The 115,343-nt window shown below is 42.2% G+C and carries 106 protein-coding genes, 8 tRNA genes and 1 other RNA gene (2 of these 115 only partly in view); 85 read left to right on the top strand and 30 right to left on the bottom strand.

From position 1 onward, the window contains the following. The 3 genes from AC2VOY_RS03660 to AC2VOY_RS03650 form a co-directional block, all read right to left on the bottom strand. Positions 1 to 805 carry the 5' portion of an arsenic transporter gene (locus tag AC2VOY_RS03660; protein ID WP_491832279.1) on the bottom strand. It extends 479 nt beyond the left edge of the window, so 805 of the gene's 1,284 nt are visible here — the first part of the coding sequence; the start codon lies at positions 803 to 805; its stop codon lies beyond the left edge, outside the window. Between the two features lie 108 nt (positions 806 to 913). Continuing rightward, positions 914 to 2,788 (bottom strand): TRAP transporter permease, encoded by a 1,875-nt coding sequence (locus tag AC2VOY_RS03655; RefSeq protein WP_491832278.1) that lies wholly within the window; start codon positions 2,786 to 2,788, stop codon positions 914 to 916. A gap of 127 nt (positions 2,789 to 2,915) precedes the next feature. Next, positions 2,916 to 3,842 (bottom strand): TAXI family TRAP transporter solute-binding subunit, encoded by a 927-nt coding sequence (locus tag AC2VOY_RS03650; RefSeq protein ID WP_491832277.1) that lies wholly within the window; start codon positions 3,840 to 3,842, stop codon positions 2,916 to 2,918. A gap of 189 nt (positions 3,843 to 4,031) precedes the next feature. Between AC2VOY_RS03650 and pncC the strand changes: the two genes are divergently transcribed. From pncC to nfsA, 13 genes are all read left to right on the top strand, one after another. After that, positions 4,032 to 4,523 carry a nicotinamide-nucleotide amidase gene (gene pncC / locus AC2VOY_RS03645; protein ID WP_491832276.1) on the top strand — a complete coding sequence of 164 codons (492 nt, stop codon included), beginning with the start codon at positions 4,032 to 4,034 and terminating at the stop codon, positions 4,521 to 4,523. Between the two features lie 115 nt (positions 4,524 to 4,638). Then, positions 4,639 to 5,685: a recombinase RecA gene (gene recA, locus AC2VOY_RS03640; protein ID WP_491832275.1), complete on the top strand. Its 1,047-nt coding sequence runs from the start codon at positions 4,639 to 4,641 to the stop codon at positions 5,683 to 5,685. A 192-nt stretch (positions 5,686 to 5,877) separates the two neighbouring features. Next, a complete protein-coding gene (gene recX, locus AC2VOY_RS03635) occupies positions 5,878 to 6,348 on the top strand; it encodes a recombination regulator RecX (RefSeq protein ID WP_491832274.1) in 471 nt (156 codons plus the stop codon). A gap of 148 nt (positions 6,349 to 6,496) precedes the next feature. Continuing rightward, on the top strand, positions 6,497 to 9,082 hold the full coding sequence (gene alaS, locus AC2VOY_RS03630) for an alanine--tRNA ligase (RefSeq protein ID WP_491832273.1): 2,586 nt from the start codon (positions 6,497 to 6,499) through the stop codon (positions 9,080 to 9,082). Between the two features lie 379 nt (positions 9,083 to 9,461). Further along, positions 9,462 to 9,659, top strand: coding sequence for a carbon storage regulator CsrA (gene csrA / locus AC2VOY_RS03625; RefSeq protein ID WP_491832272.1), 198 nt, complete (start codon positions 9,462 to 9,464; stop codon positions 9,657 to 9,659). A 302-nt stretch (positions 9,660 to 9,961) separates the two neighbouring features. After that, positions 9,962 to 10,054: transfer RNA gene (locus AC2VOY_RS03620), tRNA-Ser, on the top strand. Between the two features lie 23 nt (positions 10,055 to 10,077). Then, positions 10,078 to 10,154: transfer RNA gene (locus tag AC2VOY_RS03615), tRNA-Arg, on the top strand. A 44-nt stretch (positions 10,155 to 10,198) separates the two neighbouring features. Beyond that, positions 10,199 to 10,291, top strand: a tRNA-Ser gene (locus AC2VOY_RS03610). A 32-nt stretch (positions 10,292 to 10,323) separates the two neighbouring features. Continuing rightward, a tRNA-Arg gene (locus AC2VOY_RS03605) sits at positions 10,324 to 10,400 on the top strand. A gap of 105 nt (positions 10,401 to 10,505) precedes the next feature. Continuing rightward, a tRNA-Arg gene (locus AC2VOY_RS03600) sits at positions 10,506 to 10,582 on the top strand. 106 nt (positions 10,583 to 10,688) lie between these two features. Beyond that, positions 10,689 to 10,765 (top strand) — tRNA-Arg (locus tag AC2VOY_RS03595). 167 nt (positions 10,766 to 10,932) lie between these two features. Then, positions 10,933 to 11,009, top strand: a tRNA-Arg gene (locus AC2VOY_RS03590). A 217-nt stretch (positions 11,010 to 11,226) separates the two neighbouring features. Next, on the top strand, positions 11,227 to 11,949 hold the full coding sequence (gene nfsA / locus AC2VOY_RS03585; RefSeq protein WP_491832271.1) for an oxygen-insensitive NADPH nitroreductase: 723 nt from the start codon (positions 11,227 to 11,229) through the stop codon (positions 11,947 to 11,949). Positions 11,950 to 12,077: 128 nt separating this feature from the next. Here nfsA and AC2VOY_RS03580 read toward each other — a convergent pair whose 3' ends face one another. The 3 genes from AC2VOY_RS03580 to rdgC form a co-directional block, all read right to left on the bottom strand. Next, complete coding sequence (locus AC2VOY_RS03580) at positions 12,078 to 12,332, bottom strand: YfhL family 4Fe-4S dicluster ferredoxin (RefSeq protein WP_491832270.1); 255 nt, start codon at positions 12,330 to 12,332, stop codon at positions 12,078 to 12,080. Beyond that, on the bottom strand, positions 12,332 to 13,735 hold the full coding sequence (gene trhP / locus AC2VOY_RS03575) for a prephenate-dependent tRNA uridine(34) hydroxylase TrhP (protein WP_491832269.1): 1,404 nt from the start codon (positions 13,733 to 13,735) through the stop codon (positions 12,332 to 12,334). The genes AC2VOY_RS03580 and trhP overlap by 1 nt, the downstream gene beginning before the upstream one ends. Before the next feature lie 266 nt (positions 13,736 to 14,001). Continuing rightward, positions 14,002 to 14,904: a recombination-associated protein RdgC gene (gene rdgC / locus AC2VOY_RS03570; RefSeq protein WP_491832268.1), complete on the bottom strand. Its 903-nt coding sequence runs from the start codon at positions 14,902 to 14,904 to the stop codon at positions 14,002 to 14,004. A gap of 294 nt (positions 14,905 to 15,198) precedes the next feature. Between rdgC and phoB the strand changes: the two genes are divergently transcribed. Genes phoB through AC2VOY_RS03555 form a run of 3 tightly spaced genes read left to right on the top strand, consistent with a single transcriptional unit; the run spans position 15,199 to position 18,225 of the window. Further along, positions 15,199 to 15,888, top strand: a complete 690-nt coding sequence (gene phoB, locus AC2VOY_RS03565; RefSeq protein ID WP_491832267.1) for a phosphate regulon transcriptional regulator PhoB — start codon at positions 15,199 to 15,201, stop codon at positions 15,886 to 15,888. Positions 15,889 to 15,919: 31 nt separating this feature from the next. Next, positions 15,920 to 17,218: a phosphate regulon sensor histidine kinase PhoR gene (phoR, locus tag AC2VOY_RS03560; protein WP_491832266.1), complete on the top strand. Its 1,299-nt coding sequence runs from the start codon at positions 15,920 to 15,922 to the stop codon at positions 17,216 to 17,218. A gap of 23 nt (positions 17,219 to 17,241) precedes the next feature. Beyond that, a complete protein-coding gene (locus AC2VOY_RS03555) occupies positions 17,242 to 18,225 on the top strand; it encodes a phosphate ABC transporter substrate-binding protein (protein WP_491832265.1) in 984 nt (327 codons plus the stop codon). A gap of 48 nt (positions 18,226 to 18,273) precedes the next feature. On the opposite strand, the gene ppx is transcribed toward AC2VOY_RS03555, so the two are convergent. Together ppx and ppk1 are read right to left on the bottom strand one after the other, a co-directional pair. Continuing rightward, positions 18,274 to 19,797 (bottom strand): exopolyphosphatase, encoded by a 1,524-nt coding sequence (gene ppx, locus AC2VOY_RS03550; protein ID WP_491832264.1) that lies wholly within the window; start codon positions 19,795 to 19,797, stop codon positions 18,274 to 18,276. 129 nt (positions 19,798 to 19,926) lie between these two features. After that, positions 19,927 to 22,173, bottom strand: a complete 2,247-nt coding sequence (gene ppk1, locus AC2VOY_RS03545) for a polyphosphate kinase 1 (protein ID WP_491832263.1) — start codon at positions 22,171 to 22,173, stop codon at positions 19,927 to 19,929. Between the two features lie 433 nt (positions 22,174 to 22,606). Here ppk1 and AC2VOY_RS03540 point away from each other — a divergent pair, with 433 nt between their 5' ends. The 5 genes from AC2VOY_RS03540 (at position 22,607) to AC2VOY_RS03520 (ending at position 29,214) form a co-directional block, all read left to right on the top strand. Continuing rightward, positions 22,607 to 24,859: an ABC transporter permease subunit gene (locus tag AC2VOY_RS03540; protein ID WP_491832262.1), complete on the top strand. Its 2,253-nt coding sequence runs from the start codon at positions 22,607 to 22,609 to the stop codon at positions 24,857 to 24,859. A gap of 20 nt (positions 24,860 to 24,879) precedes the next feature. Further along, entirely contained in the window at positions 24,880 to 26,577 is a 1,698-nt protein-coding gene (gene pstA, locus AC2VOY_RS03535; RefSeq protein ID WP_491832261.1) for a phosphate ABC transporter permease PstA, read from the top strand. A gap of 8 nt (positions 26,578 to 26,585) precedes the next feature. Beyond that, positions 26,586 to 27,404 carry a phosphate ABC transporter ATP-binding protein PstB gene (gene pstB / locus AC2VOY_RS03530; protein ID WP_491832260.1) on the top strand — a complete coding sequence of 273 codons (819 nt, stop codon included), beginning with the start codon at positions 26,586 to 26,588 and terminating at the stop codon, positions 27,402 to 27,404. 6 nt (positions 27,405 to 27,410) lie between these two features. Beyond that, the gene (gene phoU, locus AC2VOY_RS03525; protein ID WP_491832259.1) at positions 27,411 to 28,103 is read left to right on the top strand and encodes a phosphate signaling complex protein PhoU; all 693 of its coding nucleotides are present in this window, start codon (positions 27,411 to 27,413) and stop codon (positions 28,101 to 28,103) included. 145 nt (positions 28,104 to 28,248) lie between these two features. Continuing rightward, on the top strand, positions 28,249 to 29,214 hold the full coding sequence (locus AC2VOY_RS03520) for a DUF5666 domain-containing protein (protein ID WP_491832258.1): 966 nt from the start codon (positions 28,249 to 28,251) through the stop codon (positions 29,212 to 29,214). A gap of 150 nt (positions 29,215 to 29,364) precedes the next feature. On the opposite strand, the gene AC2VOY_RS03515 is transcribed toward AC2VOY_RS03520, so the two are convergent. Beyond that, positions 29,365 to 30,162: a copper homeostasis protein CutC gene (locus tag AC2VOY_RS03515; protein WP_491832257.1), complete on the bottom strand. Its 798-nt coding sequence runs from the start codon at positions 30,160 to 30,162 to the stop codon at positions 29,365 to 29,367. A gap of 60 nt (positions 30,163 to 30,222) precedes the next feature. Next, positions 30,223 to 30,672 carry a MarR family winged helix-turn-helix transcriptional regulator gene (locus tag AC2VOY_RS03510; protein ID WP_491832256.1) on the bottom strand — a complete coding sequence of 150 codons (450 nt, stop codon included), beginning with the start codon at positions 30,670 to 30,672 and terminating at the stop codon, positions 30,223 to 30,225. Between the two features lie 132 nt (positions 30,673 to 30,804). Between AC2VOY_RS03510 and AC2VOY_RS03505 the strand changes: the two genes are divergently transcribed. Then, a complete protein-coding gene (locus AC2VOY_RS03505) occupies positions 30,805 to 31,233 on the top strand; it encodes an organic hydroperoxide resistance protein (protein ID WP_491832255.1) in 429 nt (142 codons plus the stop codon). A gap of 128 nt (positions 31,234 to 31,361) precedes the next feature. On the opposite strand, the gene AC2VOY_RS03500 is transcribed toward AC2VOY_RS03505, so the two are convergent. Next, positions 31,362 to 31,973 (bottom strand): peroxiredoxin C, encoded by a 612-nt coding sequence (locus tag AC2VOY_RS03500; protein ID WP_491832254.1) that lies wholly within the window; start codon positions 31,971 to 31,973, stop codon positions 31,362 to 31,364. Between the two features lie 274 nt (positions 31,974 to 32,247). Here AC2VOY_RS03500 and AC2VOY_RS03495 point away from each other — a divergent pair, with 274 nt between their 5' ends. The 6 genes from AC2VOY_RS03495 (at position 32,248) to secF (ending at position 38,914) form a co-directional block, all read left to right on the top strand. Continuing rightward, entirely contained in the window at positions 32,248 to 33,150 is a 903-nt protein-coding gene (locus tag AC2VOY_RS03495; RefSeq protein ID WP_491832253.1) for a hydrogen peroxide-inducible genes activator, read from the top strand. A gap of 181 nt (positions 33,151 to 33,331) precedes the next feature. Further along, entirely contained in the window at positions 33,332 to 34,384 is a 1,053-nt protein-coding gene (gene queA, locus AC2VOY_RS03490) for a tRNA preQ1(34) S-adenosylmethionine ribosyltransferase-isomerase QueA (RefSeq protein WP_491832252.1), read from the top strand. 91 nt (positions 34,385 to 34,475) lie between these two features. Beyond that, positions 34,476 to 35,621, top strand: a complete 1,146-nt coding sequence (gene tgt / locus AC2VOY_RS03485; protein ID WP_491832251.1) for a tRNA guanosine(34) transglycosylase Tgt — start codon at positions 34,476 to 34,478, stop codon at positions 35,619 to 35,621. Positions 35,622 to 35,733: 112 nt separating this feature from the next. Beyond that, on the top strand, positions 35,734 to 36,072 hold the full coding sequence (gene yajC, locus AC2VOY_RS03480; protein WP_491832250.1) for a preprotein translocase subunit YajC: 339 nt from the start codon (positions 35,734 to 35,736) through the stop codon (positions 36,070 to 36,072). A gap of 18 nt (positions 36,073 to 36,090) precedes the next feature. Further along, the gene (gene secD / locus AC2VOY_RS03475) at positions 36,091 to 37,944 is read left to right on the top strand and encodes a protein translocase subunit SecD (RefSeq protein WP_491832249.1); all 1,854 of its coding nucleotides are present in this window, start codon (positions 36,091 to 36,093) and stop codon (positions 37,942 to 37,944) included. 10 nt (positions 37,945 to 37,954) lie between these two features. Continuing rightward, positions 37,955 to 38,914, top strand: a complete 960-nt coding sequence (secF, locus tag AC2VOY_RS03470) for a protein translocase subunit SecF (RefSeq protein WP_491833000.1) — start codon at positions 37,955 to 37,957, stop codon at positions 38,912 to 38,914. Between the two features lie 264 nt (positions 38,915 to 39,178). Here secF and suhB read toward each other — a convergent pair whose 3' ends face one another. After that, the gene (gene suhB / locus AC2VOY_RS03465; RefSeq protein WP_491832248.1) at positions 39,179 to 39,982 is read right to left on the bottom strand and encodes an inositol-1-monophosphatase; all 804 of its coding nucleotides are present in this window, start codon (positions 39,980 to 39,982) and stop codon (positions 39,179 to 39,181) included. A 189-nt stretch (positions 39,983 to 40,171) separates the two neighbouring features. Here suhB and trmJ point away from each other — a divergent pair, with 189 nt between their 5' ends. The 22 genes from trmJ (at position 40,172) to AC2VOY_RS03355 (ending at position 65,391) form a co-directional block, all read left to right on the top strand. Further along, positions 40,172 to 40,918, top strand: a complete 747-nt coding sequence (trmJ, locus tag AC2VOY_RS03460; RefSeq protein ID WP_491832998.1) for a tRNA (cytosine(32)/uridine(32)-2'-O)-methyltransferase TrmJ — start codon at positions 40,172 to 40,174, stop codon at positions 40,916 to 40,918. A 121-nt stretch (positions 40,919 to 41,039) separates the two neighbouring features. After that, positions 41,040 to 41,540, top strand: a complete 501-nt coding sequence (gene iscR, locus AC2VOY_RS03455) for a Fe-S cluster assembly transcriptional regulator IscR (protein WP_491832247.1) — start codon at positions 41,040 to 41,042, stop codon at positions 41,538 to 41,540. A 25-nt stretch (positions 41,541 to 41,565) separates the two neighbouring features. Continuing rightward, positions 41,566 to 42,780, top strand: coding sequence for an IscS subfamily cysteine desulfurase (locus AC2VOY_RS03450; protein ID WP_491832246.1), 1,215 nt, complete (start codon positions 41,566 to 41,568; stop codon positions 42,778 to 42,780). Positions 42,781 to 42,804: 24 nt separating this feature from the next. Continuing rightward, the gene (iscU, locus tag AC2VOY_RS03445; RefSeq protein WP_491832245.1) at positions 42,805 to 43,188 is read left to right on the top strand and encodes a Fe-S cluster assembly scaffold IscU; all 384 of its coding nucleotides are present in this window, start codon (positions 42,805 to 42,807) and stop codon (positions 43,186 to 43,188) included. Positions 43,189 to 43,272: 84 nt separating this feature from the next. Then, positions 43,273 to 43,596 (top strand): iron-sulfur cluster assembly protein IscA, encoded by a 324-nt coding sequence (gene iscA / locus AC2VOY_RS03440; protein WP_491832244.1) that lies wholly within the window; start codon positions 43,273 to 43,275, stop codon positions 43,594 to 43,596. Between the two features lie 115 nt (positions 43,597 to 43,711). Next, the gene (gene hscB, locus AC2VOY_RS03435; protein ID WP_491832243.1) at positions 43,712 to 44,227 is read left to right on the top strand and encodes a co-chaperone HscB; all 516 of its coding nucleotides are present in this window, start codon (positions 43,712 to 43,714) and stop codon (positions 44,225 to 44,227) included. A gap of 10 nt (positions 44,228 to 44,237) precedes the next feature. Next, positions 44,238 to 46,088: a Fe-S protein assembly chaperone HscA gene (gene hscA, locus AC2VOY_RS03430; protein ID WP_491832242.1), complete on the top strand. Its 1,851-nt coding sequence runs from the start codon at positions 44,238 to 44,240 to the stop codon at positions 46,086 to 46,088. A gap of 25 nt (positions 46,089 to 46,113) precedes the next feature. Further along, the gene (fdx, locus tag AC2VOY_RS03425) at positions 46,114 to 46,452 is read left to right on the top strand and encodes an ISC system 2Fe-2S type ferredoxin (RefSeq protein ID WP_491832241.1); all 339 of its coding nucleotides are present in this window, start codon (positions 46,114 to 46,116) and stop codon (positions 46,450 to 46,452) included. A 123-nt stretch (positions 46,453 to 46,575) separates the two neighbouring features. Next, positions 46,576 to 46,779 carry a Fe-S cluster assembly protein IscX gene (gene iscX, locus AC2VOY_RS03420; RefSeq protein WP_491832240.1) on the top strand — a complete coding sequence of 68 codons (204 nt, stop codon included), beginning with the start codon at positions 46,576 to 46,578 and terminating at the stop codon, positions 46,777 to 46,779. A 307-nt stretch (positions 46,780 to 47,086) separates the two neighbouring features. Further along, the gene (pepB, locus tag AC2VOY_RS03415) at positions 47,087 to 48,364 is read left to right on the top strand and encodes an aminopeptidase PepB (protein WP_491832996.1); all 1,278 of its coding nucleotides are present in this window, start codon (positions 47,087 to 47,089) and stop codon (positions 48,362 to 48,364) included. Between the two features lie 9 nt (positions 48,365 to 48,373). Next, positions 48,374 to 48,799, top strand: coding sequence for a nucleoside-diphosphate kinase (gene ndk, locus AC2VOY_RS03410; protein WP_491832239.1), 426 nt, complete (start codon positions 48,374 to 48,376; stop codon positions 48,797 to 48,799). Between the two features lie 220 nt (positions 48,800 to 49,019). Continuing rightward, complete coding sequence (gene rlmN / locus AC2VOY_RS03405) at positions 49,020 to 50,156, top strand: dual-specificity RNA methyltransferase RlmN (RefSeq protein WP_491832238.1); 1,137 nt, start codon at positions 49,020 to 49,022, stop codon at positions 50,154 to 50,156. A gap of 315 nt (positions 50,157 to 50,471) precedes the next feature. Then, a complete protein-coding gene (gene rodZ / locus AC2VOY_RS03400) occupies positions 50,472 to 51,458 on the top strand; it encodes a cytoskeleton protein RodZ (RefSeq protein WP_491832237.1) in 987 nt (328 codons plus the stop codon). A gap of 163 nt (positions 51,459 to 51,621) precedes the next feature. Further along, entirely contained in the window at positions 51,622 to 52,743 is a 1,122-nt protein-coding gene (gene ispG, locus AC2VOY_RS03395; RefSeq protein WP_491832236.1) for a flavodoxin-dependent (E)-4-hydroxy-3-methylbut-2-enyl-diphosphate synthase, read from the top strand. A 23-nt stretch (positions 52,744 to 52,766) separates the two neighbouring features. Continuing rightward, positions 52,767 to 54,038 (top strand): histidine--tRNA ligase, encoded by a 1,272-nt coding sequence (gene hisS / locus AC2VOY_RS03390; RefSeq protein ID WP_491832235.1) that lies wholly within the window; start codon positions 52,767 to 52,769, stop codon positions 54,036 to 54,038. An 83-nt stretch (positions 54,039 to 54,121) separates the two neighbouring features. After that, entirely contained in the window at positions 54,122 to 54,754 is a 633-nt protein-coding gene (locus AC2VOY_RS03385; RefSeq protein WP_491832234.1) for a YfgM family protein, read from the top strand. 9 nt (positions 54,755 to 54,763) lie between these two features. Then, on the top strand, positions 54,764 to 55,924 hold the full coding sequence (bamB, locus tag AC2VOY_RS03380) for an outer membrane protein assembly factor BamB (RefSeq protein ID WP_491832233.1): 1,161 nt from the start codon (positions 54,764 to 54,766) through the stop codon (positions 55,922 to 55,924). A 99-nt stretch (positions 55,925 to 56,023) separates the two neighbouring features. Next, positions 56,024 to 57,505: a ribosome biogenesis GTPase Der gene (gene der, locus AC2VOY_RS03375; RefSeq protein ID WP_491832232.1), complete on the top strand. Its 1,482-nt coding sequence runs from the start codon at positions 56,024 to 56,026 to the stop codon at positions 57,503 to 57,505. A 420-nt stretch (positions 57,506 to 57,925) separates the two neighbouring features. Beyond that, positions 57,926 to 58,177, top strand: a complete 252-nt coding sequence (locus tag AC2VOY_RS03370) for a zinc ribbon domain-containing protein (RefSeq protein WP_491832231.1) — start codon at positions 57,926 to 57,928, stop codon at positions 58,175 to 58,177. A 24-nt stretch (positions 58,178 to 58,201) separates the two neighbouring features. Then, the gene (locus AC2VOY_RS03365; protein ID WP_491832230.1) at positions 58,202 to 60,622 is read left to right on the top strand and encodes a sensor domain-containing protein; all 2,421 of its coding nucleotides are present in this window, start codon (positions 58,202 to 58,204) and stop codon (positions 60,620 to 60,622) included. Positions 60,623 to 61,060: 438 nt separating this feature from the next. Next, complete coding sequence (locus AC2VOY_RS03360) at positions 61,061 to 62,242, top strand: efflux RND transporter periplasmic adaptor subunit (RefSeq protein WP_491832229.1); 1,182 nt, start codon at positions 61,061 to 61,063, stop codon at positions 62,240 to 62,242. Positions 62,243 to 62,244: 2 nt separating this feature from the next. Further along, positions 62,245 to 65,391 (top strand): efflux RND transporter permease subunit, encoded by a 3,147-nt coding sequence (locus AC2VOY_RS03355; protein ID WP_491832228.1) that lies wholly within the window; start codon positions 62,245 to 62,247, stop codon positions 65,389 to 65,391. A gap of 153 nt (positions 65,392 to 65,544) precedes the next feature. Here AC2VOY_RS03355 and xseA read toward each other — a convergent pair whose 3' ends face one another. Further along, positions 65,545 to 66,822 carry an exodeoxyribonuclease VII large subunit gene (xseA, locus tag AC2VOY_RS03350; protein WP_491832994.1) on the bottom strand — a complete coding sequence of 426 codons (1,278 nt, stop codon included), beginning with the start codon at positions 66,820 to 66,822 and terminating at the stop codon, positions 65,545 to 65,547. 361 nt (positions 66,823 to 67,183) lie between these two features. Here xseA and guaB point away from each other — a divergent pair, with 361 nt between their 5' ends. Then, positions 67,184 to 68,647, top strand: a complete 1,464-nt coding sequence (gene guaB / locus AC2VOY_RS03345; RefSeq protein ID WP_491832227.1) for an IMP dehydrogenase — start codon at positions 67,184 to 67,186, stop codon at positions 68,645 to 68,647. A gap of 152 nt (positions 68,648 to 68,799) precedes the next feature. After that, positions 68,800 to 70,377 (top strand): glutamine-hydrolyzing GMP synthase, encoded by a 1,578-nt coding sequence (guaA, locus tag AC2VOY_RS03340; protein ID WP_491832226.1) that lies wholly within the window; start codon positions 68,800 to 68,802, stop codon positions 70,375 to 70,377. A 180-nt stretch (positions 70,378 to 70,557) separates the two neighbouring features. On the opposite strand, the gene AC2VOY_RS03335 is transcribed toward guaA, so the two are convergent. Together AC2VOY_RS03335 and AC2VOY_RS03330 are read right to left on the bottom strand one after the other, a co-directional pair. Next, positions 70,558 to 71,448, bottom strand: a complete 891-nt coding sequence (locus AC2VOY_RS03335; protein WP_491832992.1) for a DMT family transporter — start codon at positions 71,446 to 71,448, stop codon at positions 70,558 to 70,560. Positions 71,449 to 71,471: 23 nt separating this feature from the next. Beyond that, positions 71,472 to 72,062 carry a TetR/AcrR family transcriptional regulator gene (locus tag AC2VOY_RS03330; RefSeq protein ID WP_491832225.1) on the bottom strand — a complete coding sequence of 197 codons (591 nt, stop codon included), beginning with the start codon at positions 72,060 to 72,062 and terminating at the stop codon, positions 71,472 to 71,474. Positions 72,063 to 72,529: 467 nt separating this feature from the next. On the opposite strand from AC2VOY_RS03330, the gene AC2VOY_RS03325 reads away from it, so the two are divergent. Then, a complete protein-coding gene (locus AC2VOY_RS03325) occupies positions 72,530 to 74,011 on the top strand; it encodes a GGDEF domain-containing protein (protein ID WP_491832224.1) in 1,482 nt (493 codons plus the stop codon). A 15-nt stretch (positions 74,012 to 74,026) separates the two neighbouring features. Here the strand turns inward: AC2VOY_RS03325 and AC2VOY_RS03320 are convergent. Further along, a tRNA-Arg gene (locus AC2VOY_RS03320) sits at positions 74,027 to 74,102 on the bottom strand. Between the two features lie 139 nt (positions 74,103 to 74,241). Further along, complete coding sequence (locus tag AC2VOY_RS03315) at positions 74,242 to 74,877, bottom strand: cupin domain-containing protein (protein ID WP_491832223.1); 636 nt, start codon at positions 74,875 to 74,877, stop codon at positions 74,242 to 74,244. A 513-nt stretch (positions 74,878 to 75,390) separates the two neighbouring features. On the opposite strand from AC2VOY_RS03315, the gene ccmA reads away from it, so the two are divergent. The 10 genes from ccmA (at position 75,391) to AC2VOY_RS03265 (ending at position 83,515) form a co-directional block, all read left to right on the top strand. After that, the gene (ccmA, locus tag AC2VOY_RS03310) at positions 75,391 to 76,014 is read left to right on the top strand and encodes a cytochrome c biogenesis heme-transporting ATPase CcmA (protein WP_491832222.1); all 624 of its coding nucleotides are present in this window, start codon (positions 75,391 to 75,393) and stop codon (positions 76,012 to 76,014) included. Further along, positions 76,014 to 76,682 carry a heme exporter protein CcmB gene (ccmB, locus tag AC2VOY_RS03305; RefSeq protein ID WP_491832221.1) on the top strand — a complete coding sequence of 223 codons (669 nt, stop codon included), beginning with the start codon at positions 76,014 to 76,016 and terminating at the stop codon, positions 76,680 to 76,682. The genes ccmA and ccmB overlap by 1 nt, the downstream gene beginning before the upstream one ends. A gap of 106 nt (positions 76,683 to 76,788) precedes the next feature. After that, the gene (locus AC2VOY_RS03300; protein WP_491832220.1) at positions 76,789 to 77,532 is read left to right on the top strand and encodes a heme ABC transporter permease; all 744 of its coding nucleotides are present in this window, start codon (positions 76,789 to 76,791) and stop codon (positions 77,530 to 77,532) included. A 1-nt stretch (position 77,533) separates the two neighbouring features. Then, positions 77,534 to 77,740 carry a heme exporter protein CcmD gene (gene ccmD / locus AC2VOY_RS03295; protein WP_491832219.1) on the top strand — a complete coding sequence of 69 codons (207 nt, stop codon included), beginning with the start codon at positions 77,534 to 77,536 and terminating at the stop codon, positions 77,738 to 77,740. After that, entirely contained in the window at positions 77,737 to 78,264 is a 528-nt protein-coding gene (ccmE, locus tag AC2VOY_RS03290; protein ID WP_491832218.1) for a cytochrome c maturation protein CcmE, read from the top strand. Before ccmD ends, ccmE begins: the two co-directional genes overlap by 4 nt. Next, positions 78,265 to 80,268: a heme lyase CcmF/NrfE family subunit gene (locus AC2VOY_RS03285; protein ID WP_491832217.1), complete on the top strand. Its 2,004-nt coding sequence runs from the start codon at positions 78,265 to 78,267 to the stop codon at positions 80,266 to 80,268. Next, complete coding sequence (locus AC2VOY_RS03280) at positions 80,258 to 80,818, top strand: DsbE family thiol:disulfide interchange protein (RefSeq protein ID WP_491832216.1); 561 nt, start codon at positions 80,258 to 80,260, stop codon at positions 80,816 to 80,818. The genes AC2VOY_RS03285 and AC2VOY_RS03280 overlap by 11 nt, the downstream gene beginning before the upstream one ends. After that, positions 80,815 to 81,294 (top strand): cytochrome c-type biogenesis protein, encoded by a 480-nt coding sequence (locus AC2VOY_RS03275; RefSeq protein ID WP_491832215.1) that lies wholly within the window; start codon positions 80,815 to 80,817, stop codon positions 81,292 to 81,294. The genes AC2VOY_RS03280 and AC2VOY_RS03275 overlap by 4 nt, the downstream gene beginning before the upstream one ends. Further along, positions 81,291 to 82,655, top strand: a complete 1,365-nt coding sequence (ccmI, locus tag AC2VOY_RS03270; protein ID WP_491832214.1) for a c-type cytochrome biogenesis protein CcmI — start codon at positions 81,291 to 81,293, stop codon at positions 82,653 to 82,655. The genes AC2VOY_RS03275 and ccmI overlap by 4 nt, the downstream gene beginning before the upstream one ends. 62 nt (positions 82,656 to 82,717) lie before the next feature. Beyond that, positions 82,718 to 83,515 carry an MlaA family lipoprotein gene (locus AC2VOY_RS03265; protein ID WP_491832213.1) on the top strand — a complete coding sequence of 266 codons (798 nt, stop codon included), beginning with the start codon at positions 82,718 to 82,720 and terminating at the stop codon, positions 83,513 to 83,515. A gap of 117 nt (positions 83,516 to 83,632) precedes the next feature. Here the strand turns inward: AC2VOY_RS03265 and AC2VOY_RS03260 are convergent, their stop codons facing one another. The 4 genes from AC2VOY_RS03260 to AC2VOY_RS03245 form a co-directional block, all read right to left on the bottom strand. After that, positions 83,633 to 83,929 (bottom strand): hypothetical protein, encoded by a 297-nt coding sequence (locus tag AC2VOY_RS03260; protein ID WP_491832212.1) that lies wholly within the window; start codon positions 83,927 to 83,929, stop codon positions 83,633 to 83,635. A gap of 271 nt (positions 83,930 to 84,200) precedes the next feature. Further along, positions 84,201 to 85,007 (bottom strand): MetQ/NlpA family ABC transporter substrate-binding protein, encoded by an 807-nt coding sequence (locus AC2VOY_RS03255; protein WP_491832211.1) that lies wholly within the window; start codon positions 85,005 to 85,007, stop codon positions 84,201 to 84,203. A gap of 92 nt (positions 85,008 to 85,099) precedes the next feature. Continuing rightward, the gene (locus AC2VOY_RS03250; protein ID WP_491832210.1) at positions 85,100 to 85,315 is read right to left on the bottom strand and encodes a hypothetical protein; all 216 of its coding nucleotides are present in this window, start codon (positions 85,313 to 85,315) and stop codon (positions 85,100 to 85,102) included. Positions 85,316 to 85,506: 191 nt separating this feature from the next. Further along, entirely contained in the window at positions 85,507 to 86,850 is a 1,344-nt protein-coding gene (locus AC2VOY_RS03245) for a sigma-54 interaction domain-containing protein (RefSeq protein WP_491832209.1), read from the bottom strand. A 428-nt stretch (positions 86,851 to 87,278) separates the two neighbouring features. On the opposite strand from AC2VOY_RS03245, the gene AC2VOY_RS03240 reads away from it, so the two are divergent. From AC2VOY_RS03240 to AC2VOY_RS03225, 4 genes are all read left to right on the top strand, one after another. Continuing rightward, positions 87,279 to 87,824, top strand: coding sequence for a BON domain-containing protein (locus AC2VOY_RS03240; RefSeq protein ID WP_491832208.1), 546 nt, complete (start codon positions 87,279 to 87,281; stop codon positions 87,822 to 87,824). Between the two features lie 62 nt (positions 87,825 to 87,886). Then, complete coding sequence (locus AC2VOY_RS03235; protein ID WP_491832207.1) at positions 87,887 to 88,063, top strand: DUF1328 domain-containing protein; 177 nt, start codon at positions 87,887 to 87,889, stop codon at positions 88,061 to 88,063. An 80-nt stretch (positions 88,064 to 88,143) separates the two neighbouring features. Continuing rightward, entirely contained in the window at positions 88,144 to 88,578 is a 435-nt protein-coding gene (locus tag AC2VOY_RS03230; RefSeq protein WP_491832206.1) for a hemerythrin domain-containing protein, read from the top strand. A 68-nt stretch (positions 88,579 to 88,646) separates the two neighbouring features. Then, the gene (locus AC2VOY_RS03225) at positions 88,647 to 90,272 is read left to right on the top strand and encodes a diacylglycerol kinase family protein (protein WP_491832205.1); all 1,626 of its coding nucleotides are present in this window, start codon (positions 88,647 to 88,649) and stop codon (positions 90,270 to 90,272) included. Between the two features lie 77 nt (positions 90,273 to 90,349). Here the strand turns inward: AC2VOY_RS03225 and AC2VOY_RS03220 are convergent, their stop codons facing one another. Continuing rightward, positions 90,350 to 90,736 carry a hypothetical protein gene (locus AC2VOY_RS03220; protein ID WP_491832204.1) on the bottom strand — a complete coding sequence of 129 codons (387 nt, stop codon included), beginning with the start codon at positions 90,734 to 90,736 and terminating at the stop codon, positions 90,350 to 90,352. 406 nt (positions 90,737 to 91,142) lie between these two features. Between AC2VOY_RS03220 and AC2VOY_RS03215 the strand changes: the two genes are divergently transcribed. From AC2VOY_RS03215 to AC2VOY_RS03200, 4 genes are read left to right on the top strand one after another with little or no spacing between them, the layout of a single operon-like run. Next, positions 91,143 to 91,430, top strand: a complete 288-nt coding sequence (locus tag AC2VOY_RS03215; protein WP_491832203.1) for a hypothetical protein — start codon at positions 91,143 to 91,145, stop codon at positions 91,428 to 91,430. A gap of 11 nt (positions 91,431 to 91,441) precedes the next feature. Next, positions 91,442 to 91,984 (top strand): hypothetical protein, encoded by a 543-nt coding sequence (locus AC2VOY_RS03210; protein ID WP_491832202.1) that lies wholly within the window; start codon positions 91,442 to 91,444, stop codon positions 91,982 to 91,984. After that, positions 91,971 to 92,180, top strand: coding sequence for a hypothetical protein (locus AC2VOY_RS03205; RefSeq protein WP_491832201.1), 210 nt, complete (start codon positions 91,971 to 91,973; stop codon positions 92,178 to 92,180). The genes AC2VOY_RS03210 and AC2VOY_RS03205 overlap by 14 nt, the downstream gene beginning before the upstream one ends. Continuing rightward, on the top strand, positions 92,173 to 93,177 hold the full coding sequence (locus AC2VOY_RS03200; RefSeq protein WP_491832200.1) for an AI-2E family transporter: 1,005 nt from the start codon (positions 92,173 to 92,175) through the stop codon (positions 93,175 to 93,177). The genes AC2VOY_RS03205 and AC2VOY_RS03200 overlap by 8 nt, the downstream gene beginning before the upstream one ends. A gap of 196 nt (positions 93,178 to 93,373) precedes the next feature. Here AC2VOY_RS03200 and ssrA read toward each other — a convergent pair. Together ssrA and smpB are read right to left on the bottom strand one after the other, a co-directional pair. Next, positions 93,374 to 93,740: a transfer-messenger RNA gene (gene ssrA / locus AC2VOY_RS03195) on the bottom strand. A 148-nt stretch (positions 93,741 to 93,888) separates the two neighbouring features. Continuing rightward, positions 93,889 to 94,374 (bottom strand): SsrA-binding protein SmpB, encoded by a 486-nt coding sequence (smpB, locus tag AC2VOY_RS03190; RefSeq protein WP_491832199.1) that lies wholly within the window; start codon positions 94,372 to 94,374, stop codon positions 93,889 to 93,891. A gap of 163 nt (positions 94,375 to 94,537) precedes the next feature. Here smpB and AC2VOY_RS03185 point away from each other — a divergent pair, with 163 nt between their 5' ends. Both AC2VOY_RS03185 and AC2VOY_RS03180 read left to right on the top strand, forming a co-directional pair. After that, positions 94,538 to 94,969, top strand: coding sequence for an SRPBCC family protein (locus tag AC2VOY_RS03185; protein ID WP_491832198.1), 432 nt, complete (start codon positions 94,538 to 94,540; stop codon positions 94,967 to 94,969). Then, entirely contained in the window at positions 94,969 to 95,292 is a 324-nt protein-coding gene (locus AC2VOY_RS03180) for an RnfH family protein (protein ID WP_491832197.1), read from the top strand. The genes AC2VOY_RS03185 and AC2VOY_RS03180 overlap by 1 nt, the downstream gene beginning before the upstream one ends. A 226-nt stretch (positions 95,293 to 95,518) precedes the next feature. Here the strand turns inward: AC2VOY_RS03180 and AC2VOY_RS03175 are convergent, their stop codons facing one another. Continuing rightward, positions 95,519 to 95,881 carry an outer membrane protein assembly factor BamE gene (locus AC2VOY_RS03175; RefSeq protein WP_491832196.1) on the bottom strand — a complete coding sequence of 121 codons (363 nt, stop codon included), beginning with the start codon at positions 95,879 to 95,881 and terminating at the stop codon, positions 95,519 to 95,521. A 209-nt stretch (positions 95,882 to 96,090) separates the two neighbouring features. Continuing rightward, the gene (gene recN, locus AC2VOY_RS03170) at positions 96,091 to 97,794 is read right to left on the bottom strand and encodes a DNA repair protein RecN (RefSeq protein WP_491832195.1); all 1,704 of its coding nucleotides are present in this window, start codon (positions 97,792 to 97,794) and stop codon (positions 96,091 to 96,093) included. A gap of 222 nt (positions 97,795 to 98,016) precedes the next feature. Here recN and speA point away from each other — a divergent pair, with 222 nt between their 5' ends. Then, on the top strand, positions 98,017 to 99,927 hold the full coding sequence (gene speA / locus AC2VOY_RS03165; protein WP_491832194.1) for a biosynthetic arginine decarboxylase: 1,911 nt from the start codon (positions 98,017 to 98,019) through the stop codon (positions 99,925 to 99,927). A 12-nt stretch (positions 99,928 to 99,939) separates the two neighbouring features. Then, positions 99,940 to 100,860, top strand: coding sequence for an agmatinase (speB, locus tag AC2VOY_RS03160; protein ID WP_491832193.1), 921 nt, complete (start codon positions 99,940 to 99,942; stop codon positions 100,858 to 100,860). Between the two features lie 128 nt (positions 100,861 to 100,988). On the opposite strand, the gene AC2VOY_RS03155 is transcribed toward speB, so the two are convergent. Beyond that, positions 100,989 to 101,294 carry a DUF3301 domain-containing protein gene (locus AC2VOY_RS03155; RefSeq protein WP_491832192.1) on the bottom strand — a complete coding sequence of 102 codons (306 nt, stop codon included), beginning with the start codon at positions 101,292 to 101,294 and terminating at the stop codon, positions 100,989 to 100,991. A gap of 10 nt (positions 101,295 to 101,304) precedes the next feature. Then, a complete protein-coding gene (locus AC2VOY_RS03150) occupies positions 101,305 to 102,396 on the bottom strand; it encodes a DUF3549 family protein (RefSeq protein ID WP_491832191.1) in 1,092 nt (363 codons plus the stop codon). A gap of 89 nt (positions 102,397 to 102,485) precedes the next feature. Here AC2VOY_RS03150 and AC2VOY_RS03145 point away from each other — a divergent pair, with 89 nt between their 5' ends. Together AC2VOY_RS03145 and truC are read left to right on the top strand one after the other, a co-directional pair. Then, positions 102,486 to 102,806, top strand: a complete 321-nt coding sequence (locus AC2VOY_RS03145) for a YqcC family protein (protein ID WP_491832190.1) — start codon at positions 102,486 to 102,488, stop codon at positions 102,804 to 102,806. A 71-nt stretch (positions 102,807 to 102,877) separates the two neighbouring features. Then, entirely contained in the window at positions 102,878 to 103,657 is a 780-nt protein-coding gene (gene truC / locus AC2VOY_RS03140) for a tRNA pseudouridine(65) synthase TruC (RefSeq protein ID WP_491832189.1), read from the top strand. Between the two features lie 151 nt (positions 103,658 to 103,808). Here truC and glnD read toward each other — a convergent pair whose 3' ends face one another. Continuing rightward, complete coding sequence (glnD, locus tag AC2VOY_RS03135) at positions 103,809 to 106,424, bottom strand: bifunctional uridylyltransferase/uridylyl-removing protein GlnD (protein WP_491832188.1); 2,616 nt, start codon at positions 106,422 to 106,424, stop codon at positions 103,809 to 103,811. Positions 106,425 to 106,733: 309 nt separating this feature from the next. Then, entirely contained in the window at positions 106,734 to 107,582 is an 849-nt protein-coding gene (gene map / locus AC2VOY_RS03130) for a type I methionyl aminopeptidase (protein WP_491832187.1), read from the bottom strand. A 339-nt stretch (positions 107,583 to 107,921) separates the two neighbouring features. On the opposite strand from map, the gene rpsB reads away from it, so the two are divergent. The 8 genes from rpsB to rseP form a co-directional block, all read left to right on the top strand. After that, complete coding sequence (gene rpsB / locus AC2VOY_RS03125) at positions 107,922 to 108,653, top strand: 30S ribosomal protein S2 (protein WP_491832186.1); 732 nt, start codon at positions 107,922 to 107,924, stop codon at positions 108,651 to 108,653. Positions 108,654 to 108,829: 176 nt separating this feature from the next. Further along, positions 108,830 to 109,675, top strand: coding sequence for a translation elongation factor Ts (gene tsf / locus AC2VOY_RS03120; RefSeq protein ID WP_491832185.1), 846 nt, complete (start codon positions 108,830 to 108,832; stop codon positions 109,673 to 109,675). Positions 109,676 to 109,988: 313 nt separating this feature from the next. Next, positions 109,989 to 110,720: a UMP kinase gene (gene pyrH, locus AC2VOY_RS03115; protein ID WP_491832184.1), complete on the top strand. Its 732-nt coding sequence runs from the start codon at positions 109,989 to 109,991 to the stop codon at positions 110,718 to 110,720. 114 nt (positions 110,721 to 110,834) lie between these two features. After that, positions 110,835 to 111,392, top strand: coding sequence for a ribosome recycling factor (frr, locus tag AC2VOY_RS03110; protein WP_491832183.1), 558 nt, complete (start codon positions 110,835 to 110,837; stop codon positions 111,390 to 111,392). A 234-nt stretch (positions 111,393 to 111,626) separates the two neighbouring features. Further along, positions 111,627 to 112,406, top strand: a complete 780-nt coding sequence (uppS, locus tag AC2VOY_RS03105) for an undecaprenyl pyrophosphate synthase (protein ID WP_491832182.1) — start codon at positions 111,627 to 111,629, stop codon at positions 112,404 to 112,406. Between the two features lies 1 nt (position 112,407). Further along, positions 112,408 to 113,253, top strand: a complete 846-nt coding sequence (locus tag AC2VOY_RS03100) for a phosphatidate cytidylyltransferase (RefSeq protein ID WP_491832181.1) — start codon at positions 112,408 to 112,410, stop codon at positions 113,251 to 113,253. A gap of 178 nt (positions 113,254 to 113,431) precedes the next feature. Next, positions 113,432 to 114,679 carry a 1-deoxy-D-xylulose-5-phosphate reductoisomerase gene (gene ispC, locus AC2VOY_RS03095; RefSeq protein ID WP_491832180.1) on the top strand — a complete coding sequence of 416 codons (1,248 nt, stop codon included), beginning with the start codon at positions 113,432 to 113,434 and terminating at the stop codon, positions 114,677 to 114,679. Continuing rightward, on the top strand, positions 114,676 to 115,343 hold the 5' portion of the coding sequence (gene rseP / locus AC2VOY_RS03090; RefSeq protein WP_491832179.1) for a sigma E protease regulator RseP. Its footprint extends 691 nt past the window's final position; only the first 668 of its 1,359 coding nucleotides appear in the window; the start codon lies at positions 114,676 to 114,678; its stop codon lies beyond the right edge, outside the window. The genes ispC and rseP overlap by 4 nt, the downstream gene beginning before the upstream one ends.

Raw genomic sequence — 115,343 nt, 5'->3', positions numbered from 1 at the left:
TGATTTTTTCATGACGCGCAACTAAAATTAAGATAAGCGCAGCAATACTTGCAATCAAACTAATCGGCACGCCCATAGGTTCAATCACAAAGAAGCCGATCAATAGGCCAACCAATACAGCCCAACCCGCTTTAAAGCTAGTCATATCTTTAATTGCAGTGCTTGGATCTTCAATTTTGTCTAGCGCATAAACATTTGGAATATCTTTCTTAAAGAAGAGGTACGTCATGCCAAGGGTTGCAAGCACAGCAACAATATCAACCGGCACCATGACAGCAGCGTAATCAATAAAGTTGATGTCAAAGAAGTCCGCTGAAACTATGTTTACAAGGTTTGAAACCACAAGCGGTAGGCTTGCAGTGTCGGCGATAAAGCCTGCTGCCATCACGAACGCAAGTGTGGTTGAGGCAGAAAAGCCTAGTGCGATAAGCATAGCGATAACGATAGGGGTTAAGATAAGCGCTGCGCCATCATTGGCAAACAAGGCTGATACTGCTGCGCCAAGTAAAATGATAAAGCTAAACAGGCGAGGACCACTGCCTTTACCCCAACGCGCCACATGCAGTGCAGCCCATTTGAAAAAGCCTGATTCATCAAGCAATAAACTAATAATAATGATAGCTACAAAGCTAATTGTCGCATTCCAGACGATATCCCAAACCACAGGGATATCGTGCCAGTGAATGACGCCAGTTGCTAACGCTAAGATTGCACCTGCGATGGCACTGTAACCAATGCCTAAACCTTTCGGCTGCCAGATCACAAAGACCAAGGTCAGTAGAAATATACTAATTGCCAATAACATAAGGACTCCAAAATAACATATATGATTTTTCGTATATATTAACCTTTTTGAGCAAAAATGAAATGACAATTTTGTATTTTGACTAAAAAATAGGCCTCAGATCCGAGTTTATGCCAGTTTTGTCCGCTTTGCTTGTTTTGCATTAAGAAGACAAAGCAGCGCAATAGCGCCTAAGCTGATAAAACGATAGCTATCGGTAAAGAATAAACAGCTTAGCGCAAGCAGCAAAAATAACGCTCGCATCCAAAGCGCAAGCTTGTCAAAGAGTAGCCCTTCAATCGCACCTGCAAAGGCAACAATTAAGCCTATGCAAGTAATAATCCCTATCGCAAAATGCATGCCTTCACCTTGAACCCAAATTAAGCCTGAAAATGCCATCATGGCAGGGATCAAGAAGAAGCCTTGCGCAAGCTTAAAGGCTTGAATTGCTGATTGCATTGGGGACGCATTGGCTATCCCTGCGCCAGCAAAGGCAGCTAAAGCAATTGGTGGGGTAACATTGGATGTTTGCGAGAGCCAAAAGACGATCATATGCGCAGCAAGTATGCTGATCCCAAGCTCATTTAATGCGGGTACCGCCATGATGGAAAGCACGATATAGGCTGCAGTGACAGGTAAGCCCATTCCCAAAATGACAGCAGCAATCGCAATAAGGCCAAGCGCAGACCATAAATGCCCGCCAGACAGGGTGATTAAAAACTGAGTAAACTGTAAACCAATCCCTGTTTGACCGACGACGCCGACGACTATCCCCGCGGTGGCGCAAGCAATGGAAATTGGCATCGCTAAGATTGCGCCTTGTTTCATCCCTTCCAATACATGCTCGAGACGAATACGGCTATGCTTGCGCAGCATGGCTGCAACTAATACTCCAGCGCAGCCTGCAATGCCGACTAAAACAGGCGAATAGCTCATCAAAAGTAAGGTGGTGATCAGGACTAAAGGCACTAAAAAATGCCAACCTTGTTTCATCACATAGCCAATTTTTTGAGTTTGACTCATGCCATCAAGTCCAAGTTTGACTGCCATTAAGTGCACATATAAAAGGGTACATGCAAAATATAAAATTGCTGGTGCGATGGAGACGAGTAAAATTTCGCTATACGCAATGCCAGTAAATTGCGCCATGACAAAAGCGCCAGCGCCCATAACTGGCGGCATAATTTGCCCACCGGTTGAGGCCGCGGCTTCAATGCCTGCTGCTTGCTCTGGCTTATAACCCAGTTTTTTCATCATAGGAATGGTTAATGAGCCTGTGGTGACCGTATTGGCAATGGCAGATCCAGATATGGAGCCAAGCGCCGCCGATGCGATGACGCTTGCTTTGGCAGGCCCACCACGATACTTTCCCGCTAGTGCAAACGAGGCATCAATGAAGAATTGACCAGCGCCTGTGACTTGTAAGAAAGCCCCAAAAAGCACAAACATAAATACCACACCAGCTGCAATCGCAAGTGCTGCACCATAAACGCCATTGGTTGAGTAAATATGAAAGCGGATGATTTCTTCGAGGCTAAAGCCTTTACTTGCAAAACCTGCTGGCAGGGCGTCACCGAATATTGCATAAGTTAAAAATAAAACGGCTATTCCAACCATCACCCAACCGACGGTACGACGCGTTGCTTCAAGTAGCGCAAGGATCATGATGATCCCCGCCCATAAATCCAATTGATTGAGGCCATCTAATAAAAAGCTAATATCGTCATAGTCAAAGTTAATCAATCGATAAGATGCAAAAACAACCCCAATAATAAAAGTCAGATCAATAAGCTTGCCGATCATCTGAAACTTGGTATTTTTACCTAAAGGGTGAATTAAAAAAGCTAAGCATAATATCCAACTTAGATGAATAGGACGAAATACTGGCGCGGCTAAACTTGGAGATAGGCCTTGCCAAATTTGAAAGATAGATAAGGTGATAGCCAGAGTGCTAATGATATAGAAAAAGAGGTTTTTCTTTTGCTGTGGGGCGAGATCCGACATGTTTGATACTCCTTATCAAGTCGTCCGTATTGCCAGTCCATTTAAAAATCTTGAAAGCGCAGCTCTTGGGTGATTGGCTGCACTTTCAAGAATAAGCTTATGTTTATGACAGGGTTATGTATCCAAGTTACTTGGTTTGCTCATCAAAATATTGTTGCGCACCTGGGTGTAGCGCAATCCCAGATAATTTATTCATATTTTCAACCGTGGTAAACTTAGTCACGCCGATGCTTTGACGGATTTTATCCATGTTTTCAAACGCAACTTTGGTCATTTGATAAGCCATGTCTTTGGATAGATTTTTATTTACGACTAACACATTCCATACCGCAGGAGCAGTGAAGGCAGGCACATTTTTATAGCTTTCAGCAGGTACATCAAGTGCTTGATAAGATGGGTTGGCTGCAATGATTTTAGCCATTTCGTCTTCAGTGAAAGAAAGGATACGGATATTGCGGGTTAATGCGAGCTCAGTAATTGCGCCAACACCTAAGCTGCCAACAATTGCGCCGGCATCAATTTGACCATTTGCCAAAGCATTCGTCGTCGCTGTATAGTTTAAAGATTGCGCTTTAATATCAGACTCAGAAATCCCTAAGGTGTTTAATATATTCACGCTACTGACGCGTGTGCCTGAGCCTGGCGCGCCAAGTGATACCTTTTTACCTTTTAATTGGCTAATGCTGGTGATATCTGAATCCGCAGGCACCATAAACTGGACTACATTTGGATAAAGGGCAAATAAAACAGAAATATCCATTTGTCTTGGGAAAGGTTTTTCACCATCTGCGGCTTGTAACACCACATTCCCCATGGCAATCCCTGCAAGTTGCTGCTCGCTGGAAACTTTAATCACATTTTCAACCGAGGCTGCGGTTACTTCAGCGCGCATATCAAAATTATCAATATTTTCGCTCCAAACCTTAGCCAAGATGCCGCCAAGAGGGTAATATGTTCCACTTTGGCTCCCTGTACCTATAGTGTAGTTTTGTGCTAAAACAGGAAGCGAAAAAGCACACAGAAATAAAGCTAATTTTTTCACGTATCGATTCATCAGAGATTTCCTTCTCATTAGGAGTTTCCGTTGTTGGTGTAGGGTTAAATCCTTATATAATTTTAATAAAAACAAAAACCTGTTTGAAATTGTATGAATGATTGTAAGTTTTAGCCAATTTTTCACGTAAAATTAGCATCGAGAACACAATTATTGACACAATTTGTAATGGGTGAAATAGGAGTTGTAATGGCTTTCACTTATGCAGAACTAAGAGTTTTAAGTAAACGTATTGGCTTGAAATTAAAGCAAGAAAACAAAAAAATAACTACTGCTGAATCTTGCACCGGTGGTGGTATTGCGACTGCGATCACAGATGTTGCGGGTAGCTCACAATGGTTTGAGCAAGGTTTTATAACTTATAGCAATCAAGCAAAAGTGGAAATGCTAGGCGTTTCACAAGACACATTAGATGCACATGGCGCCGTTAGCGAAGAGGTTGTCAGTCAAATGGCTACTGGGGCTCAAGATAAAGCAAAAGCTGATTATGCTATCGCAGTGAGCGGCATCGCAGGGCCAAGCGGTGGCACCGAAGAAAAACCGGTGGGGACGGTTTGTTTTGCTTGGGCGACGCCAAATGAAGTCATCACTGAAACCACACATTTTAGTGGTGATCGTGAAGAAGTACGCATCCAAGCTTGCTTTTATGCATTAACTAAACTTGAGAAGAAAATAGACTAATCAAGTGATTAACAAAAAATCAAAATAATCTTTGCACTGTTTAAAAATACAGTATACACTTTACTGTATAAACACACAGTGAAGAATTTTTAATAGCTATTTATTGGAGCATTAAATGGACGATAACAAACAAAAAGCACTCGCCGCAGCGCTCGGTCAAATCGAAAAGCAATTTGGTAAAGGCTCTATCATGCGCTTGGGTGATAACAGAACCATGGATGTTGAAACCATTTCAACAGGTTCGCTTGCGTTAGATATCGCTCTTGGTGCTGGCGGTTTACCTATGGGACGTATTGTTGAAGTTTACGGCCCTGAAAGCTCAGGTAAAACAACCCTAACGCTAGAGTTAATCGCAGCCGCGCAACGTGAAGGCAAAACGTGTGCCTTCGTTGATGCAGAGCATGCGCTTGATCCTATCTATGCTCAAAAGCTAGGTGTAAATATTGATGAGTTGCTTGTTTCTCAGCCGGATACAGGTGAGCAAGCGCTTGAAATCTGTGATGCGTTAGCACGCTCTGGTGCAATTGACGTATTGGTTGTCGACTCAGTCGCAGCGTTAACACCAAAAGCTGAAATTGAAGGCGAAATGGGTGATAGCCACATGGGTCTGCAAGCACGTATGCTTTCTCAAGCTATGCGTAAGCTAACAGGTAACCTGAAGCAATCAAACTGTATGTGTATCTTCATCAACCAAATCCGTATGAAGATAGGCGTAATGTTCGGCAATCCCGAGACGACAACAGGTGGTAACGCATTAAAATTCTATGCTTCAGTACGTTTAGATATCCGTCGTACTGGCGCTGTGAAAGATGGCGATGAGGTTGTAGGTAACGAAACCCGCATCAAGGTTGTCAAAAACAAAATTGCAGCGCCATTTAAGCAAGCTGAAACTCAAATTCTTTATGGCCAAGGCTTTAACCGTGAAGGTGAGCTAATTGATTTAGGCGTGAAGAACAAACTTGTTGAAAAAGCAGGTGCTTGGTATAGCTACAATGGCGAGAAGATTGGTCAAGGTAAAGCAAATGCATGTAAATATATGCGTGAGCACCCAGAAGCTGCAAAAGCGCTTGATACGAAATTACGTGAGCTTTTACTAACGCCTCAAGTGATTGAAGAATCAGCTGAAGAGCCGCTAGCAGACGATAAAGCAGCAGAAGAGTAATGCATTGTATTGGTTTAGCTTGTCTCTTAAGTTTTTAGCTAAACCTCTAAATAAGCAGTGAAGCTAAATGATTAGTTAGCCTAAATTAGCAATTAAGCCTTAGAAATAAACCAATATATTTGGATTATAAATTTCTAGGGCTTTTTTTATCCCAAATTAAACCCTTGCAAAGCATTAAAATAAAGGTGATACATGTTTAAGCCAACACCTAAAATTTCCGCTAAAGAAGCAGCCGTGAATATGCTTAGCCGTCGTGATCATGCCAAGTTTGAGCTTGCCCAAAAGCTACAAACAAAAGGTTATGAAGCAAATGAGATCACAGAAGCCTTATATGCTTGCCAAGAATATGGCTATCTTGATGATTTACGCTATGCAAAATCACAAGTCAGGCAGCATATATATAAAGGTCATGGACGTAATCGAATTGTTCAGGTGCTTAAACAAAATCAAGTCAAAGCACACTGGATTGAAGAAGCACTAGAGACAGAAGGCACAGATTGGTTTGAGCTTGCAAGACAAACTGCACGTAAAAAATTCAAACAAATATATCTTCCAACAGAGCCAAAACTATATGCCAAGCAAGTGCGCTTTTTGCAATATCGCGGCTTTGATTTTGAACAAATTCAATATGCCCTGCAAACCTTAGCAACGGAAGTAGCTTAACTTTTTGAAGCAAGTTAGTTAACTTTATCTGCTCAATTGCCTAAAATTACGTCATTTATCTCAAAGTATTTCGCCTTAGCCTAGCAAACATTAGTGACTTGGGTATACAATAGCGCAAAAATCCATCTTGAACACTCGGGAAGAATTCATGTATATGTCGACTGACGAGGTGCGTAACGCATTCCTCAAGTTCTTTGAAAGCAAAGGACACCAAATTGTAGATAGCTCATCACTTGTGCCACACAATGATCCAACTCTTTTATTTACCAATGCTGGGATGAACCAATTTAAAGATTGTTTCCTTGGCCTTGAAAAACGTGCTTATACCCGAGCCACCACAGCGCAGCGTTGTGTTCGCGCTGGTGGTAAGCATAACGACCTTGAAAATGTAGGTTTCACTGCGCGTCACCACACCTTTTTTGAAATGCTTGGTAACTTTAGCTTTGGTGATTACTTCAAACGTGAAGCGATTGGTTTTGCGTGGGAGTTTTTAACTCAGGTTCTACAATTGCCACAAGAGCGTCTTGTTGTGACTGTTTACCAAACAGATGATGAAGCGTTTGAGATTTGGAATAAAGAAATCGGCGTTCCAGCGGATCGCATTATTCGTATCGGTGACAAAGAAGGCGGTAAAGCTTACGAGTCAGATAACTTCTGGCAAATGGGTGATACAGGCCCTTGTGGTCCTTGCTCTGAAATCTTCTATGATCATGGTGAACACATTTGGGGCGGACGCCCTGGTACGCCAGAAGAAGATGGCGATCGCTTTATCGAAATCTGGAATAACGTTTTCATGCAGTTCAACCGTCACGCTGATGGCACGATGGAACCTCTACCAAAACCATCTGTAGATACAGGGATGGGGATTGAGCGTATTTCTGCAATTATGCAGGGCATGCACTCAAACTATGAAATCGATGTGTTCCAAACGCTAATCAAAGAAACCGCGCAAGTGATTGGTTATGAAGATCTAACAAACCAATCTTTACGCGTTGTGGCGGATCACATTCGTTCTTGTGCTTACCTTATTGTTGATGGCGTGATCCCATCAAATGAAGGTCGTGGCTATGTCTTGCGCCGTATTATTCGCCGCGCAGTGCGTCACGGTAACAAACTAGGCGCACAAGGCAGTTTCTTCTACAAACTTGTTGGCCCACTTGCAAAAGTTATGGGTAGCGCTGGTGAAGAACTGGCTAAGCAACAAGCTATGGTTGAAAAAGTGCTACGCATCGAAGAAGAAAACTTTGCCCGTACGCTAGATCGTGGCATGCAAATTCTTAACGAAGCAATTGATAACCTAAACGGTGAAAAAGTGCTAGACGGTGAAACTGTCTTTAAACTTTATGATACCTATGGCTTCCCAGCAGACTTAACCAATGACGTTGCGCGTGAGCGTGAAGTGAGCATTGATGAAGACGGCTTTGAAAAAGCAATGGAAGCACAGCGTCAACGTGCACGTGAAGCTGGTCAATTTGGTACGGATTACAACGCAGCAATCAAAACTGACGCAGCATCTGAGTTCTTTGGTTATGATGCAACAAGCTATGATGCAGCATTAGTTGAAATCTTTGTTGAAGGTGAAAGCCGTGATTCAATCAGCGCAGGTGATAAGGGTATCTTGATCTTAGATCAAACGCCTTTCTACGCAGAGTCAGGTGGTCAGTGTGGTGATACAGGTTTAATCAAAACTCAAACTGCAACGTTTAAAGTTGTGGATACCCAAAAACTAGGCAATGCAATTGCACATCATGGTGAAGTCCTTGAAGGTGGTCTTTCAACTAGCGATCAAGTGAAAGCGCTAGTTGACGAAGATGCACGTACTGCTACCTCGCTGAACCACTCAGCAACGCACTTATTGCACGCAGCACTGCGTCAAGTTCTGGGTGAGCACGTGACGCAAAAAGGCTCATTGGTTCGCGCTGAAAACCTACGTTTTGACTTCTCGCATCTCGAAGCGATGACAAAAGCGGAAATCCGCCAAGTTGAGCGTTTAGTTAACCAAGAAATTCGTCACAACCATGTGATTGAAACTAACATCATGGATATTGAATCAGCGAAAGAAAAAGGTGCAATGGCACTCTTTGGCGAAAAATATGATGATGAAGTTCGCGTTCTATCTATGGGTGAGTTCTCAACTGAGCTTTGTGGTGGTATTCATGCGAAAAATACAGGTGACATCGGTCTATTTAAGATTGTTTCTGAATCTGGTATTGCTGCAGGTATTCGCCGTATTGAAGCGGTAACAGGTGAAGCGGCGCTTGATGCACTTGAGTCAGAGCAAGCAAGTTATGAGCAAAAGATTCAAGAAAGCGCGCAAAAAGCGAAGCAACTTGAAAAAGAAATCATGGCGCTTAAAGACAAACTTGCTTCACAAGCTGGTGCAAGTCTTATCAGCCAAGTTGAAGAAGTTAATGGTATTAAAGTCTTGGTTGCAAAACTTGAAGGCGCAGATAACAAAGCACTTCGTGGTATGGTTGACGAGCTTAAAAACCAAATTGGCAGCGGCATTATCTTACTTGGTAATGATGCGGGTGATAAGGTTGGCTTAATTGCTGGTGTGACCAAAGATCTGACTAAGCAAGTCAAAGCAGGGGACTTAGTGAACCAAGCTGCGCAACTTGTTGGCGGTAAAGGTGGCGGTCGTCCTGATATGGCTCAAGCAGGTGGTTCTGATACCCAAGCATTGCCACAGGCGTTAGAAACAGCCAAAGCTTGGTTAATCGAACAGCTATAACAGTTAGCAACCCCAAATGCGGTATCAATAAAAAGTACAGGTAGTGATATCTGTACTTTTTTGTTTGTTAGTTTTTAGCTCGGAATCAAGGTTTAGCATTTTAAATTTGAAACCTTTTTGTTAATCTAATGTAGGTATGAAGTGTTTTTGTCTTTGTTTAAAAACACAAATCATCAGTTAGAAAATGTTTCAAGCTAGAAACAGGGACGTTAAAATTGTTTTGTGATAAGGGTGGAATTTATTTGCATTTCAATGTAAATTCGCCATCAGAATAAATAAGCAGTTTTATTGTTGTTAATTCATTTTATGATCCAATCCCATACTACTCTTGGCTTCAAATTGAGTAGTATTAATATAGAGAAAACTCAAGGAGCTGGAAATGCTAATCTTAACTCGCCGCGTTGGCGAAACTTTAATGATCGGTGATGAAGTCACTGTGACTGTTCTAGGCGTCAAAGGAAATCAAGTACGTATTGGTGTGAATGCACCAAAAGAGGTTTCTGTACACCGTGAAGAGATTTATATGCGCATACAAGCAGAGAAAGAAGGTAATACTGACTCTGTTGGCAACTATTAATTAATAGATTTAATTAATCCGTTACACTAAGTTGTAAGCGAAAGAAGAAGGTTTGCGTCAAGCAAGCCTTTTTTTATAGCTATTTTCTATATTTATGTTGCTTAAGTTGAGCATAGAACACAAAAAAATACTTTTCTAAATCAAGTATAAACTTATCCAGATCTTGCATTTTTTAGGCGTTTCTGTATGATTTTTATCTGAATTGGTGAGATATTACGCGCTTGATATGAAAAAGGCATTTTTTTTAAATAAAATGTTTGACATATTTTTGTGATTCCGTAATATGTGCCTCCACAAGACGAGGTGAGGTGGCCGAGAGGCTGAAGGCGCTCCCCTGCTAAGGGAGTATACGGTTTGTAGCCGTATCGAGGGTTCGAATCCCTCCTTCACCGCCATCTTGTGAATGTTTAGATATTGCGCGCTCGTAGCTCAGCTGGATAGAGTACCTGGCTACGAACCAGGCGGTCGAAGGTTCGAATCCTTCCGAGCGCGCCATCTGATTTTAATTAGATGAACTAAACAAAAAGTTTAAATAATTCGGTGAGGTGGCCGAGAGGCTGAAGGCGCTCCCCTGCTAAGGGAGTATACGGTTTGTAGCCGTATCGAGGGTTCGAATCCCTCCTTCACCGCCATTATTTAATGCTTTAAATAGATACACCATTGCGCGCTCGTAGCTCAGCTGGATAGAGTACCTGGCTACGAACCAGGCGGTCGAAGGTTCGAATCCTTCCGAGCGCGCCATTATTTACTTTAGCTGTTTTATTTAAAACAATTGAAGATAATCTAAACTCGGTACTCAATGGTTTAGGTTTACAATTTATATATCGAAAGATATACACATATTGCGCGCTCGTAGCTCAGCTGGATAGAGTACCTGGCTACGAACCAGGCGGTCGAAGGTTCGAATCCTTCCGAGCGCGCCATTATTTACTTTAGTTGCTTTATTTTAAAATGACTGAAGCTAATCTAAACTCGGTACTCAATGGTTTAGGTTTACAATTTATATATCGAAAGATATACACATATTGCGCGCTCGTAGCTCAGCTGGATAGAGTACCTGGCTACGAACCAGGCGGTCGAAGGTTCGAATCCTTCCGAGCGCGCCATTATTAAGTTTTGAAGTGATTCTAAACCAGAATGATTTCAAAATAGTTAAAGCTCTCAGCAAGGCAATGAGTTTTGAGAACCTTGAGCATATAAGAATATGCGACTAGGTCGAGAAATGAAATTAACGCAGTTGAAGCTTTAAATATGAAGAAATAAAAAAATTTGCGCGCTCGTAGCTCAGCTGGATAGAGTACCTGGCTACGAACCAGGCGGTCGAAGGTTCGAATCCTTCCGAGCGCGCCATTATTTCTCTTTAGAGAGACGAAAGCCCTAGCATCTGATGTTAGGGCTTTTTTGTTTTATTTTTCTCTCGTTAATGCGCATGCTGTGCTATCAGAATCATCGCTCCTTCTTTTTTTATTCTCTTTGCCATATCAGCTTATATTTGAAACCCACGCCATTTTCGTTATATTCTTGAAAGACAGTCTTTTTCTATTATTCATGACAAATAAGTAGGCCTATGAACAGTACTATTGAAACTATGCTCGCGCACCGCTCGATCCGTAAATTTACGGCGCAGCCTATTCAACCAGAAGTTTTACATACACTCATTCAAGCCGGCCTTGCTGCCTCTAGCTCAAGTTTCTTACAAACTACATCCATTATTAGGGTGACGGATAAAAGCAAGCGAGAGAAGCTTGCAGAGCTTGCTGGCGGGCAAGCATATGTTGCTAGTTGCGCTGAGTTCTTAGTTTTTTGTATTGATTATCATCGTCATACAGAATTATCAGACAATGTTCAGGTTGATTTTACTGAGCTGGCGTTAATTGGCGCTGTCGATACTGGGATCATGGCGCAAAACATTTTGTTAGCGGCTGAATCTATGGGGATGGGCGGCGTTTATATTGGCGGGCTGAGAAACAACCCAAATGAAGTCGATGAGCTGTTAGGTTTACCGCAACACACAGCGATACTGTTTGGCATGTGTTTGGGCTATCCAGATGCAGATCCGCAAGTGAAGCCGCGTTTGCCGCAATCTATCGTTGTGCATCAAAATACATACCAAAGCCCGCAGAGCGACGATATGGCGCATTATGATGAGGTTTCAGCGAGTTACTATCAAACCCGTGGTTCAAACACAAAATCTACTCCATGGTCTGAGCAAGTGATAGGACGTTTAAGCCAAGAATCACGACCTTTTATGAAAGATTATTTCCATAAGAAGGGGCTTGCGAAAAAATAAGCAAAACTTATTCGTAAAGCCTAGCTATACAAAATCGCAGCTATAAAAAAACGCTTCCATTTAAGCCTTAGCAAATAAGACATGGAAGCGTTTTTTATAATCAAGCATTTGAGATCTTAGACGATGGGTTAAGCCATGCCTTGAATAATCACAAATTTTTCCAACAATTCGTCCGTGGTTTCGATATGCTCTGGATCAGTAATGATACAGTTGGTGATCGGGCAAACAGACTGACAAGTAGGCTTATCATAATGACCTTGGCACTCAGTACAGAGCGCCGGATCAATTTCATAAATGCTATTTCCCATTGAGATAGCACCATTTGGACACTCAGGATCGCACATATCACAGTTAATACATTTATTTGTGATAAGTAGCGCCATTAGTTTGCCGCCTCAGTCTGCGCTGCCTTTGCATTTGGATTACGTGTATCTTGACCTTGGTTTAGGTTACGCATGAGTAGTGCATATTCTAAATTCATATCTTCAGGCACTGGAATAAATACAAAGTGGCCATTACCTTTTGCATCATCAACTTCTTCAGACTTACGGTTTTCCATATGCTCTAGAGTGAAGACAACATTGCCTTTTGGCGTCATCATCTCAAGGCTATCACCTTTAAGGAATTTGTTTTTGACTTCGACTTCAGCCAAGTTACCACGACGTTTACCAGTGAACTCACCGACAAATTGTTGGCTATCAGAAACAGAATAACCATAGTCATAGTTTTGATACGCATCATGAGTGTGACGACGTAAGAAACCTTCGGTATAACCACGGTGTGCAAGGCTTTCTAACGTGCCCATTAAGCTAGTATCAAATGGCTTGCCAGCAACGGCATCATCAATCGCTTTACGATATACTTGCGCGGTACGTGCACAATAATAGAAAGACTTAGTACGACCTTCGATTTTAAGTGAATGCACACCCATTTTAGTCAAACGCTCAACATGCTGAATTGCACGTAGATCTTTTGAGTTCATGATATAGGTGCCGTGCTCATCTTCATATGCCGCCATTTTTTCATCAGGGCGGTGACTTTCAGAAAGCAATACCACATCATCAATTGGCTTACCACGGCCAATCGTTGTTTCTGGGCGATCTTCTTGAATATCAATGTGCAGTTTTGGAGCGAATTTTTCAACAATTTGACCAGACTCGTCTTCTTTTGCCTGCTCAACTTTGTATTCCCAGCGGCATGCGTTAGTACAAGTGCCTTGGTTTGGATCGCGCTTGTTGATATAACCAGAAAGCAGGCAGCGACCAGAATAAGCCATACATAGTGCGCCGTGGACGAAGATTTCGAGTTCAGTCTCAGGGCAGTGCTCACGAATTTCTTCGATTTCTTCCAAAGAAAGTTCACGTGACAAGATCACGCGCTCAACGCCTTGGGTTGACCAAAACTTCACGGTTGCCCAGTTCACTGCGTTGGCTTGCACAGATAGGTGAATTGGCATTTCAGGGAAAGCTTCACGCACCATCATGATAAGGCCAGGATCAGACATAATTAATGCATCTGGGCCCATTTCAACAACAGGTTTTAGGTCGCGAATGAAGGTTTTTAGCTTAGAGTTGTGTGGCTGAATGTTGCACACAACATAGAGTTTTTTGCCCTGAGCATGGGCTTCATCAATCCCGATCTTTAGGTTTTCATGGTTAAACTCGTTGTTACGTACACGTAAGCTATAACGAGGTTGACCAGCATAGACAGCGTCAGCGCCATATGCAAAAGCATAACGCATGTTTTTAAGGCTGCCCGCAGGGGATAGAAGTTCTGGTGTAAACATAATGATTCTCTTTATCTGATATCAAGTCAGGCGGCTCCCACCAAATGGAAACCGAAGGGGGCGAAATTTTACTCTAATTTTAGTCAATACAAAAGCAAAGACTCAGCTTTTATATAAATAAAAACGCTAAATAAAATAAATCGCCAATAAAAATGCACTCACAAAGCGATTCATGAGTGCATAGATTAAATCGAAGCGGATGTTAAAGCTTATAGCCTTTAAAAGCTAGTATTGTCTTTCAACTTAATCGCTTGATTGGAAATAAATTACTCAGCTTCAAAGCCGCCTAAAGCGTCAAATAGGCTTGGCAAGAAAAGCGCAAACTCACCACACATCAGGCTTAAATCTGCATCAAAGCGTTGCGCCTTATCAGATTTGTCGATGTCATCGTTTTGCTCTTTTAACTCATCGCTAAATTTTAAGCGTTTTAAGCTGGCATCTTGACCAAGCATAAACTCGATGCGATCTTGCCAATTTAGGCTGAGCTGAGTAACAAATTTATTCGCTTGAATATGTTGCTGCACTTCATCTGCGCTTAAATCTTGTTTTTTACATTTAACGACAGCGCCATCTTCTTCAAATGCTTCCAATGTTGCTTCATAACCAATCGCAAAATCTTTTGCTGCTTCACCCGTTTGCACCCAAGTGGTTAAGGTGTTTTCAATTGGCGTATGCGGCAGGCAAGGGATCACAGGCAGGCTACCAATTGATTTACGTAATAATGCCAGAGCATCTTCTGCTTTTTTACTGCTTGCTGCGTCAACAATTACAAGCTCAAGTCTTGGCATGATCAAAATATAAGTGGAATGCAAACGGCTAAACGCACGTGGCAATAAATCAATTAAGACTTCATCTTTTAAGCTATCTTTTTCAGTTTTTTTGAGTTTACGCTGCTCAATTTCTTCAAGCTTTTCAATTTTTTGATTGAGCTTGTCTTTGATCACTTGGGCCGGCAGCATTTTTTCTTCTTTACGTGCACAAAGTAAGATATTGCCATCACTGACATGAGTGAAAAGATCATCACTTAATACGCCTGCCCAACCAAATTTTTGCTGCTCTTGGCTTGAACAAGGGGTGAATTTAAACTCTGCAAGTCTTTGTTCTAATACGTTTACTTCTAGGTCTATAGCTTTATTGAAGCGATAAACTAGGGCATTTTTAAACCACATAAAAATCTCGTTCTGTCTTGAATATTGGCAACATGATAGAAGATTTTAAATGATTTGTCTTACTCGAGTTGAAAGAATTGATATTTGCAGCGTCAGTCATCGAAAACGCATTTCTGCCGCTAAATAAAACATAAAGAAAGGGATAAATGTGAAGCTTGGCTTGCATCTGATTGACATTTAAATGAAGATTCCTTTTCAATGGTCACAAAAGTGTCATAATAAATCATCATAATACGTCCCAATAACGTAAAATAATTTTATTTGAATCTCAATGATTAGGGAAATAAACACGCCATGTCGAGAAGAATTTTAGTTGTTGAAGATGAAGCTCCAATTCGCGAGATGCTTTGTTTTGTGCTTGAGCAAAAGGGATATCAAGCCATTGAAGCTGAAGATTATGACACAGGGATCAGCAAGTTATGCGAACCTTTTCCTGATCTTGTTCTTTTAGACTGGATGCTGCCTGGTGGTTCTGGGATTAACTTTATCAAGCACTTAAAGCGCGATGATTTAACCCGTAATATTCCTGTCGTGATGCTTACCGCGCGTGGCGAAGAAGAAGATAAAGTTCGCGGCCTTGAAGTTGGCGCGGATGACTATATGACCAAACCTTTCTCACCTAAAGAGTTGGTCGCACGCTTAAAAGCTGTGATCCGCCGTGTGAGCCCAACCGCGCTTGAAGATATCATTGATGTTCAAGGCTTAAAACTTGATCCTGTTTCGCACCGCGTCACTGCTAATGATGTGCCTGTGGATATGGGGCCAACTGAATTTAAAATGCTGCACTTTTTTATGACCCACCAAGAGCGCGTATATAGCCGTGAGCAGTTATTAAATAATGTGTGGGGCACCAATGTTTATGTAGAAGATCGAACGGTTGATGTGCATATTCGTCGTTTACGTAAAGCGCTTGAGTTGCATGGACACGACAAGCTAGTACAAACTGTTCGTGGCGCAGGATATCGTTTCTCGACTCGCAGCTAAGCCGCTCAATAGAATCAAACCGAGATATTAAATGGTTGAACGAATAACTTGGAAAAAGCTGGCTTGGTCGCTGGCTTTTTTTTACCTACCTTGGATAGCCATCGGCTACTTTTTTGGTCACATGGCGTGGCTTCTTTTTGCTGCAACATTTTTACAACTGTGCTGGCATCTTTATAATCAAATGCGCCTCTCACAATGGTTGTGGGATGAGAAAAGACTCTCAACCCCAACTGGTAGTGGGCAATGGGAATCTCTTTTTAATGGCATCTATCGCTTGCAGCAGCGCCAGCGTCGTCGACGTAAAGAACTGGCAAGCCTCATTCGACGCTTTCGCATAGGCGCTGAAGCTTTGCCCGATGCAGTCGTTTTATTTCGCAGTGAAGGCAATATCGTCTGGTGTAACCAGCTTGCACAATCTTTGTTAGGTTTTCGCTGGCCGGATGATTCGATGCAGCCGATTGCAAACTTGATCCGTAATCCTGATTTTATCCATTATTTGACCAAAAAAGACTTTAGTCAGCCGCTTGAAATGCGCTCACCTTTATCCCATGAGCGGGTGTTAGAGTTGCGTATTGTACCTTATACCCAAGGTGAGTTTTTGATGGTTGCGCGTGATGTTTCGCAGGTGAAAAAACTTGAAGGCATGCGCCGAAACTTCTTTGCCAATGTTTCTCATGAGTTGCGCACGCCAATGACAGTACTGCAAGGCTATTTGGAAATGACAGAAGATCCAGACATGCTAGTGGGCCCAATGTGGGAGAAAGCACATGGGGTGATGACAGATCAGCTTGAGCGCATGAATGCCTTAGTCGAGCAGCTTTTAACTTTATCTAAAATTGAAGCCGCGCCCAATCATGTTTTAGATACTGTGGTCGATGTGCCGAATATGCTGCTGCGCTTAGAAAAACAGGCGAATGCTTTAAGTGGCGATAAAAAGCATCAAATTCAAATGCACATTGATAAAGATCTAAAAGTTTATGCCGATGAAGATCAACTGCAAAGTGCGATTTCAAACCTTGTCTATAACGCTGTTAAATATACGCCACCGGGCGCGAATATTGATGTCACATGGAGAGCCAGTGAGCAAGGCGCACACCTTGAAGTCTCTGACACAGGGGAAGGGATAGACGCGCAGCATATTCATCGCTTAACCGAGCGTTTTTATCGCGTGGATAAAGCGAGATCACGTGAAACTGGCGGCAGTGGGCTTGGGCTTGCCATTGTTAAACATGCGCTCAGCCATCACGATAGTGAGCTTTTGATTGAGAGTGAAGTAGGCAAAGGCAGTTGCTTTAGCTTTATTTTACCGCGCAAGTTAATTGCCAAATAAAACGCATCGATTATCATATGAGGATGCGATTAATTTTAGCGTTAAAACATCTATCTTTATTACTGATTGGGGGGCTACTTTTAGCCGCTCAAGCTTTCGCTCAAACTATTTTTGATGATAGTGACTCCCTCGTTTATCAACCTAAACCTCAAGTGATAGGGCGCGTCTTTTCCGTTGGCTCAGATACGCTTTCTCCTTTGATGTCGGTTTGGGGACAAGCTTTTTCTGAAATCTATCCAAATGTTTATGTGCAGCAACAAGCTGCGGGGTCATCCTCTGCGCCCACCGCCTTGATTGAAGGCACAGCCTCCATCGGGCCAATGAGTCGACAAATGACAGCCAAAGAGCAACAAGACTTTGAAACGCAATATGGTTATTTGCCACTTGAGTTAAAAGTTGCCGTCGATGCAGTGGGAATTTTTGTGCATCAAGATAACCCGATCAAAGGCTTAAATCTGCAGCAATTGGATAGCATCTTCTCGGCAAGTATGCGCTGTGGCGCGGATCATAAAATCCGTTATTGGCAAGAGCTTGGAATTGAGCAAGAGTGGGGAAAGTTGCGTATCGAAGTCTTTGGGCGAAATTCTGCTTCTGGCACTTATGGCTTTTTTAAGCGCCAAGTCTTATGTCATGGAGATTATGATCCCAGTGTAAATGAGCTAGCAGGCGCCGCCTCTGTGGTGCAAGCTGTCGCTTCGCAAAGGCATACCTTAGGTTATTCAGGGGTTGGTAATCGCGTCTCAGATGCGCGCTTATTGGCTGTTGCGAAGGAAGGGGATGATTATATAGAGCCTACTCGTGAAAATATTTTATCGGGTAAGTATCCCTTGTCACGCTACTTATATATTTACGTCAACCAAGCGCCAGATAAGCCATTAACTCGTGTTGATTATGAATTTTTAAGCTTTATTTTGAGTCAAGAAGGGCAATATATTGCTCAGAAAGCAGGGTATTTACCGCTTTCTAAAGAATTACAGTTAGAACAAAAGCGCAGTTTAAATCGCTAAACTTAAACCGCGCTATTAAGTGTGCCGGCGTATTAGCAACAATGTTTGTTAATCAAAGCTTAAGTTCCAACCAATCGCTTGCCAATAGCCTTGCTCAACATGTAAATCGGCGCACAATAAGCTATTTTCTTCGAGATAACCTTCCTCGAAACTTAGATGCCAAATCGGCTCATCATCTTCTTGTTTGATAATTGATAAACGCACGTCCGGCAGCGGCGTTGGTGAGCGCTGTACATTGAGCACAATCGCAAGGCGTAAAATCGCAATCAATGGCAAGATATGTTTCTTTTTAAATAGCACAAGTTGTGGCATTTCTTTTAGCTTTAATGATTTACGCTGAAATCTTGCCAAAATAGACACGACTCTTTGCTGCTCTTGGTTAAAGCCTGGCATGTTCGTGTTATATAGAATATAGGCAGAATGACGGTGATAAGCTGAATAATTCATGCTCAGACCCACTTCATGCAAGAGGGCGCTCCAGCCAAGTAAGGTTGAAAGCTCACCTTGCTTATCGATACCAAAGTCATCTGCAACTTGGTGCAAAAAATTCTTCGCTTGCAGGCGCACTTGATTGGCATAGTTTAAGTCAACCGCATGCTTACGTGCGAGGTTTTCTGTGGTGCGCATGCGAATATCGGTGCGTTGGAATCTATCTTCCATTTCATACAAAAGACCTTCACGTAAAGCGCCATCAGAAAAACACATACTCTTGATTTTTAAGCTATTAAATATCCCTGTTAAAATAGCTACGCCGGCAGCAAAAACAGGTTTACGGTCAATGCTTAGGCCAACCAAGTCTAAATCTTCTAAACGTTTTGCATCAGTGATTTTGGCTATGATTTCGTGTAAGCGCTCAAGGGTAATACGTCCATCACCATGGCCTAGGCCAATAATGACTTCACGAATCGCTTTAATTGTGCCAGATGAACCAAGCGCTGCATCCCAACCATAATTACGATAGGTTTGGCTAAGTGCTTCAAGTTTTTGCTCGGCAGCTAATATAGCTTGATTAAAGCGTTTTTGTGAAAGTTTGCCTTGTGGGAAGAAGCGATCGGTATAGCTCACGCAACCCATTTGCTTACTGTTTAAGTGCTCGGCTTCAAATTCATGCCCAACAATAAGCTCAGTACTACCGCCGCCGATGTCGACCACAAGTTTGCGTTTCCATTCAGGTTGGGTGTGCGCCACGCCAAGATAAATCAGACGCGCTTCTTCTTGTCCGGCAATCACCTCAATTGGAAATGGGATCACTTGCTTGGCTTTTTCGATAAATAAATGCGCATTTGCAGCCCGACGTAAGGTATGTGTTGCCGCGATACGTACATCTTCAAGATCAAAACCTTGCAAGCGCTCAGCGAACATTTCTAAACAATCTAAGCCGCGCTCCATCGCTGCATCGTCAATGTTTTTGTCTTCATCCATATCTTGCGCAAGACGTACGCGCTGCTTATGGCTGCTGATGATTTGCAACTCTTGACGGATCACTTTCGCAACGACCATATGAAAGCTATTTGAACCAAGGTCGATCGCTGCAATATGGCGATGTTTTTCCGCATGAACTAATGTCGGCATAAGGTAATTCCTAAGTCTATGTATAAGGAAAAGATAATCGAAATTTATCAAGGGTGCAATACAGTCTTAGCCTTTCTAAGTAGTTGACGATACTTTTCCTTTGCATAGTTTTGGCTAGGGTTTTAATGGCTATTTGTCTTCGCTTGCTTCTTTATTTTCAAGCGCCTGCCTAGCTAGGATCTCTTTTTGACGTTTTTTATGCTCTTTTTTCTCAAGCTGTTTAATAAAATCATAGGTCGCAAGTTGAGATCTTAGCTTACGGCGATTGCCACGTGGTACATAGTTATTCGACATTTCTTTATCGATCACGCGGGCTTTCATGGTGTCAGTAAAGTGGATATTTACTATGTCGATAATGCGCTTTTTCAGCTCAGGATTAAAAATTGGCACCCCAACTTCGATGCGGTGATCAATATTACGCGTCATCCAGTCAGCAGATGAAATAAAGACTTTAGGATCGCCATCGTTTTCAGTGATCAGCACGCGTGGGTGCTCTAAAAATCTGTCAATAACGCTGATGATTTCAATATTATCACTCACGCCTTCAACCCCAGGCACAAGAGAGCACATGCCGCGGATCACCATTTTAATTTTGACTCCCGCAGAGCTTGCGCCATAAAGCTTATTAATCAAGCCTTTATCTACTAAGTTATTTACTTTTAAAGTAATACCGGATTTTTTACCCGCCTTCGCATTGGCAATTTCAGCATCGATTAAGCGATATAAGCGAATGCGCGAGTTACGCGGCGAGACAATCAGGTGATCAAACTTGACGGGTTTATATGGGTTTTCGATATATTCAAACACCTTGTGCACATCATCACTGATAGCAGGATCGGCGGTAAGAAGGGAAAAGTCAGTATAAATACGCGCTGTTTTTTCGTGGAAGTTACCGGTTCCGATGTGCGCATAGCGGCGAATATCACCATCTTCACGACGAGTGATTAATAGCAGCTTAGAGTGAATTTTAAGCCCTGGGGCACCAAAGATGACATGCACGCCAGCATCGGTCAGCACTTTTGACCATTCAATGTTTGCTTCTTCATCAAAACGAGCTTGAAGTTCAACAATTACCGTAACGGATTTGCTATTTTTCACCGCATCCATTAATGAATTCATCAGCTTAGCATTTTTTGCAACACGATAAATATTGATCTTAATGCTGAGCACTTTTGGGTCGAACGAAGCTTGACGCACCAGTTCTGTGATGTGTTCAAAGCTATGGTACGGGTAGTGAAGCAAAATATCTTGCGCAGCAATCGCATCAAAGCTGTTGGCATAACCTTCAAAGCTTGCGCTCAATAATGGTGGCAGTGGCGGGTTTTCAAGATAGCTGCGGCCGACATTTGGAAAACCAATAAAGTCTTTAAAGTTATGGTAACGTCCGCCTGGAATTAAACTATCATAATGGCTCATCTGCAGTTTTTCAGACATATAACCGACCAGCTCATTTGGCATATCGTGTTGATATACAAAGCGTACTGGCATCGCAGTTAAGCGCTGGCTGACCCCTTCGGTCATTTGCTCAAGTAAGCTGTGCTCGACTTCATAACGTAAGTCATATTCCGCATCACGGGTGACGGTTAAGGTGTAGCATTCAAGATTATCGTAATCGAAAAAGCCGCGGAAAATATCATCTAAGCAAAAACGTAGAATATTATCGAGCAAAATAATGGTCTTACGACGCTTGCCTTTTGGCTCTGGAACGAGAATAAAGCGTGGCAGATGATCGGTTGGGATATCTATCAAAGCATAATGTTTTTCATCGCCTTTTTCCAGTTGCACAGCTAGATACGAATGCTCATCTTTAATGAATTTCAACAGATCCATTTCTTTGGTGATAAGCAAAGGCGTAATGTGGGGTAAAACTTTGCGCTTAAAATATTCTTTGACCCAAACTTCTTGGCTTGGATGGAGTTGGGTTTCATTGACGAGGAATATCCCACGTCGCGCCATTTCTAAAATCAGTTCATTATATAAGGCATCGAATTCTTGGTTTGACGCCATGACTTTATTTTGAATTTCTTTGAGCAATTCCTTGTGCTCATCACTTGGGAAGTTATTTTCTTGGCTGATCAAAATACGACGTTTTACCGCAGCAAAGCGAACACGATAAAATTCATCAAGGTTACTTGAGTAAATACCTAGAAAGCGGACACGCTCAATTAAAGGGACAGTTTTATCTGCCGCTTCTTGCAACACACGCTCATTAAAAGAGAGCCAGCTGATTTCTTTTGGAATATAAAGTTTTTCAGGGCGAGGTGGGTTGGCATTATCTTCTGCAGCAATCGTAGCAGCTTGCTTAGATAAGGCGTTTTTTTTCTTTTTATCGGTGGTATTTTTGCTTGTACTTGGTGTTTTTTTTTGTGTACTCATCAGAAGATCCATTTTATTCAAAGTCAGCAAATTTTTAACCATATTACTGGCTTTTGTGTGGCATAACTAGTAAAGATGCACCAGAGTGATAGTAAAAGCTCATAAGAATTCAAATAATTACATTCTTTTGTGGTGAAACTATATTTTCTAAATATTTGCTTATAATTCGCTTCATCTTGAGTCTAGGTATCTTATATGACAAAAATATTTCAAGACGCAAGAAATTAGCCAGTTGATGTACTTTTTAACATGTCATTGACTGCGATTCAGATAAAGTAACTATATGATGTATAAAATGAATTTTATTAATAGAAGGAAGGTTTAATACCTTCATATTTTTGTCACGTAAATGACATAAACTTGTATGCGCTAGCAAGTTGATCAAAAATACCAGTCTTAATCTAATTACCTATGTCGAAACCGAAGGCTTTTCATGCAATTTAATGCCCAATCATCCCATATGCGCGATCGCCGTCGTGATTTCTATGACAAGTTGCAGCGCTATCTTGTCAATATCGGCGGGTTAAGTGTATTGGTTGCATTGGCCGGTTTAATTTTATATTTCATGCTGGCTGTCCTGCCTTTGTTTAAACCTGCGCAATTGAAAATGCTGGCGCAAGATGATATTCGAACCTCACAAAGTTTATATGACCTTCACTTGTCGGCGCAGGCTAAATTTATTTATCTATTCGATAAAGAAGGCAATATTTATCGTGAAGATTTAACCTTAGACGCGGCAAAAAGTGCATTTGATGCGAGTAAAATGGTGAGCATGCAAAGCGAGCCGGTAAGCTTTAGTCAAGGATCAGACCTTAACTCTTGGTATGCCTATGCCAATGCAAGCGGTGAGATTGCACCATTTCAAATTTCTTCGGTTGGTTTACAAGACATTCATAAATTTAGCTATGGGTCGGTTCATCTAGGGCTAAATCAGCTAAAAGATTTTCGCTTTTATATTTCAAATAGCGAGAGTGTGTTTATCGGCCGCTCAGAGCAAAATCAGTGGCGCGCCAAATTACTTCAAAAAGAGCAGCAATTTAATCAAGACGAAGCCAGTTATCAAATGCTTGATATTGCTTTACCTAAATTAGATCAAGCGACTTGGTATCAACTTGGCAATGAAGGTAAAACATTATACCTGTTACATGATGCGAATCTTTTTATATATCATTTGCAGCTCACGAAGAATCAAGCAAGCTTTAAGTTAAGTGAGCAACTAGATGTTTCTTGGCAAGGGAAACTTGCGCCTATGAATGCCGATTTACTCACAGGTGGTCAGTCGTTACTTTTTAGTTATGCCAATGGACAAGTTAGCCAATGGTTTGAAGTGCGAGAAAAAGACAAGCGGCATTTCAAGAAGATCCGCAGCTTTAGTGTGACGAAGGAAGAAGCTCAGCTTGATAATGATTTTAAAATTATCCCAAGCCCAGAGGATAAAAGTTTCTATCGTTTGCATGATAAAGGACTGCTTGATCTTTTTTATTCCACAACCGGTGAAGCCTTGTTTGTGGACCAAAAAATAGCCCAAAGTGTTCGCTTTGCTAAGTTCTCGATTCAAGGTAAGTACTTATTTACATTGGGACAATCAAAATGGCGCTTATATCAAGTCAATAAGGTGCACTCCAATGTATCTTGGCGCAGTTTATGGTCCAAAGTTTGGTATGAAGGATATGATGAACCAGACTTTATTTGGCAATCCGTCACCACCAATGAAAAGGTGGAGTCAAAATACAGCCTTTTTCCTTTGGTTTTTGGCACTTTAAAAGCTGCATTTTTAGCCTTGATATTTGCCTTGCCAATTGCTCTGTGCGGTGCAATTTATACCGCTTATTTTATGTCGGCGAAGATTCGCCAAATAGTTAAACCTAGCATTGAGTTAATGGAAGCACTGCCGAGTGTTATCTTAGGTTTTATTGCTGGGGTTTGGTTAGCACCATTTGTTGAAAATAACTTACTTGCAACTTTGTTGCTCTTTTTAGTCGTGCCGTTTTGCTTTTTAGGCTGCGCGTTACTTTGGCGCGCCAGTTCGACGCCGATTTTAAATTGCTTGAGCCGTTATTCACATATTGAAGAGCGTCATCTTGAATCTTGGTTGTCGATTTTATTGATGCCGATTCTAGCCTTGACTATTTATTTATTATTTAGTTATTCACACTGGCTTGAATTATGGTGGTTTAATGGTGATTTGAAGCTATTTATGGCTGAACATGAAATTAACTATGTGCAGCGCAATACCTTAATTGTTGGTTTTGCCATGGGGTTTGCGGTGATCCCAAGTATTTTTACCCTTGCAGAAGACGCAATTTTCTCTGTGCCTAAACACCTTTCTGATGGCGCTCGTGCACTCGGCGCAACGCCTTGGCAAGCCCTGAAAACTGTTGTTCTGCCCACAGCAAGTGCTGGGATATTTTCAGCTGCAATGATAGGGTTTGGACGCGCGATTGGTGAAACCATGATAGTGCTGATGGCAACAGGAAACACGCCATTGGTGGAAATGAATATCTTTGAGGGGCTACGCAGTCTGGCTGCCAATATCGCAATCGAAATGCCTGAGTCGGATGTTGGCAGTAGCCATTTTCGAATTTTAATTTTAGCCGCGCTGCTTTTATTTGGCTTTACCTTTATTCTTAACTCGCTTGCTGAAGTGATACGAATCAGGTTAAGAGAAAAATATAAGGCATTATAATAAACGAATGATATTGATAAATGACTAAACTTATCACCAAAAATAAAAAAGATCGCAGCGCGGGTTGGTTTTTCCAAGGTCGCCCTTGGGTCTGGATCACCGCCGGCAGTGTAAGCCTAAGTTTGCTTTCCGTACTCGCACTCTTGCTGATGATAGGCTGGAAAGGGCTTGCTTACTTTTGGCCGGCAGAGCTCACCCAATGGCAAGATAAAGATGGCAAAATTTTTATTGGCCAAATCTATCAAAGATCGCAAGTGCCTTTGTCATATTTAAGCTATCAAGAGCGTGAGTGGCCAGAAGAGGCGATAAAAGATGAGTCTGTGGAGCGGCTAAGCGTCAAAGTCGCTAACCGTGATTTATACCCACACGATGTGGTGTCAGTGCTTGCGCTTGATTTATTTAATCCGCAAACGCCAGAGGATCTTGTGGTACTAGATAGAATTCATGATGGGGATTTTTTTGGCCGTGTTGTTGGCTTAAAAGGGATGACGCATAGCCAAGATTTAGCCTTTGACCAGCAAATTGAGCAAGCGTTAATCTTTGCTACTGAGATCAGAAAGCAGATCCAAGAGCTACAAAAAAACGATCTCCAACAAGTGTCGTATCAACTTGAATCAGTGCTTAACAAAAAAAATAATTTGAATCGAAAATCTCAAACTGATCTCAGTATTCAGAGTGCTCAAGAGTTGCAGTCTTTGGCTCGGCAAGAAGCGAGATTAACTGAGCAGTTGACGCACTTACAAGCTCAAGTTTCAGAGTTACAAAAGCGCCTCAGTTCCCGCTTTTTAATCGTGAAGGATATGAGTGAGCAAGTTATTGATGTGCCTTTATCTGAGGTTGCAGATGCTTGGTACCCAAACCAAATGAGCTTTAGCCAAAAACTCATCCATTGGTTCAAAAAATTGGGGAGCTTTGTTTCCGATGATCCACGTGGCCTAACCGGTGAAGGCGGGGTTTTTCCTGCTATTTTTGGCACGATTTTCTTAGTTTTGCTGATGTCTATTTTAGTTATGCCATTTGGGGTCATTTGCGCGGTATATTTACATGAATATGCAAAGCCAAACCGCTTCACTCAACTTATCCGGGTAGCTATCGTCAACCTTGCTGGAGTGCCTTCGATTGTCTATGGCGTTTTTGGTTTAGGCTTTTTTGTGTATACCTTAGGCAGTAGTATCGATACGTTTTTATATCAAGATGCCTTGCCACGTCCAACGTGGGGGACGCCGGGGCTTTTATGGTCGGCATTAACCTTAGCTATTTTGACTTTGCCAGTTGTGGTCGTGACCACAGAAGAGGGCTTATCCCGGATCCCAAGTTCGATGCGTAATGCTTCCTATGCTTTGGGTGCCACTCAGTTTGAAACTTTATGGAAAGTTGTGTTGCCTATGGCTACCCCTGCGATTTTAACCGCGTTGATTTTAGCCGTTGCGAGAGCCGCAGGTGAAGTGGCGCCTTTAATGTTGGTTGGTGTGGTGAAACTTGCGCCCAGCTTACCTGTGGATGGGCACTTCCCTTATTTGCATTTAGAGCGTAAATTTATGCACTTAGGTTTTCATATCTATAATTTAGGTTTTCAAAACTCGAATATAGAATCAGTCCGTCCTTTGGTTTATGCGACGTCAGCTTTGCTGATTAGTGTCGTAGTCATGCTTAACATTAGCGCAATTATGATCCGTAATAATTTACGTGAAAAATATCGACTTCTGAGTCAAGATTAAGGCTTAATATGTTTGATTTAAATATAGATTTACTAAACCATGATGTGCTCGATGTGCATCAACTTAAGCCCGAGCAGGTGGCCTTAGATATTCAACATCTAAATCTTTTCTATGGTCAAAAACAAGCGCTTTTTGATATCAGTATGCAGATCCCTAAAAATCAAGTCACGGCATTGATTGGACCCTCTGGATGCGGCAAGTCGACTCTACTGCGTTGCCTGAATCGAATGAATGCCTTAATTGATGGCTGCCGCGTAGAAGGTGAAATTTATTTGGCTGGTGAGAATATCTATCAGCCTAATACGGATATAGCTAAACTAAGGCGTCGTATTGGGATGGTGTTTCAGCGTCCTAACCCGTTTCCTAAATCTATTTATGAAAATGTTGTGTATGGACTGCGTTTGCAAGGGATCAAAGACTCGCGCGTATTAGATGATGCCGTTGAGAGCTCACTTCGCGCTGCAGCCTTGTGGGGCGAGGTAAAAGATAGATTAAATGAAAATGCTTTTCACCTTTCTGGTGGGCAGCAGCAACGCCTTGTGATTGCCCGCGCGATTGCGATTGAGCCACAAGTGTTACTTTTAGATGAGCCAACCTCTGCGCTAGATCCGATTTCGACTCTAACCATAGAAGAGCTGATTAATGATTTGAAAGCGCAATATACTGTGGTGATCGTGACCCATAATATGCAGCAAGCGGCAAGGGTGAGTGATCATACGGCATTTGTGCATTTGGGCGAACTAATTGAATATTCAGATACGGATTCTATTTTTACTTCACCAAGAATGAAAAAAACAGAAGACTATATTACCGGACGTTATGGATAAGAAAATATGCAAGTAAGTCGTCACATTTCAGGGCAGTTTCAAATTGAGCTCGAAGCTGTGCGCACCCAAGTTTTAGCTATGGGCGGCTTGGTTGAGCAGCAACTAACCTGCGCTATGGCTGCAATTTTAAAGCTAGATATCGACTTGGCAAAACAAGTGGGCATAGATGAAAAGCAAGTCAATCAGATGGAGCTTTTGATCGACGAAAACTGCACTCGAATTATTGCTAAGCGTCAGCCGACAGCGCGTGACTTGCGTATGGTGATGGCGACGATTAAGCTCTCACCTGAGCTTGAGCGCATTGGAGACATGGCAAACCAGATTGCCAAAATTGCCCAGTTTGAGCTAACGAAGGATTCTTTAGGCCACATCAGCGCGTTAGCACCTTTAGGCAAAATAGCTGTAGATATGCTGCATTTAGTCTTGGATGCTTTTGCGCGTATGGATATTGAATCGGCAGCGCAAATCTATCAAATGGATACTCAGTTAGATGACGCCTATAGCCATTATCAAAAGAATATCGTCCTTGCGATGCAAACTCATCCCACAAAGATCCCACAATTATTGCAGTTGTTAAAGGTCGCTCAATCGATCGAACGAGTCGGTGATCGCTGCCAAAATATCTGTGAATATATTGTTTATTCGGTCAAAGGCAAAGACATTCGTCACCAAAAAGGTGATTTAGATGCGCATATTTGAGTTTTTTATATTTATAGGTTTTTACTAACCTTCACGTTTGCTTCACATCTCTTCTATTAATATCTCGGTATTCGCTGCTTAAGCCTTCTTGCAGGTAAGGGTAAAGCCGCTTTAACCGAAGTTTAATAATTTAAGAGATAAGAATATGCAAAAAAATCTAATTTTAGTTGGTTTCATGACTCTGGGTTTAGCAGCTTGTGGCGGTGGTGGCGGCGGCTCTAGTAGTTCAAGCAGCAATAATGATGACACAAAAACCGTTCACTATATTGGTCAAGCAGACAGTATAGATACAGAAAATAACCAACTTAGTATTGATGGTGTCACTTATTCACTCGCATCAAATGTTGAAATCGAACTGGATGGCGCGCCAGATCGTTATGAAAATTTAAGCTTATCTGATCTTAGCACTGATATGGAACTTGATATTGAGCTAAAACGTGGCACGACGAATACTATTTCAGAAATTGAAGTGGAAGCAGACGTCATCGGCATCGCTGAAAATGTCACAGCAAGCTCACTAACTGTTAATGGTCAAACTTTTAACCACGACTTATCTAGCGCCATTAATGAAGGTGATTCCGTTATCTTAACTGGCTTTATCGATACAGATTCAAGCTTCGTCGTAAACTCATTAAGCCGTTTTGAAACAACAGGTAACTTTGTGCTTCATTATGGAAAAATTGAAAACCTTGACACTAGCATGCGTCACTTTGAGTTTGTAAATGGTGCAAGTGTGAATTTTTCAAATGCGAGCGATATAGACTCTGATGATATTCGTGAGTTACAAAATGGCGGCCTTGTTGAAGTGGAAGGTTCAAGCTATGCCAATGGTGAGATTTTAGCGAATGACTTGGATATGGAAGATGACTACAACCTCAGTTCTAATACTCAATTAATTGAAGTTGAAGGTAAAATCACAGAAGTAGGGGTTGATAAAAGCTGGTTTATTGTCAATAACCGTTGGACAGTGAATGTCACAGAGACAACTATTTTTGAAAAAGACGATGGTATCACCTTTAGTGCGGATGATTTGGTTGTTGGCAAACGCATTGAAGTTGAAATGACTGCTAATGGTAATGAATTTGACGCTGTTGAAATTGATTTTGACTAAGTCAGGCTTTTATAGCCAACCTTGATTTACAGTTCAATCCTGATTTACAGTTCAATCCTGATTTAGAGCCAATTAAAAGCCAAGCCCTTGATTCTTGCAACTGATGCAATGAGTCGGCGCTTGGCTTTTTGTTTTGTGTATGCAGCTAAATCACGACTGAAAAGCTTGGATGGCATCTTTGATTGCTTGGATAGACTCTTGCGCCGTCACTGGGATTTGGTAATCATCACAATCACTTGCACCCATTGTGGCGCCTTGTGCGATATATTCCATGACGGATGGACGAGTGGATTTTCCTGATAAATGCAGCTCATGAATCTGAGTCTGACGTAAAATTTCCTGCGCATTTTCAGCGTTTACGCCAGCGCCTGCCATAATCGAAATTCTGCCACTTGCCGCTTGGTGTAGCGTTTTTAAAACATCCACGCCTTGCAAAGCTATTGACGCAAGGCCTGAAGTCAGCACTCGCTCGCAACCCAGTTCTATCACATCCTCAAGCGCTTGGAGTGGATCTTGGCATTGGTCAAATGCGCGATGAAAAGTGATCCCAAGCGTATGCTCTCCGGCGCAAATATCTTCTGCGGTTGGATTTTTTGAAGGTTTAGACGCTTCAATTAACCTTTGACAGACTTCTTTATTTACTTTGCCTTGTGGCGTGAGCGCGCCAATCACTATGCCATCTAGCTTGGCATATTTAGCGGCTTTAATGTCTTCAATCATGATTTGAATATCATCTTCATCAAACACAAAATCCCCTTGGCGTGGGCGTATCATGGCATAAATCGGCGCTTGAGTGCGCTCCCGAGCACGCTTCATCATGCCATATGTTGGTGACAGTCCACCTAAAGCGAGTGCAGAGCAAAGCTCGATCCTATCTGCGCCACCACCTATGGCAAGAGGCAAAGATTCAAGGTTATCGATACAAACTTCAAGGGTTATCTTTTTCATAGTGAGTCGTTTTTATAAGTCATTGAGCCAGTATAGGGCGAGCTTTGCGTGCGCACCATTCTAATTTAGAGATAGGTTTAATTTATCTAGCAGGCGGATTAAATCTTGCGCTTCTTGATCAGAAAACCCAGCTGCTTGGCAGCGAACTTTTTCTGGAATCGTCAAGGCTTGCTGTTTTAATGTATTTCCTGCAGCGCTTAAACGAATGAACTTACGGCGACGATCATCAGGATCAGGGGCGATCGTTATAAAGCCTTTGGTTTGCAGTTTTTTTAATATCAATGTCATCGCGCCGGCATCTATGTAGGTAACTTGGAGTAGATCGTGCAAGCTAATATTTTTGCCTTGCCATAAGTCTTGATCCCAAAGCGCGAGCATCACAACGTATTGCGGGTAAGTTAAATTCAGTGCTTCTAATGGCTCTCTGTATAAGCGAGTGATCCCATTGGAGGCGATATAAAGGCGATGGCAAATTTGGTTTTTGAGTTTTAGTTGCGGCGCGTCGGACATAACAAACCTATAAGTAATAAAGTCGGGAGCATTATATAGGAAAAAAATAAAACTAAAAATACTTTGCATACAAATAATAATCTGGTATCTTGTATTTAGTTAGTTTGCATACAAAATAAATTAGAGGTTTTTATGAAACAGGTTCAACAAGTTCTTTATACAGCAAAAACACAAGTAACAGGTGGCCGTGAAGGGCATGCCGCTTCAGATGACGGACGTCTGGATCTTAAGCTATCGACGCCAAAAGGTTTAGGTGGTGATGATGGTCAAGGCACTAACCCAGAGCAATTATTTGCAGCAGGTTACGCCGCTTGTTTTATCGGCGCATTAAAAGTTGTTGCGGGTCAGCAAAAATATATTCTGCCAGCGCAAACCACAGTTGATTCAGAAGTTGGCATTGGCCCAGTAGAAGGCGGTTTTGGAATTGAAGTTAAACTTGCCATTACAATTCCTGAGTTAGATAAAGAAAGCGCACGTGAGCTAGTTGAAAAGGCGCATCAAGTTTGCCCATATTCAAATGCGACCCGTGGCAATATTAAAGTTGAGCTTGTTGTGCTTTAACTTTTTACTTTAAGCTGCTTGAGTGATGCCTAAGCGCTAATCTCAAGTAAGCTCACAAACTAAAAAAGCCTCGCTGCAATTTTTGCAAGCGAGGCTTTTTGGTATTTGGAATCACAAATTAAAAGTGATTATTTTTTATCTAGGTCAGCTGTGTGCTCAGATAGGAAAGCTGCAACGCCTTTTGGAGATGCGTCCATACCTGCTTTACCTTCTTCCCATTGCGCTGGGCAAACTTCACCGTGTTTTTGGTGGAAGTTTAGTGCATCAACCATACGTAGCATTTCATCAATGTTACGGCCTAGTGGTAGGTCGTTGATCACTTGGTGACGAACTAAACCATCTTCGTCGATTAGGAAAGAACCACGGAAAGCAACGCCAGCTTCTGGATGCTCAACATCATAAGCTTTAACGATTTCGTGCTTCACATCAGCAACAAGTGGGTATTTCACTTGACCGATACCGCCGTCTGCAACAGCAGTGTTACGCCATGCATTGTGCGAGAATTGAGAATCGATAGAAACACCGATCACTTCAACGCCTTTTGCTTGGAAATCTTCAAAACGCTTGTCAAAAGCAATCAGCTCAGATGGGCAAACGAATGTAAAATCAAGTGGGTAGAAGAAAACAACCGCTTTCTTACCTTTTGTGAATTCTGCAAAGTTGAAGTTCTCAACGATTTCACCGTTACCTAGTACTGCTGCAGCTGTGAAATCTGGGGCTTGACGACCGACTAATACCATTGTATTGCTCCTAATATTGGTTTTAATTCAAACATCTGTGTTTGATTTCTCGAATACGAGGCTTACTATAATACAGCTTTTCTGAGAAAAAAAGCGAATAAAATAGATTAAGCTAATCGAAAAAAGCGATTAATATAATAGGCACTTTCTTCGTTTAATGTATCCTTATCGAGTGTAAACGAAACCTCAGCCCTAAGTATAGAGTCTTTAGATGTACTTTTAGAGACATAACTATCAATTCGCTGTAATGAAAACAACTAATAGAGAAAAAACCGTGAATAAATGGCCTAGTCTTAAACAATTGCATTACTTAGTTAGCCTTTACGAAACGAGGCACTTTGGTGAGGCAGCCAAAGCCTGTTTTGTGAGTCAATCCACTTTAAGTAAAGGGCTGCAAAATTTAGAGGCTTTAATTGGTTGTCCTTTATATGAGAAAAAAGATAACAAGAGTCGTTTAATTTTTACTGATGTTGGCGAGAAGGTGGTGGAGCAGGGGCGCGAGTTGCTTGCCAAAAGCCAAGATCTAGTCGATTTAGGCAAGGCGTGTAGCCAAACCATGACAGGCCAAGTACGTTTGGGCTGCATTCCCACCATTGCGCCTTTTTTGCTTGGCGATTTGGTGCAAAAGCTCAATTACACCTATCCAAATTTAGATTTACTTTTAAAAGAAGACACCACAACCAATTTGCTTCAATCATTGCGCCATGGTGAGTTGGATTTACTTATCTTAGCGATGCCGGTAGAAATAGAAGGGATGAGCTGCAAAATAGTGGGGCAAGATCCCTTTCGTATGATTATGAGCCAAAGCAAGCGCAATGAGTTCCCAAATCCGCTGCATTATGATGACTTGCCGAATGAATTTGTATTTTTACTCGAGAATGAGCACTGCTTAACCGAGCATGCGGTGTCAGCTTGCAAGTTAACCCAAAAAGAAAAAATCAATCCTTTTTCTGCCACAAGTTTGCATACCTTAGTGCAAATGGTTGCCAATGGCCTCGGCACGACTTTTATTCCACAAATGGCGATTAAGCATGGCCTGATAGATAATCAAAACTTGATTGTAGTCGATCCACCCGGCGGGCAAGCGCACCGAGAAATAGGCTTGGTTTGGCGTCCAAGTTCAAACAAGGTCGATAGCTTTCTACAAATCGCGAAATTAGTGCAGCAAATTCTTTAATCTAGATGTGTGAATGCTAGCTATGAATAAGAGATATAACTCAGATCAAGCGGCTTATTTGTTATATGAGGATAATCTTTTCGGTGAATCCTTGCGCTTTTATCATACTGCTACTTTTAGCTTGCTTGATATTGCCCTATACTAGCCGCTGTTTTGAAATAGCCTAAATAAAGAATACACCATGCAATTATCTGATTTTCATTTTGACTTGCCAAATGAGCTGATTGCTCGTTACCCGCAAGCTGAGCGTACCGCAAGTCGCCTGCTCCAACTTGAGGGCAATACTGGCGCACTTACTGATAAACATTTTACCGATGTGCTTGATCTGGTTGAAGAAGGGGATTTACTCGTCTTCAATAATACTCGCGTTATTCCTGCGCGCGTGTTTGGCCGTAAAGCTACCGGCGGTAAAATTGAAGTTTTAGTTGAGCGTGTGCTCGATGACAAACGCATTTTAGCCCATGTGCGTAGCTCTAAATCACCAAAAGAAGGCGCTGAGCTTTTGCTTGGTGAGAATGACGAATTTGCGGCAACTATGCTGGCGCGTCACGACGCTTTGTTTGAAATCGGTTTTGAGTCTGAACTCAATGTGTTTGAGATCTTAAATCAAATCGGTCACATGCCTTTACCGCCTTATATCGATAGACCAGATGAAGACGCAGATAAAGAGCGTTATCAAACGGTTTATAATGAAAAGCCGGGCGCAGTCGCAGCGCCAACGGCTGGGCTGCACTTTGATAATGAACTTTTAGACAAAATCAAAGCCAAAGGAGTGAACTTTGCCTACGTGACATTGCATGTTGGCGCAGGGACTTTCCAGCCGGTTCGTGTCGATAAGATTGAAGAGCACCACATGCATGCGGAATACGTTGAAGTGCCGCAAGAGGTTGTGGATGCAATTTTAGCCACCAAAGCCAATGGCAAACGCGTGATTGCAGTCGGTACAACGTCTGTTCGCTCATTAGAAAGTGCGGCGCAAGATGCCAAGCAAAAGGGCACAGACTTGGTTCCTTTTTATGGGGACACGGAAATTTTCATCTACCCAGGTTATGAGTATCAATTAATTGATGCTTTGATCACAAATTTCCATTTACCTGAATCAACTTTGATCATGCTCGTGAGCGCATTTGCTGGATATGATAATGTCATGGCTGCTTATGATCACGCTGTGGCGCAAAAATATCGCTTCTTTAGTTATGGCGATGCGATGTTTGTGACTAAAAAAACGAACTAAGTTAATAAAGAATCTAGCTTTAAAATTGTGCAAATAAAGCGCAATCGATCACACTTAAGTCAGACTGTTTCTCTGACAAACTGGAGGTTTCGTGGAATACGAACTAATCAAAAAAAATGGTAACGCACGTCGTGGCCGCTTAAATTTCAAACGTGGTAGTGTGGAAACACCTGCATTTATGCCTGTTGGTACTTACGGTACGGTAAAAGGCATGACGCCAGAAGAAGTCAAAGACACTGGCGCAGAAATTCTACTTGGTAACACTTTCCACCTATGGCTACGCCCAGGTCAAGAAATCATGAAAATGCATGGTGATCTTCATGACTTTATGAACTGGCAGGGCCCTATTTTGACTGATTCAGGCGGCTTCCAAGTATTTAGCTTAGGCGATATCCGCAAAATCACCGAAGAAGGTGTGCACTTTAGAAACCCAGTAAATGGCGATAAAATTTTCATGGACGCAGAAAAGTCGATGGAAATCCAATACGATCTTGGTTCTGATGTTGTGATGATCTTCGATGAATGTACGCCATACCCAGCAACATTTGAAGAAGCTCGCAAATCGATGGAAATGTCACTACGTTGGGCAAAACGTAGCCGTGATCATTTTGATAAACTAGAGAACCCAAATGCACTCTTTGGTATTGTTCAAGGGAGTGTTTATGGTGAATTGCGTGACGTATCTGTAAAAGGTTTAACTGAAATCGGTTTTGATGGTTATGCTGTCGGTGGCCTTGCTGTCGGTGAGCCAAAAGAAGACATGCACCACATGCTTGAGCACACCTGTCCGCAACTTCCAGAAGACAAACCACGCTACCTTATGGGCGTTGGTAAGCCTGAAGATTTAGTTGAAGGTGTGCGTCGCGGCATCGATATGTTTGACTGCGTAATGCCAACACGTAATGCGCGTAATGGTCACTTATTTGTCACCGGTGGCGTCGTTAAAATCCGTAATGCATCAAACAAAACGGATACAGGTCCACTCGACCCACATTGTGATTGCTACACCTGTAAGAACTATTCAAAATCTTATTTACACCATCTTGACCGTTGTAATGAGATTTTAGGTGCGCGTTTAAATACAATCCACAACTTGCGTTACTATCAACGTCTGATGGCATCTATTCGTCAAGCGATTGATGAAGATAGATTTGATGCATTTGTGGAAGAGTTTTATGCTCGTCGCGACCGAGAAGTGCCACCACTTCAAAAAGAAATCCGCGAGCAAGGCGAATAGGTTAAATAATTATTCACCTTATTGGGGTGCTTATGCTTGAAATTTCAAGCAAGTATCCCAATAAACAAGTATATGTATTATTTATAATTGAAAAACAATAGAGGAAATATTAATGAGCTTTTTTATCTCAAGTGCACATGCAAGTGCAGCAGGTGGCGCACCAGCTGGTAGCGGTTATGAAATGTTTATCATGCTTGGCATGTTCGCGCTTATTTTTTACTTTATGATCTATCGTCCGCAATCTAAGCGCATGAAAGAGCACAAAGCATTAATGGCCTCTATGGGCAAAGGTGATGAAGTCCTAACCAACGGTGGTTTAGTTGGTAAGATTGCACAAATCTCTGAAGAGAATGATTACATCGTGATCAGCCTAAACGAGAACAACAACATCACAATCAAAAAAGATCACGTGACAGCTGTACTGCCAAAAGGCACGATTCAATCTCTTTAATCATTAAGGATACATCCTGTGTTAAACCGTTATCCGTTATGGAAGTATTTGATGGTTGTGTTTGCAATCGTCATCTGTGCTTTATACGCACTTCCTAACATTTACGGTGAAGATCCAGCAGTACAAGTAACGGGGGCGCGTGGTGCCTCCGTTGACGTATCTGCTCGAGAAGATCTTCTCGGAATGTTAAAAAAAGAAAATATTGAAGTTAAATCAGATTCTTGGGCTGATGGTTCGGCGCTAATTCGTTTTAGCAATACCGAAGATCAAATTGAAGCACGTGATCTGATTAGCGAAAAATACAAAGATAACTACATTGTTGCATTAAACCTCGCCCCTGCAACCCCTGCATGGCTTAATGCAATCAGCGCAACGCCTATGAAATTAGGTTTAGATTTGCGTGGTGGTGTGCACTTTTTAATGGAAGTGGACATGGACGCAGCAATGGAGAAGCTGGTCACTCAACAAGAAGAATCTTTCCGCAGCGAACTACGCGAAGAGCGTTTACGTTATCGCACGATTCGTCCTTCAAGCTCTGATGCAATTGAAATCGTCATGCGTAGCGAAGAAGACATGAACGCTGCCGAGGCACTGCTCAAATCTAAGCACCCTGATATGACTTTTTCTGAGTCAAAATCTGGCAACGGCATTATTGCTCGCTTTACTGAAGCACGTCTAACCGAAATTCGTAACTATGCGGTTGAGCAAAATATCACTATCTTGCGTAACCGTGTAAATGAGCTTGGTGTGGCTGAGCCATTGGTGCAACGTCAAGGCGCAAGCCGTATCGTGGTTGAATTACCGGGCGTACAAGACACAGCTCGCGCGAAAGAAATCTTAGGTGCAACCGCAACCCTTGAGTTTCGTGAAGTTGATAGCAACGCTGACCCAATCGCAGCTGCATCAGGCCGTACGCCTGCTGGCACTGAAGTGAAATATGATCGCGACAAGCGTCCAGTTGTGCTGAAAAAGCGTGTGATTTTAGGCGGCTCTAGCATTACCGATGCAAGCTCTTCTACCGATGAATACGGTCGTCCACAAGTTAACATCTCACTTGATAGTGAAGGTGGTAACAAAATGGCGGCATTCTCGAAGAAGAATATCGGCAAGCTTATGGCAACTGTTTTTGCTGAATACAAAGACAGCGGCAAGCGCACGGCTGAAGGCAAAATCATCCTAGCGAAAAATGAAGAAGTGATTAACCAAGCAACGATTCAATCAGCGCTTGGCCGTAGCTTCCGTATTACTGGGATTGACTCGGTTTCAGAAGCGCACAACTTAGCATTGCTACTTCGTGCGGGAGCCTTGATTGCGCCAATTTCAATTGTTGAAGAGCGTACAATTGGTCCATCTATGGGTCAACAAAACATTGAAAAAGGTGTTCAAGCTTGTATCTGGGGTCTGGTTGCAGTGATGATCTTCACTTTAGTTTACTATCGTGGTTTTGGTCTTATTGCAAGCGCAGCTCTTCTTGCTAACCTTGTCTTGATTATCGGTATTATGTCGATGATCCCAGGGGCAACCATGACCTTGCCTGGCATAGCCGGTATCGTCTTGACGGTTGGTATGGCGGTGGATGCGAACGTGCTTATCTTTGAGCGGATCCGTGAAGAGCTGCGTGATGGACGTAGTCCACAGCAAGCGATTCACCAAGGTTACGCGAATGCATTTAGTACGATTGCCGATGCTAACATCACGACACTTATTACTGCGATTATTCTTTTTGCAGTCGGTACTGGCGCGGTGAAAGGCTTTGCGGTAACGCTATCTATCGGTATCTTGACCTCAATGTTTACCGCAATTATCGGAACACGCTGTATTGTAAACCTAGTTTATGGTAAGAAGCGCGATCTGAAAAAACTGTCGATCTAAGGAGTTTATGATGTTTCAGTTAATGAAAGGTGATAAAACGATCGACTTTATGCGTTGGTCAAAGTTTGCCTTTGTTTTTTCTTTATTAATGATTGCAGCTTCAATTGCGACGATTTCAACCAAGTGGTTTAACTGGGGATTGGATTTTACTGGCGGTACTTTAATCGAAGTTAGCTTCCAAGATCCTGCGCCACTTGATGACATTCGTAGCGCTTTAGTTGAAAGTGGTTTTGATGATGCAACCGTGCAAAACTTCGGCTCTGCACGTGAGGTAATGGTTCGCCTGCGCCCACGTGATGATGTCAAAGGTGAAACACTAGGCAATCAAATCCTAGAGTCAATCAAAGAAGGCACGGGCAAAGAAGTTGAAATGCGCCGCATTGAGTTTGTTGGTCCAAATGTTGGTGATGAGCTAACCGAGGCTGGTGGCCTTGCGATTCTTATCTCACTGATTTGTATCTTGCTTTATGTTTCAGTTCGTTTTGAATGGCGTCTTGCAAGTGGTGCGGTACTCGCGCTTGCGCACGATGTTATCATTACGCTTGGTATCTTCTCATTGCTTCAAGTTGAAATTGACTTGACCATTATTGCGGCCTTGCTGACGGTTGTCGGTTACTCACTCAACGATACTATCGTTGTATTTGACCGTATCCGTGAGAACTTCCGTAAGATGCGTAAAGGTGAGCCATCAGAAGTAATGAACAGCTCGATTACCCAAACTCTAAGCCGTACTTTGATTACATCAGGTACAACATTGCTTGTGGTTATCGCTTTGTTTGTGAAAGGTGGTGCTAATATCCACGGCTTTGCTTTAGCATTGCTGATTGGTATTACTGTTGGTACTTATTCTTCTATCTATGTTGCATCAGCGCTTGCTCTGAAATTAGGTATCTCGCGAGATCACCTCATGCCGCAACAGGTCGATAAAGAAGGCATCAATGAAATCGAAGAGTACGACAAGAACTTGTAAGTTTCTTTGTTTATAAATCTCTTTGATAGTCATCGCTATCTTTGCTGGAGATAATAGATAAAAACCTTGGCGTATATTCATGCCAAGGTTTTTTTCGTCTGTTATATAGTTAAGCAAGGCGTATAGTTGAGCAAGTGTGCAGAGCCAAGCCAATGGGAAAGATAGAAGGGATACAGAGGTAAGTTCAAGACAAAAAAAGACCCTGATAATTGCTTATCAAGGCCTCTATTATTTGTTTTTAGCTGCTAGTGTGTGAGGTACGAATTACTTCGCCATTGCTTCGTTAGCATGCTCACGAATGTGCTTAAGTAGCGCTTTTACGCCACGTGCACTTGAACCAACAACATTACCTGATTCTAGGTAGTTTGTACCGCCAGCAAAGTCAGTTAAGATAGCGCCAGATTCACGTGCGATAAGTTCACCCGCTGCGATATCCCAAGGTTTTAAGCCAAGCTCGAAGAAGCCATCAACACGGCCAGCTGCAAGGTAGCATAAATCTAATGCTGCAGAACCAGTACGACGGAAATCACTACACTCAGTAAATAAGCTTGTCATGATTTTCATGTAAGATTCAGAGTGTTGCTTTTGCTTATATGGGAAGCCAGTAGCCAATAGGCTGCCGTGAAGATCTTTGATTGGGTTAACGCGTAGGCGTTGGCTGTTTAGCTGTGCACCTGCACCACGTTGCGCTGTGAATAGCTCATTGCGGATAGGATCATAAACACAAGCCACTTCAGTTTTACCGCGCATACGTACAGCGATAGACACGCTGAAGTGTGGCAGGCCACGCATGAAGTTTGTTGTGCCATCTAGTGGGTCGATGATCCATTGTACGTCAGTGTCTTTACCATTTGTCACACCAGACTCTTCTGCAACGATGCAGTGATCAGGGTATGATTTTTTGATTGTTTCGATAATCAAGTATTCTGCTTCTTTATCAATGTTAGTGACAAAGTCATTTTGACCTTTTTGCATTGATTCAATTTTATCAGCAGTTTCAAGAGATTTGACAATATGATTACCAGCAAGACGTGCAGCACGAATTGCAATATTTAGCATAGGATGCATATAAATTACCCACAAAGATGTTAAAGAACGAAAATCGAGCCGAAGTATAACAGAGTTTTTATAAATGAAAAGTGATTATTTTTTGTGCGTTCAATGTTGAGGTGAAAAACATATACTTTCTAGCGATCCAATTTATATATGGATATGGTATGATTTGCTCAATATTAAATGGAATAAATGAAAAATATCATGTTAAACAATGTCTCGGTCGTGCTCGTTGGCACGTCTCATTCTGGAAATATCGGTTCCGCTGCACGCGCAATGAAAGTTATGGGTTTGACCCAGTTAGTGTTAGTCGACCCACAATGTGAAGTGGATGAGCAAACACTTGCACTGGCATCTGGCGCAAGCGATGTGGCAACCAATGCGAGAATTGTTTCTAGTTTAGAAGAGGCAGTGGCAGATTGTGAGCTTGTAGTTGGCTCAAGTGCGCGTTCACGCACCTTAAACTGGCCGATGCTTGAACCAAGAGAGTGCGGCTTAAAATCGATTGCACATGCGAGCCAAGGTCAAAAAGTTGCGTTAGTCTTTGGCCGTGAACGTACAGGGCTCACCAATGATGAATTGCAGCAATGTCATTATCATGTGTGTATTCCTGCTAATCCAGAATATAGTTCACTTAATTTAGCGATGGCGGTGCAAACTGTTAGTTATGAAGTGCGGATGGCGTTTTTAGCTAAAGAGCAAGAAGCATTCCAATCGTCAGAGCAAATACAAGCTGAGTACCCAAGACATAAAGAATTAGATTTATTCTATCATCACCTTGAAAAAGTCTTGATCAGTACCCAATTTATAAAAAAAGACCAACCAAATATGGTCATGAGCAAATTGCGTCGAATGTTTACCCGTACTCGTCCTGAGACTTCTGAGTTGAATATTTTACGTGGTGTGCTAACAGCAGTTGAAAAAACTATCAATAACAAAGATAAAGAATAATTTTCTAAAATAAAAATAACCTAGTAAAAAGCTGGGTTTAATACTTGACTAAATTAGTCAGGTATGTAAATATTTCCCTTAGATTATAACACCATTAAATACATGGACTGGGGAAAGCACTATGAGACTTACATCAAAAGGGCGTTATGCTGTGACTGCAATGTTAGACGTTGCACTTCATTCATCAGAAGGCCCTGTGCCTTTGGCTGATATCTCTGAGCGTCAGGGCATTTCTTTATCTTATCTTGAGCAACTATTTTCACGTCTACGCAAGGCTGGTTTAGTATCAAGCGTACGTGGTCCTGGCGGTGGTTACCGTTTAGGTTTAAATGCTGATGAAATTGCAGTCGCAACTGTGATCAGCGCAGTTGACGAGTCTGTTGATGCACGTAAGTGTAAAGGCAAAGGTGATTGCCAAAATGGTGCGCGTTGTCTCACTCACTCACTATGGCATGATTTAAGTCTACGTATCACGGACTTTCTTCACAATATCACGCTTGGTGAGTTGATGCGTAACCGCGATGTGTTAGAAACTTCAGATACACAAACTGACACAGCAAATGAAAAAGAATTAACTAATTACAATACAGACGACAATCACGTCAGTGCACGTCAAGCATAAGTTGTCTGCTAGACTGGAGTAAAGAATGAAACTGCCGATATATTTCGATTATTCAGCGACATGCCCTGTAGATCCTCGCGTTGCTGAGAAAATGGTTCAGTATATGACAATGGATGGGGTATTTGGTAATCCTGCGTCACGTTCACACCGTTTTGGCTGGCAGGCAGAAGAAGCAGTCGATCTTGCTCGTGAGCAAATTGCTAGCCTTTTAAATGCAGATTCTCGTGAAATCGTGTTCACTTCAGGTGCAACCGAGTCCGATAACCTTGCGATTAAAGGCGCTGCTAACTTTTATGGTAAAAAAGGTAAGCACATCATTACATGTAAAACCGAGCACAAAGCTGTGCTTGACCCGTGTCGCCAACTTGAGCGTGATGGTTTTGAAGTAACTTATCTTGAGCCTGAAGCAGATGGTCTGATTGATCTTGCTAAACTTGAAGCTGCGATGCGTGAGGATACTGTCCTTGTTTCTATCATGCACGTGAATAACGAAATTGGCGTCATTCAAGATATTGCGCAAATCGGTGAAATGTGTCGTGCGCGCAAAATCATCTTCCACGTCGATGCTGCGCAATCAGCAGGTAAACTGCCAATTGATGTGCAAGAGCTAAAAGTAGATTTAATCTCTCTTTCAGCGCACAAAATTTATGGCCCGAAAGGCATTGGCGCACTATATGTTCGTCGTAAGCCTCGTATTCGCCTTGAAGCGCAGATGCATGGCGGCGGTCATGAGCGTGGTTTCCGCTCTGGCACACTTGCTACCCACCAAATCGTTGGTATGGGTGAAGCATTTGCAATTGCTAAAGAAGAGATGCAAAAAGACTATGATCACGCACTGAACTTGCGTAATCGTATGCTTGAAGGCTTAAAAGATATGGAAGCTGTTACTGTGAATGGTTCACTTGAGCAGCGTTTGCCAAACAATTTAAATGTAAGCTTTGCCTTTGTTGAAGGTGAATCTTTATTAATGTCGCTTAAAGATCTAGCCGTATCATCTGGTTCTGCCTGTACTTCCGCAAGCCTTGAGCCGTCTTATGTGCTACGTGCATTAGGTCTAAATGATGAACTTGCACACAGTTCTGTACGTTTTTCATTTGGCCGCTTTACGACAGAAGAAGAAGTGGATTATGCGGTCGCGCAAATTCACCAAGCAGTAGATAAACTTCGTGATATGTCACCACTTTGGGATATGTATAAGGAAGGAGTGGATCTAAACACAGTTGAATGGGCTCACCATTAATCCAAAGAATTTGAGGTAAATATCATGGCTTATAGCGAAAAAGTATTGGATCACTACGAAAACCCACGTAACGTTGGTTCTTTTGATAAAGAAGACCCAAGTATTGGTAGCGGCATGGTTGGCGCACCAGCTTGTGGTGACGTAATGAAACTCCAAATCAAGGTATCTCAAGAAGGTATCATTGAAGATGCAAAATTTAAAACTTATGGTTGTGGTAGCGCAATCGCTTCAAGCTCACTTGTTACAGAGTGGGTCAAAGGTAAAACTTTAGACGAAGCGGCTTCAATCAAAAATGCAGAAATTGCAGAAGAACTCGCGCTTCCACCAGTAAAAGTGCACTGCTCTATTTTGGCTGAAGATGCCATAAAAGCAGCAGTTTCTGACTATAAGAAAAAGCATCAAGAATAACATTTAAAAAAGGGGAAAGTAGGAGCGATCTTACTTTCTCTTGTTTCGTTTAAATCAATATAAGAATTCAAATAAGGTTGAAGTATGGCCATCAGTATGACAGATGCGGCAGCAGATCGCGTAAGAGCATTTTTAGAAAATCGCGGCAAAGGCATAGGTTTGCGCCTAGGCGTTCGCACGACTGGATGTTCTGGGATGGCATATGTACTTGAATTTGTTGATGATCTAAATGATGATGACGAAGTGTTTGAGCATCAAGGGGTGAAAGTTATCATTGATGCAAAAAGCTTAGTCTATTTAGACGGAACCGAGCTGGATTTTGCCAAAGAAGGCTTGAACGAAGGCTTTAAGTTTAATAACCCGAATGCGAAAGGCGAGTGTGGTTGCGGCGAAAGCTTTAATGTTTGATGAAAATCGCGCATCCTTATGCTCTTGATTGCTTGAGTATATATTCTAAAGGCTTCGAATTTTCGAGGCTTTTTGTTTTTAAAGGATGCTCTCTCTTTGTTTTATAGGGTTTAATATGGATCATTTCGAACTTTTTGGACTGCCTGTCGCATATCAAATTGACAAAACTCAGCTGCTTGAAACATTTCGTAAGCTTCAATCTCAGTTTCATCCAGATAAAGTTGCCTCGGGAACGGAGCAAGATAAGCGCATGGCGATGCAAAAGTCTGCGCAAATCAATGATGCTTACCATGTGCTAAAATCTGACATTGCGCGCGCAGAGTACTTGCTTACATTGCAAGGTGTGGATATTGGCTCAGAGTCTCAAACCATGAGCGATCCCGAATTTTTGATGCAGCAAATGGAGCTTAGAGAAGAGCTTTCTGAGATAGCCTTTGATGATGATGTCGAATCAAGTATTTTAGATTTTTCAGCTAAAGCCGATAAGTTATATAAAGTTCAGCACCAAGCTTTGATCGATAGCATTACTGCGCAAAACTGGGAAGCTGCTGCGGGTGATATCCGCAAATTAAAATTTATCCAAAAATTAAATCAAGAAATCGAGCAGTTAGAAGATAGACTACTCGGATAAGGACAATTAGATGTTACTTCAGATTTCAGAACCAGGACAAAGCGCTGCGCCGCATCAACATAAACGCGCAGTCGGGATTGATCTTGGTACGACAAACTCTTTGGTTGCTGCTGTGCGCAGCGGTTCTTGTGTGCCATTGGTTGATCAAAATAACCAAGCTATTTTGCCTTCTGTTGTGCATTATGCGCAAAATGGTGACATCCTTGTTGGCCATCAAGCCAAAGCCTTGGCGCAGAGCTCACCTGAATATACCATTAGCTCAGCGAAACGTTTAATTGGACGCTCGCTTACTGATGTGCAAACTCGCTATCCAGACTTACCTTATCAATTTTCTGCAAGTGAACATAACTTGCCGCTTATCAGCACGCCAAACAAAAAAGTTAATCCAATCCAAGTTTCAGCGGAGATTTTAAAATCTTTGAGCGCACGCGCGCAAGACTCGTTAGGTGGTGAGCTTGATGGTGTGGTGATCACAGTCCCTGCTTATTTTGATGATGCGCAGCGTGCCGGCACTAAAGATGCAGCCGCACTTGCTGGATTACATGTTCTACGCCTTTTAAATGAACCAACTGCGGCAGCCATTGCTTACGGTTTGGATTCTGGTCAAGAGGGCGTGATTGCTGTTTATGATCTTGGCGGCGGCACTTTTGATATCTCTTTATTACGCTTATCTAAAGGTGTTTTTGAAGTGCTCGCAACTGGTGGCGACTCGGCCTTAGGTGGCGATGACTTTGATGATCTGATTGCCAATCATATTAAATCTGAGCTTGGTCTTGAAAAGCTTTCAATCAATATGCAGCGTGAATTATTAGATGTGGCAACAGCAGCTAAAGTTGCGCTATCTGATGCAGAGCAAACGCAAATTGAAATCTTTGATCAAAGCTTGACCTTCACCCGTGACACCTTAAATGAGCTTTTAACCCCGCTGGTGAAAAAGACGCTATTATCTTGTCGCCGTGCGTTAAAAGATGCACAAGTGACGACAGAAGAAATACAAGCAGTGGTCATGGTTGGCGGCTCAACCCGTACCCCACTTGTACGTGATTTAGTTGGTGAATTCTTTAATCAAGAGCCATTAACCAGTATCGACCCTGATCAAGTAGTTGCCATTGGCGCAGGTATCCAGGCGGATATTTTAGTTGGCAACAAGCCTGACTCTGAAATGCTGCTATTGGATGTTTTACCTTTGTCACTTGGGATTGAAACCATGGGCGGCTTGGTGGAAAAAATTATTCCACGCAACACCACTATTCCTGTGGCGCGCGCGCAAGAGTTTACCACCTTTAAAGATGGTCAAACCGCAATGCTGGTGCATGTGATGCAAGGTGAGCGTGAATTGGTTGATGATTGCCGCTCTCTGGCGAAGTTTACCTTAAAAGGTTTGCCGCCAATGAAAGCTGGTGCCGCACATATTCGCGTGACTTATCAAGTGGATGCGGATGGCTTATTGTCGGTTACGGCGATGGAGAAAAGCTCTGGTGTGCAAGCAGATATCCAAGTCAAACCATCTTACGGTTTAAGTGATACTGAAATCACACAAATGCTCCAAGACTCTATTTCTCATGCAAGCGATGACATGAAAGCGCGCGCATTAGCAGAAGAGCGTGTGGAAGCCGATCGCGTCCTTGAGGGCTTAATTGCTGCCTTAGCTGAAAATGGCGATGAGCTGTTATCAAAAGAAGAAAGAGCATTGATTGAAGAAGAAATGCAAGTTTTATATGCCGTACGTAATGGCGATGACGCTGCAAAAATCAAAGCTCAAATTGAAGTGGTCGATAAAGCTAGCCAAGAATTTGCGTCACGCCGTATGGACGTGTCAATTCGCGCTGCATTATCTGGTCAATCAGTGGATGATATTTAATTTCAAAGAATAAGAGAGAAAAAACATGCCAAAAATCGTCGTATTACCTCATGAAGATCTTTGTCCTGAAGGCGCAGTCCTTGAGGCAGAGGCAGGCGAAACTGTATTGGATGTCGCGCTTAAAAATGGCATTGGCATCGAGCACGCATGTGAGAAGTCTTGTGCTTGTACCACGTGTCATGTTGTGATCCGTGAAGGTTTTGATTCACTTGATGAAAGTGATGAGCTTGAAGATGATATGCTAGATAAAGCTTGGGGTCTTGAGCCTGAGTCGCGTCTGGGTTGTCAGGCAAAAGTAACAGATCAAGATCTTGTGGTTGAAATTCCACGCTATACTATTAACTTAGCTTCTGAGAATCATTAATTTGAGCTAAAGATACGCACATGGATGTGCGAATTGAGCGAACCAAGGACGCCTGAGAGTGACTTTACGCAGTTGATATAAGCCTCCCAAATCCAATATGCTAAATGAATAAGGATATAAAACATGACTCTAAAATGGACAGACTCACAAGACATAGCCATTGAACTTTATGATCAAAATCCAGAGCTTGACCCAAAAACCGTACGTTTTACTGACTTGCACCAATGGATTTGTGATTTAGAAGATTTTGATGATGATCCACAAGCTTCAAATGAAAAAATTCTCGAAGCCATTTTGCTCCATTGGCTCGATGAGTATGACGACTGATTGAACGAATTTCATTCAAGATAGTCTACAAAATAGATTAAATTTTAAGCTCCTGCCTCAAACAGGGGCTTTTTTACATTTTTTGCTAAAAATCTTTATAAAAACAAGACTTTTAATACATATTTGTCATCAAAAAATGTTAATTTAACAAAGTTAAATATAGCAAAGAAGCTAGACGGGGACTTGTTTTAACAAAAATAACCCCAAGAATATAAAAGAATAGATAGAATTAAAGAAGCCATTAAGGCAAGGAGAAACCATGTCCAAATCTGAAACTACACCTCTTGCAGAGACAGCGCCAAAAGCAATGTCTGTTTCATTAACCAGCAAAGCAGCCGACTCACAATGGAGCGCAAATGCTGAGCTTTCATTTAGCGCAAAAGGTGCAACCATTCACCGCACGACAGCAGGCGACCTTGATCTTATTCAACGCGCTGCGCGTAAGCTTGATGCAAACGGGATCAAAGAAGTTTCTTTAGTTGGCGATGCTTGGGATCTTGAATCAATTTGGGCATTTATCCAAGGCCATAGCAATGGTAAACAAACTAGCAAGGTACAATGGAAAGGCTTAAACAAAGCAGATAAAGCCGAACTTGAAGCGCGTATTGTGAGCGCCGCTTGGGTTCGTGAAATCATTAACAAAAGCGCTGAAGAAGTTGCGCCACGCCAACTTGCAACTATGGCGGGTGAATTTATTAAATCCGTCGCACCAGAAGGCAGCGTATCTTATAAAATCGTTAAAGATAAAGATTTGCTAACTGAAGGTTGGGCTGGTATTTACGCTGTGGGCCGCGGCTCTGAGCGCACCTCAGCAATGCTACAGCTGGATTATAATCCAACCGGTGATGACAACGCGCCTGTGTATGCTTGTCTTGTTGGTAAAGGCATTACTTTTGATTCAGGTGGTTACTCACTAAAACCTTCAGCATTTATGACCTCAATGAAAGCTGATATGGGCGGCTCAGCAACCGTGACAGGTGGTTTAGCTTTATCTATTCTACGTGGCCTTGATAAGCGCGTGAAACTTATCCTATGCTGCGCTGAAAACATGGTTTCGGGTCGTGCGTTAAAACTAGGTGATGTGATCACTTATAAAAATGGCAAAACAGTTGAAATCATGAACACTGATGCCGAAGGCCGTTTAGTTTTAGCTGATGGCTTAATGTATGCAAGTGAGCAAAGCCCTGAACTAATCATTGATTGCGCAACCTTAACGGGCGCGGCGAAAAATGCTCTGGGGAATGATTACCACGCTTTATTTAGCTTTGATCAAAAACTAGCGCAAAAAGCATTAAAAGCAGCCGATCAAGAGCATGAAGGCTTATGGCAACTGCCGTTAGCTGAATTTCATCGTAAAATGCTGCCATCAAACTTTGCTGATTTGTCAAACATCAGTAGTGGTGACTATAGCCCTGGCGCAAGCACTGCGGCGGCATTTTTGTCTTACTTTGTTGAAGATTATCAAAAAGGTTGGCTACACTTTGATTGTGCGGCAACTTATCGTAAATCATCAACCGAAAAATGGTCAGCAGGGGCAACTGGCCTTGGGATCCGCACGCTTGCTCGCATTTTAAGTGAAAAATAAGGGTAATTTATGACAGTAGAACGTACTTTTTCAATCGTAAAACCCGATGCTGTTGAGCGTAACCTTGTCGGTGAAGTCTATGCTCGTATCGAAAAAGCAGGTTTTAAAATCATTGCGGCAAAAATGCTGCATTTAACTCGTGAGCAAGCGGCAGGCTTTTATGCAGAGCATGAAGGCAAAGCTTTCTTCGATGACTTGCTTGATTTCATGACCTCTGGGCCTATCATGGTGCAAGTGCTTGAAGGTGAGAATGCGATTACGGGCTACCGTGAGTTGATGGGTAAAACCAACCCAGAAGACGCTGCGGTTGGCACACTACGTCATGACTTTGCATTAAGCATGCGCCAAAATACAGTACATGGCTCTGATAGCCCAGAGTCGGCGGCACGTGAAATTGAATATTTCTTTCCGAAATCTGAGATTTGCCCACGCTAATATTGATGCTGCATTATAAGTTTAAGCTGAACGAGGACTCATTTAAAATTGGGTCCTTTTTTTGTTTAAGCTTTTTATTTTATTAGCCTTAAATATGAGTTTTGACTTATACTTGAGCTAATTCCTAGGGTATTTGTCGTCTTCTTTACTTGTTGTTAGTGATTAAAGCCTGTACAATTTGCGCCCTCCGATTTACCTGTTTTCCATTTTGAGAGATACCATGAGCACACAAGCTGATCAAACCAATATCACCAAAGTAAACCTACTCGATTTCGATCACCAAGGTCTACGACAATATTTTGCGCAAGAACTTAACGAAAAAGCTTTTCGCGCTGATCAGATCATGAAATGGATCTATCACTTTGGTTGTGATGATTTTTCACAAATGACTAATATCAACAAAAAGCTGCGTGAAAAGCTTGAGAGACATTGTGAGATTAAAGCTCCCCATGTATCAGAAGCTATGCATTCAAGTGATGGGACCATCAAATGGGCTATGCGTGTCGGCGATCAAGACGTTGAAACTGTATATATCCCTGAGGATGACCGCGCTACCTTATGTGTCTCATCACAAGTTGGTTGCGCCCTTGACTGTAAATTCTGCTCAACAGGTAAACAAGGTTTTAACCGTAACTTACGCGTATCTGAAATTATCGGTCAGGTTTGGCGCGCTGCGCGTGAAATCGGTCTTGAAAAAGAAACCGGACGTCGTCCAATCACTAACGTAGTGATGATGGGGATGGGCGAGCCTCTTCTAAACATGAAGAACTTACTGCCAGCACTACGCATTATGCTTGATGACTTAGGCTTTGGTTTATCCAAGCGCCGCGTGACAGTGTCAACCTCTGGTGTCGTTTCAGGCCTTGATCAAATGACGGGTGAAATCGATGTCGCATTAGCGATTTCTTTACACGCGCCAAATGATAAGCTGCGCAGTGAAATCATGCCAATCAATGACCGTTGGGATATTCAAGATTTCTTAGCATCGGTGCGCCGTTATATTGCAACTTCGAATGCAAACCGCGGCCGCGTTACCGTTGAATATATTCTACTTGATCATGTCAATGATGATATGGAGCACGCACGTGAACTTGCTGAACTCTTAAAAGACACACCAGCAAAAATAAACCTTATTCCATTTAATCCATATCCAGGTTCACCTTATAACAAACCGAGCAACTCTCGTATTGATCGTTTTATGAAGGTATTAACGGCAGAAGGATATATAGTAACGACGCGTAAAACCCGTGGTGATGACATTGACGCCGCCTGCGGACAGCTCGTTGGGGACGTAATTGACAAAACAAAGCGCACTAAATTGCAAAGAGGGGAACCTATTGCCGTTCAATCACTCTAAAACTGCGTTTGTGTTAATTTTATATAAGAATATGTATTGCGAGTCTCAGACTTTTGATTCAATATGTTAAGATAGATTTACATTCTCAACTTAGGTCAATTAAGCTGAGGATAAACTTAGTTTTTTATATAAAAAAAATGTATATTATGCCAAACACAAGTCTTAAGTGTTGCCTTGAGGCATAAATACACTTTCGCGCGCAACCAGTTTAAGCGTTTGTATCGCTTAACTTTGCGGATTGAATGAATCATTAAAAATAGCTCATTGATTTTATGTTAATGAGCTGTTTTTCAAATAAAGTAAAGTGCGGGTACAATGAGTACAATAGAGCAAACATCACAGCCACAAGACACAACATCCCTACCAGGAGATATTTTACGCGCCAAGCGTGAAGAGAAAGGGTTATCTCTTGAAGAAATTGCAACACGTCTACGTCTAAAAGTTTCGACAGTTGAAAAGCTTGAAGCCAATGATATTGCCGATGAACAAGTGGCTACTTTTGTTCGTGGTTATTATAAAAGCTATGCCAAACTTGTCGGGATCTCAGAAACAGACATTGCGGCTGCAACCAAAAATTTACTAGGTAGCCAAGTTAAACAGCAACCTATGACAAGTTTTTCTAAAGGCGCCCACAAAGCACGTCACAACAAACGCATGAGCAGCCTATCTTGGGCAATATTTATTGCTATTGCAGGTATTTCAGCGGTTTGGTATTGGCAAAGTCTGCAGCACTCAAGCGAAACAACTGAGACTGAAATCAGTCAAGAAGTGGCAACAGATGCTAACAATGGCATCTCAACCACAGAAATTGAACCGGCTGATAACGCATCTGATGTTGAGCAAAAAGCGCCAATTTTAGTCGAAAAAGAAGCAATTTCTGAAATGGCAGATGTGAATGCAGCTGAAGCTATCGAAGCCCAAGCGCGTGGTGCAAACCAAGAGCAAGCGGCTGATCAAGCGCAAACTGAAGCCACGACAACCGCGGATGCGATTGCTCAAGCGAATGCAACAGATACGCCAGAAACCGATCAGGAAACAACTCAAGTTGCTGAAAATGGTATGAAAAAACTTGTTCTTAAATTCACCGGTGATTGCTGGATGCAAGTGAAAGATAAAGATGGCAAAGTATTGGTTAGCGGCACTAAAAAATCTGGTGATGTGGTCGAACTTAGCGATAGCGAGTCTTACCACTTAACCCTTGGCGCGCCACATGCTGTCAATGGTACGCTAGATGGTGAAGCGATTGATCTTTCAAGTTATTCCGGTGGCCGTGTAGCAAGATTGACTGTCCCACAAGAATAAACCTTAACTTTTGCTTAGCTTTGACGTACCATTTAGTCTATATAGCTCAGTAAAGCTAAGTGTTTACCTAAGTCGTGAATACTTAGTAAAAAAACAGCATAGTCCAAGTGTGTATTTTGCCACTTGGACTGTTTTTATCATATTCAATTGAAACGAAACCATCATGCACCAAGAATCACCAATTAAACGCCGCAAATCCACTCGTTTATATGTTGGCAATGTGCCGATTGGCGATGGCGCGCCGATCGCTGTGCAGTCGATGACAAACACTCGCACGACAGATGTTGCTGCAACCGTGGCACAAATTCAGGCGCTCGAAAAAGTAGGCGCCGATATCGTTCGTGTTTCGGTTCCAACCATGGACGCTGCAGAAGCTTTCAAGCAAATCAAATCCCAAGTTAATATTCCTCTTGTCGCTGATATCCACTTTGATTACCGCATCGCATTAAAAGTTGCTGAATATGGCGTGGACTGCTTACGCATCAACCCAGGCAATATAGGTAATGAAGATCGCATCCGTAGCGTGGTTGATTGCGCGCGTGATAAAAATATACCTATCCGCATCGGGGTCAATGGCGGCTCACTTGAAAAAGATATCCAATTAAAATATGGCGAGCCAACGCCAGCTGCATTAGTTGAATCAGCGATGCGTCATGTTGATATTCTCGATAGACTTAACTTTGATCAATTTAAAGTCAGTGTGAAAGCATCTGATGTATTTTTAGCTGTGGATGCGTATCGTCTGCTGGCTAAGCAAATTGATCAACCGCTTCACCTTGGCATCACCGAAGCAGGTGGCGCTCGTGCCGGCTCTGTGAAATCAGCTGTGGGCCTTGGGATGCTCCTTGCAGAAGGTATTGGTGATACATTACGTGTCTCACTGGCGGCAAACCCAGTTGAAGAAATTAAAGTTGGTTTTGATATTTTAAAATCTCTGCGTATTCGCTCACGTGGGATTAACTTTATCGCTTGCCCAACTTGTTCACGCCAAGAGTTTGATGTGATTGCAACAGTCAATGCGCTTGAAGAGCGTTTAGAAGATATTATTACCCCAATGGATGTGTCGATTATCGGTTGTGTGGTGAATGGCCCAGGTGAAGCAGAAGTCTCACATCTTGGCCTTGCCGGTGGCAGCAAAAAAAGTGCCTTTTATGAAGATGGCAAACGCCAAAAAGAGCGTTTTGATAACGAAGATGTTATTAATCAACTTGAGCGTAAAATTCGCGCCAAAGCTGCCATGTTAAATCAAGACAATCGCATCGAGATTGGTAAAGTCGAATCATAATTTAAATTTAATACGAGATTACTGTGAGTAAAACAATTCAAGCAATTCGTGGCATGAATGATTGCCTGCCAAGCCAGACTCCTTTATGGCAACAAGTGGAAGATGCGGTTAAAAAAGTCGTATCTTCTTACGGTTACAACGAAATCAGAATGCCAATCGTTGAAGTCACACATCTTTTTAAACGTGCTATCGGTGAAGTCACTGATGTGGTTGAAAAAGAAATGTATACTTTTGATGATCGCAATGGTGATAGCCTAACCTTACGCCCTGAAGGCACAGCAAGCTGTGTTCGCGCTGGGATTGAAAATGGTCTTTTATATAACCAAGAGCAACGCCTTTGGTATATGGGTCCTATGTTTCGTCATGAGCGTCCGCAAAAAGGTCGCTATCGTCAATTCCATCAAGTGGGTATTGAAGTCTTTGGCTTAAATGGTCCAGATATTGACGCAGAAGTTATTATGATGACGGCGCAACTTTGGCGTGAACTTGGCATCGATAAGCATGTCACACTAGAGCTAAACTCTATCGGTAGTATCGAAGAGCGTGCGAAATATCGTGAAGTGTTAATTGCTTTTCTTGAGCAGCATATCGATATTTTGGATGAAGACTGCAAGCGCCGTATGTATACCAACCCATTGCGCGTACTCGATACCAAAAATCCAGAGATTCAAAAAGTACTTGAAGGCGCACCTAAGCTTTTTGATTATCTTGAAGAAGATTCAAAAGCACACTTTGACGGTTTGCGCGCTATTTTAGATGCTGCTGGTATCGCTTATGTTGTAAATCAAAAACTTGTTCGTGGTTTAGATTATTATAATAAAACCGTTTTTGAATGGGTGACACAAAGCCTAGGCGCACAAGGCACAGTTTGTGCGGGTGGTCGTTATGATGGTTTGGTTGAGCAACTTGGCGGGAAAGCAACGCCTGCTGTTGGTTTTGCGATGGGGCTTGAGCGTTTAGTGCTGATGATGGAAACCCTTGAGCTTGCCAATACGCGTCGCGCTGTGGATGTTTACGTGGTCACAGCTGGTGAAGGCACTAGCATCGCCGGTATGCTCCTTGCGCAAGATTTACGTCAGTCAAACCCTGAGCTACGTGTGATGAATCACTGTGGTGGTGGTAATTTTAAAAAGCAATTTAAACGTGCAGATAAAGTCGGTGCACAAGTTGCACTCGTGTTAGGTGAAGATGAAATAGCAGCCAAAACAGTGGTAGTGAAAAACCTAGCCGGTGGTGAGCAAGAGACGATTGCACAATCAGAGCTTAGCGCGTATTTAAAAGAGCTAGTTAAATAAAATTCTAGTCACATAAATTATTTCAAAGTATTTCTTTTCAATCACAATTGATTGGCAATGATAAGAAAACAAGAGGATCAGACGTGGAAGTCTACGATAACGAAGAACAACAAATTGAAGCGATTAAACATTGGTGGTCGGAAAATGGCACCACTGTCGCTGTCGGACTTGTCCTTGGCCTAGGTGGCATCTTTGGATGGCGTTACTATCAAGATAGCCAACTTGAAGCAAAAGCGGATGCATCTGATGCTTACATTGAAGTCACAGAAGCATTACAAGCCAAAGGCTTAGATGCTGCAGATGATATCCAAAAGTTTATTGATGAAAACAAATCATCAAACTACGCAAGCTTAGCAGCAATGCAACTGGCGCGTACGCAAGTTTCTGAAAACAAATTAGATGATGCAATGAGTCAACTTGAGCTTGCTAAAGCCAATACCAAAGACGAAGCATTACTTGTGATCATTGACTATCGTCAAGCACGCATTTTAGCGGCGCAAAAGAAATACGATGAAGCCATTGCAAAACTTGATAGCATTAAAGATGAAGCTTGGAAAGGTCGTGTGCTTGAGCTTAAAGGTGACGTAGCCTTGCAAAAAGGTGACTTAGATGCAGCGCGTAGTGCTTATACCAGCGCACAGCAGGCGGCACCGCAAAATCAAAACTTAGGCTTTAAGCTTGATGATCTTGCCAAGGAAGAAGATGCTACAAAATAAGGATAGCAAATGAAAAAGTTATTAAGCCGCGGACTGGCTGTTAGCGCGATGGCTCTTGCTATGCTTGGCTGTGCGGGTGAAGAAGATACTATTGTGATGTCGCCATTACCTGAAGTAGAAAGTCAGTTTACACCGACGACACTTTGGAGTAATTCCATCGGTAGTGGTGTTGGACAGTTTTTCTCTAAATTATCACCCGCTTATGATGGCCTAGACAAAATTTTTGTTGCCAGCCGTGATGGTGATATTAAGGCAATTGATTCCGAAACAGGTGAAACCCTTTGGTCAACAGAAGTTGACGTTAAAGGTTCAGCGCGTTTATCTGGTGGCATTACAGCTGCAATCGATAAGTTTGTGATCGGCTCTGAAAATGGCGTTGTGTATGCGTTTTCAAATGACGACGGCTCACTTTTATGGCAACAAGAAGTCGATGGTGAAGTGGTTTCTAAACCTTTAATTGAAAACGGCCTAGTGGTTGTGAATACAAGTAAAGGCACCTTGGTCGGTCTAAATGAGCTCGACGGCACGCAAGCTTGGGAAATCAACAATGATGTACCAAACTTAACCTTACGTGGTGAAAGTGCACCGATTGGTATCGCAGGTGGTGTTTTCTGGGGCATGGCAAACGGTCGTTTAGGCGCTGCAATGCTTGAACGTGGTCAGCTTTTATGGCAAGTCCCAATTGGTAGTCCAACTGGCGCGACTGAGATTGATCGCATTGTTGATGTGGATTCAACGCCACTGATTATCGATTCGAGCTTATTTACGGTTGGTATCAATGGTCAATTGGTTGCGGTTGACTTACGTAGCGGACAGCCAATGTGGAAACGTCCATATTCTTCAGCGCTTGATTTAGCCTCTGACGGCAGCGATATTTTCGTTGTCACAGATAAAGATCGTGTTGCAGCAGTAGATATTCGTAGTGGTACTGAGCTTTGGAGTAATAAGAAGCTTGAGTATCGCCAATTAACTTCACCAGCAGTCATCGACTCGTATGTGGTGGTTGGGGACAATCAAGGTTATTTACACTGGATGGATCCTTACTCAGGTGATTTTGTCGCACAGCAGCTTATCGACAAAGACGGTATTGCCGTGCCTCCATTAGTGCTTGATGACGGTTTTATTGTCATGACGCGTGATGGCAGCGTGAAAAAAATGGCAATCGAGTAAACAAATAGAGTAAAGATCAATTATCAGTTATAATGATCGATTGAGCCTCTGGTTGATTTCAGCTAGGGGCTTTTGTTATTTAGTAATTTTGAGGTATATATGACTCCTGTCGTGGCGCTTGTTGGTCGACCAAATGTAGGTAAATCAACATTATTTAACCGTTTAACTCGCACTCGTGATGCTTTGGTTGCAGACTTTCCAGGCCTGACTCGTGATCGTAAATACGGTCAAGCAAAACTTGGCGAACATGAATTTATTGTAATTGACACCGGTGGTATTGACGGTACTGAAGAGGGCGTTGAAACCAAAATGGCAGAGCAATCTCTTGCCGCTATTGAAGAAGCAGACGTTGTTCTGTTTATGGTTGATGGCCGCGCAGGTCTTACCGTTGCCGATGAAGCCATTGCAAAACACTTACGCATGCGTGATAAACCAAGCATGCTTGTGGTCAACAAAGTTGATGGCATTGATGCGGACGCTGCATCAGCTGAGTTCTGGCAGCTTGGCGTTGAAAAAATGTATCAAATCGCCGCTGCGCACGGGCGTGGTGTAACTGCTTTGATTGATCGCGCTTTAAGTCCATTTGCAGAAGATCTTGAACAATCACAAGATATCGAAGATCTTACTGGACTTGTTGATTCGGATGAAGACGAGAAGCTCGATTACACCGAAGAAGAAGCAGAAGAAGAATTTAAGCGTCTGCAAGATCAGCCAATTAAACTGGCAATTATCGGTCGTCCAAATGTTGGTAAATCAACCCTCACCAACCGTATTTTAGGTGAAGAGCGTGTGGTCGTTTACGATATGCCAGGCACGACTCGTGATTCAATTTATATTCCAATGGAGCGTGATGGACGTGAATATGTTCTGATCGATACCGCTGGGGTACGTCGTCGTAAGCGCGTCAACGAAACAGTTGAAAAATTCTCAGTAATCAAAACCTTAAAAGCAATTGAAGATGCAAACGTTGTATTAGTGGTGATTGATGCGCGTGAGAATATTTCTGATCAAGATTTAAGCTTACTTGGCTTTGCGCTAAACGCGGGTCGCTCAGTTGTGCTTGCAATCAACAAGTGGGATGGTTTGGATACTGATGTTAAAGAATCAGTGAAAAAAGAACTCGATCGCCGCTTAGGTTTCGTTGACTTTGCACGTATCCACTTTATCTCTGCATTGCACGGCACTGGCGTTGGTCACTTATTTGAATCGGTTCAAGAAGCATATAAGTCAGCGACAACACGCGTTGGCACATCTATTTTGACGCGCATCATGAAAATGGCGCAAGATGATCACCAGCCACCACTTATCCGTGGTCGCCGCGTGAAGATGAAATATGCCCACGCAGGTGGTTACAACCCGCCAATTATTGTTGTGCATGGTAACCAAGTAAAAGAGCTTCCAGATTCATATAAGCGCTATTTGATGAACTACTTCAGACGCTCGCTTGAGATTATGGGCACGCCTATTCGTATCCAATTCCAGAATAGTGAAAACCCATTTGAAGGTAAAACTAACAAATTAACTATGTCTCAAGAACGTAAGAAAAAACGCTTGATGGGTATGGTTAAGAAGAAACGATAAGTACGCTCAATCGTTTCTATTTCTTCAAAACACTTCCTTACAATCTGTAAGGCTAAAGTTTGATGATTTAAAGTTATATTCATAATGCTAGTTCGATATATTGGACTAGCATTTTTTGTATTTGTTGGTTTTTTCAAATACAACGGATAGATGATCCTTTTATTAAATATCGAAAAATTGCTTCCATTAATTAAGATGTAGTTTATTATCCTGTTTTAATTTGATATGCAGTAGATGTAACTTATGCTTTCGGGTGGTGGTGATATAAATCTTCTTAATCACTCAGATCGCTGATCAAACTGGATAAAGCCGATGATCCGGTAGGGATCTTTTTTCTCGATAAAAATTAACTTCAAAGATAGGTATTCAGTTTTAACAATACTGGTTATAATTGTATGTATATTGTTTTATGTTTTTTACATGAGTCTTATGAACCCTTCAAATTGTATCGCTTGCTCACAACCTTTAAGCATTAATAACACCACAGGACGTCTCGATTTAACCTGTAACAAATGTGGACATGAACATCAAATGCTAGCTTTGTGTCATACTTGTAACCATCCTCTTGAACGTTTACAAGCTTGTGGTAGTGTGAGTTACTTTTGCCATCAATGTAATGAGCTTAAGTCAAAGTCAACGGCAATCTATCAACTTCAATCTTTAACTCAATAGTTCTTAATTTCTATAATAGTGAATATGATTAATTTATCTCAAACAATCAAAGAGAAATGGCAAGTATTATTTAATGATATGGCGCAAACCTATCAATCTCATTCTTTTGTCTTTTCTCAGGATGCTAATGGTGAGTGGAAAATCTTATTCACGACAGCTCACTTTACAGCAGAGCATCTTATCCCGCATATTGCTATGCAAGACAATAACTCTGAACGTTTAATTGATGGTGCGACTTACTTTTTTCAAACCTTTTGCATCGATCAGTTCAATTTTGCCTTAGTCGTTGAAGGTAAAGCTCAAGATCAAGGTCTGCGTTTTACATTGCCTTTGATTCGCCAAAGCATGCGTCATGATCTTGAGCCATTAGTGATGAATACTGATGAGCTTATCTATAAAAAATATATCTCTAAGCAGGTGGCTGATTGTTCCCCTTGTTTGATTTGGGTAAAGGACTTAAACGGGCGTTATACTTTTTGTAATCAACTTGCTCTGGATAAGTGGCACAAAACTAAATCTGAAGTCATTGGCAAAACGGACATTGAGATCTTTGGTGAAAAGATTGGACGCGCTCACCACACAACAGATGAGATTGTCTTAAGCCAACAAAAGTCATATGTGGCGAATGATGATGCGGCAGGTGTTGTCCATGGTTTTAATGCTGCGCATGAACAGTTTCAAACTACAAAACATCCACTTTATGATGAAGATAAGCAATTAACGGGTCTGTGTGGTATTAGTTATAATGTCACCAATGAAGCTGAAGCCAAAAATAAACTTGCTTTGATTTCGAGTATCTTTGATAAGTCCCATGAGGGCATGATCATTACAGATAGTCATTCAAACATTATCGCCGTTAATCAGGCATTTTCTGATATTACAGGTTATGCAAAAGAAGAAGTTATTGGTCAAAAGCCAAGTATCTTACGCTCGGGTTATCATGATAATGATTTCTATAAAGAATTGTGGGCCACGTTAAGTAAAGACGGCCAATGGCAGGGGGAGTTTGCTAACCGCCGTAAAGATGGTGCTTTGTATCCACAACAAGCATCAATTAATGCCGTTTACGACGCAAATCATCAAGTCACACATTACTTTGCGGTGTTCTCTGATGTGAGCGAGCGTAAAGCGCATGAAGATAAACTCTATCGTTTAGCCTTTTATGACAAGCTGACTCAACTGCCAAATCGTACTTACTTATTAAAGACACTCAATGATTATATTCATCAATATGAAATGAAATCAGAAGAGGTGTCATTTGCTGTGCTGACCTTAGATATTGATCAGTTTAAGCAACTAAATGACAGTCTTGGCTACCATTATTCTGATACTGTCCTACAGCGTGTGGCAAAACGCCTCAAAGAATATATGCGTCATCATGATTTTATTTCTCATGTCTCAGGAGATGAGTTCTGTTTGATTGTTGGAGATATCCAAAGCGAGCAAGATATTGTGAAAGTGATCGATCGTATCATGGGTGCCTTTGAAGTCCCATTTACGGTCACTGATGTGATTAATCCTGTGCATTTATCTGTCTGCTTAGGAATTTCAATTTACAATCAAGATGGCCATGACGCTGTCACCTTGATTCGCAATGCAAATACTGCGCTTTATGAAGCTAAATCTCATGGTTTTGGTAAGTTTGCCTTTTATAAAGCGGAGCTTACGACACGAGCACAAAGTCGCTTGCAGATCCATACTGCGCTGCGTCTTGCGATTGAAAATAATGAGTTATCTTTGGCATATCAGCCACAATTTGATCTTGATAGTAATAAGTTGTCAGGTTTTGAAGCTTTATTACGTTGGACCAACGCTGAGCTAGGTTTTGTCTCCCCAGCAGATTTTATCCCTGTGGCAGAGCAAACTGGCTTAATGCGTATGATTGGCTCTTGGGTATTAAGAACAGCTTGTGCGCAAGGTCGAGCTTGGCTCGATGCTGGCTATGAGTTTGGACGCATTGCGGTCAACGTCTCAGCGCTTCAATTTCAAGATGAGAACTTTGTTGAGCATCTGGTCGATATTTTAGAAGAGACGAAGCTGCCTGCGACATCACTTGCGATTGAAATTACCGAAGGCGTCTTACTCGATGATACGGAAAAAGTTATTGAAATGCTGGGTCGTGTGCGAGCGCTTGATATTGAAATTGCATTGGATGACTTTGGTACTGGTTATTCATCTCTGTCATACCTAAAAGGTTTGCCAATTCATAAGTTAAAGATAGATCGCTCATTTATTATTGACGTTCCGCAAAATGCCGAAAGTAATAATATAGTCAAAGCGATTGCTGCAATGGCATCGAGTATGCAAATTGACGTCGTCGTTGAAGGTATTGAAGAAGCGGTACAAATTGGCTACTTACAAGAGTATGGTTGTCAATTTGGACAAGGTTTCTATTTAGGACGCCCTTTGACTTTAGATAAAGCGACTGAGTTGCTTGTCAATTAACTTCTCTAAATAATCTGTTAATTTTGATTTGAAAGCTTTTGGTCTCTATTTGGTCAAAAGCTTTGCTTTTTTTAGGGTTTTATCGCAAAATAGCGTCCGCTTATTTGTACTCCTTTTTTATTAGATTTTAGGGAAAGCATAGCTATAAAATCGACACCTTCCAAATAAGTCACATCCTCTAAGCCGGACACATAGGCACGCCAGTGCAAAGACAAGGGATAGCTCAATCTAGTTTTAGATAAACAGCTTTCGTCTTGGGATAAGTATGAGATTTTTGTCAATCGCGACCAAAGATTGATTTAGAACAGTTTTTACTAAAAAAAATACTGTACGCTTACGCCAAATTGCTTTGATATATTTAGTTACATTTTAAACGGCATTTTTTTATCAAATATATCAGTGCATTATTTCTTTTAATGTGTTTGTTTTGGATAAAATATGAAACCTAAATTTACAACTACTCTGTTAGCTGTATCCGTTTCTATAGTTTTGACTGCTTGTCAGCCTAAAGAAGCCGCAGCGCCACAAGCTCAACTTCCTCTAGTTGAAACTGCCACTCTCGTCACAGCGCCTATTACTCCTTATGTTCAATTTATTGGGCGCACCATTGCAGCCAACCATATTGAGATTATTCCGCATGTGGGTGGTGAGTTAACTGCGATTCATTTTAAAGATGGTGAGTTTGTACAAAAAGATCAGCTTTTATATGAGATTGATGCACGTCCATATGAAGCCAAGCTAAAATCTGCAAAAGCGGCGCTGGCAAAAGCCAAAGCGAATCTAAACATGGCATCGCGTAACGCAACTCGTGCGCGTAAGCTTATCCGCAATAACAGCATTAGTGAATCTCAATTTGATGCCACCATTGCTGAGTTTGAAACCGCTAAAGCGAGTGTTTCAGTTGAAGAAGCAAACGTCACTGAAGCTGCATTAAACCTAGATTACACTAAGATCCGCGCGCCATTTGCTGGCCGTGTTGGTTTCTCGCAATACAAAGTTGGCGATCGCATTACCACTGTGGTGAAAAACCGTTTAGTGTCTTTGTCACAAATTGACCCAATGCGTTTTAACTTTGATGTCGATGAGAAACTATATCGTCAAATTCGTGATGTGATTGATGCGGTGAAAGCAAAGAATAAAACAGATGATATCAATGTTGATATTTCGCTTACCTTATCAAATGGTAAAGTTCACCCAGTAAAAGGTGAGATTTACGCAGTCGACAACCAAATCGACCCAACGACTGGCTCTATCCATGTCCAAGCATCGTTTGATAACCAAGATTATGCGCTAGTTCCTGGTGAATACGGCAAGATAGATATCAAACTTAACCAAGATATGATCAATGGTATTTTGGTGCCTCAATCTGCTATCTCGCAAGATCAAGCGGGCAGCTATGTCATGGTTGTTGATAAAGATCAGGTCGTAAAACCTAAGTATGTTGAACTCGGCCAAACCTATGGCGCTGATCAATCTATTATGTCTGGCGTGGACGCTGGGGAAACAATCGTAGTAAAAGGATTACAAAAAATTCGTGCTGGGGTGAAGGTGCAAACTAAACCTACGCAAGCTGATAAAACAGCTGCTGCCAAGCCTGCGCCAACAACTAAAGGTGAATAAGAATGTTAAGTAAGTTTTTTATTTACCGTCCTAAGTTCGCCTTAGTGATTTCACTCGCGCTGACTTTACTTGGTTTAATTGCGCTAAAAGTTTTGCCGGTTGCAGAGTATCCTGATATTTCACCAACGGTTATCATCGTTAGCACGAGTTACCCTGGTGCGAGCGCAGACATTGTTAAAAAAACAGTTGCCCAGCCGATAGAGTCAAAAATTAACGGTGTTGAAGATATGATTTATATGTCTTCCAATATAGGTAATGACGGCTCTTATAGCTTGCGTGTTTATTTTAAAATAGGCGCAGACGGTGATATGGCGCAAGTGCGCGTCAATAACCTCGTGTCACAAGTTTCATCTACCTTGCCACAAGAGGTGAAGCAGCTTGGCGTGACCGTACGTAAAAAGTCATCCGATATTTTAGGTGTCGTGACCTTAACCTCGCCAAATCAAAGCTATGACAGCGTATTTTTATCTAACTATGCTGAGCTTAACTTGACCGATCGCTTAAAGCGTTTGGATGGCATGAGTGATATCACTATCTTAGGTGCGAAAACCTACTCGATGCGTGTTTGGTTTGATCCAAACAAGATGGCGACGATGAAGATCACCACAAGTGATGCGATTGCGGCGATTCAGTCACAAAACATCCAAGTTGCCGCAGGTAAAGTCGGAAGTATGCCAGCGCCAAGTGCGCAGCAGCACCAATATGTCTTGCAAGCGAAAGGGCGTCTTGAAAGTCCAAAAGAGTTTGAAGATATCATTGTTCGCGCCAATCCCAATGGATCTTTGGTGCGCTTAAAAGATATTGCACGGGTTGAGCTTGGCGCGCAAGGTTATGAAGCCGACGGTAAGATGAATAATCAGCCGGCAGCGGTTATGGCCTTGTACCAATTGCCAACGGCGAACTCTTTAGATGTGATGCAAAATGTGCAAGCTGCAATGAAAGAGTACAGCAAGTCTTTCCCTGATGATCTTGAATACTCGATTGCCTATGACTCGACTGAATATGTCGAAGTATCTATTCACGAAGTATTTGAAACGCTGTTTATCGCAGGGCTTCTGGTGTGCTTTGTTGTGTATATCTTTTTGCAAAACTGGCGCGCAACTTTCATTCCAACCATAGCCATTCCTGTCTCTATCATCGCAACTTTTGCGATCATGAACATGATGGGAATGACGATTAACACCGTCTCACTCTTTGGGATGATCTTAGCCATTGGTATTGTGGTTGATGATGCGATTATTGTGGTGGAAAACGTTGAGCGTATTATTCATGAACATGATATGGATCCTGTGCCGGCAACCATTCAAGCGATGAAAGAGGTGACAGGCCCAGTCTTGGCAACGACGTTGATTTTGCTTGCGGTATTTGTCCCAGTAGCATTACTTCCTGGGATCTCAGGACGCATGTTTAACCAGTTTGCGGTGACTATTTGTGTTTCGGTACTGATTTCGGCTGTTAACGCATTAACCTTGTCACCAGCGCTTTGCTCAATGATGCTGCGTAAAGCACACGGTGAGCCGATTGCGCCGCTGCGTGCCTTTAACCGCTGGTTCACAGCGCTAACGAGTAAATATACCAAACTGGTTGGCTTTTTAAGTCGCCGCTTGCTTGTGACCGGCCTATCTTATGTTGGCCTTCTTGCTGTGCTAGCTTGGACCTTTACTCACATTCCAACCTCGTTTGTACCCAATGAAGATAAAGGGGCATTGATGGTTGAGATGCGTTTGCCTGATGCTTCTGCGCTGCAAAAAACTATGCCTTTGCTTGAAGAGTACACGGATGATCTTAAAGCAATGGATGGGGTTGAAAACGTAGTTTCAGTCAGTGGTTTTTCTTTGATTAATATGTCTGCGATTCCAAATGCAGGGATGTTGATTGTGAAGCTAAAACACTGGGATGAACGTAAAGATCCGAGCTTAACTCAAGCGGCAATCATGAAGAAGGTGCAGCAAAAGCTTAACTCGATTCCAGATGCGACAGCGCTTGTGTTTGCAGCACCTGCGATTCGCGGCATGGGTTCGGTGGATGGGTTTAACTTTGTGCTTGAAGATAACTTAGGCCGTAGCCCGTCTGAGCTTGCTGCTACGACGCAAGACTTCGTGCAAAAAATTAATCAGTTGCCTGAAGTTGCAGGATCTTTTTCGATTTTCCGCGCCAATGTGCCGCAACGTTATATCGATATTGACCGTGAGAAAGCGATTTCTTTAGGCGTACCATTAACCCAAATCTTCCAGACCCTGCAAGCGCAACTTGGTGGTGCGTATATTTCAGACTTCAACTTATTTGGTAAGTCTTATCAAGTAAAAGTGCAAGCTGAGCAGCAATATCGTGATAATGAAGATGATATTTCAAACCTTTATGTTCGTAGCGACAAAGGTGAGATGATCCCATTAAGTACGCTGGTGACGATTGAACCTATTTTTGGTCCAGACTCACTGATGAACTACAACATGTATGGCGCTGCGACGATTAACGGCCAGCCAGCTGCAGGTTATAGCTCTGGTGAAGTGGTGAAAGCGATTGAAAAACTTGCCGCTGCTGAATTGCCTGATGGTTACTCTTATGAGTGGTCAGGAATGACCTATCAAGAGATCCAAGCGGGGAATGCTGCGTCGATTGCCTTTGCATTGTCACTGCTCTTCACTTACTTGTTCTTGGTTGCGCAGTATGAAAGTTGGACGATTCCAACTGCAGTAATGATGGCCGTGCCGGTAGCGATTCTAGGTGGTCTTTTAAGTCTCTTTGCAATGGGCTTGTCGTTTGACTTGTACGTGCAAATTGGGGTGGTGATCTTGATTGGCATGTCGGCGAAAGTGGCGATACTTATCGTTGAATTTGCCAAGGTGCTGCGTGAAGAGAAGGGCTTGTCGATTATTGATGCTGCGATGGAAGCGGCGCGTATACGTTTTCGCGCTGTACAGATGACCGCCTTTGCCTTTATTTGGGGTGTTTTCCCGCTGATTATTGCAACAGGCGCAGGCGCGGCATCACGTCACTCATTAGGCTTTACGGTATTTGGTGGGATGATCCTCTCAACCTTTATCGGCACGCTGTTAACGCCAGTGTTCTTTGTTGCAATGCAAAGCTTGCGAGAGAAGTTTAAGAAAAAGCCGGCCTTAGAAAAGGTGCAAGAGGTTGAAGCTGAGTAATTCACTTTAATATACTTGGTGCTATGATTTGGCTATAAAGCTACAAGGCGCCGAATATAACTAATTCTCAAAATAACCGGGCCTCAAAATAAAACTCCAACTGGATTTAACTCTAAATGTTAGACGTTAAGTTCGTTGGAGTTTTTTATTGGATTAAATTTGCTTGGTTTTTGAAATATCGACAACGCGCGCTTCAATCACACCATCGGCGACTTGGGTCTGGATGAGCTCGCCAATATTCACATCTTTCACGCTTTGAACTAGCGTCTTGTCTTGGGTATAACTCATACTATAGCCACGTTTTAAGGTTGAGAGTGGGCTGACTGCATCAAGTTTATCTGCCATACGCGCAAACTGGTGATCTTTTAATAGCATCTGATGCTTCACGCCTTGCTCTAAACGAGTTTTTAGCTCATCGAGTTTATATTGATGTTGTTTAAGTTTTTGCGCAGGATTTTGATACGCCAAGCTTTGGTTTAAACGCTCAAGCTTATGCTGATTGGCATTTAGCTTTTTCTCCATCGCCCATTTTAAGCGTGCATTAAAATCATCTAGCTTTTGCGCCTGACGGTTAAGGTTATGCTCAGGGTGCTGGCGATCGATTCTGTGTTTTAAGTGCGTGAGTTTCGTATCTAAACGAGAGAAAACTAAGCTCATTGCTTTCGTTAATGCCGTTAACTGGCTTTGCAGGGCAACTTTTTTATGACTTTGATCTTGGCTGACTAACTCTGCCGCCGCCGATGGGGTTGGCGCACGCATATCTGCCACAAAATCACTAATGGTCACATCCACTTCATGGCCGACAGCGCTAATAATTGGGATTTGGCTTGAGGCAATAGTGCGCGCAACCACTTCATGGTTAAAGCACCACAAGTCTTCTAGTGAGCCGCCACCACGTCCGACAATTAATACATCGACTTCATTACGCATATTGGCGCGTCCAATGGCTTGGGCAATACTAAAGGCTGCCGCTTCACCTTGGACTTGGGTTGGGTAGATAATCACGCGCAAACCTGGGTCTCGACGTTTTAAAACATTTAAAATATCATGCAAGGCGGCGCCAGTTTTAGAGGTGATCACGCCAATCGTTTTTGGGTGCAGTGGCAGGGGACGCTTTTGTGATTGAGCAAATAAGCCTTCTGCTGCCAGCTTCATTTTTAAGGCTTCAAATTCTTGCTGGAGTTTACCATCGCCTTCGGGCTGCATGGATTCAATAATAAGTTGGTAATCCCCACGCGGCTCATATAAAGATAAACGCGCTTTGACTAACACTTGCTGGCCATTTTTAGGCGCAAATGTGACGCGGCGGTTTGAGCCTTTAAACATAGCGCATTTCACTTGCGCACGTGAATCTTTCAAAGTCAGATACCAGTGGCCTGAAACCGGCGCCGAAAAGTTTGAGATCTCGCCAACGAGCCACACAATCCCCATTTCATTTTCAAGTAATAAGCGCACTTGAGCATTGAGACTTGAAACGGTAAATATATTGCTTTTGGTTGTCGCCGCTTGGCTATGGTTTTGATACACGTACAGACCTTTAAGTTTTCAAGAAAGGAAATTAAATCTTAACATAAGTTTAAGCAAAACAGGCAATAATCAAGGTGAATGGACTGGCGCTGAGGGATTAATTTTAGGTTTAAAAAAATCTCAAAAAACGCTAGTCAAACGTTTGCGTCGGGCGTATAATCCGTTCGCAATATAAATCCTAAATCACTTTATTATGCGAAACGATAAAGTGATGCTTAAATCATTAAGCGGATTTTGTCCTCAACCTGATGTGAGATATATTGCAATGCTACGAATCGCTAAAGAAGCTTTAACCTTTGATGACGTTCTCCTTGTTCCTGCCCACTCGAACGTCCTTCCGAACAATGTTGATCTTCGCACTCAACTAACCAAAAATATCACTTTAAATATTCCTATGATTTCTGCGGCTATGGATACAGTCACAGAGGCGCGTTTAGCTATCGCTTTGGCGCAAGAAGGTGGTATCGGCTTCATTCATAAAAATATGTCGATTGAACAGCAAGCACAGCAAGTTCACCTTGTGAAAATCTATGAAGCTGGTGTGGTGAGTCATCCTATTACAGTTCAACCTGAGCAAACGATTGCTGATGTCAAAGCACTGACAGCAGAGCACGGTTTTGCTGGCTTCCCAGTTGTGACTGAAAACAAAGAATTGGTTGGTATTATCACAGGTCGTGATATTCGTTTTGTTACGGATCTAACCAAAAAAGTGTCAGATGTAATGACGCCAAAAGACAAGCTCGCAGCAGTCAAAGAAGGCGCAACCCAACAAGAAGTTCAACAATGCATGCAAGAGCACCGCGTTGAAAAAGTTCTTGTGGTTAATGATGCGTTCCAACTTTCAGGCATGATCACAGCAAAAGACTTCCAAAAAGCAGAGCGTAAACCAAATGCATGTAAAGATGCACAAGGTCGCCTACGTGTTGGCGCAGCAGTTGGCGCAGGCGCTGGCAACGAAGAGCGCGTGAAAGCTCTCGTTGAAGCTGGCGTTGATGTTTTGCTTATCGACTCTTCACATGGTCACTCTCAAGGCGTTCTTGATCGCATCAAAGAGACTCGCGCGCAATACCCTGATCTAGAAATTATTGGCGGTAACGTGGCAACAGCAGCTGGTGCACGCGCACTGATTGATGCTGGCGTTTCAGCGGTTAAAGTTGGTATTGGCCCAGGTTCAATCTGTACGACTCGTATCGTTACAGGTGTTGGCGTTCCACAAATTACTGCAATTTCTGACGCAGCAGGCGCAGCCGCTGAGTTTGGCATTCCTGTTATCGCTGATGGCGGCATCCGTTTCTCTGGTGATATCTGTAAAGCTATCGTTGCTGGCGCATCATGTGTGATGGTTGGCTCTATGTTTGCAGGAACAGAAGAAGCACCGGGTGAAGTTGAACTTTATCAAGGCCGTGCATACAAATCTTACCGTGGCATGGGCTCACTTGGCGCAATGTCACAAGGTTCATCTGACCGTTATTTCCAAAGTGATAATGCGGCAGATAAACTTGTCCCTGAAGGCATCGAAGGGCGCATTGCATATAAAGGCCACTTGAAAGAAATCATCCATCAACAAATGGGTGGCTTACGTTCAAGCATGGGTCTAACGGGTAGCCCAACAATTGAAGACATGCGCACCAAAGCTGAATTTGTACGCATCTCTGGCGCAGGTATGCAAGAGTCTCACGTGCATGATGTGCAAATCACGAAAGAAGCTCCGAACTATCGTTTAGGGTAAAATTTCATTCTCATCGGGTTTGAGCCCAATGACTGCATCGAAGGTGCTCTTGACGTTTGTCAACTCCGCACCTTCTCTTTGCTTTTTAACTCAATACCTGCGTGATAATTTAAATTTTTTTAAGCATATTACTTAATTAATAGAGAAAACGAATGACAACCAATATTCATGCTGAACGCATCTTAATTTTAGACTTTGGCTCTCAATATACTCAGTTAATTGCCCGCCGCATTCGTGAAATCGGTGTTTACTGTGAGCTTTGGAGCTGGGATGTCTCTGAAGAAGATATTCGTGAATTTAATCCAAACGGTATTATCCTTTCGGGTGGCCCTGAAAGCGTGACAGCTGAAAACTCACCACGCGCACCACAATATGTATTTGAAGCCGGCGTACCTGTCTTTGGTATTTGCTACGGCATGCAAACTATGTCTGAGCAGCTTGGTGGTAAAGTTGCTGGTTCAAATGAGCGTGAATTTGGTTATGCACAAGTTGCGCTTGTCAATGAGTGTGGTTTGTTTGAAAAAATCGAAGACGCAATCAGCGAAGATGGCAAACCACTGCTTGATGTTTGGATGAGTCACGGCGACAAAGTTGTTGAAATTCCAGAAGGTTTTAACAAGGTTGCGCAAACGGATACTTGTCCTTATGCAGCGATGTCAAACCCTGAAAAACGTTTTTATGGCGTGCAATTTCACCCAGAAGTGACGCACACACGCCAAGGTTTACGCATGCTTGAAAACTTTGTGTTAAACATTTGCGGCTGCTCTAAACTTTGGACACCTAGCTCAATTATTGATGATGCGATTGCACGTATCAAAGAGCAAGTAGGTGATGATGAGGTCATTCTTGGTCTTTCTGGCGGTGTAGATTCTTCTGTGGTTGCAATGCTTATCCACCGCGCAATTGGTGACAAGCTAACTTGTGTATTCGTTGATAACGGTTTATTGCGTTTGAACGAAGCGACGCAAGTGATGGAAATGTTTGGCGATCACTTTGGATTAAACATCATCCATGTTGACGCAGAAGATCGCTTCCTTGACGCACTTGGCGGTGAAGCGGATCCTGAAGCGAAACGTAAAATCATCGGCCATGTGTTTGTGGATATTTTTGATGAAGAGTCGAAAAAACTTAAAAACGCTAAATGGTTGGCACAAGGCACAATTTACCCAGATGTTATTGAATCAGCAGCATCGAAAACAGGTAAAGCGCATGTAATCAAATCTCACCATAACGTTGGCGGCCTGCCAGATGATATGGAAATGGGATTGGTTGAGCCACTACGTGAGCTATTTAAAGATGAAGTGCGTAAGATTGGTCTTGAGTTAGGTCTGCCTTACAATATGCTTTACCGTCACCCATTCCCAGGACCTGGTCTTGGCGTGCGCGTACTTGGCGAAGTGAAAAAAGAATACTGTGATTTACTACGCCGCGCAGATGCTATCTTTATTGAAGAACTGCACAACGCTGAGCTTTATCATAAAGTATCTCAAGCCTTTACGGTTTTCCTACCTGTACGCTCGGTTGGCGTGATGGGTGATGGGCGTAAATATGATTGGGTGGTGTCACTGCGCGCCGTTGAAACAATTGACTTTATGACTGCGCACTGGGCACACCTGCCTTATGATTTCCTAGGGAAAGTATCAAATCGCATTATTAATGAAATCGATGGTATTTCACGTGTGGTATATGATATTTCAGGTAAGCCACCAGCGACAATTGAGTGGGAATAAGACGAGCTCTCAATAGCTAATCAAGTCTTTATAAAGTAAATAAAATGCCAGTCATTACTTCTTATTTGAAGTGACTGGCATTTTTTATTTCGCCTGGTAGGTTTCTTCTATCGCGGACGCACTTGCCTATATCTTCACTGTATTGTACTACCTGACCACCTTTGTTTTGAACGATGAATGCTATGAACTATGTTTAAGAATTTTAACGGGAAAACTGATGCAGACTAGACAAGCTAGGATCAGCATAATACCGACCCATCCGATTGCCGGAAGTCGTTCCCCGACGATTACTACCGCCAAGCATGCTGCTATCACAGGTTCTGATAAAGTGATTGTTGTGGCGGTGCTGGCAGGAATTCGTGCTAGTCCGTATCCAAAGCAGAGGTAACCTAAGAACATTGGTACCAAGGCCATGTAGAGTCCTACAAATGCATTTCCCCATGAGGCAAGCAGCGGTGCTCCAGTAAGCACAAGCACTGGCATCAACATTAGACCACCTAGCCCGAAAGTGGCGCCCATTGCTGCTCGGGGGGCAATCCTTTGCAGCATAAGACGACGCGCCGTCCATGAGTACAGGGCATAGGTGAGACCAGCCAACAGCCCCAAAAGCACGCCGGGTATGACACTCGGTGCTGTTCCGGTTGGTGCATGGCTGCTCCCTTCAGCCAGAGACAGAAACACCATTCCAGCTAATCCGAGACCTGCACCGATAACCCAGCGGCGGGTGAGACGAAGTCCATCTTGGTAATATTCAATCAATGCTGATAGTAGAGGCGCTGAGCCTATGGAAACCACCGTACCTATAGTTACTCCGGCCAGACGCATTGAGGCATAGAAGGCTAGCGGATAAATGGCTACCGCGACAGCACCCACTAGCAAGTATCTCCACTTAGCTCTCAAGAGACCAGCATGCTGTTGGATACTCTTAGCTGAAAGAGCGGCCTGTAGTAGTCCCCCACAGCCCATCGCCACTGCGCCTATTGCTACGGCACTCACGCCAGGGGCAAAAGTTGCGGCTGTTCCTGTGGTTCCCCATAATATAGCAGCAATAAGAACTGCGACTATGCCCATCGGGTGTTCGTGGGAGGCCTGGTTCATAACCCCTCCAGCATGGCGGCCGCCATGTCACGCGCTTGGTATAAACAGTCGCTTCGTCCCTCTAAGCCTGCTCGCACCATAGCTCCTTCAAGCAAGAAGGCGAGATGATGTGCCAATTGGCTGGCTCGCTGAGGCTCATCGCCGAGCATGTCGCCTACATGTTGAACTAGCAATGCCTCCACCTGCTCCTTGTGGCCTCTGACTACTATCCTGCCAGTATCCCCGGCAGGTAGCTCAGCCGCTGCATTTAGCAAACCACAGCCACGAAATCCGCGCACGTAAGCATCCTCGGCATGATCCTCATAGGCCAAGAATACTGCCATCACTCTGTCATGTGGACCCGTAGCATCGCGTAGACGTGCTTCATAAAGTGTGAGCCATTCTCTATGGCGAGCTTCCAGATAGGACGCCACTAGATCAGCTTTTGAGGAAAAGTTGTTATAGAGGCTTTTTTTGGCAACCCCAGCTTGCTTTACGATGGAATCGATCCCTGTTGCTGTAATGCCATTGTTGTAAAATAGCGTAGCAGCTGCATCGAGTAGACGGTCATTAGCGCTTTTTGGCTCTTGGTTGGAGGATTTGGTCATGTTGCTCCCTTAACAGACTCACACAAGTAGGTAGACTAGTCTACCTACTTGTGTGAGTCTGTCAATTATGGTGTTTTTCTGCCGATTAATGGCAGCAGAAAATAAAAAACTGCTCATTGGTATAAATAATGATATTAAAGAATAAATATTTTTTATGCTTTCCTGGGGGGATTTATGGCTATTCTAGCCGTTTGATCGGAGCTAGAGTGCTAGCAAATAGTATTTAAATAGGAATAGTTCTTACCTATGTTTTGAGAAAGCTGCTAATAAAACACTATTCAGTTTAAGTAGATATATAACTAAATAATATATAAACCAGTCGTTTATGGCTGGTTTTCTTTATTTCTCAAAGAAAATTTGTAAAGATATATCTTTATTGTTGAATTTTTGTGACGATTGATTAAAGTGGTCAATAAATAACACTAAATGATAATTTCCATATATATATTATGGTTTTAGGGATATTCATGGATGTCAGAAAAGGCTTATCTAAGCATAAATATTGTACAATGATTTTCTTTGCAAACTTGCTTGTCTTGCTATTTGCCGTCAGCGTAATCATTGTTCAAGAAATCAATGCTAGTAAGCACTATTTATCTTCAAGTTTTAATAATTTTAACCGAGCCGTACAAAATGTCGGGCGAATTAATGTTGAAGATGCAAGACAAGTTCAAGCAGTTATCGATAAAAGTTTGACTTTTAATCACCCGATAAGCTTGATTGAAAATACAAAAATTTTTGAAAACAATGATAAAGGCATTTTTGGCTTTAATTATGATGAAAACACCTTGAGCTCAGCTCACGGTACTTTATATGGTATTGCGCCCATTCCGGAGAGACTTAAAACGGGTCAAGAACGATTCTTAATTCTAGATAAAATCTGGAGTTATTATAAAGATGAGACGTTTTTCGATCAGCATTTTTATGTTAGCTATAAATATAATTATATATATACATCAAAGATTTATTCCGATCTTGAGAATGAGTTTAGTATTAATTCGACGACATTCGATCCTAAAGCAAAGCGTCGTGGTATCGAAAGTATCTACCAAGATGAACTTCAAGAACATGGTTACTTTTTTACTTTGCCAGTACTGGCAAATGAGAATACCAGCACGATTGAAGTGATCAGTCCTATATATAAAGATGCTGGGCTAGTGGGGGATTTAGGCGTTCGTTTTGACACCAAAGCCTTAGCTAATATTTTATCGATTTACCCAGATATAAAAGAAACAATTCGAATTTCGTTAGTGATGCGCAACTCAGGGCAAGTGGTCTCAATTAATGAAGCGCCTAATTTTTGGTGGTCTGCTTTTAAATATAAATATGAAATAGAAAATTTAGGAACAATTGTTGCAGATTACGATGTAATGTTTTTTGTGCACAAAGTATTTTCTGGCGTTGTGATTCTATTTATGGTGATCTTGCTACTCAACGCCTTAATTTATATTCGCAGGCAAAGTCGTCTTGAAAAAAGAGAACTTAGAGCCGAACTTGTTACCGAACCGATGACAGGTCTTTATAATCGCCGCATTATTGACAGTATTGCGATGAAGGTCGTGCGTCGCGCGCAACATGATGGTGAACCTGTGTCGATGATTTCTTTTGATGCGGTGAAGTTTAAGCATATTAATGATACCTATGGGCATCAAGTTGGTGATGAAGCCATTTTACATATCGCAAATAAGCTTAAGAAAAATGTTCGTGCCAATGATTTTTGTATCCGTATGGGCGGGGATGAGTTTTTGATTATCATGCCAGGGGTCTCAATGAGCAAAGCGCAAGAAATCACACAGAAAATTAAAACGGATATCTCAACCAATCCGATTCCAGGGCATGATGTCTACGTTAATGTAACCTGCGCGGTGAGTACATTTGAAAAAGGCGAAAGTTTTGATGATGTGTTTAAACGTGCGGATGATATTTTGTATCGAAACAAAAAAGCTTGATGTGGATTAGGAAAGTGGCGTCCCCGGCGCGACTCGAACGCGCAGTACAGACTTAGGAGGTCTGGGGTTTATCCGGTTAACCGACGGGGACAGCTAACTGCGCGAGATTATAACCTAAATTTTATTGAGATAAAACAACAGCTTTAAGTTTCAGTCCAAGGATAGAAAGTAAAGACTAAACTTAAAGCTGTATTGTTGATATGAAAGTGAAGCTTCTTTTTGATAGCTTGTTAAGAGGCTTTGGATTGTAGATTATCATGACAATTTCTTAATAAAATACGTTTATCCAAAGTCACAAGTAAGCAAATGGTATCTTCCAAAAATTCTGGGTGGTGGTGAGTCTTATCATCCAAGAATGCAAAATCTCCCGCTGTATGCTCCCCAAATTCATCTTTATATTTACCAGAAAGCATGACACATAGCTCATAGCCATCGTGCGTATGTTTTTCAACCGGAGCGCCAGCTTTGACATGCAATAGCGCAATATCTGGCGCGCCATCTGTCACATCCACTTGAAGCATAGAAAACAGTTCCAATTCTTCTTGAGTTTTAAATGGCAAGACACTTAAGCTATATGGCAACTCATATTCTTCATCATCAATTTCAACCACTTGTTTCGTATTATTTAAGTTTGGTTGAAAGGATCTATCTTTAATTTGAGACAGATTTTTATGCAAAGTTTCTTGGATACAATCCAAGCTTGTTTGAGCGTCGTGAGTTTTTGACTTGCTAAAGAGTTGCGTACGTTTTTGTTTGTGAAAACAGCTAGTGCACATTTCAAGGTGTGCAGCTACAGCAACACACAAGGCATCAGATAAAGACTGATTATTGAAGGCATTTAACATATCGGTTGACGGGTGATTCATATTTATCCTTCCTATGTAAAAAGTGACAACTTCCTTTAGTTTTTACATATATACCTGTGGTAATTGAAACTGCAGCTCTATCCACTCTTTGATATTCCATTGCAAAGCCATCTACATACTAACTGGCTTTATTTTCTTGCAACTTCAATGCGTTGGTATAAACGTTGCGTATAAGTATTTAAGAAATACTATTTCATCCTATATAAGTGTAGCGGTTCTTTTGTATTTGACATCAAATTAACATGAGTTCGTTGCATTTGGCAGAGAAAATAAATGTGAATGAAGTATTATTATTTTGAAATCTGAACTAGATCATGAAATGAAAATAAACAATGTAAATGTTATGGTCTTCGTCTTTTGTTGAGAATAATTCTCAATATTTAAAAGTATTGGTTTTTGAGTGGTTTTTTGGAGCAAACGAGTGTTTTTTATCTTTTAGATGTGAGTGAAGTTGTGCCTCTGATTTATGCTTGTGTTAACATAGCGATATTTATAGCTAAATAGAATATAGCCATGTTGCAAGTATCAGATTTAAGCGCCATACGTGGTGAAAAAGAACTCTTCCAAAACTTATCCTTTGCAGTCAAAGCAGGTGATCTTATTCAAATTGAAGGTCGCAATGGCTCAGGAAAAACTACCTTGTTGCGTCTTTTAACTGGGTTAAGTAGCCGTATCGATGGTGAGATTTTATGGAAAGGAGTCGACATCAAAGATGATCGCGATGCGTTTCACCAAGATTTACTCTTTCTTGGTCACCAAACTGGAGTCAAAAAAGACTTAACTGCATTTGAGAACCTTAATTTTTACTTGCAGATTCACGGCAAGGCAAAACCTGACACTGATGCCATTTGGGCGGCGCTTGCTAAAGTTGGGCTCGCAGGGCGTGAAGATATACCTGCAGGGAAGTTATCCGCAGGTCAGCAGCGCCGCGTAGCACTGGCAAGACTTTGGCTCAGTCAGCAAGTTTTGTGGATTTTAGATGAGCCCTTAACTGCAATCGACAAGCAAGGGATCAAGGTCATCGAAGATTTATTTTTATCTCATATTCAAAAAGGTGGGATGATTTTATTTACCACCCATCAAGATATGTTTGTTGGCCTTGATGCGCTGCAAAAGATCCGCTTAGGTGACTCATAATGTTAAAAACCATGTATCAAATTACCCGTCGTGAACTCTTGATTGCTTATCGTCGTCAAGCCGATATTTTAAACCCTTTGTGGTTTTTCATTATCGTGATCACCTTATTTCCGCTCAGTATTGGCCCTGATCCTGCGCTGCTTGCACGTATTTCTGGCGGGATCATTTGGGTGGCAGCGCTTCTCTCTGCATTACTTTCGCTTGAGCGTCTGTTTGCGGATGACTTTCAAGATGGCGCACTAGAGCAATTAATGCTGATGCCTGTGCCACTGCCTTTAGTTGTGATAGCTAAAGTTATTGCTCATTGGCTCTTAACTGGCTTGCCTTTGTTGCTCATTAGTCCACTCTTAGCCGTTTTATTGTCATTAGATATGCAAACTTGGCTGGCTGTTGTGCTGACGCTTTTAATTGGTACGCCAACCTTAAGTTTTATCGGCGCAATTGGCGTAGCTTTAACTGTTGGCTTGCAAAAAGGTGGCGTGCTTTTAAGTTTGCTTATTTTGCCTTTGTATATTCCTGTGCTGATATTCTCAACGTCTGCCATCGATACCGCAGCAAGTGGCATGGCATATCAAGGCCAATTAGCAATTTTAGGCGCTATGCTAATGGGAAGCATAACACTCGCACCATTTGCAATAAGTGCAGCTTTACGAGTAAGTATTGATTAAAATCTAAAAACTTGTTTTTCATTTATGGTATAGATCACTCTAATCTGTATCTAGAATACATCTTATAAAATAATAATTAACTTTAGACTGGAAAGTGAGAAGAATTATGTGGAAGTGGCTACATCCATATGCAAAACCAGAAAAGACCTATGCGCTCTGCGGCAAACTGCTGCCATGGTTTGCATTACCTGCTTTGATCTTACTCATCATTGGCACTGTATGGGGGCTTGCTTTTGCGCCTGCAGATTATCAACAAGGGGATAGCTTTCGGATCATCTATATTCATGTGCCAAGTGCGATGTGGTCAATGGGGATTTATGTCTCCATGGCTGTCGCAGGCTTTATTGGTCTTGTTTGGCAGATTCGTCTGGCGAATATGAGCATCGCCGCGATGGCGCCAATTGGTGCGCTCTTCACCTTTGTGGCATTAGTCACTGGCGCAGTTTGGGGCAAACCTATGTGGGGTACTTGGTGGGTTTGGGATGCACGCTTAACCTCTGAGTTGGTTTTACTTTTCCTCTACTTAGGCGTTATTGCACTCTATCATGCATTTGATGATGAACGCACAGGCGCCAAAGCTGCGGCGATTTTATCTATTGTGGGCGTGGTAAATATTCCAATTATCCATTACTCAGTTGAGTGGTGGAATACGCTGCATCAAGGTGCGACTATTACTAAAATGGGCAAACCATCTATGTCGACAGATATGTTATGGCCTTTACTTATCAATATTTTAGGCTTTGCATTCTTCTTTGCTTATTTAAGTTGTGTGCGTTATCGCAATGAAATTTTAGAAAAAGAAGGTCATCGCCCTTGGGTACGTGAACTTGTGATGAAGAAGGGGGCATAAGATGCATTTTGAATCATTTGCAGAGTTTATCGCAATGGGAAAATACGGCGCTTATGTCTGGAGCGCATATGGGATCACTTTTGCTGGTATGTTGATTTTATTAGTGAAAAGCTTATCTAAGTCCAAAGCGTTAAAAAAAGAAATTAAACAAAAAATAGAGCGTGAAGCACGTATGAACGCCGCCAAAGATATGGAAAATACACTATGAATCCGAGACGCAAAAAGAGAATGACATTGCTGCTTGCCGTTGTCCTAGGGGTAGGCATCACGGTAGGGCTTGTGATGTATGCATTAAATCAAAATATTGATTTATTCTATACGCCAACCGAACTTGTGGAAGGCAAACCCGATGGCACTAAACCTGAAGTTGGTCAACGCTTGCGTATTGGCGGCATGGTTGTGGAAGGCTCCGTTAAGCGCGATTCTAACTCGCTTAAAGTGAGTTTTGATTTAGCCGATGTTGGCCCTTCTGTAACGGTTGAATATGAAGGTATTTTGCCTGATTTATTCCGCGAAGGGCAAGGTATTGTGGCGCAAGGTGAATTGGTTGATGCGCGCACGATTAAAGCGGCAGAAGTGCTCGCCAAGCACGATGAAAACTACACCCCACCTGAAGTAGAAGAAGCAATGAAAAAAGGCCATTCAGCTGAAGGTCAAGCGCAGGCACAAGAGTACAAAGCCTCGCATCAAAGCGCTCAAACTCAATCAACAGCTCAAACTGGGAGTCACTAAATGACTGCTGAACTCGGCCATTTTGCTCTGATTTTATCGGTCGCAATGGCATTACTTTTAAGTATTTTACCTTTATATGGCGCTAGCAAAAACAATGCCGTCTTGATGGGGACAGCGCGCCCACTGTCTTGGGCAATGTTTTTAAGTTTAGGCATTTCGTTTGCAGCTTTGCTGTGGGCGTTTTATAGCAATGACTTTAGCTTGCAATATGTGGCGTCAAACTCAAATAGTGCACTGCCTTGGTACTATCGCTTAACTGCGGTATGGGGCGCACATGAAGGTTCGCTTCTGCTTTGGGTATTTATCCAAGCGATTTGGACGGTTTGCGTCGCAAGCTTTAGCCGTGGCATGCCGCAAGAGTCGGTTGCGCGCGTGTTAGCGATTATGGGGATGATTTCTGTTGGCTTCTTGCTTTTCATTATTTTAACCTCAAACCCATTTTTACGCGTTTTGCCATACTTCCCAATTGATGGCCGTGACTTAAATCCATTGCTTCAAGATCCGGGGTTAATTATTCACCCGCCAATGCTGTATATGGGTTATGTGGGCTTCTCGGTCGCTTTCTCGTTTGCGATTGCATCGCTGATGACTGGGAAACTTGATACGGCGTGGGCGCGTTGGTCACGTCCTTGGACAATTGCTGCGTGGATCTTCCTAACGCTAGGCATCGCACTTGGTTCTTGGTGGGCTTATTATGAGCTTGGCTGGGGCGGCTGGTGGTTCTGGGATCCAGTTGAAAACGCATCTTTCATGCCTTGGCTTGCTGGCACGGCGTTAATGCACTCATTAATCGTAACCGAAAAACGTGGCACCTTTAAAGCTTGGACTGTGTTGCTTGCTATTAGCGCATTCTCGTTAAGCTTGCTTGGCACCTTCTTGGTTCGCTCTGGTATTTTGGTTTCGGTTCACTCTTTTGCCTCTGATCCGGCGCGCGGGATGTTTATTCTCGCTTTCTTGATTGTGGTGATTGGCGGCTCTTTATTGCTGTTTGCAGTCAAAGGTGGCGCAGTACGAGTACGTGGTAATTTCTCGCTTATTTCACGAGAAAATGGCTTATTAATCAATAATGTTCTTTTGATTGCAGCCTTGGTTGTGGTCTTGATTGGTACTTTATTGCCACTGGTTCACAAGCAAATTGGTTTAGGCTCAGTGTCTATCGGCGCACCTTTCTTTAATATGCTCTTTACTTGGTTGATTATTCCGTTTTGTATCGCGCTTGGGGTGGGTCCTTTAGTGCGTTGGAAGCGTGATAACCTAAGTGAAGCGAAAAAGCCTATGCTCGTTGCATTGCCACTTTCATTGATTGGCGCATATGCCATGGTGATCTTAGCTGGCGGCTTTAAGTGGTTGGCATTTATCGGTTGGGCATTGGCGCTGTGGGTGATTATCCTGCATTGCTTTGAAGTCTATCAACGTGCCACGCACCGTCATTCATTTGCTAAAGGCATTACTAAATTACAACGTAGCCATTGGTCTATGGTGCTCGGGCACTTAGGTCTTGCCGTGACTGTGATTGGGATTGCGATGACGCAAAACTATAGCATTGAGCGTGACGTACGTTTAATGCCGGGTGAAACTTTCCAACTTAATGAATATACCTTTGATTTTAAAGCCTTAAGAGATAACGATGGGCCAAACTATGAAGGCGTTGTTGGGGATTTTGAAATCACTCAAAATGGCGAATATGTCACCACCTTACATGCCGAAAAACGCTTTTATGATACGGCTGGCTCAATGATGACAGAAGCTGCGATTGACGCATCACTGTGGCGCGATTTATACATTGCGATGGGTGAAGAGCTCCAAGGTGAAAATAATCAGCCTTCGAATGCTTGGGCGGTACGTATTTACTACAAACCATATATTCGTTGGATCTGGCTTGGTTCTATCTTTATGGCGATTGGCGGGGTGATTGCACTGACTGATAAACGCTATCGTTTCCGTAAAAAAGAAGCGCAAAACTCAAACAAATCAAATCCTAAAGAGGCTCATAATGAATCGTAAATTACTCTTCATTCCGCTGATTTTATTTTTAGCATTAGCGGCAGTGTTTGCAACTCAGCTGACGCGCAATGCCAATGGCGATGATCCAACTAAGCTTGAATCTGTCTTGGTGGGCAAAGAAGTGCCAAGCTTTAAGCTGGAAGATTTGTTTGAAGCGGGCAAAACCTATGATCAGAGCCTACTGAAAGGTCAGCCGATGCTGTTAAATGTATGGGCGACTTGGTGTCCAACTTGTTATGCAGAGCATCAGTATTTAAACCAACTCGCCAAACAAGGCGTGAAGATTATTGGTTTGAACTATAAAGATGAGCGTGATAAAGCCGTCAAATGGCTCAATGAGCTAGGCAATCCTTATCAAACGAGCTTGTTTGATGGCGATGGCATGTTGGGGCTTGATTTAGGTGTGTATGGCGCGCCAGAAACCTTTTTGATTAACGCACAAGGTCGAATTATTTATCGTCATGTGGGGGATGTAAACGATCAAAACTGGCAGCAAACGCTTAAACCTATGTATGACAAAATGCTACAAGAGGCAGGAGCAAACTCATGATCAAAAAGCTATTTTTTGTATTATTACTTGGCTTTAGCATTTCAAGCTTAGCGGCAATTGAAGTGTTTGACTTTGATACGCCTGAACAAGAAGCGCAATTTCAAGAGCTTAGTCATACGCTACGTTGCCCTAAGTGCCAAAATAACTCAATTTCAGATTCAAATGCTGAGCTTGCCAAAGACTTACGCCTGAAGGTTTATCAAATGACTAAAGAAGGCAAGAGCAAACAAGAAATCGTTGATTATATGGTGGCGCGTTACGGCAACTTTGTGACCTATAAACCACCATTTAACGCATCCACTGCTGTGCTTTGGGGCGCGCCTATTTTTGTGGTGCTATTTGGGTTATTTGTGATCGTGCGCCGCTCTGCCAAGGCAAAAACGGATGTGATCACTGATTGGGATGAAGAGCAAGAAGCGCGTCTCAAAGCTTTGTTTGACGAAGAAGAAAAAAATAATAAAGAGGATCAGAAATGACAATGTTTTGGATAGCTAGCCTAGTTTTAACACTAGGTATGAGCTTGTTTGTGATCATTCCTTTATTAAAGCCAAGATTAGAAGATCAAAAAACGCAGCGTGATGAGCTTAACAAAGCTTTTTATAAAGATAGATTGGCTGAGCTTGATGCGGAAGATGATGCAGGGATCATTGAAAATAAAGATGAGCTGATTTTAGATTTAAAAACCTCACTTTTAGATGATATTCCACAAGAGCAAAATCAAGCCAAAGCAGAAGCGATTGCGGCGGCGAAATTTGTGATCCCATCAGTGATAGTCATTTTTGCACTGTCTTACGCTTTATATATGAAGTTTGGCGCGATGGATGAAATGAAAAATTGGCAAGCATCGGTGGATCGCCTGCCAACACTTGCCAATAAATATCTGACTTCTACGACAGAGCCTTTGACTCAAAATGAGATGGAAGATCTGATTTTAGGGTTAAGAACCAAGCTTTATGAAACGCCCGATCAAATTGAAGGCTGGTTATTTTTAGGCCAAATTGGTTTGAACGTACAAAGCCCTGAGCTTGCAGTGGGCGCGATGAAGCATGCAATCAAACTAGCACCAACCGATAAAAATGTGATGCTTAGTTATGCGCGCGCATTAAGCATGTCAGATAGCCCAAATGATCATAATAAATCATTAGAAGTTTTACATAAGCTTTTAGAATATAAAGACGTTGACCCTAGTGTTTATTCTTTGGTTGCTTTCAATGCTTTTGAGCAAGGTGATTATCAACAAGCTGCCGATTACTGGACACAAATGCTTGATGTCGTGCCAAAAGATGACTCACGTTATAACATGATAGAAAAAAGCATTGCGATGGCGAAAGCGCGTTTAAATGGCAGCGAGATGACAATGCCAGCGCATCATGGTCAAGCTCAAGCAGCGCAAGAGCCAGCAACGCAAGCAAAACCTGACTCATCAGCAGAAGCTGTTACGCAAGTTGAAACAGTTACACAAGCTGAAACTGTGCAAACCAAGCCAGCAGAGAAAATTGCTGAAGGCACGATTCAAGCAACGATTACATTGGATCCTAAATTAAAATTGCCAGAACAAGGCTTTTTGATTGTGTCTGTGCATCCTGCTTCTGGCGCGCCAATGCCACTTGCCGCGGCGCGTTATCCGCTAACAGATTTTCCTGTGACGGTTACATTGGATGACTCGAATGGTATGATGCAAGGACAAAAAGTATCGGATCTTGAAGAGTATGTTGTCAAAGCAAGAATAGATCAAGATGGTGATGTCGGTACAAAAAATGGGGATTTATTTGGAGTGAGTAGCATAATTAAAAAAGGAGATGCTACTTCATTAACAATTAACCAAGAATACCCTTAAATGAATAAGCCGTTAGTGGTATAAATAATATTAACGGCTTAACTCCGAACAGGAAGTTCCATATGAAATCTCAGCAATCTTCGATTGGACAAATCGCAAGAAAGAAAACAAACAAATGGTGCATAGGTTTAATCCTCACGAGTGCACTGATACTGTCAGGCTGCTCAAGTGCGCCAGATGATGCGCCGGCAAGTTCAACCAATGCAGTACAAGAAAGCGCAGATCCGCATTTTTTTGAAGGCTTTAACCGAGCAATGTGGACGGTGAACTATGATTATTTAGATCCTTACTTTCTGCGCCCAGTGTCATATGCTTATGGTGAATATACGCCATCTCCAATCCGCGCGGGCATTGCTAACTTTCTTGGCAACTTAGACGAACCTGCGACATTTATGAGTAACCTTTTTATGGGGAACTTTGAAGAGGCAGGCAATAGTTTTAACCGTTTCTGGATTAATACTATCTTTGGTTTAGGTGGTATTATTGATGTTGCGGGTGCTGGCGGCATTGAAAAACCAAGAGACAGAGAATTTGGTGATGTGCTTGGTCATTATGGCGTCGGGGAAGGTGCTTATATTATGGCGCCTGGTTATGGTCCATTTGTGGTACGTGATACGGCAGATGTCGTCAATCCTATGTACTTTGTGCTGAATTTCTGGCAATCAGCGGGTAAATGGGCGCTACAAGGCTTAGATTCTCGTTATGAATATATTGGTCAAGAAGCCTTATTGACAGACTCTCCTGATCCTTACGCACTTGTACGCAGCGCTTATCTGCAAAGTTTAGATTTTGATGCGGATATAAAGCAAGAAGATGAAGTGATAGATGATGATTTATTAGAAGATTATTTAGATCGCTAAAGATTAAATCTTTCTTTCACAGATACGAAAAGACCTTGAAGTGGTGATATGCTTCAAGGTCTTTTTTATTATCAGGAATGGGGGAGTTCGGGGGTATCGTTTAATATACTTTGTAGCTTAAGAATCGAGTTTTAAGATTCTTTTATAAAAGTCATATTTTTGCTCTAAATTCTTGTTGGCTATTTCATAACGAACATGCAATGGGATGCGTTCATTCATTTGTCTAACTTGATATTTCACTTGGCTCTTTTGATATTGATACCATTGTACAAGGTGTTGTTCGCGTAATTCGGCTGAAGTCGTTTGATTAATCACTTGCGCAGACAAGGTTTCAATCGGTGCTTGCGCCGCTGCAGTAAAAGAAATAGCAGTTAAGCTTAAGGCTAAAATTGAAGTTAGTTTAAAATAAGTCATCGGCATCTCTCCTGGTCATGGTATCCCGCTTTGGTCAGGATATGCTTAGAAGATGCGTAAATCATGCCTGTTGTATTCAAGAATTTTTAGCTTATATAGCGCTTTGTGAAAGGGCGCAGTGAATCTAACTATTTTTTGAAGATGATTTGAGTCAAGTGCACAGTTTTGATATCCAGATGAAAGATTTTAAGGCAAAAAAATACCCCTTGATACGCATTCAAGTTGCAAGAGGTATCAAGAGGCATTGCAGTCAATCTAAAGGCTATATAAATTAATAAGCCGCTTCAATCGTACCTTTAAAGCTCTCGTCGATATAATCACGAATCGCTTCGGATTGATAAATCTCGACAAACTTTTTATATCTTGGGTCGTCTTGATTTTCTTCACGCGCCGCGATCACCATTACCGCAAGTGGCTCATCTTTGGCTTCAAGATAAATCCCTTGTTTTTTAGGATCAAGCCCTGCAGACATGACATAGTTCATTGTGATCGCCGCAGCATCAACATCATCAAGGGTACGTGGCAGTTGCGCTGCATCGACTTCTAAAATCTCAATATTTTTTGGATTATCGATAACATTACTTAACGTGGCTTTTGAACCGATATTAGGCGTTAGCTTGATAAGACCTGCAGCTTCAAGTAATAACAATCCACGTCCGCCGTTTGTTGGATCATTGGGGATGGCAACACGCGCCTTTTCTGGCAACTCTGCGAGTGATTTATATTTATTCGAATACACCCCCATACGCATTAAGATTGATTGCCCAATCGAGACTAAGTTTGCATTGTTATTGGCATTATAATTATCAAGAAATGGCTGATGTTGATAGCTATTTAAGTCCAAATCACCGTTTTCCAGAGCTGCATCTGGCGTGATGTAATCTGAAAATTCAACGACTTCGACATTTAGCCCTTGTTTGGCTGCTTCTTTGGCTACCGCTTCAACCACTTGGGCATGTGGTCCAACTGTTGCGCCTACTTTTATGCTTGCTGAGTTCTCTTCTTGACCACAAGCACTTAATACACCAATTAGAGCTAAGGTGGTTAGATTTTTAATTGAAAAAAATGAGCGTGTCATCATACGTCCTTTGTTGATGTCAAATTATGCTTTTAAGTTACCATAATATATGCAAATGAAAATAAAAAAGGCCAGCATAAAGTACGCTGACCTTAGATAAAAATTGAATAACTTAGATTTAATTGAACTGATAGGTATAAGATAAAATCAAAATTATTCGCATAAGATACGCCAACTTTTGTGATCACTTTAGTCGGGTCATTAGCATTTTTAGAGTCTTGGTCGTTTAGCTTTTCGTTTACATCATCGGCGAGTGCATTGGATGTAAAAAGCGCTAAACAAACATAGAGATACGGGGAAAATTTCATATAAGGTCTCATAAAAGGGGGTATAAAAAGTGAGGTCAATGTCACATATTAGTAGTCTTTTTGTATGAGATCCAGTTAAAAAATTGTTATTTATTTGGTGCGAGCGCTTTTGGTGAAGCTTAGAGATAAAAGAAGTTTAAGGGCATTTATAAAACTGAGCGCACACCCTTAACAAGATGTGCGCAACGAACTTATTGCGCTTGGTATTTTTCAAGCTTGTTGTATAAGGTTTTGACGCTAATACCTAGCTTGTGGGCTGTTTCCGTTTTATTGCCTTGATTCTCTTGCAATGTATTTAAAATTGCGGCTTTTTCGATTTCTTCAAGAGAGACTCCCGTAGGCACCGCTTCTTCAATTGAAGTGCCTGTTTCCAGCGGTGGTGTATCGAAAATAAGATGCTCATCTTTGATGATATCATCTGCAAGAATAAAGGCTCTTTCTATTGTGTGCTTGAGTTCACGAACATTTCCCGGCCATTCATAAGTCGCAATTTTTTGGATGGCTGAATCTAAAATCGTTTTCGATTGCGACTCATGCGCATTTCGGTGAGCGATGAAATGTTTGGCAAGGCCGACAACATCGCCGCCTCGTTCGCGTAGCGGTGGGATTAATATCGGAAAATGTGCCAATCTAAAGTATAAATCTTCACGTAAAAAATTCTCTTCAATCGCCACTTTTGGATCCCGGTTAGTGGCTGCGATAATCCTAGCATTTGCATGATGAGCTTGATTGCTCCCGACAGGGCGGTATTCCCCAGTTTCTAACACGCGCAGCAATTTAACTTGGTGTTCAATTGGCATTTCGGTGATTTCATCTAAAAATAGAGTGCCACCTTCTGCTTGTTTAAAAACCCCTTGATGCGCTTTATTCGCACCTGTAAATGCGCCTTTTTCATGCCCAAAGAGTTCACTGTCAACCAACTCAGGGCTGATAGCACCACAGTTAATTGCAATAAAAGGTTGTTGATTGCGTGTGCTGGCAAGATGAATGGTTTGCGCTGCGAGTTCTTTACCACAGCCGCTTTCACCCACGATTAAAACATTGGCATCGGTACGCGCAACGCGGCGTATCATTCGATACAGTTGGTGCATGGGCTTAGATGAGCCGACAAGCAAACCAAATTGGTCTAAATTGCTGGTCGAGACTTGTTGACCTTGTACTTTTTTATCTTGGTAATACTGACTAATTTCTTGCAAGGTATCAGCTAGCACGGAGACATCGACAGGTTTGCGATAGTGGAATATTGCACCCAAGCTCATTAATTTATCGAGGTTTTTATTTGGCGTGCCAGAGCTGATGATAACCAGATCCATATCATAGATCTCATCGATGCTGGCAAGACTTTGAAAATCCTGATCGGTGAAATGGCTAACTTCTAAAATAGCGACATCAGGGATTTGCTGTTGAAATTGAAAAATCCAATCGCTTTGAGGATCGACATCGAGCAACTTGAATTTATGACGCTCCTCGCATGAAGCAAGAACCTCCTGTAGCGCAACATCCTGTATACGTAGAAACAAAGTTGGTAGTGACATCGAAGTATCCTCTTTCCTATGACAACTCAATGTACGTCTAATATTTCCAATTTACAAGATAAATCCACCCTGAGAGTATCTATATTTTATTTCATGTGTTTTATTAATAAATTCAATGATGTAGTTGTTATTTTTGTATGGTTATTGCTACGTCATTTGGGCCTTTTTACAATCTTAAAAAAGCTGAAATTAGGTATAAAGAAAGGATTCTTTTTTGCCGATTAGTTTTTATTCAAGCATTTTCTTTTTTACATATCGAAGCTGATAAAAATTACATTTGGGTATGTAATTTATTCATTCAAAAGATTGTTTCGCTCGCCGTAATCCTACATTTAATTTTAAATTTATTAAAAATCAATAGCTTAAAAAGTTGGCACGCAGGTTGCTTTATTGAGTATGTACAGAGACAACAATCAAGGAGAACGAACATGAAAAACTTTCGAGTAAATATTTTATTAGCTTCAATCCTTGCGACCTCGTCTTTCGGCGCGCTTGCTGCTAATCAATGGGAAAACGAATCAAAAGATGCATGGATTGATGGTAAAGCCGAAACCACTTTACTGCTAAGCACTAACTTGAACTCGTTTGATATTGATACCGAAGTACAAAATCAAGTTGTGACTTTAACGGGTCAAGTTGATAACAGCACAGAGAAAAAACTCGCAGAAGAGTTAGTGGCTGATCTTGACGACGTAAAAGAAGTTAAAAATGAACTGACAATTAACCAAGAGCAAGAAGGAGATTCTGAGACTATGGCTACATTAACGGATTCAAAAATCACAACAATCGTAAAAACTCGCCTACTAATGGACACAGATGTTAGTGGTACCGACATTGAGGTGACCACCAATAATCAAGTCGTCACCCTTGAAGGGCATGTTGATAGCCAAACTGAGCACGATCTTGCAATGTCGATTGCCAATAAAACCGACGATGTGAAAAATGTGGTCGATAAATTAGAAATCGTGAAATAAACATCTAAGAGAAATACGACTTAGTTTCACATTTCTAATTATCCATCACGGAGGATAACACTATGTTACGTTGGATCTTAATCTTTTTAGCACTTGCTTTGGTTGCCGCTTTATTTGGCTTTACAGGTATCGCGGGCGCCGCAACTTCGGTTGCACAAATTATCTTTTTTGTCTTTTTGGCCTCTTTGGTTGTATCCATTATTCTCGGATTAGTTGGCCGAGGACGAATGAATCGATAACGCATCACTCGCAATAAATTGATAGTTAAAAGCGGGGCATCCAACCTCGCTTTTTCATGCAAAATTTAGAGGATTTATAGATGAAAAACATATTTGAAGTATTAAAAGATAGCCATGAAAAGCAACGTTTACTCCTCGATACTTTACTTCGAACATCAGGGGATACACCTGCACGTCGTGAGTTTTACCAAGATCTCAAGCAGGAGCTTCAAAACCATGCGATTGCCGAAGAGCGTTACTTTTATTCGCCATTAATTGACAGTGACCAAACCGTCGGGTTAAGCCGTCATGGTATTGCAGAGCACCACGAAATTGATGAAATTATTGAAAAAATCGATAACACAGATTGGGATTCACCAGCTTGGTTGACCTTGTTGAAGTCACTGCGCGAAAAGGTGCAACACCATTTAGATGAAGAAGAGCAAGAATTCTTTCCACTAGCAGGTAAAGTCATGTCTGGTCAGCAAAAACAATCGTTAGCCCAGGATTATGAAGACCAAAGAGAAACTTTATAAGTAGAAAAGCTTATCTGTGCATTTTGGGATGAGTCGTAAATTTACTTAAATAGAAAAAGGAAAGAGATATGTTCATTATTAAGTATTATGTCGTTGGGGCGCTTGCGAGTTTAACGTTAGCTATATTATCGCCGTATGTCATAGTGAGTTTAGTCTTTTTATGGATATCTCTTTCCTTAGCTTTGGTCAGCATCGCCTACATTTATGATATTCCTTCACTATTTCGTAAGAATGAGGATGGCAAAATTGTATGGTGGATTCGCTGGGGATTTATTCCCTTTCTATTAGGTATCAAAGGCTACAATGCTTGGGTACGCCGCAATGATAGCGTCCCTCCGATTCAAAAAATCAATGAACACATCTATTTATCACGCCGATTATTTCAATCTGATTTAGATTTTCTCCAATCTAACCAAATTAGCTGCATTGTTGATGTGACTGCTGAGTTCGCAGGGCTGGAAAGTGCAATGACAGATAAGCACTTTAGCTATCTGAATATTCCTGTGCTCGACCATAAGGTGCCGAATTTAAAGCAGTTGCAACATGCATTAAATTGGATACATACACAGATTAGCTGTGATCGCAAAGTCGTGATTCACTGTGCGCTTGGTCGAGGCCGTTCGGTCTTTGTCGTTGCAGCTTATCTGCTCAGCCAAGATCCAGATCTGACCCCGCAGCAAGTCATGCAAAGGATAAACGGTGTGCGCAGTACTGCTCGTTTAAATCCGTATCAAGATCGCATGCTAAACGCCTTACGCAAAAAGAAATCGATACAAATTGGCAAACCGACTTGGCTGATTGTGAACCCTGTTGCGGGCAAAAAGCTATGGGATCAATATGAGTCGAGCGTGATTCGAACCTTAACTCGTAAATATGCGCTGCGTTTGTTGTATACAGATGAATCTACCCCCGCCAGTGTGTTAACCGAGAAAGCGATTGCACAAGGAGCTGATAAAATTATTGCTTGTGGTGGTGATGGCACAGTGACTGAGGTGGCAAGTCAGCTAGTGAATCAAAATATACAACTTGGGATTTTACCTTTTGGCACAGCAAATGTACTGGCGCATGTCTTGTATGGGATTGAATCTAAGTTTTCCCCAGTCGAAAAAGCGTGTGAGGTCATTTTACGTGGTGAGCATCAGAAAATTGATACTGCGCGCTGTAATGATCACTTAATGTTGTTAGTGCTCGGCATAGGGTTAGAGGAAAAAATGCTCTCAAGTGCTAAGCGTGAAGATAAGAATAAGCTCGGACAAATGGCTTATTTAACTGGCTTTTTTAATGCCGCAGTGGCGGAAGATGTGCAAACGCTAGAGGTTAGTTATGATCACCAAGCAGCTGAAACCTTAGCTGTGCATAGTTATGTGGTGGCCAATACTGCGCCTTTTAGTACTATTCTCGCCCAAGGGAATGGCTTTCCTGAGCCGGATGATGGTTTATTGCATGTCACGTATTTAGATCAACAAGAATCGCTGGGGAACCGTTTGTTTGCACTTTCGGATCTCACCTTAACCAGCTTAGGCGCACAGCAAAAATCCAAGATATTTCAATCGACTCAGGCAAAACATATTCGGATTCAAACGCAAGGGGAGTTGGAATATTCAGTGGATGGCGAGGTATATAAAACGGCGGATGCTTTAGAGGTAAGTATTCACCCACAATCACTGAATGTTTTTATTTGCTCTCAAGCATAACTGACAACAACTAAATTAGGTTCAGGTTCCTGCCAACCATGGTCTGCAAAGTCCCCCCTTTGCGCCATGGTTTTTTTTTACAACTGATTAAAGATTTCGTCATTTTCTATTTGCAGCGCTGCGACCCAATACGCAAGTAGGTTTTTTAAACTTGGGTCAATCGTCTCGCGGATAAAAAGTTTTAATGTCATCAGCAGTGCAGAGTTTTCTTGGTGGAGCATGCGATAGTTATCAATATGCACCGCATTCAAGTGTGCGCGTTTGTGTTGTAGCACTGTCTCTATGGATTGCGGGAAATAAAGCGCAATCATTTTGTCTATCATAGCTTTTTCGATCATTAAAAAGCGATTTGCTGCGCGTGTGATGGATTGATTCGTGTTGTATTGAGTGAGCGGTAGACTTTTATCATAATGTAAAATGAGTTGGTCCATTAGTTTATCTACGCGATCATCTTGACATCTCATATATCACCCCTTTGTCGATGATTGTATTTATTTAACAAGTTGTCGCTGTAATCGACATTTTATTCTGCTTGTTATTTGTCTCTTAGGTTGACGCTATTTTATGGCGCCGTAATTCTATATAAGCAGTTTATATGCCAAGCTGTTTTATTTATTTAAATCAGATATTTAGCTTTTTTACTGAATTTGATTATTTCATTTTAAGTAAAAATTACAGCATCAAAGGGTAACAAGCGGAAATATTTACATTTCAGTCTTACGCATGTAAAGGTGATTAATTTTAATTTCCTTAAATATCAATAAGTTAAAAAGTTGGCACGCTTCTCGCATTATGTATTACTGAGAATGACAACTAAACAACAGCAATTTTGCTGAACTGTTTTATCCATAATGCACAAGGAGATTTAATATGGCTAACACCAATGCAAATACTCAAAATTCGAAGACCAACGAAAACGAAAAAAGTGCAATGAAAACGCAGCAACAAAAACTTGAAGATGCCTATCACTTAGCGGAGCAAGCAACCACTGAGGCGGTCGGTGAAATTAAAAAACAAACTCAAGCTAAGCTCGATGCAGGCTCTGAAACTGTGCAAGATGCGACTAAGCAAGCAGAGAATATCATCCGTGAGCGCCCACTTCTGAGTATTGGTTGCGCCTTCCTTGCAGGTTGGGCAGTTTCTAAACTGGTTAAATAATCGGATCGTCTATGAAAGATTCACACAGTTCTACTGATGAATCTCAGCGCTCGGCCCCAAACTTGGGTGACCGAGCCCTTTTTGATGAGGCGTATCAAGCCAAGATTCAACAAGAGATTCAAGATGTTTCGCAAACCATGTCACGTATTTCTAATCATGTTGAAGATGCTGCATCTTCAGTCGCAGATTGGGGGCAACAAACATTTAGCTTGTTGATGCTGGAAGCTAAGGTCAATCTCAAAGCATCGAGACAATTATTTGTTTTGGGCTTGTTTTTGTTTTGTATCACAGTTTTGTTTGTATTTAGCTTGTGCGTGAGTATAGGTTTAAGTATTTATTTTTGGCTAGGAAATCCTTACTTTGGACTGTTTAGCTTTTTGCTTAGCTTAGGCATATGTATTGGGCTGATGCTTTGGCGTCAACAGACACTCATCAGTTATTTAGGATTTTCACAAACAAAGCAACAACTAGAGGAGGCTTGGGATGTCATCGTTCAAAACACTGCATCATCAAATCAGGCACAAACGACTCGAAAGCAAAATGACGTTAGATAATGCACAATTATCAGTCGCGAGTGTTATCGTTACAGGTTCGTGCTTTATCAAGACACACCCTTGGGTTTCATTGGCTATTGGCGCAGCGTCTGTAGCTGTGGTGACGCGTAGTCGCCGTCTCACTCGCATCATGCCATCTTTATCTTTGGTGAGTATTGCTGCGCGTCAAATCGATGAGTTGACCCGTCATGATTAAAATTCCAATTCGAGCTCGCCCATTAGGGATAGGTTTGGCAAGTTTGGTGCTGCTAGTACCTGCTTTATATTTTGCCAAACCTGTTCTCCTACCAATTATTCTAAGTACTTTTATCACTTTACTTTTCAGTCCGTTGGTGAACTTTTTAGAATTAAAGCGCATTCCACGCCAAGTGTCTGTTATTTCGCTGCTGCTTGTACTCGTTATGGGGATAGGTTTGGGGGTGTCAGCATTATCTGAGCCTGTGCAAGAATGGTGGGCAGAGTTGCCAAAAGTAGTGAAAGATGTTTCGCAAGAGGTGAGCGAGGCAACCAAATCATCTACCCAAGAGTTGCAAAAAGAGCTAGATATCGCCAAAAATATTGATGGCTTAGGGCACACCACGGTATTTTCATTTGTGAAATCTTTCGCCAGTACCACTCCTAGCATCCTCACTCAGCTGATGATTATCTTGTTCATGGTTTATTTTATGTTGAACTATGGACGTGATTTATTTCGCCAGACGATTACTCATTTGGGCAATTTTGGCAATAAACGCCGCGCGGTGGAACTCGTCAAAACGGTGCAACAAGATTTATCTCGTTATATTGGCACCATCACACTCGTCAATGCCGGGCTAGGCTTAACTGTCGGGGTAGTGTTCTTTTTCTTAGGCTTTGAAGATCCCTTTGTGTGGGGCGCGTTTGCCGGCCTCATGAACTTTGCACCTTATTTAGGTCCATTTATTTCAATGTGCTGCTTTGCGCTGGTTTCATACTTGCAGCTTGATTCGATTAGTTTTACCGCAATCGTCGTGTCGAGCTATCTATTTATGAACTTAATTGAAAGCCAGTTTGTCACGCCAACTATGCTCGGCAAGAGATTTAATTTAAACCCGCTGATTATTTTTATTTGGCTAGTGATCTGGGGATTTTTATGGGGTGGCATGGGGCTCTTGATTGGTGTTCCATTATTGGTGTGTTTGAATATTTTGTTTGACCGCTTTGAGTTGGTGTAGCAGCAAATCAGTAAGTAGAGCTGTTTTCTATAATAGGTACACTAAATTTATGTTATATCTAAAGTGTACCTAAGAATGAACCCAAAGCTCAAAGAAGTCATAGGAAGGTAAAAGAATCAATAAGCTGCTAAGTTATTGATTTCAGGTTTGTTTAGATACAAAAAAAGACGCCCGAGGACGTCTTCTTTCTTTGGATTGGTGGAGCTGGCGGGATTTGAACCCGCGTCCGAAAACCATCCATCATTGGCGCTACATGCTTAGTCGATCTTTAATTTCACTACCGGCCTGCGAACCGACACGCCAGCTGATAGCTATCCTGAATTATTTTTAGTGCTTTGTCTCTCAGGCGGGAGACGCTGCACGAGTTTGTTTGGGTTTGACTCTTCGTTATTCCCCGTCTTACAAACGGAAGCTAGGGCGAAGAGGCTCTCAGCAGGTTATTAAGCTGCTAGTGCGTAGTTTTCGTCGTTTGCGACTATTTTTTTGCGGCTTTTTACGTGGCCAACCGCCCCACGACATGCTCCTCAGACTTACAGATTCCCGTCGAATCCTGAATCAGCCCCGAGTAATAGGCATCTTAACATAAAAGTTTAGGCTGTCTAGTCATAAACTTAAAATCAATGCCTTAAAACAACTGTTTGCTTAAATATAAGACAAACTTTGTGATGCTTAGTTTCATTTAAAGGGTAAATATTCCCTTAAATAATTGAATTAACGTAAGTTGCTCTTCATGACGCGCGCTTTGTCACGCTGCCAATCTTGAGTTTTTAGATCCGCACGCTTATCGTGTAATTTCTTACCTTTTGCTATCCCGATCTTAATTTTCGCCCACGAACGTGACCAATACAAAGAAAGCGCAATTAAGGTCATACCATCTTTGTTGACACTGCCAAATAGGTTGTCAATTTCACGACGTTTTAGAAGTAAACGACGCACACGAGTGGGATCTGCCACAATATGAGTGGAGGCTTGTTGCAGTGGTGTGATGCTCATTCCACTGATATAAGCTTGCCCATCGCGTAAAAAGACATAGCTTTCTGCAATGTTTGCTTTTCCTTGGCGAAGTGCTTTTACTTCCCAGCCTTGGAGTTCCATTCCCGCCTCAATATCATTCTCGATGAAGTATTCGTGACGTGCTTTTTTGTTTAATGCGATAGTGTTGCTACCGGCTTTTGGTTTTGATTTTTTCTTTGCCATAATAGCGCCATTATAAGAGATAGATTCCTTTTAGAGAATCCTTTTATTAGGTATCATAGTAATATATCAGTAATTTATATCTAAGTAACGGCAAAATCTAACTTTAAGCCCCATTTTGAATAGATAAACGCCAAAATAGAATATGCGTAAACTAGGAATACCTATGCCCCAAGTTCAGCGATCTGCTTTAGTCTCATTTAGCGCAGAACAAATGTTTAATCTGGTGAATGATGTCTTATCTTACCCTCAGTTCTTGCCTGGTTGCTCAGGTTCAGAGCTTCATGAAGCAAGTGATAATCATATGCTTGCATCGGTTGACGTGGCGAAAGCTGGGATTAAAAAAACCTTCACGACACAAAATACTTTAGTTGAGAATCAACGTATTGAAATGGCTTTAGTTGATGGCCCATTTAAGCATTTGCAAGGTGTATGGCGATTTACTCCGCTGGATGAGAAAGCATGTAAGGTTGAGTTGTCACTTGAATTTGAATTTAGCAGTAAGATGATTGAGATGGCATTTGGCCGTGTGTTTAATGAACTGACTTCAAATATGGTGAACTCATTCACTAAACGCGCAAAAGAGGTTTATACATAATGGATACAGAAAACCAAGATATAAAAATGCTTCAAGTGGAAGTTGTCTATGCTTTGCCGCAAGAGCAAAAAATCTTTTCGCTTGCGGTGCGTGAAAATACCAATGTTGAAGATATTATCAAGCAATCTGGCGTGCTAGAGGCTTATCCTGAAATTGACTTGAAAGAAAATAAAGTTGGGATTTATAGCCGTAATGTGAAGCTAGATAGTTTGGTTCAAGATAAAGATAGAATTGAAATTTATCGCCCGTTACTTGCTGATCCAAAAGAGATTCGTCGTAAAAGGGCAGAGCAGGCAAAAGCTGAGCAAGCGAAGAAAAAATAGTTGGGCTTGCGAAGGGTTAAAAACTCAGTAAGTTAGAGTCTCTCAGGTTTTAATTACTTGTATTTATGCCACTCAAAATAAGGCTTGGAGTTTAGCTTATTGCTGATATTCGATGCCATGGAACAAAGTTTAAAAGTGCAGGGACGCACTTTTCAAAGCGCACATGGATGTCCTGAGCGTCTTTGTGTAATGGCATGAATATCAACAATATTTAAAGCAAAGATCTTTACATCAACGGTGTCATAAAGTCAGGGCTTGGCTCAAAGTCACCTTCGATTTTACCTAAACGACCATTGTTTGGATCAAAATAGGCGATTAGTTTTTTCTGCACTGTATCTTTATGACCTTTAGTACTGTTGTAAATGTAGTACCAAGTATCAGGGAAGCCATTTTCAACCAGCATAGGTGAGCCCATCACATAACGTACTTGTTCTTTGGTCATGCCATAACGTAGTTGATTTACTTGCCCTTGTTCAACATAGTTACCTTGGTCGACATCAATACGATAAACCATTTTTTCAGCTATTGAGCAGCCTGTTAACATGCTTAAAGCGAAAGGGATGGCTAAGATCCACTTTTTCAAATCCATAATCATCAATCTTAGTGTTGGTCAAACATAGTTGGGTTAACTAGCTTGCAAAAATTTGGAATATTTAGAAACCCGCATTTGCAAGATATTTCTAAATCATAGAGTTGTGCAAGACTATCATAACTTGATTTATTGCGCCAATAAGTTTCATATTGGCGCTTTGCCTGAAATTTGATGACAAAGTCTAAAAAAAGTTCAGTTTATCTCTATTAAGCAGCAATCGCTTGACCTGTCGCACCGGTTAAGAGTTCTTTTGCATTGGCTAAGGTAAAATCTGTGATCTCACTACCGCCAAGCAGGCGTGCTAATTCTTGAACGCGTGCATTGTCATCAAGCTTATACATCTGAGTTTGGGTTTGGCCTTTTGATGTTTGCTTGGCAACAAAAAGCTGCTGGTGACCACAAGCGGCAACTTGCGGCAAGTGGGTCACACATAAGACTTGGGTTGATGCGCCTAGACTGCGCAGCATTTTACCCACAACACTTGCTGTTGGGCCACTGATCCCCACATCGACTTCATCGAAAATCAAACTTGGTGTCTGAACTTTTTGCGCCGTGATCACCTGAATGGCTAATGAAATACGTGATAACTCACCACCTGATGCCACTTTGGCTAAAGGTTGCATCGGTTGACCTGGGTTGGTTGAAACCAAAAAGCAAATTTGATCCACGCCAAGCGGGGTTGCAAATTTCGCATCACTGCTCACTTCAATGCAAAACAGTGCTTTCTCCATGCTTAATTCATGCATGCTTTGGCTGATGAGTTTATTCAGCTCCTTGGCATAGCGAATACGGCTTTGGGTCAGCTTTTCTGCTTTACTAATAAAGTCTTGATATTTGACTTCAACTTCTTGTTCAAATTGTTCGATACGCTCATCCGAGCAATCTAATAAATCAATTTGCTCACGTAAATCTTGGTGGTGCTGATAAAGGTTTTCCGCCATCACATGGTGTTTACGCGCTGTATTCATAATTTGACTATAACGCATTTCAACTTGAGCTATCATCTCAGGATCAATTTCAAGATCGCTCATATAGCCAGAAAGCTCACTATTGATCTCTTCAATTTGGATCATAGCTTCACTAAGCATATTCGGCAGCTCTTTTAACTTAGGATCAAGCTCTGCAAGTTCGGTTAAGGCGTGGCTTGCCGATTGCAACAAACTAAGCGCATTCACATCTATGCCTTCATATAAGGTTTCGCTGGCTTGCTGACATGCTGCCATGATCTCACCGCTACTTGAAAGGCGTTTATGTTCTTGCTCAAGCTCGCTAAATTCATCTTCACGTAAGGCTAACTCGTCTAGCTCCTTGATTTGATACTCAAGCAACTGCTTTTGGGCTAGGTTTTCTTGGCTGTTGTCTTTGAGTTTTTTGAGCTCATTTTTCGCTTGGCGCCAAGTGGAATAACGGGCTTTGGTTTGTGAGACAAGATTTTGGTGCCCAGCGTATTGATCAAGCATTGCCAGTTGGGATTCACTACGCATCAATTGATGGTGCGCATGCTGACCGTGGATATTAATCAAGTGTTGACCCAAAGATTTTAATTGGCTCAGTGGAACAGGGCTAGCGTTGATATATGCACGTGAGCGACCTTCTTTAGTGATCACGCGTCGCACGATACATTCTTTAAACGCACCTTCAGCGCTTGCATCAATCAAGTCATTATCTTCAAGCCAACGGCGCGCACCTTGGTTGTTTTCAAGTGAGAAAGAAGCGCAAATATCAGCCTTTTCTTCATTTGGACGCACCATGCTTGCTTCAGCGCGCGCACCGAGGCAAAGGCCAAGTGCATCAATAGCAATCGACTTACCGGCACCTGTTTCACCAGTAATACTTGTCATGCCACTAGAAAGGTCAAGTTGTAGAGATTTAACGATAGCGAAGTTATTGATACTTAAATGAGAAAGCATAGTGATACCTGTATATAAAACCACTGTTGTTATACTCAGTATATACTGATTTTTTATACAGTAAAGGGCGGCAATAAAAATTTTTATATTTTTTGGATTTAAAATATTTATCGTCGATTAAAAATTATCTTGTTGGACTTGAAAGGTTTTTTATCAGTTAATGCAACCTATTCAAGGCGCACTCTGGCGCTGATTATCCGCTGATTACTATGAGGAAAGAGAGTGGAAAATACCTTAGATCTTGCTGTTGTGAATGCGACTTATAATGTCAAACACTGGAGCCAAGGGTTTTACGGCATTAATGAACAAGGTGAGATGTATGTTGCGCCTTGTGCTAAGCAGCAAAATATCCAATTGCCGCTAACAAAAATTGCTAAAGCGATAGAAGAAAAGGGCATGAGTTTGCCTGTTTTAGTACGTTTTCCACAAATTTTACAAACCCGTGTGCATCACGTTTGTGCGGCGTTTAATCAGGCGATAGAAGAAGCCGATTATCAAAATAAATATTTGTTGGTCTATCCAATTAAGGTGAACCAGCAAAAAGAAGTGGTCGATGCGATTTTAGAGAGCCAAAAAGATCTCGAAGTGAAGCAACTTGGCCTTGAAGCCGGCAGTAAAGCTGAACTGTTAGCTGTGCTTGCAATGGCGCAGCATGCAAGTTCTGTGATTGTGTGTAATGGGTATAAAGATAGCGAATACATTCGCTTAGCTTTGATTGGTGAAAAGCTTGGACACCAAGTTTATATCGTTTTAGAAAAGCTTTCTGAGCTAGATTTAGTATTAAAAGAAGCCAAAGATTTAAATGTCACGCCGCGTATTGGTTTGCGTGCACGCCTAGCATCACAAGGTGTTGGTAAATGGCAATCAAGCGGTGGTGAAAAGTCTAAATTTGGCTTATCAGCTGCGCAAGTGCTGCAAGTGGTTGAAAAGCTTAAAGCTCAAGACAAACTTGATTACTTACAATTGGTGCATTTCCACTTAGGTTCACAAATGGCAAATATTCGCGATGTGCGCCAGGGCGTGAGTGAGTCAGCGCGTTTTTATTGTGAGCTTCGCGCATTAGGCGCACCACTGAAAATTATGGATGTGGGCGGCGGCTTAGCCGTGGATTATGACGGCACACGTAGCCAATCAGACAGTTCAATGAACTATAGCTTGGCAGAGTATGCGCGTAATATCGTGGTTAGCATTGCTGCAATTTGCGATCGCTACCAACAGCCGCATCCGCTGGTGATTTCTGAGTCTGGACGTGCATTAACTGCGCACCATGCTGTTTTGATCACGAATGTGATTGGCACTGAATCTTACCAAGTGGAAGAAGTTGCAGAGCTTCCTGCGCAAGGTGATATTGTGCTTGAGCAAATGTGGCAGAACTGGCAAAGATTGCAAAATGGCTATGATGATCGCGCACTGATTGAGATTTATAACGACACCCAAAGTGACTTAGCTGAAGTGCATTCACTCTTTGCGGCAGGCGTTTTGAACCTGCATCAAAGAGCATGGGCTGAGCAAATTAGCTTGCGTATTCAATATGAGTTATGCAAGCAATTGGATGCGAAAAATAAATTCCATCGCCCAATTATTGATGCATTAAACAGTAAGTTAGCGCAAAAGCTATTTGTGAACTTTTCTTTGTTCCAATCATTGCCAGATGCGTGGGGGATCAACCAAGTCTTTCCTGTGATGCCTTTGTCTCAGCTAAATAAAGCCGATCAAGGCCGCGCAGTGATTTTAGATATTACGTGTGATTCAGATGGCGCGATTGAGCAATATGTTGACGGTCAAGGCATTGAATCAAGTTTGCCTGTGCCTAAATGGGATGCGCAAGATCCGTATTTAGTCGGCTTTTTCCTAGTCGGTGCATACCAAGAGATTTTGGGTGATATGCATAACTTGTTTGGTGATACAGATTGCGCGAGCGTGGTGCTTGATGCGCAAGGTGAGCACCAAATTATTGCGACCAATGTGGGCGACAGTGTTGAGCAAATGCTGGAATATGTGCACCTTGATGTAGAAGAAATTCGCCAAACTTATCAAAGCCTTGTGCTAGATAAAGTAGAGCCAAGCTTACAAGACCAAGTGTTGAATGAATTATTGCAAGGTCTTGTGGGTTACACCTATATGGAAGCTTAATCTTAGGTTATTGTGAATAAAATAATGACAATTGATAACTCTTTATATTCAAATGCGCGTAACTTTTTGCGCGCACCGTTTTGCGAAAACCCAGCGCAAAGTGATGCAGACTTAGTGATTTTAGGTGTGCCGTTTGACTTGGCTACCACAGGTCGCCCTGGTGCGCGTTTAGGCCCTGATGCGATCCGCAGTGCTTCTGTGCATTTAGCATGGGAAGGGGCGAAATACCCGTGGCGCTTTGATTTAACGCAAAAGATGAAGTTAGTCGATGCTGGGGATTTGATCTTTGCTACGGGTGATGCGCAAGATATGGCGAGCAAACTTGAAGCGCAGGCGAGTGAGATTCTCGATGCAGGCAAGACGCTGTTGAGCTTAGGTGGGGATCACTTTATTAGTTTGCCATTGCTGCGCGCACATGCGAAAAAGTTTGGCAAAATGGCATTGATTCACTTTGATGCGCATACAGATACTTATCCGCATGGCAGCAAGTTTGATCACGGCACTATGTTTTATCATGCGCCAAAAGAAGGTTTGATTGATCCTAAGCATTCATTGCAAATTGGGATCCGCACTGATTTTAATCGTGATAAGCATAGCTTTGAGGTGATTGACGGCAGCCAAGCAAACCAATTGTCGGCAGATGAGATAGCGCAGCAAATCAAAGCCGTTGCAGGGGATTTACCTGTGTATTTGACCTTTGATATTGATTGCCTTGATCCAGCATTTGCGCCGGGAACAGGTACACCTGTGTGTGGCGGGATCACCAGTGATAAAGCGCTGAATATTATCCGCAGCCTAAAAGATATTAACCTTGTTGGCATGGATGTGGTAGAAGTCTCGCCGGCTTATGATCACGCGCAAATTACCGCCCTTGCAGGTGCAAGCATCGGACTTGAGCTGATGTATCTGTGGGCAAGTTTGCAACAAAAGTAAATTCTGACTCTTTGAGACAGTAAACGCTGTTGCAACGTCAAGGATGACGAATATAAACTAAGCCACTGCATTGATTGTATAGCCATCCAATCGTGCAGTGGCTTTTTTATTGCCTAATAGCTAGGCTGTTAATCGATCATGCGATATGGCGGAATATAAAACTGCTTGGCAAAGCCACCTTGCATCAAGAGCCTGCCTTGATAGTAATCCTCACCCGTGACAGAAAATTCAAACATATACATCGCATGTAAGGCAAATTTTCCATCTGGGCGACGCAGTCCATATTTATGCAAAGAGGTTGAGAGTAGCTGTAGCCCTAATGCTTTGCACTTGTGCTCAATCGCCACTTTTGCCATTTCAGATTGTTTGCGATGTTGCCAAAAAATAAGGCAAATGCACACCACAACTAAAATCAGTAATAAATCGTATATCACATTGCTACCTTTAGTTTGTTTGCTGCTTGGCTTTGGTTTGTTGCATTAAGCTGACCAAAGCGGCTTCAAGTTCGGGCGTGGCTGGCGAGTTTAAAAGTGGCAAAAACACCATTCTAAGTTTTGGGATCATCACTAAGTCGGCAAACACTTGGTTAAATAAATCTTGCTCACCGCTTTGGGCTAATCGGGTTAAAAATAGGTTTGCAAGGTTTTGATCTTCTAAGCAATCCCAACTTCTGCCAGCAATCGCAATTAAAACTTCACGGTGCGCTAAAAGCTCAGATGAAAGTACCTTTCTGACGACTTGGGTTAAGCATTCTTGATGACTGGCGAGCGCACGCACATAGGCTGCGAGTAAGAAAATATCACAGGTATCTTGCTCGATTTCGCTATTTGCCAACTGGCTAAGTTTTTGCGCGATAGTCTCTGGCAATTCGCAATGCTCCAGTGCGCCAAGCAGAGCATACAGCGCAGGTTGAAGGCTTGCATCTTGAGACAGCCAAGTTAGAGACTTATAGATATGCGCCTTGTTATTATCTTGCGCTAAACGCGTGCACACATCCGTGATCCCTTGCAGGCCAAGTGATTGCCAGTTCTGAGCTAGGGTAGCCTGGGCAAAATATTGCTGGGCTGCATGATAATAGCTAGAGGGCATTTGCTTTAACATCACTGAGACTTGGCTATGAAAGCTTGCCAGTTTATCTTCAGTTGGCTTAAAGGTATAAGGGTTATCCGCTAGTTGCTGCTCTTCTTCTTCCGAGATATTCGCGCCAAGTTGCACGCCTAAAGCTGCCGTCACATAACGCAGGAAGTTTCCAATATCGGATTGATTAAAAAGGCCGCGCTCATCTAGTGGGAATTTTAAAAACCAGATCCAAGGTTGAATGCTTGCTGCGCTATGTGTTTGCGAATCATCTTGCTGCCAATAAACAATCGCAAGGCTAGCGTGGCGCTGCATTGGGAAAGGGTAGGGCAAGGCAGCTTTTTCGACTTCAAGAAAAGTCTTTTTATCTAGCTTTTGTACGCGACGGCTTAAATCAAAGACTTCAAAGTGACAGCCACTTTTGGCAAAAAGTTGACTAAGGTTATAAATGGCATCCATATCTTGGTATCTCAAATTAGCTAAAAATTTTAATTTTAAAAATGAACTTGGTGTATTCTATACCAATTTAGCGATGAAATTCTTGAAATATGCCAAATACAAATCAAAATCAAGCAATTGACAGTCAAATAGCTGCACTTGAAGCTAAGTTGCGCGCATTAAACTTATGGGAAGAGCGTGCGCCAAGTGAGTCTGCGCTTTTGAGCACTCAGCCTTTTGCGCTTGATACCTTAACCCCAACCCAATGGCTGCAATGGATTTTTATTCCCAAAATGACGCAAATGTTAGCTTCTGGAAATCCTCTTCCAAGCCTTGAAATAAGCCCTTATTTTGAAGAAGCCTTGAAGGTTGAAGCCTACAAAGATGCCTTATTGGCTGAGATTTATGCGTTAGAAAAAACACTTAAATAGAAGAACGAAGCGCTGTGGTGTAAGAAAATAAATGCAAAACAGCATATGCCTGATTTAAAAAGAAGCGAAACATGTCAGAAGAAGATTTAATCAACGAAGCAACACCTAGCATTGAACTTGAAATTATTTATCAAGATGAGTACCTGATAGCGGTGAACAAACCTGCCGGCATGCTGGTGCATAGATCTTGGCTTGATCGCCACGAAACTCAATTTGTGATGCAAACCTTGCGCGATCAAATCGGTCAACACGTCTTTCCGCTGCATCGCTTAGATAGGCCAACCTCTGGTGTGTTGTTGTTTGCTTTGTCATCCGAGGTCGCCAAAACCTGTGCGCCACTTTTTTCTGAGCATAATATTGAAAAAACCTACTACGCGATTGTGCGCGGCTGGCTTGAAGAGGGCGGGCGTTTGGATTATCCGCTGAAAAAAGAGCGTGATAAGGTAGCCGATAAACATGCTAGCCTTGAAGAGAATATCCAAGAAGCGATCACAGACTATCAGCCACTTGCCAAAGTTGAATTGCCGTATTCGACCGGCCGTTTCCCAACCACACGCTTTAGTTTGGTGGAAATGAAGCCGCTAACAGGGCGCAAGCACCAATTGCGTCGTCATATGGCGCACTTAAGACATCCAATTATTGGCGATACTTCGCATGGTGATGGCAAGCAAAATAAGATTTTCCGTGATCACCTTGATGCAAGACGTTTAATGTTGCATGCAGCGTCTTTATCTTTTGTTCATCCGATAACCGAAGAAAAGATAGAAATCAAAGCCGGTTTTGATGAGATTTGGCAGCGCTTGATGACAGAATTTGGTTGGGATCTGGCATCATTAGATTTGTTGAAATAACAGCTGAGACTTATTGCAATCAAAACTTAAGCTTGTTGGAGCAAAGTCTTGTTGGAGTAAAGCAATACGCATGAAAAAGCCAGTGGCAAAGGATTAAACATGATCTTTGGCACTGACTTAGTTTATTGTCCGCTGACGCTGACGCTAACGCTTACATTTCTAATTCTTCATCTATCTCAGCTTTAAGTTTCGCCGTGATGGCTGCTTCTTCTTCCTCAGATAAACGCCCACCTTCAGGGGAGGTTAGAATAAAGAAATCCTCTGCTTTTTCACCAATAGTCGTGATTTTTGCGCCATGCAAACTTAAATCTAATTGACCAAAACAATCGCTTATTTTTGCCAGTAAACCCGGAGAGTCCAAGGCAACTAACTCCATCACGCTGCGTTTAGCTGTGCGCTGAGGTAAGAACTCAATTTTAGTTTTCACCTTAAAGTGCTGCAATTGACGTGGCGGACGACGGGTACGCTCGCTTGGTTGACTCTCACCGTCTAAAATTGCTTCCAACTGTTTTTTTAGTTGTGCATGGCGAAACTCATCGATTTGCTCACCAGATTGATCAAGCACGATAAAGGTATCAATCGCGTAATCATCCTTGCTGGTCATGATTTGTGCATCGTGAATCGACAGACTACGGCGATCGAGCTCTGCAGCAATAATCGCAAATAAACGCGGCTTATCTTTGGTATAGACAAAAATTTCAGTGCCGCCTCGGGTCACATCTTTATTTAAAATCACCAAGGACTTATCTTGATTTGCCTTCTCTTTGAGATGATTGAGTAAATGGCTACTGTGCCAAGCAATTTGCTGGTGAGTATGGCGCAAGAAGTAATCCGCCTTAAAGCGCTTCCATAATAATTCGATTTCACGCGGGCTAAAGTTTTCTTTACGTAGATCCGCGCTTGCCATTTGTTGGTTATGACGAATTTTAGCGCGTACATCCACTGGGTGCTCAAGGCCGCGGCGCAAAGCTCTTTGGGTGGAGTAATAAAGCTCGGCAAGAAGAGTACGTTTCCAGCTGTTCCAAAGCTCAGGGTTGGTTGCGCAAATATCTGCCACAGTTAAGCACACCAAGTGATCCAGATACTCTTCATCTTTGACGAGACTTGCAAACTCAGTGATGACTTCCGGATCATAAATATCACGGCGCTGGGCGGTCACAGACATTAATAAATGGTGACGCACCAGCCAACTGACTAGTTTTGCTTCAGGGGTTGGCAGGCCATGTTCAATACAAAAATCATAAGCTTCGGTACAGCCAAGCAAGGAGTGATCGCCACCACGACCTTTGGCGATATCATGGAAAATCGCGGCAATGGTCAAAAGGTGCGGTTTGGCTAAGCGCGGGTAAACATCGCAGCAAATCGGGTGCTTGTCGATATTGGCTTCGTCGGCAAAGGTGTTGATGTGCTTGAGCATGCGCATGGTGTGTTCATCCACTGTGTAAACATGGAAGAGGTCAAACTGCATTTGCCCCACAATCTGACTCCACTGCGGCAAATAAGTCGAAAACACGCCCAAACGGTGCATTAATGGGAAAGCCTTACTTAATGCATTCGGGTGGCAACACAGCGCCATAAATTTTTCGCGGGCTTGTGGAATATCATGCAAGAAGCGGTTAATGCGGCGACGCGCTGTACGCAGCTGACGAATAGTTGGCGGTGAAATGCCTTCAATCTCAGGAATTTGTGCTATGTGCAAAAAGACATCCAAAATGGTTTCAGGACGGGCTTGGAATAAAGCTGGTTTACGCGCCTCAATCAAACTGCCAACACGTTGAAAATCATCATTAATAATTTGCGCTTGAGGCAGTGAACCTTGGGAAAAGATTTCACGATCAAATAATTTAAGCAGCATGGTATTTAGCTCAATCACGCGACCTAAGGTGCGGTAAAATGCCTTCATCATGCGCTCTATCGGTTGGTTGTATTCACCGGTAAAACCAAGCGCTTGTGCCACTTGTAGCTGATGCCCAAAAGTCAGACGGTTATCGTAGCGCTTTAATTGCAAGTGCAGAGCAAAGCGGATTTGCCATAAAAAGTTTTGGCACTCGAGGAGCTCGCGGTATTCAGCATCAGTTAAAAAGCCAGCGTAACTCATCTCTTTTAAGGTGGAGGCATCAAAATGACGACGCGCGACCCAGTTTAACGTATGAATATCACGCAAACCGCCAGGGCTAGACTTGATATCCGGCTCAAGGTTATACGCAGTATTATTAAAGCGTGCATGGCGAGCCTTTTGCTCTTCGACTTTGGCTTTAAAAAAGACTTGGCTTGGCCAGAAGTCATCTTGATGAATCGCTTGGATTAATAAGTCATAGCCTTTTTCACAGCCACAAATTAGACGTGCTTCTTGCAGGTTGGTCGCAACGGTTAAATCATCTTTGCCCACTTCCACGCATTCAGCAATGGTGCGCACGCTATGCCCAACTTCAAGGCGCAAGTCCCACATTAAAGTGATCAGTTGGCTAATCGCTTCTTTATGTGGCGCATCAAGTTCCACTTTGGATAAGATTAAAATGTCGATATCGGAGAGAGGGTGCAATTCTGCACGACCATAACCACCGACCGCAATTAAAGATAAGTTGTCGACTTTATCAAAGCCATAATGCTTCCACAGATCGGTTAAAAGGTTATCGATGAAATAGGCACGTTCAAGGACGAGTTTGGTGATATCTTCTTGGTCGAAAAAAGCTTGCTTTTGCGTTTGATAAAAATCGTCGAGTTGTTGCTTTAAGGCTTGAATGTCAGGGGAGGCGACTTGAGTCATGCTTGCTTCCTTGCAAAAAATAGATTTAGCTCATCTTACTTTTTTTGACAAGAAAAACCAAATACTTGTTATAAGGGTATTTAGTTAAAGTGGCGGCAAAAAAATAGGTTTATACTCTTCATACTTGAAGTTGCAACTGCGTTAACTGCACTGCTTCGCCCTAGTCACATATTTTTATATGCTCCTAGGGTCTCATCGTTTGTTGCCTTGCTGCAACTCCAATTATTTTGAGTATATATCAATCAGGGATGATGGAATAACCCAGCCCAAAGATATAAACCTATTTGCAGTACGCTTAGTGATTTTCGATTAAGCGTTGACTAAAAATCTTGGCAGTGTTTCTTCTTCACGTAGCGTCAAGATTTCACAACCATTTTTGGTCACAACAATTGTATGCTCCCACTGCGCAGAGTTTTTACCGTCCGCTGTGTACACAGTCCAGTTGTCTTCTGCATCATTGATACAACCAAATTTACCTGCGTTAATCATTGGCTCAACCGTAAAAATCATCCCTTCTTTTAGAACAGTGCGATCATTATTACGGTAGTGAACGATTTGCGGTTCAGCATGGAACTCAGTGCCAATGCCGTGACCACAATAATCTTTCACGATAGAGAATTTAGCGCGTGGGTTATTTTTGTTGTTGGTCTTGATGTATTTTTCAATCGCCGTGCCAATCTCACCAAGTTGCGCACCTGGTTTAACTTTTTTCAGGCCAACATAAAGGCTTTCTTGCGCTACCATACACAAACGACGATCCGCAGGCGCTACATCACCAATCAGGAACATCTTTGAAGTATCACCGTGATAACCATCTTTTGTGATCACAGTAATATCAATATTTAGAATATCACCATCTTTTAGCACTGCAGGTTTTAACATGCCGTTTGCACCTTGCTCATCTTGGCTCGCAGGGATGCCGTGACAGATGATGTGGTTGATAGAGGTGCAGATAGATTTAGGATAACCATGATAGTTTAGTGGTGCAGGCGTTGTGCCTTGCTCGTTTTGCATATAGTCATAGCAAATACGATCTAATTCTTCAGTGGTTACGCCAGCTTTGACATGCGGCTGGATCATTTCTAAAACTTCAGCGGCCAGCTTACCAGCGAGGCGCATTTTTTCGATTTCTTCAGGGGTATTGATTTTGATAGACATAAAACTTGGCTTCATTTGATGATGAATGAACTTGGTATTTTAAGCCTAGGCTTTGTTATTAGCAATGAAAATTACTCTCAACCGATAAAACTTACAATTTCTACTAGCTATTTACCCGTAAAGTATGGTATAAAACGCCCCGATTTGATGCAAGTTCTCTTCATTTCTTGAAATGGCGAAGCTTGTTGTTAAATCACTCATATTATTTTTTAAATCACACACATTTCGAGACCTGTTCCGGGGTGCTCCTTTTCTTCTTTTATAAGCACTTATAAAGATAGAGAAATGCGAGTCGGTAACATGGGAAATGTGGAGGCCTAACCCCAAGAGGATTATATAATGGCAACTGTATCAATGCGCGATATGCTTAAAGCTGGTGTTCACTTTGGTCACCAAACTCGTTACTGGAACCCAAAAATGAAGCCATTCATCTTTGGCGCTCGTAACAAAGTTCATATCATCAACCTAGAAAAAACAGTTCCTATGTTCAACGATGCGCTAGCTGAGCTAAGCAAAATCGGTGAGCGTAAAGGTAAAGTACTTTTCGTTGGTACTAAACGTGCTGCTTCTGAAGCAGTAAAAGACGCTGCTATCCAATGCGACCAGTTCTACGTGAACAACCGTTGGTTAGGTGGTATGTTGACTAACTTCAAAACAGTTCGTCAATCTATCAAACGTCTAAAAGACCTTGAAGCGCAATCTCAAGACGGCACTTTCGAAAAACTAACTAAGAAAGAAGCCCTAATGCGTACTCGTGAAATGGAAAAACTAGAGAAATCTCTAGGCGGTATCAAAAACATGAATGGCCTACCTGACGCGCTATTCGTAATCGATGCTGACCACGAGCACATCGCAGTTAAAGAAGCGAACAACCTAGGTATCCCTGTATTTGCTGTAGTTGATACTAACTCTGACCCAGATGGCGTTGATTTCGTTATCCCTGGTAACGACGATGCAATCCGCGCAGTACAACTTTACCTAAACGCTGCGGCACAAACTGTGTCTGAAGGCCGTAACAAAGACGTTGCAGCTGCAGCTGGCAAAGACGCTTTCGTTGAAGAAGCTGAATAATAGCTATACTTTATAATTAAGAAATTGTCTTCATCAAGGCTTCATGTATATGAGCTAATCTAGATGAAGAAAAGACTTGATGAGAATATAAAGGCATTCTTAATCTAAAGATAGCAATGGGGGCCTTAAATTGGCCCCTGTTTTTTACCTTTTTAAAATCAACTGAGGAATGAACCATGGCAACCGTAACTGCTGCCCTAGTTAAAGAACTGCGTGAGCGTACTGGCGCAGGCATGATGGAATGTAAAAAAGCACTTGTTGAAGCAAATGCTGACATCGAGCTAGCAATCGAAAACATGCGTAAAAGCGGCGCTGCTAAAGCTGCTAAAAAAGCGGGCAACGTTGCCGCTGAAGGTACTATCATCATCAAAGATGCAAGCGGTGTTGCTGCGCTAGTTGAAATCAACTGCCAAACTGACTTCGTTGCTAAAGATGCTGGTTTCCTTGCATTCGCAAACAAAGTAGCTGACGCTGCTCTTGCTGAGAAACTAGAAACTGAAGCACTTCAAGCTAAATTTGAAGAAGAGCGTATCGCTCTAGTTGCTAAGATCGGTGAGAACATCAACATCCGTCGCGTTCAATTCATCGAAGGTGCTGACATTGCTTCTTACCGTCACGGTGAGAAAATCGGTGTTGTTGTAGCAGGTTCTGGCGATGCTGAGACTCTAAAACACGTTGCTATGCACGTTGCTGCATCTCGTCCTGAGTATGTTAACCCAGAAGATGTTCCAGCTGAAGTTGTTGAAAAAGAAAAACAAGTTCAAGTTGAGATCGCGATGAACGAAGGCAAGCCTGCTGAAATCGCTGAGAAAATGGTTATCGGCCGCATGAAGAAATTCACGGGCGAAATCTCTCTAACTGGTCAAGCGTTCGTAATGGAACCTAAGAAAACTGTTGGCGAAATTCTTAAAGAGAAAGGCGCAACTGTTTCTAACTTCATCCGTCTAGAAGTTGGTGAAGGTATCGAGAAAGCTGCAGAAATGAGCTTTGCTGAAGAAGTAGCAGCAGTACAAAAAGGTTAATTCTTTTTTGTTTTGCTTCTAGATAAAAGGCCGTGGCAATGCTGCGGTCTTTTTGTGAGAGATGCTTTAGTATATTATATAAGCCAAAGTATCTAAATTAGAGAAATCTATCCTTTGTTTTATATCTGGTAATTAAACGGATATTACTAGGGATTGTATCAGCGGAGTAAAGGGCTGAGGTACATGGATGTACCGAATGAAGCGCCCAAGGATGGCTAGAGCGCCTTTACGCAGTCGATATAACCCTAGTAGTATCTTGCACATATATAATAAAGGATAAATTTCTTAACTCAGTGATAAAAAAGGTAACCACATGGCAACGAACCCTAAACCTGTATATCAACGTATCTTATTGAAACTTAGTGGTGAAGCACTCCAAGGCCCAGAAGGTTTTGGTATTGATCCAGCGGTTTTAGATCGCATGGCACAAGAAGTGAAAGAACTCATTGAGCTTGGTGTTCAAGTTGGTGTTGTGATCGGCGGTGGTAACCTTTTCCGTGGCGCAGGTCTTGCAGAAGCGGGCATGAACCGCGTTGTTGGCGATCATATGGGCATGCTTGCAACCGTGATGAACGGCCTTGCAATGCGTGATGCGCTACACCGTGCCTATGTAAATGCACGCGTGATGTCAGCGATCCCACTAAATGGCGTGTGTGATGACTACAATTGGGCAAATGCAATCAGCCAACTTCGTCAAGGTCGCGTTGTTATCTTCTCTGCTGGCACTGGTAACCCATTCTTCACAACCGACTCAGCAGCATGTTTACGTGGTATTGAAATCGAAGCAGATGTTGTTTTAAAAGCAACTAAAGTTGACGGTGTTTATGACGCTGATCCAGTCGCAAACCCAGAAGCAAAATTATATGATACACTTGACTACAATGATGTATTAGAGCAAGAGCTAAAAGTGATGGATCTAGCAGCCTTCACACTCGCGCGTGATCATAAAATGCCAATTCGTGTATTTAACATGAACAAACCAGGCGCACTACGTCGCGTAGTCATGGGCGAAGCTGAAGGCACATTGATCAGTAACTTTAAATAATCCCATTATTTTCGTTACCGATAGCTAAATTAGCTCACAACAACTTTAAATAATTAGCCACTTGGAATAGAATCTAAGTGTCTAATTTGGAATAAAAAGATAAGGGTAATCAAAGTGATTAACGAAATCAAAGCTGACGCTCAGTCGCGTATGGAAAAAAGTGTTGAAGCACTAAAAAACAACCTGTCTAAAATCCGTACAGGTCGTGCACACCCAAGCATTCTACAAAACATCAGCGTAGAGTATTATGGCGCGCCAACACCGCTAAACCAGCTTGCAAACATCGTTGCAGAAGACGCACGTACGCTTGCGATCACTGTCTTTGACAAAGAGCTAACGCCACTTGTCGAAAAAGCAATCATGAAGTCAGATCTTGGTCTAAACCCTATGTCTGCAGGTACTGTTATTCGCGTGCCACTTCCACCGCTAACAGAAGAGCGTCGTAAAGACCTTGTTAAAATCGTTCGCGCAGAAGCAGAAGGCGGCCGTGTAGCCGTTCGTAACATCCGTCGTGACGCAAATGGCGATCTAAAAGCTTTATTGAAAGATAAAGAAATCTCAGAAGATGAAGATCGTAAAGCACAAGACGAAGTACAAAAAATCACTGACGCTGCGATTAAAAACATTGATGAAGTGTTAGCAGTGAAAGAAAAAGAGTTAATGGAAGTTTAATCTTCAACCACCCAAGTCATTCCTTAGCTCGCTAATATATCACTTGGGTTGGTTCTCTTGGATAAACCAGAAGCGCTGCCAGACTGTTCAGCGCTTTTTTTATTGCTAAAGTTTAGGCTTTTCTTTATGGTTATAGCCATTATTCATTATGTTGAGAAGTTTTGCTTACACGCTTTGAGCTTATTCGCATGCTTTAAAGATATGCCAAACTAACACTTGCAAAGAAATATTTATATGTCTCATCCTGAAATTTCATCTCAAGATTTACCTAAGCACATTGCCGTGATTATGGATGGTAATGGTCGTTGGGCAAAAAAACGTCTAAAACCTCGCTTGTTTGGGCATCGCGCTGGTGTCAAAGCCGTACGCGAAACTTTAACCTGTGCAGCAAAACTTAAAATTCCAGCGATTACTTTATTTGCGTTTAGTAGTGAAAATTGGAAGCGCCCACAAGAAGAAGTTTCGGTTTTGATGGATTTATTTTTATCTGCATTGTCAAAAGAAGTGACTCGATTACATAAGAATAATTTAAAGCTTCAGATCATCGGTGATAAAACTAAGTTTAATCAAAAACTTCAAGATAAAATTTTAGAAGCTGAAAAGCTAACTGCGAACAATACGGGCACAGTGATCAATATTGCAGCCAATTACGGTGGCCAGTGGGATATCACACAAGCGGCGCAAAAGCTTGCGCAAGAAGTTGAGTCTGGAAAGTTGACGGCCAGTGATATCACAGAGGATGCGCTTAGCCAGCACTTATGCATGGCAGACTTACCGCCAGTTGATTTAATGATCCGCACCAGTGGAGAGCAGCGTATTAGTAACTTTATGCTGTGGCAAATGGCGTATGCTGAGCTGTATTTTACCGAAACCTTATGGCCTGATTTTAATGAAGAACAAATGCTAGAGGCGATAGGTTGGTTTGTTACACGTGAGCGCCGTTTTGGCTGTACAAGCGAGCAGTTGACTTCTTTAATGCAGCAAAACCAGCAGAATTTAGAGCAAGGAGCTTAACGTGAAGCAAAGAATTATCACAGCACTCATTTTGGCTCCAATAGTCGTCTTAGGTGTTTTTCTTCTTCCTTTGCAAATTTTTGCGATTGCAATAGCAGGGGTTAGCTGTTTAGGTTTTTGGGAGTGGACACAGTTCATTTCGCCAAATCGACGCAAAACCAATATGATCATGCCTTTGATTGCTTTATTAGCAACTTTTGTCTTTATACCTTTTGATACCCAAAGCTTGATTCAGATTCTGCCTGCACATATTGCTTTATGTGTGCTTGGTGTCATTTGGTGGCTTGCGGCGAGCTTGTTGGCACTTACTTATCCAAAATCTCAATATTTATGGGAAAATACAGAGCTCACGCGTAAAATCTTCGGCTTATTCGCCTTAATTCCATTTGTGTGGAGTGTGGTATTGCTACGCGGGGAAAATTACCTTACTGATGAATTTCATGGCGCGCGTTTAGTCTTATTTGTTTGCTTGTTGGTTTGGGCGGCTGACACAGGTGCATACTTTGTCGGTAAGTCTATTGGTAAGCGTAAAATGGCGCCAAATGTGAGTCCAAACAAAACCATTGAAGGTTTACTGGGTGGCGTGGTTTTATCTGTGATTATTGGTTTTGCCTGCTCAGCTTTGCTTGATATTCATTTTGAAAGCACATTAATGATGTTTGTGACCATAATCTTAACGGTTGTGATTTCAGTACTTGGCGATCTCGTTGAAAGTATGTTTAAGCGTGCAAGTGGCATTAAAGATAGTAGCCAGATGATCCCAGGTCATGGCGGGGTGCTTGATCGCATTGATAGTCTCATGGCGGCTTTCCCTGTCTTTGCCGTGCTTTACTTCTTCTGCCAATAGACAGTTTTTGATGACTAGTCTATTTTGTGGGTAAGAATAGTTTGTTTGAGAAACAATGTTTTTCAAGGGAACTATTTTTACCTTTTATGTTCGAATCTAGGTGCTGTGAGATAAGTATTTCGAGCAAATATCTAGATTGTTTCACGCACATCACCTTTTAGTTTAAATGTTGGAATCCATGCAAACAATTACCATTCTGGGCGCAACCGGCTCCATTGGCACAAGTACGCTAGCTGTTATTGCGCAAAATCCGCATGCTTATCAAGTCACAGCTTTAACTGCCGATTCAAATGTCGATAAGATGTTTGCATTGTGCCAGACATGGCAGCCTAAATATGCCGTCATGACAAATGAAAATGCTGCCGCTCAGTTGATGAATCGTCTTGCTAGTGTGGGAAGCCAAACTAAGGTTTACGCTGGCATTGAAGGTCAATGTCATGTTGCTAGCCTAGCAGAAGTCAAAATTGTGATGGCTGCAATTGTTGGCGCAGCGGGTTTGTTGCCAACTATGGCTGCAGTGAAAGCAGGCAAACGCATTTTACTTGCCAATAAAGAAGCTCTCGTGATGTCTGGTGAGCTTTTTATCAATGCGACCAAAGAGTATGGCGCGCAACTTTTACCTGTTGATAGTGAGCACAATGCAATTTTTCAATGCCTTGCGCCAGAACTTCAGCAAGACATTGGGCGTTGTGACTTAAGCGCACATGGTGTGTCACATATTTTACTGACAGGCTCTGGCGGCCCATTTCGCTACACAGATGTCAATGCACTAGAAGATGTCACGCCAGAAATGGCGATTGCGCATCCTAACTGGTCTATGGGACCTAAAATTTCAGTTGATTCTGCAACCATGATGAATAAAGGCTTAGAATTTATTGAAGCGAGATGGTTATTTAACGCCAAGCAAGATCAACTTAAAGTTTTAATCCATCCACAATCTGTGATCCATTCTATGGTCCAGTATCAAGATGGTTCGGTCATCGCGCAAATGGGCGAGCCGGATATGTGTACCCCAATCGCACATGCACTGGCATATCCTCAGCGTATTAATGCAGGTGTTTCGGCGCTCGATTTCACTAAGCTTTCAGAGCTAACCTTCCTTGAAGCAGACTTTAACCGTTATCCTTGCTTAAAATTAGCTATGGATGCTTGTTATATGAGCCAAGTGGCGACCACAAGTTTAAATGCAGCGAATGAAGTCGCTGTCGAAGCGTTTTTAAATCAAAAAATTAGCTTTAATCAGATAGCAAAAGTAAATGAAAGCGTGATGAATAAAGTAGCATCTAGCTCAATCCACCTTACCTCAGATTTAGTCGATTCAAATCAAATTGTCGGGATTAATCAAACGAATGACTTGGCATCTTTGCTTGAGATAGATAATATATCGAGAATTTATGCAAGTGAGGCACTAAAAGCGAACTTATGACAGGTATCTTGTGGAATTTAGCCTCCTTTGTGGTGGCACTAGGGATTTTAGTCGCTGTCCATGAGTTTGGTCACTTTTGGGTAGCGCGTCGCTGTGGCGTGAAAGTCGAAGAGTTTTCAATCGGTTTTGGTAAATCTTTGTATCAACGCCGTGGCAAAGATGGCACTTTATATAAGTTAGCACTGATCCCTCTTGGCGGTTATGTTAAAATGCTCGATTCGCGCCAAGGCGAAGTACTCGAAGCTGAAAAACATCTAGCATTTGATCATCAAAGCCTGACAAAACGCAGTGCAATCGTTGCAGCGGGGCCAATCTTTAATTTCCTATTTGCTATTTTTGCATATTGGGCAATCTTTGTGATGGGCCAACCGTCACTAAAACCTGTTATTGGTGAAGTGACGCCGAGTTCGATTGTCGCGCAGGCTGATATCAAAACGGGAATGGAAATTCGCTCGATTGCAGGCAATAAAACGCCTGATTGGGAAAGTGTCAATATGGCGCTAATCAGTCATATTGGTGATAAAACCCTTGCGCTTGAAGTTGCCTCTGCTGCTGAGATAGGTCAAACCGAACACAAAGTTTTAGATATTAGTCGTTGGCAGTTTGATCCTGAAAAAGACTCGGCAATGAAGACATTAGGCTTTGAACCATATCGCCCGCAAGT

It is taken from the genome of Vibrio sp. KMM 9700, from assembly GCF_058545285.1.
This window is presented reverse-complemented; position numbering and strand designations above follow the sequence as displayed.

Excerpts from the sequence above, each read along its gene's own strand:
- AC2VOY_RS03655 (WP_491832278.1), bottom strand. The coding sequence starts at position 2,788 with ATGTCGGATCTCGCCCCACAGCAAAAGAAAAACCTCTTTTTCTATATC.
- AC2VOY_RS03650 (WP_491832277.1), bottom strand. The coding sequence starts at position 3,842 with ATGAATCGATACGTGAAAAAATTAGCTTTATTTCTGTGTGCTTTTTCG.
- pncC (WP_491832276.1), top strand. The coding sequence starts at position 4,032 with ATGGCTTTCACTTATGCAGAACTAAGAGTTTTAAGTAAACGTATTGGC.
- recA (WP_491832275.1), top strand. The coding sequence starts at position 4,639 with ATGGACGATAACAAACAAAAAGCACTCGCCGCAGCGCTCGGTCAAATC.
- recX (WP_491832274.1), top strand. The coding sequence starts at position 5,878 with ATGTTTAAGCCAACACCTAAAATTTCCGCTAAAGAAGCAGCCGTGAAT.
- alaS (WP_491832273.1), top strand. The coding sequence starts at position 6,497 with ATGTATATGTCGACTGACGAGGTGCGTAACGCATTCCTCAAGTTCTTT.
- csrA (WP_491832272.1), top strand. The coding sequence starts at position 9,462 with ATGCTAATCTTAACTCGCCGCGTTGGCGAAACTTTAATGATCGGTGAT.
- nfsA (WP_491832271.1), top strand. The coding sequence starts at position 11,227 with ATGAACAGTACTATTGAAACTATGCTCGCGCACCGCTCGATCCGTAAA.
- AC2VOY_RS03580 (WP_491832270.1), bottom strand. The coding sequence starts at position 12,332 with ATGGCGCTACTTATCACAAATAAATGTATTAACTGTGATATGTGCGAT.
- trhP (WP_491832269.1), bottom strand. The coding sequence starts at position 13,735 with ATGTTTACACCAGAACTTCTATCCCCTGCGGGCAGCCTTAAAAACATG.
- rdgC (WP_491832268.1), bottom strand. The coding sequence starts at position 14,904 with ATGTGGTTTAAAAATGCCCTAGTTTATCGCTTCAATAAAGCTATAGAC.
- phoB (WP_491832267.1), top strand. The coding sequence starts at position 15,199 with ATGTCGAGAAGAATTTTAGTTGTTGAAGATGAAGCTCCAATTCGCGAG.
- phoR (WP_491832266.1), top strand. The coding sequence starts at position 15,920 with ATGGTTGAACGAATAACTTGGAAAAAGCTGGCTTGGTCGCTGGCTTTT.
- AC2VOY_RS03555 (WP_491832265.1), top strand. The coding sequence starts at position 17,242 with ATGCGATTAATTTTAGCGTTAAAACATCTATCTTTATTACTGATTGGG.
- ppx (WP_491832264.1), bottom strand. The coding sequence starts at position 19,797 with ATGCCGACATTAGTTCATGCGGAAAAACATCGCCATATTGCAGCGATC.
- ppk1 (WP_491832263.1), bottom strand. The coding sequence starts at position 22,173 with ATGAGTACACAAAAAAAAACACCAAGTACAAGCAAAAATACCACCGAT.
- AC2VOY_RS03540 (WP_491832262.1), top strand. The coding sequence starts at position 22,607 with ATGCAATTTAATGCCCAATCATCCCATATGCGCGATCGCCGTCGTGAT.
- pstA (WP_491832261.1), top strand. The coding sequence starts at position 24,880 with ATGACTAAACTTATCACCAAAAATAAAAAAGATCGCAGCGCGGGTTGG.
- pstB (WP_491832260.1), top strand. The coding sequence starts at position 26,586 with ATGTTTGATTTAAATATAGATTTACTAAACCATGATGTGCTCGATGTG.
- phoU (WP_491832259.1), top strand. The coding sequence starts at position 27,411 with ATGCAAGTAAGTCGTCACATTTCAGGGCAGTTTCAAATTGAGCTCGAA.
- AC2VOY_RS03520 (WP_491832258.1), top strand. The coding sequence starts at position 28,249 with ATGCAAAAAAATCTAATTTTAGTTGGTTTCATGACTCTGGGTTTAGCA.
- AC2VOY_RS03515 (WP_491832257.1), bottom strand. The coding sequence starts at position 30,162 with ATGAAAAAGATAACCCTTGAAGTTTGTATCGATAACCTTGAATCTTTG.
- AC2VOY_RS03510 (WP_491832256.1), bottom strand. The coding sequence starts at position 30,672 with ATGTCCGACGCGCCGCAACTAAAACTCAAAAACCAAATTTGCCATCGC.
- AC2VOY_RS03505 (WP_491832255.1), top strand. The coding sequence starts at position 30,805 with ATGAAACAGGTTCAACAAGTTCTTTATACAGCAAAAACACAAGTAACA.
- AC2VOY_RS03500 (WP_491832254.1), bottom strand. The coding sequence starts at position 31,973 with ATGGTATTAGTCGGTCGTCAAGCCCCAGATTTCACAGCTGCAGCAGTA.
- queA (WP_491832252.1), top strand. The coding sequence starts at position 33,332 with ATGCAATTATCTGATTTTCATTTTGACTTGCCAAATGAGCTGATTGCT.
- yajC (WP_491832250.1), top strand. The coding sequence starts at position 35,734 with ATGAGCTTTTTTATCTCAAGTGCACATGCAAGTGCAGCAGGTGGCGCA.
- secF (WP_491833000.1), top strand. The coding sequence starts at position 37,955 with ATGTTTCAGTTAATGAAAGGTGATAAAACGATCGACTTTATGCGTTGG.
- suhB (WP_491832248.1), bottom strand. The coding sequence starts at position 39,982 with ATGCATCCTATGCTAAATATTGCAATTCGTGCTGCACGTCTTGCTGGT.
- trmJ (WP_491832998.1), top strand. The coding sequence starts at position 40,172 with ATGTTAAACAATGTCTCGGTCGTGCTCGTTGGCACGTCTCATTCTGGA.
- iscR (WP_491832247.1), top strand. The coding sequence starts at position 41,040 with ATGAGACTTACATCAAAAGGGCGTTATGCTGTGACTGCAATGTTAGAC.
- AC2VOY_RS03450 (WP_491832246.1), top strand. The coding sequence starts at position 41,566 with ATGAAACTGCCGATATATTTCGATTATTCAGCGACATGCCCTGTAGAT.
- iscU (WP_491832245.1), top strand. The coding sequence starts at position 42,805 with ATGGCTTATAGCGAAAAAGTATTGGATCACTACGAAAACCCACGTAAC.
- iscA (WP_491832244.1), top strand. The coding sequence starts at position 43,273 with ATGGCCATCAGTATGACAGATGCGGCAGCAGATCGCGTAAGAGCATTT.
- hscB (WP_491832243.1), top strand. The coding sequence starts at position 43,712 with ATGGATCATTTCGAACTTTTTGGACTGCCTGTCGCATATCAAATTGAC.
- hscA (WP_491832242.1), top strand. The coding sequence starts at position 44,238 with ATGTTACTTCAGATTTCAGAACCAGGACAAAGCGCTGCGCCGCATCAA.
- fdx (WP_491832241.1), top strand. The coding sequence starts at position 46,114 with ATGCCAAAAATCGTCGTATTACCTCATGAAGATCTTTGTCCTGAAGGC.
- iscX (WP_491832240.1), top strand. The coding sequence starts at position 46,576 with ATGACTCTAAAATGGACAGACTCACAAGACATAGCCATTGAACTTTAT.
- pepB (WP_491832996.1), top strand. The coding sequence starts at position 47,087 with ATGTCTGTTTCATTAACCAGCAAAGCAGCCGACTCACAATGGAGCGCA.
- ndk (WP_491832239.1), top strand. The coding sequence starts at position 48,374 with ATGACAGTAGAACGTACTTTTTCAATCGTAAAACCCGATGCTGTTGAG.
- rlmN (WP_491832238.1), top strand. The coding sequence starts at position 49,020 with ATGAGCACACAAGCTGATCAAACCAATATCACCAAAGTAAACCTACTC.
- rodZ (WP_491832237.1), top strand. The coding sequence starts at position 50,472 with ATGAGTACAATAGAGCAAACATCACAGCCACAAGACACAACATCCCTA.
- ispG (WP_491832236.1), top strand. The coding sequence starts at position 51,622 with ATGCACCAAGAATCACCAATTAAACGCCGCAAATCCACTCGTTTATAT.
- bamB (WP_491832233.1), top strand. The coding sequence starts at position 54,764 with ATGAAAAAGTTATTAAGCCGCGGACTGGCTGTTAGCGCGATGGCTCTT.
- der (WP_491832232.1), top strand. The coding sequence starts at position 56,024 with ATGACTCCTGTCGTGGCGCTTGTTGGTCGACCAAATGTAGGTAAATCA.
- AC2VOY_RS03370 (WP_491832231.1), top strand. The coding sequence starts at position 57,926 with ATGAGTCTTATGAACCCTTCAAATTGTATCGCTTGCTCACAACCTTTA.
- AC2VOY_RS03365 (WP_491832230.1), top strand. The coding sequence starts at position 58,202 with ATGATTAATTTATCTCAAACAATCAAAGAGAAATGGCAAGTATTATTT.
- AC2VOY_RS03360 (WP_491832229.1), top strand. The coding sequence starts at position 61,061 with ATGAAACCTAAATTTACAACTACTCTGTTAGCTGTATCCGTTTCTATA.
- AC2VOY_RS03355 (WP_491832228.1), top strand. The coding sequence starts at position 62,245 with ATGTTAAGTAAGTTTTTTATTTACCGTCCTAAGTTCGCCTTAGTGATT.
- xseA (WP_491832994.1), bottom strand. The coding sequence starts at position 66,822 with ATGGGGATTGTGTGGCTCGTTGGCGAGATCTCAAACTTTTCGGCGCCG.
- guaB (WP_491832227.1), top strand. The coding sequence starts at position 67,184 with ATGCTACGAATCGCTAAAGAAGCTTTAACCTTTGATGACGTTCTCCTT.
- guaA (WP_491832226.1), top strand. The coding sequence starts at position 68,800 with ATGACAACCAATATTCATGCTGAACGCATCTTAATTTTAGACTTTGGC.
- AC2VOY_RS03335 (WP_491832992.1), bottom strand. The coding sequence starts at position 71,448 with ATGGGCATAGTCGCAGTTCTTATTGCTGCTATATTATGGGGAACCACA.
- AC2VOY_RS03330 (WP_491832225.1), bottom strand. The coding sequence starts at position 72,062 with ATGACCAAATCCTCCAACCAAGAGCCAAAAAGCGCTAATGACCGTCTA.
- AC2VOY_RS03325 (WP_491832224.1), top strand. The coding sequence starts at position 72,530 with ATGGATGTCAGAAAAGGCTTATCTAAGCATAAATATTGTACAATGATT.
- AC2VOY_RS03315 (WP_491832223.1), bottom strand. The coding sequence starts at position 74,877 with ATGAATCACCCGTCAACCGATATGTTAAATGCCTTCAATAATCAGTCT.
- ccmA (WP_491832222.1), top strand. The coding sequence starts at position 75,391 with ATGTTGCAAGTATCAGATTTAAGCGCCATACGTGGTGAAAAAGAACTC.
- ccmB (WP_491832221.1), top strand. The coding sequence starts at position 76,014 with ATGTTAAAAACCATGTATCAAATTACCCGTCGTGAACTCTTGATTGCT.
- AC2VOY_RS03300 (WP_491832220.1), top strand. The coding sequence starts at position 76,789 with ATGTGGAAGTGGCTACATCCATATGCAAAACCAGAAAAGACCTATGCG.
- ccmD (WP_491832219.1), top strand. The coding sequence starts at position 77,534 with ATGCATTTTGAATCATTTGCAGAGTTTATCGCAATGGGAAAATACGGC.
- ccmE (WP_491832218.1), top strand. The coding sequence starts at position 77,737 with ATGAATCCGAGACGCAAAAAGAGAATGACATTGCTGCTTGCCGTTGTC.
- AC2VOY_RS03285 (WP_491832217.1), top strand. The coding sequence starts at position 78,265 with ATGACTGCTGAACTCGGCCATTTTGCTCTGATTTTATCGGTCGCAATG.
- AC2VOY_RS03280 (WP_491832216.1), top strand. The coding sequence starts at position 80,258 with ATGAATCGTAAATTACTCTTCATTCCGCTGATTTTATTTTTAGCATTA.
- AC2VOY_RS03275 (WP_491832215.1), top strand. The coding sequence starts at position 80,815 with ATGATCAAAAAGCTATTTTTTGTATTATTACTTGGCTTTAGCATTTCA.
- ccmI (WP_491832214.1), top strand. The coding sequence starts at position 81,291 with ATGACAATGTTTTGGATAGCTAGCCTAGTTTTAACACTAGGTATGAGC.
- AC2VOY_RS03265 (WP_491832213.1), top strand. The coding sequence starts at position 82,718 with ATGAAATCTCAGCAATCTTCGATTGGACAAATCGCAAGAAAGAAAACA.
- AC2VOY_RS03260 (WP_491832212.1), bottom strand. The coding sequence starts at position 83,929 with ATGACTTATTTTAAACTAACTTCAATTTTAGCCTTAAGCTTAACTGCT.
- AC2VOY_RS03255 (WP_491832211.1), bottom strand. The coding sequence starts at position 85,007 with ATGACACGCTCATTTTTTTCAATTAAAAATCTAACCACCTTAGCTCTA.
- AC2VOY_RS03250 (WP_491832210.1), bottom strand. The coding sequence starts at position 85,315 with ATGAAATTTTCCCCGTATCTCTATGTTTGTTTAGCGCTTTTTACATCC.
- AC2VOY_RS03245 (WP_491832209.1), bottom strand. The coding sequence starts at position 86,850 with ATGTCACTACCAACTTTGTTTCTACGTATACAGGATGTTGCGCTACAG.
- AC2VOY_RS03240 (WP_491832208.1), top strand. The coding sequence starts at position 87,279 with ATGAAAAACTTTCGAGTAAATATTTTATTAGCTTCAATCCTTGCGACC.
- AC2VOY_RS03235 (WP_491832207.1), top strand. The coding sequence starts at position 87,887 with ATGTTACGTTGGATCTTAATCTTTTTAGCACTTGCTTTGGTTGCCGCT.
- AC2VOY_RS03230 (WP_491832206.1), top strand. The coding sequence starts at position 88,144 with ATGAAAAACATATTTGAAGTATTAAAAGATAGCCATGAAAAGCAACGT.
- AC2VOY_RS03225 (WP_491832205.1), top strand. The coding sequence starts at position 88,647 with ATGTTCATTATTAAGTATTATGTCGTTGGGGCGCTTGCGAGTTTAACG.
- AC2VOY_RS03220 (WP_491832204.1), bottom strand. The coding sequence starts at position 90,736 with ATGAGATGTCAAGATGATCGCGTAGATAAACTAATGGACCAACTCATT.
- AC2VOY_RS03215 (WP_491832203.1), top strand. The coding sequence starts at position 91,143 with ATGGCTAACACCAATGCAAATACTCAAAATTCGAAGACCAACGAAAAC.
- AC2VOY_RS03210 (WP_491832202.1), top strand. The coding sequence starts at position 91,442 with ATGAAAGATTCACACAGTTCTACTGATGAATCTCAGCGCTCGGCCCCA.
- AC2VOY_RS03205 (WP_491832201.1), top strand. The coding sequence starts at position 91,971 with ATGACGTTAGATAATGCACAATTATCAGTCGCGAGTGTTATCGTTACA.
- AC2VOY_RS03200 (WP_491832200.1), top strand. The coding sequence starts at position 92,173 with ATGATTAAAATTCCAATTCGAGCTCGCCCATTAGGGATAGGTTTGGCA.
- smpB (WP_491832199.1), bottom strand. The coding sequence starts at position 94,374 with ATGGCAAAGAAAAAATCAAAACCAAAAGCCGGTAGCAACACTATCGCA.
- AC2VOY_RS03185 (WP_491832198.1), top strand. The coding sequence starts at position 94,538 with ATGCCCCAAGTTCAGCGATCTGCTTTAGTCTCATTTAGCGCAGAACAA.
- AC2VOY_RS03180 (WP_491832197.1), top strand. The coding sequence starts at position 94,969 with ATGGATACAGAAAACCAAGATATAAAAATGCTTCAAGTGGAAGTTGTC.
- AC2VOY_RS03175 (WP_491832196.1), bottom strand. The coding sequence starts at position 95,881 with ATGGATTTGAAAAAGTGGATCTTAGCCATCCCTTTCGCTTTAAGCATG.
- recN (WP_491832195.1), bottom strand. The coding sequence starts at position 97,794 with ATGCTTTCTCATTTAAGTATCAATAACTTCGCTATCGTTAAATCTCTA.
- AC2VOY_RS03150 (WP_491832191.1), bottom strand. The coding sequence starts at position 102,396 with ATGGATGCCATTTATAACCTTAGTCAACTTTTTGCCAAAAGTGGCTGT.
- AC2VOY_RS03145 (WP_491832190.1), top strand. The coding sequence starts at position 102,486 with ATGCCAAATACAAATCAAAATCAAGCAATTGACAGTCAAATAGCTGCA.
- truC (WP_491832189.1), top strand. The coding sequence starts at position 102,878 with ATGTCAGAAGAAGATTTAATCAACGAAGCAACACCTAGCATTGAACTT.
- glnD (WP_491832188.1), bottom strand. The coding sequence starts at position 106,424 with ATGACTCAAGTCGCCTCCCCTGACATTCAAGCCTTAAAGCAACAACTC.
- map (WP_491832187.1), bottom strand. The coding sequence starts at position 107,582 with ATGTCTATCAAAATCAATACCCCTGAAGAAATCGAAAAAATGCGCCTC.
- rpsB (WP_491832186.1), top strand. The coding sequence starts at position 107,922 with ATGGCAACTGTATCAATGCGCGATATGCTTAAAGCTGGTGTTCACTTT.
- tsf (WP_491832185.1), top strand. The coding sequence starts at position 108,830 with ATGGCAACCGTAACTGCTGCCCTAGTTAAAGAACTGCGTGAGCGTACT.
- pyrH (WP_491832184.1), top strand. The coding sequence starts at position 109,989 with ATGGCAACGAACCCTAAACCTGTATATCAACGTATCTTATTGAAACTT.
- uppS (WP_491832182.1), top strand. The coding sequence starts at position 111,627 with ATGTCTCATCCTGAAATTTCATCTCAAGATTTACCTAAGCACATTGCC.
- ispC (WP_491832180.1), top strand. The coding sequence starts at position 113,432 with ATGCAAACAATTACCATTCTGGGCGCAACCGGCTCCATTGGCACAAGT.